Annotated in this window: 82 protein-coding genes, 1 tRNA gene, 2 pseudogenes and 1 riboswitch; of the genes and pseudogenes, 33 read left to right on the top strand and 52 right to left on the bottom strand. The window is 33.1% G+C overall.

The window, feature by feature from the left end:
- The 9 genes and pseudogenes from ACVBED_RS08960 to ACVBED_RS08920 form a co-directional block, all read left to right on the top strand.
- A pseudogene (locus ACVBED_RS08960) lies at positions 1–156 on the top strand (AAA family ATPase); the annotation flags it as partial.
- Between the two features lie 205 nt (positions 157–361).
- Positions 362–1,225: a DUF58 domain-containing protein gene (locus ACVBED_RS08955; RefSeq protein WP_473094880.1), complete on the top strand. Its 864-nt coding sequence runs from the start codon at positions 362–364 to the stop codon at positions 1,223–1,225.
- Positions 1,226–1,231: 6 nt separating this feature from the next.
- The gene (locus ACVBED_RS08950; RefSeq protein ID WP_447121531.1) at positions 1,232–2,128 is read left to right on the top strand and encodes a BatD family protein; all 897 of its coding nucleotides are present in this window, start codon (positions 1,232–1,234) and stop codon (positions 2,126–2,128) included.
- A complete protein-coding gene (locus ACVBED_RS08945; protein WP_447121530.1) occupies positions 2,121–3,119 on the top strand; it encodes a VWA domain-containing protein in 999 nt (332 codons plus the stop codon). Before ACVBED_RS08950 ends, ACVBED_RS08945 begins: the two co-directional genes overlap by 8 nt.
- Before the next feature lie 42 nt (positions 3,120–3,161).
- Positions 3,162–4,169 carry a vWA domain-containing protein gene (locus ACVBED_RS08940; protein ID WP_447121529.1) on the top strand — a complete coding sequence of 336 codons (1,008 nt, stop codon included), beginning with the start codon at positions 3,162–3,164 and terminating at the stop codon, positions 4,167–4,169.
- A 106-nt stretch (positions 4,170–4,275) separates the two neighbouring features.
- Positions 4,276–4,995 carry a tetratricopeptide repeat protein gene (locus ACVBED_RS08935; RefSeq protein WP_447121528.1) on the top strand — a complete coding sequence of 240 codons (720 nt, stop codon included), beginning with the start codon at positions 4,276–4,278 and terminating at the stop codon, positions 4,993–4,995.
- On the top strand, positions 4,995–6,728 hold the full coding sequence (locus tag ACVBED_RS08930; protein ID WP_447121527.1) for a BatD family protein: 1,734 nt from the start codon (positions 4,995–4,997) through the stop codon (positions 6,726–6,728). Before ACVBED_RS08935 ends, ACVBED_RS08930 begins: the two co-directional genes overlap by 1 nt.
- Positions 6,729–6,771: 43 nt before the next feature.
- Positions 6,772–7,368 (top strand): MarC family protein, encoded by a 597-nt coding sequence (locus ACVBED_RS08925; protein WP_447121526.1) that lies wholly within the window; start codon positions 6,772–6,774, stop codon positions 7,366–7,368.
- A 9-nt stretch (positions 7,369–7,377) separates the two neighbouring features.
- Complete coding sequence (locus ACVBED_RS08920) at positions 7,378–7,575, top strand: hypothetical protein (protein ID WP_447121525.1); 198 nt, start codon at positions 7,378–7,380, stop codon at positions 7,573–7,575.
- On the opposite strand, the gene ACVBED_RS08915 is transcribed toward ACVBED_RS08920, so the two are convergent.
- The 5 genes from ACVBED_RS08915 to ACVBED_RS08895 form a co-directional block, all read right to left on the bottom strand.
- A complete protein-coding gene (locus tag ACVBED_RS08915) occupies positions 7,565–8,548 on the bottom strand; it encodes a chorismate-binding protein (protein WP_447121524.1) in 984 nt (327 codons plus the stop codon). The genes ACVBED_RS08920 and ACVBED_RS08915 overlap by 11 nt on opposite strands.
- A 1-nt stretch (position 8,549) precedes the next feature.
- Positions 8,550–8,972 (bottom strand): PaaI family thioesterase, encoded by a 423-nt coding sequence (locus ACVBED_RS08910; protein WP_447121523.1) that lies wholly within the window; start codon positions 8,970–8,972, stop codon positions 8,550–8,552.
- Between the two features lies 1 nt (position 8,973).
- Complete coding sequence (locus ACVBED_RS08905; protein ID WP_447121522.1) at positions 8,974–9,540, bottom strand: 1-acyl-sn-glycerol-3-phosphate acyltransferase; 567 nt, start codon at positions 9,538–9,540, stop codon at positions 8,974–8,976.
- 402 nt (positions 9,541–9,942) lie between these two features.
- Entirely contained in the window at positions 9,943–11,616 is a 1,674-nt protein-coding gene (locus tag ACVBED_RS08900) for a PspC domain-containing protein (RefSeq protein WP_447121521.1), read from the bottom strand.
- Between the two features lie 4 nt (positions 11,617–11,620).
- A complete protein-coding gene (locus tag ACVBED_RS08895) occupies positions 11,621–11,956 on the bottom strand; it encodes a PadR family transcriptional regulator (protein WP_447121520.1) in 336 nt (111 codons plus the stop codon).
- 360 nt (positions 11,957–12,316) lie between these two features.
- Between ACVBED_RS08895 and ACVBED_RS08890 the strand changes: the two genes are divergently transcribed.
- Positions 12,317–15,196 carry a TonB-dependent receptor plug domain-containing protein gene (locus tag ACVBED_RS08890; protein WP_447121519.1) on the top strand — a complete coding sequence of 960 codons (2,880 nt, stop codon included), beginning with the start codon at positions 12,317–12,319 and terminating at the stop codon, positions 15,194–15,196.
- Between the two features lie 99 nt (positions 15,197–15,295).
- On the opposite strand, the gene ACVBED_RS08885 is transcribed toward ACVBED_RS08890, so the two are convergent.
- Together ACVBED_RS08885 and ACVBED_RS08880 are read right to left on the bottom strand one after the other, a co-directional pair.
- Positions 15,296–16,297, bottom strand: a complete 1,002-nt coding sequence (locus ACVBED_RS08885; RefSeq protein ID WP_447121518.1) for a PLP-dependent cysteine synthase family protein — start codon at positions 16,295–16,297, stop codon at positions 15,296–15,298.
- A 240-nt stretch (positions 16,298–16,537) separates the two neighbouring features.
- A complete protein-coding gene (locus ACVBED_RS08880) occupies positions 16,538–17,767 on the bottom strand; it encodes an ABC transporter permease (protein ID WP_447121517.1) in 1,230 nt (409 codons plus the stop codon).
- A 4-nt stretch (positions 17,768–17,771) separates the two neighbouring features.
- Between ACVBED_RS08880 and ACVBED_RS08875 the strand changes: the two genes are divergently transcribed.
- Complete coding sequence (locus tag ACVBED_RS08875; RefSeq protein ID WP_473094879.1) at positions 17,772–18,968, top strand: exo-beta-N-acetylmuramidase NamZ family protein; 1,197 nt, start codon at positions 17,772–17,774, stop codon at positions 18,966–18,968.
- A 17-nt stretch (positions 18,969–18,985) separates the two neighbouring features.
- Here ACVBED_RS08875 and ACVBED_RS08870 read toward each other — a convergent pair whose 3' ends face one another.
- The 6 genes from ACVBED_RS08870 to ACVBED_RS08845 form a co-directional block, all read right to left on the bottom strand.
- On the bottom strand, positions 18,986–19,189 hold the full coding sequence (locus ACVBED_RS08870) for a hypothetical protein (protein ID WP_447121516.1): 204 nt from the start codon (positions 19,187–19,189) through the stop codon (positions 18,986–18,988).
- On the bottom strand, positions 19,190–19,762 hold the full coding sequence (locus ACVBED_RS08865; RefSeq protein ID WP_447121515.1) for a DUF3575 domain-containing protein: 573 nt from the start codon (positions 19,760–19,762) through the stop codon (positions 19,190–19,192).
- Positions 19,763–19,764: 2 nt separating this feature from the next.
- Complete coding sequence (locus tag ACVBED_RS08860; RefSeq protein ID WP_447121514.1) at positions 19,765–20,940, bottom strand: thioredoxin family protein; 1,176 nt, start codon at positions 20,938–20,940, stop codon at positions 19,765–19,767.
- A 243-nt stretch (positions 20,941–21,183) separates the two neighbouring features.
- A tRNA-Phe gene (locus ACVBED_RS08855) sits at positions 21,184–21,256 on the bottom strand.
- A gap of 90 nt (positions 21,257–21,346) precedes the next feature.
- On the bottom strand, positions 21,347–23,188 hold the full coding sequence (locus ACVBED_RS08850; RefSeq protein WP_447121513.1) for a lysophospholipid acyltransferase family protein: 1,842 nt from the start codon (positions 23,186–23,188) through the stop codon (positions 21,347–21,349).
- 13 nt (positions 23,189–23,201) lie between these two features.
- Positions 23,202–24,440 carry an aspartate kinase gene (locus ACVBED_RS08845; RefSeq protein ID WP_447121512.1) on the bottom strand — a complete coding sequence of 413 codons (1,239 nt, stop codon included), beginning with the start codon at positions 24,438–24,440 and terminating at the stop codon, positions 23,202–23,204.
- Positions 24,441–24,655: 215 nt separating this feature from the next.
- Between ACVBED_RS08845 and fbp the strand changes: the two genes are divergently transcribed.
- The 8 genes and pseudogenes from fbp to ACVBED_RS08805 all read left to right on the top strand — a co-directional run bounded on the left by fbp (position 24,656) and on the right by ACVBED_RS08805 (position 31,484).
- Positions 24,656–25,672, top strand: a complete 1,017-nt coding sequence (gene fbp / locus ACVBED_RS08840; protein ID WP_447121511.1) for a class 1 fructose-bisphosphatase — start codon at positions 24,656–24,658, stop codon at positions 25,670–25,672.
- Between the two features lie 326 nt (positions 25,673–25,998).
- Positions 25,999–26,688 (top strand): hypothetical protein, encoded by a 690-nt coding sequence (locus ACVBED_RS08835; RefSeq protein ID WP_447119731.1) that lies wholly within the window; start codon positions 25,999–26,001, stop codon positions 26,686–26,688.
- A 173-nt stretch (positions 26,689–26,861) separates the two neighbouring features.
- The gene (locus tag ACVBED_RS08830) at positions 26,862–27,590 is read left to right on the top strand and encodes a hypothetical protein (RefSeq protein ID WP_447121510.1); all 729 of its coding nucleotides are present in this window, start codon (positions 26,862–26,864) and stop codon (positions 27,588–27,590) included.
- Positions 27,591–27,783: 193 nt separating this feature from the next.
- Positions 27,784–28,473, top strand: coding sequence for a hypothetical protein (locus ACVBED_RS08825; protein ID WP_473094878.1), 690 nt, complete (start codon positions 27,784–27,786; stop codon positions 28,471–28,473).
- 195 nt (positions 28,474–28,668) lie between these two features.
- The gene (locus ACVBED_RS08820; RefSeq protein ID WP_447121507.1) at positions 28,669–29,178 is read left to right on the top strand and encodes an OsmC family protein; all 510 of its coding nucleotides are present in this window, start codon (positions 28,669–28,671) and stop codon (positions 29,176–29,178) included.
- Positions 29,179–29,332: 154 nt separating this feature from the next.
- Positions 29,333–29,671: pseudogene (locus ACVBED_RS08815) on the top strand (o-succinylbenzoate synthase); the annotation flags it as partial.
- A gap of 87 nt (positions 29,672–29,758) precedes the next feature.
- Positions 29,759–30,268 (top strand): OsmC family protein, encoded by a 510-nt coding sequence (locus tag ACVBED_RS08810; protein ID WP_447121507.1) that lies wholly within the window; start codon positions 29,759–29,761, stop codon positions 30,266–30,268.
- A 154-nt stretch (positions 30,269–30,422) separates the two neighbouring features.
- Entirely contained in the window at positions 30,423–31,484 is a 1,062-nt protein-coding gene (locus tag ACVBED_RS08805) for an o-succinylbenzoate synthase (RefSeq protein WP_447121506.1), read from the top strand.
- Between the two features lie 5 nt (positions 31,485–31,489).
- On the opposite strand, the gene ACVBED_RS08800 is transcribed toward ACVBED_RS08805, so the two are convergent.
- Positions 31,490–32,434 (bottom strand): glycosyltransferase, encoded by a 945-nt coding sequence (locus ACVBED_RS08800; protein ID WP_473094877.1) that lies wholly within the window; start codon positions 32,432–32,434, stop codon positions 31,490–31,492.
- A 506-nt stretch (positions 32,435–32,940) separates the two neighbouring features.
- Positions 32,941–33,144: a T9SS type A sorting domain-containing protein gene (locus tag ACVBED_RS08795; protein WP_447121547.1), complete on the bottom strand. Its 204-nt coding sequence runs from the start codon at positions 33,142–33,144 to the stop codon at positions 32,941–32,943.
- A 491-nt stretch (positions 33,145–33,635) separates the two neighbouring features.
- Between ACVBED_RS08795 and ACVBED_RS08790 the strand changes: the two genes are divergently transcribed.
- Positions 33,636–35,309, top strand: coding sequence for a glutamine--tRNA ligase/YqeY domain fusion protein (locus ACVBED_RS08790; protein WP_473094876.1), 1,674 nt, complete (start codon positions 33,636–33,638; stop codon positions 35,307–35,309).
- A 262-nt stretch (positions 35,310–35,571) separates the two neighbouring features.
- On the opposite strand, the gene ACVBED_RS08785 is transcribed toward ACVBED_RS08790, so the two are convergent.
- The 15 genes from ACVBED_RS08785 to ACVBED_RS08715 all read right to left on the bottom strand — a co-directional run bounded on the left by ACVBED_RS08785 (position 35,572) and on the right by ACVBED_RS08715 (position 58,163).
- On the bottom strand, positions 35,572–36,537 hold the full coding sequence (locus ACVBED_RS08785) for a YpdA family putative bacillithiol disulfide reductase (RefSeq protein WP_473094875.1): 966 nt from the start codon (positions 36,535–36,537) through the stop codon (positions 35,572–35,574).
- A 47-nt stretch (positions 36,538–36,584) separates the two neighbouring features.
- Entirely contained in the window at positions 36,585–40,802 is a 4,218-nt protein-coding gene (locus tag ACVBED_RS08780) for a T9SS type B sorting domain-containing protein (protein ID WP_473094874.1), read from the bottom strand.
- Between the two features lie 501 nt (positions 40,803–41,303).
- Entirely contained in the window at positions 41,304–41,726 is a 423-nt protein-coding gene (locus ACVBED_RS08775; RefSeq protein ID WP_447121500.1) for a hypothetical protein, read from the bottom strand.
- A gap of 4 nt (positions 41,727–41,730) precedes the next feature.
- Positions 41,731–44,652, bottom strand: coding sequence for a T9SS type A sorting domain-containing protein (locus ACVBED_RS08770; protein ID WP_473094873.1), 2,922 nt, complete (start codon positions 44,650–44,652; stop codon positions 41,731–41,733).
- 300 nt (positions 44,653–44,952) lie between these two features.
- Positions 44,953–46,167, bottom strand: a complete 1,215-nt coding sequence (locus ACVBED_RS08765) for a LuxR C-terminal-related transcriptional regulator (RefSeq protein WP_473094872.1) — start codon at positions 46,165–46,167, stop codon at positions 44,953–44,955.
- 513 nt (positions 46,168–46,680) lie between these two features.
- Complete coding sequence (locus tag ACVBED_RS08760) at positions 46,681–46,980, bottom strand: chaperone modulator CbpM (RefSeq protein WP_447121494.1); 300 nt, start codon at positions 46,978–46,980, stop codon at positions 46,681–46,683.
- Position 46,981: 1 nt separating this feature from the next.
- Positions 46,982–47,872 (bottom strand): DnaJ C-terminal domain-containing protein, encoded by an 891-nt coding sequence (locus tag ACVBED_RS08755; protein WP_447121492.1) that lies wholly within the window; start codon positions 47,870–47,872, stop codon positions 46,982–46,984.
- A gap of 278 nt (positions 47,873–48,150) precedes the next feature.
- Entirely contained in the window at positions 48,151–50,658 is a 2,508-nt protein-coding gene (locus ACVBED_RS08750; protein ID WP_447121491.1) for a M1 family metallopeptidase, read from the bottom strand.
- 98 nt (positions 50,659–50,756) lie between these two features.
- Positions 50,757–51,551: a thymidylate synthase gene (locus ACVBED_RS08745; RefSeq protein WP_447121490.1), complete on the bottom strand. Its 795-nt coding sequence runs from the start codon at positions 51,549–51,551 to the stop codon at positions 50,757–50,759.
- 56 nt (positions 51,552–51,607) lie between these two features.
- Positions 51,608–52,048, bottom strand: a complete 441-nt coding sequence (locus ACVBED_RS08740) for a hypothetical protein (RefSeq protein WP_447121489.1) — start codon at positions 52,046–52,048, stop codon at positions 51,608–51,610.
- Between the two features lie 226 nt (positions 52,049–52,274).
- On the bottom strand, positions 52,275–54,023 hold the full coding sequence (locus ACVBED_RS08735; protein WP_473094871.1) for a DUF885 domain-containing protein: 1,749 nt from the start codon (positions 54,021–54,023) through the stop codon (positions 52,275–52,277).
- Between the two features lie 248 nt (positions 54,024–54,271).
- Entirely contained in the window at positions 54,272–55,618 is a 1,347-nt protein-coding gene (locus tag ACVBED_RS08730) for an alpha-amylase family glycosyl hydrolase (RefSeq protein WP_447121486.1), read from the bottom strand.
- Positions 55,619–55,757: 139 nt separating this feature from the next.
- Positions 55,758–56,324, bottom strand: coding sequence for an IS1096 element passenger TnpR family protein (locus tag ACVBED_RS08725; protein ID WP_447121485.1), 567 nt, complete (start codon positions 56,322–56,324; stop codon positions 55,758–55,760).
- A gap of 122 nt (positions 56,325–56,446) precedes the next feature.
- A complete protein-coding gene (locus tag ACVBED_RS08720; protein WP_447121484.1) occupies positions 56,447–57,475 on the bottom strand; it encodes a sensor histidine kinase in 1,029 nt (342 codons plus the stop codon).
- Positions 57,476–57,485: 10 nt separating this feature from the next.
- Positions 57,486–58,163: a response regulator transcription factor gene (locus ACVBED_RS08715; RefSeq protein WP_447121483.1), complete on the bottom strand. Its 678-nt coding sequence runs from the start codon at positions 58,161–58,163 to the stop codon at positions 57,486–57,488.
- A 185-nt stretch (positions 58,164–58,348) separates the two neighbouring features.
- On the opposite strand from ACVBED_RS08715, the gene ACVBED_RS08710 reads away from it, so the two are divergent.
- From ACVBED_RS08710 to ACVBED_RS08700, 3 genes are all read left to right on the top strand, one after another.
- A complete protein-coding gene (locus ACVBED_RS08710; RefSeq protein WP_473094870.1) occupies positions 58,349–61,534 on the top strand; it encodes an outer membrane beta-barrel protein in 3,186 nt (1,061 codons plus the stop codon).
- Positions 61,535–61,923: 389 nt separating this feature from the next.
- Positions 61,924–64,428 carry a TonB-dependent receptor domain-containing protein gene (locus tag ACVBED_RS08705; protein ID WP_447121479.1) on the top strand — a complete coding sequence of 835 codons (2,505 nt, stop codon included), beginning with the start codon at positions 61,924–61,926 and terminating at the stop codon, positions 64,426–64,428.
- Positions 64,429–64,459: 31 nt separating this feature from the next.
- Complete coding sequence (locus tag ACVBED_RS08700; RefSeq protein ID WP_447121477.1) at positions 64,460–65,683, top strand: hypothetical protein; 1,224 nt, start codon at positions 64,460–64,462, stop codon at positions 65,681–65,683.
- Positions 65,684–65,782: 99 nt separating this feature from the next.
- On the opposite strand, the gene ACVBED_RS08695 is transcribed toward ACVBED_RS08700, so the two are convergent.
- The 3 genes from ACVBED_RS08695 to nadE are packed head-to-tail and all read right to left on the bottom strand — an operon-like array spanning position 65,783 to position 67,391.
- Positions 65,783–66,070, bottom strand: coding sequence for a barstar family protein (locus ACVBED_RS08695; protein ID WP_447121476.1), 288 nt, complete (start codon positions 66,068–66,070; stop codon positions 65,783–65,785).
- Between the two features lie 24 nt (positions 66,071–66,094).
- A complete protein-coding gene (locus ACVBED_RS08690; RefSeq protein WP_473094869.1) occupies positions 66,095–66,589 on the bottom strand; it encodes a ribonuclease domain-containing protein in 495 nt (164 codons plus the stop codon).
- A gap of 10 nt (positions 66,590–66,599) precedes the next feature.
- Positions 66,600–67,391: an NAD(+) synthase gene (nadE, locus tag ACVBED_RS08685; RefSeq protein ID WP_447121473.1), complete on the bottom strand. Its 792-nt coding sequence runs from the start codon at positions 67,389–67,391 to the stop codon at positions 66,600–66,602.
- 102 nt (positions 67,392–67,493) lie between these two features.
- Here nadE and gldB point away from each other — a divergent pair, with 102 nt between their 5' ends.
- The 4 genes from gldB (at position 67,494) to ACVBED_RS08665 (ending at position 70,740) form a co-directional block, all read left to right on the top strand.
- Complete coding sequence (gene gldB / locus ACVBED_RS08680) at positions 67,494–68,474, top strand: gliding motility lipoprotein GldB (RefSeq protein WP_447121472.1); 981 nt, start codon at positions 67,494–67,496, stop codon at positions 68,472–68,474.
- Between the two features lie 91 nt (positions 68,475–68,565).
- On the top strand, positions 68,566–68,892 hold the full coding sequence (gene gldC, locus ACVBED_RS08675) for a gliding motility protein GldC (RefSeq protein WP_447121471.1): 327 nt from the start codon (positions 68,566–68,568) through the stop codon (positions 68,890–68,892).
- An 84-nt stretch (positions 68,893–68,976) separates the two neighbouring features.
- Complete coding sequence (locus tag ACVBED_RS08670; RefSeq protein ID WP_447121470.1) at positions 68,977–70,122, top strand: cystathionine gamma-synthase; 1,146 nt, start codon at positions 68,977–68,979, stop codon at positions 70,120–70,122.
- Positions 70,123–70,233: 111 nt separating this feature from the next.
- Positions 70,234–70,740 carry a DinB family protein gene (locus ACVBED_RS08665; protein WP_447121469.1) on the top strand — a complete coding sequence of 169 codons (507 nt, stop codon included), beginning with the start codon at positions 70,234–70,236 and terminating at the stop codon, positions 70,738–70,740.
- A gap of 123 nt (positions 70,741–70,863) precedes the next feature.
- Here the strand turns inward: ACVBED_RS08665 and ACVBED_RS08660 are convergent, their stop codons facing one another.
- Entirely contained in the window at positions 70,864–71,883 is a 1,020-nt protein-coding gene (locus ACVBED_RS08660) for an LLM class flavin-dependent oxidoreductase (protein WP_447121468.1), read from the bottom strand.
- Positions 71,884–72,004: 121 nt separating this feature from the next.
- On the opposite strand from ACVBED_RS08660, the gene ACVBED_RS08655 reads away from it, so the two are divergent.
- Complete coding sequence (locus tag ACVBED_RS08655) at positions 72,005–72,553, top strand: L-threonylcarbamoyladenylate synthase (protein WP_447121467.1); 549 nt, start codon at positions 72,005–72,007, stop codon at positions 72,551–72,553.
- A 153-nt stretch (positions 72,554–72,706) separates the two neighbouring features.
- Positions 72,707–74,134, top strand: coding sequence for a CCA tRNA nucleotidyltransferase (locus tag ACVBED_RS08650; protein ID WP_447121546.1), 1,428 nt, complete (start codon positions 72,707–72,709; stop codon positions 74,132–74,134).
- 205 nt (positions 74,135–74,339) lie between these two features.
- On the opposite strand, the gene ACVBED_RS08645 is transcribed toward ACVBED_RS08650, so the two are convergent.
- The 8 genes from ACVBED_RS08645 to ACVBED_RS08610 form a co-directional block, all read right to left on the bottom strand.
- A complete protein-coding gene (locus ACVBED_RS08645) occupies positions 74,340–76,244 on the bottom strand; it encodes a TonB-dependent receptor plug domain-containing protein (protein ID WP_447121466.1) in 1,905 nt (634 codons plus the stop codon).
- A gap of 106 nt (positions 76,245–76,350) precedes the next feature.
- Positions 76,351–76,533: riboswitch (cobalamin riboswitch) on the bottom strand.
- 51 nt (positions 76,534–76,584) lie between these two features.
- Positions 76,585–76,878: an NTF2 fold immunity protein gene (locus ACVBED_RS08640; protein WP_447121465.1), complete on the bottom strand. Its 294-nt coding sequence runs from the start codon at positions 76,876–76,878 to the stop codon at positions 76,585–76,587.
- 218 nt (positions 76,879–77,096) lie between these two features.
- The gene (locus ACVBED_RS08635; protein WP_447121464.1) at positions 77,097–78,155 is read right to left on the bottom strand and encodes an NAD(P)-dependent alcohol dehydrogenase; all 1,059 of its coding nucleotides are present in this window, start codon (positions 78,153–78,155) and stop codon (positions 77,097–77,099) included.
- 304 nt (positions 78,156–78,459) lie between these two features.
- Positions 78,460–79,932: an alpha-amylase gene (gene amyA / locus ACVBED_RS08630; protein WP_447121463.1), complete on the bottom strand. Its 1,473-nt coding sequence runs from the start codon at positions 79,930–79,932 to the stop codon at positions 78,460–78,462.
- A 69-nt stretch (positions 79,933–80,001) separates the two neighbouring features.
- Complete coding sequence (locus ACVBED_RS08625) at positions 80,002–81,576, bottom strand: Na+/H+ antiporter (protein ID WP_447121462.1); 1,575 nt, start codon at positions 81,574–81,576, stop codon at positions 80,002–80,004.
- 99 nt (positions 81,577–81,675) lie between these two features.
- A complete protein-coding gene (dinB, locus tag ACVBED_RS08620) occupies positions 81,676–82,761 on the bottom strand; it encodes a DNA polymerase IV (protein ID WP_447121461.1) in 1,086 nt (361 codons plus the stop codon).
- Between the two features lie 152 nt (positions 82,762–82,913).
- Complete coding sequence (lpxK, locus tag ACVBED_RS08615) at positions 82,914–83,939, bottom strand: tetraacyldisaccharide 4'-kinase (RefSeq protein ID WP_447121460.1); 1,026 nt, start codon at positions 83,937–83,939, stop codon at positions 82,914–82,916.
- Between the two features lie 156 nt (positions 83,940–84,095).
- Positions 84,096–84,332, bottom strand: a complete 237-nt coding sequence (locus tag ACVBED_RS08610) for a VF530 family protein (RefSeq protein WP_447121459.1) — start codon at positions 84,330–84,332, stop codon at positions 84,096–84,098.
- 221 nt (positions 84,333–84,553) lie between these two features.
- Here ACVBED_RS08610 and ACVBED_RS08605 point away from each other — a divergent pair, with 221 nt between their 5' ends.
- The 3 genes from ACVBED_RS08605 (at position 84,554) to hemL (ending at position 87,966) form a co-directional block, all read left to right on the top strand.
- Positions 84,554–85,474: a 1-aminocyclopropane-1-carboxylate deaminase/D-cysteine desulfhydrase gene (locus tag ACVBED_RS08605; protein WP_447121458.1), complete on the top strand. Its 921-nt coding sequence runs from the start codon at positions 84,554–84,556 to the stop codon at positions 85,472–85,474.
- A gap of 156 nt (positions 85,475–85,630) precedes the next feature.
- A complete protein-coding gene (locus ACVBED_RS08600; protein WP_447121457.1) occupies positions 85,631–86,680 on the top strand; it encodes a glucosaminidase domain-containing protein in 1,050 nt (349 codons plus the stop codon).
- The gene (gene hemL / locus ACVBED_RS08595) at positions 86,680–87,966 is read left to right on the top strand and encodes a glutamate-1-semialdehyde 2,1-aminomutase (protein WP_447121456.1); all 1,287 of its coding nucleotides are present in this window, start codon (positions 86,680–86,682) and stop codon (positions 87,964–87,966) included. The genes ACVBED_RS08600 and hemL overlap by 1 nt, the downstream gene beginning before the upstream one ends.
- Positions 87,967–88,032: 66 nt before the next feature.
- On the opposite strand, the gene namA is transcribed toward hemL, so the two are convergent.
- Positions 88,033–89,082, bottom strand: a complete 1,050-nt coding sequence (namA, locus tag ACVBED_RS08590) for an NADPH dehydrogenase NamA (protein WP_447121455.1) — start codon at positions 89,080–89,082, stop codon at positions 88,033–88,035.
- A gap of 103 nt (positions 89,083–89,185) precedes the next feature.
- Here namA and cdd point away from each other — a divergent pair, with 103 nt between their 5' ends.
- Entirely contained in the window at positions 89,186–89,665 is a 480-nt protein-coding gene (cdd, locus tag ACVBED_RS08585) for a cytidine deaminase (RefSeq protein ID WP_447121454.1), read from the top strand.
- A 42-nt stretch (positions 89,666–89,707) separates the two neighbouring features.
- Here the strand turns inward: cdd and ACVBED_RS08580 are convergent, their stop codons facing one another.
- The 9 genes from ACVBED_RS08580 to ACVBED_RS08540 all read right to left on the bottom strand — a co-directional run bounded on the left by ACVBED_RS08580 (position 89,708) and on the right by ACVBED_RS08540 (position 105,884).
- On the bottom strand, positions 89,708–90,973 hold the full coding sequence (locus ACVBED_RS08580) for an alkaline phosphatase family protein (protein ID WP_473094868.1): 1,266 nt from the start codon (positions 90,971–90,973) through the stop codon (positions 89,708–89,710).
- A gap of 377 nt (positions 90,974–91,350) precedes the next feature.
- The gene (locus ACVBED_RS08575) at positions 91,351–93,498 is read right to left on the bottom strand and encodes a TonB-dependent receptor (RefSeq protein ID WP_473094867.1); all 2,148 of its coding nucleotides are present in this window, start codon (positions 93,496–93,498) and stop codon (positions 91,351–91,353) included.
- A gap of 178 nt (positions 93,499–93,676) precedes the next feature.
- The gene (locus ACVBED_RS08570) at positions 93,677–94,156 is read right to left on the bottom strand and encodes a hypothetical protein (protein ID WP_447121447.1); all 480 of its coding nucleotides are present in this window, start codon (positions 94,154–94,156) and stop codon (positions 93,677–93,679) included.
- 314 nt (positions 94,157–94,470) lie between these two features.
- Positions 94,471–98,061, bottom strand: a complete 3,591-nt coding sequence (locus ACVBED_RS08565; protein ID WP_473094866.1) for a T9SS type A sorting domain-containing protein — start codon at positions 98,059–98,061, stop codon at positions 94,471–94,473.
- A 139-nt stretch (positions 98,062–98,200) separates the two neighbouring features.
- On the bottom strand, positions 98,201–98,578 hold the full coding sequence (locus ACVBED_RS08560; RefSeq protein WP_447121442.1) for a hypothetical protein: 378 nt from the start codon (positions 98,576–98,578) through the stop codon (positions 98,201–98,203).
- A gap of 214 nt (positions 98,579–98,792) precedes the next feature.
- Positions 98,793–99,197 (bottom strand): hypothetical protein, encoded by a 405-nt coding sequence (locus ACVBED_RS08555; protein WP_447121441.1) that lies wholly within the window; start codon positions 99,195–99,197, stop codon positions 98,793–98,795.
- 66 nt (positions 99,198–99,263) lie between these two features.
- Positions 99,264–102,077, bottom strand: coding sequence for a WD40/YVTN/BNR-like repeat-containing protein (locus ACVBED_RS08550; RefSeq protein WP_447121440.1), 2,814 nt, complete (start codon positions 102,075–102,077; stop codon positions 99,264–99,266).
- Positions 102,078–102,361: 284 nt separating this feature from the next.
- Positions 102,362–105,190 carry a T9SS type A sorting domain-containing protein gene (locus ACVBED_RS08545; RefSeq protein ID WP_473094865.1) on the bottom strand — a complete coding sequence of 943 codons (2,829 nt, stop codon included), beginning with the start codon at positions 105,188–105,190 and terminating at the stop codon, positions 102,362–102,364.
- A gap of 379 nt (positions 105,191–105,569) precedes the next feature.
- The gene (locus ACVBED_RS08540; RefSeq protein ID WP_447121438.1) at positions 105,570–105,884 is read right to left on the bottom strand and encodes a DUF3467 domain-containing protein; all 315 of its coding nucleotides are present in this window, start codon (positions 105,882–105,884) and stop codon (positions 105,570–105,572) included.
- Positions 105,885–105,904 lie beyond the last annotated feature (20 nt).

Raw genomic sequence — 105,904 nt, 5'->3', positions numbered from 1 at the left:
ATAAAAGGTCGCGCTTTCGTAATCCCCGAAGATGTGAAAGAAATCGCAAAAGATGTTTTGCGCCACAGAATTGGATTAAGTTTCGAAGCGGAAGCAGAAAATATTTCGTCCGACGAAATTGTAGATAAAATTTTGGGGAAAGTGCAAGCGCCTTAAAATAATGAGCAATCTTTAATGAGTAATTAGCAATGTTGCGAATTGAAGATATTGAAAAGAAAAAATACCCGACTTTTTAGCCCTGATGAAAGCGGCATCTTTTTTTTGTGCGAGCGAAGCGAGCACAAAAAAAGATAAAGCGGACAGCAGGACGATAAGTGAAAAAATAAAAAAACTTGTTGCTCCTAAAAAAGCAAATGAAAAAATGGAAGTAAAAGATATTGTAAAAAAAGTAAGGCAAATTGAAATCCGGACGCGGCGGCGCACGGAATCAACTCTTATGGGACAATATCACTCAGCTTTTAAAGGACAAGGAATGACTTTTTCTGAAGTCAGACCGTACCAAAGTGGCGATGAAATCCGCAGAATGGATTGGAACAAAACAGCGCGCTTTCGAGAACCTTTCGTGAAAGTGATGGAAGAAGAGCGAGAATTGACGATGATGATTTTAGTTGATATTTCTGCGTCTATGAATTACGGCACAAAAAACGAACTTAAGAAAGATTTTGTCGCAGAAATTGCCGCAAGTTTGGGCTTTTCTGCCGCGGGAAATAATGATAAAGTCGGCTTAATTTTATTTGCGGATAAAGTATATAAAGTGATCCCGCCAAAAAAAGGAAAGAAACATATTCTAGCTATTCTTAGTTCTATTTTGAGTGCAGAATGCATTCCTGCAGTGAGTAAAATAGATGTTGCACTGGAATATTTGATGAATATTTTTAAGAAAAAAGCCTTGGTTTTTTTGCTTTCAGATTTTGAAGATGAATACAATGATAAAATTGTAAAAATTGCAGCGAAGAAAAATCAATTGTTAGGTCTGCGTATTTTCGACGAAAAGGATGAGGAAATTCCGGATGTTGGTTTCGCTCATTTCATCGATTCTGAAACCGGAAAAAAAATTTGGGTGAATACTTCAAATGCACGCTGGCGATATGAATTTGCAGAGAAACAGAAACAAAAAATAAAAAATATTAAGGAAAACTTTGAGAATAGCTCAGCGCATTTTTTAAATATCAATACCTCGCAGGATTACTCAAAAATTTTATACCAATATTTCCAAAGAAAGTAAATTAGTTTGAAAAAAGTATTTTTAATAATTATAGCATTCATAGGTGTTTTTGCAAATTCGCAGATGCTTTCTTCTACTTTAGATAAAACCACTTTGGCTTTAGGCGAAACGGCAGTTCTCAAAATAAACATTGAAGATCTGCAAGGAAAAGAAGTGACTTCTGCGGCAAAAAATGAACTTCTACCCTTCCATTTTGAAGCAATAAAAGACTCGATCAGTAAAAAGGAGAAAACCTACAATAGAACAGTAGAATTTGCTGTTTTTGATGAGGGTAAATTCCAAATTCCAGCGCTAGAATTTAAAATTGGTGCAAATGTTTACAAAACGATTCCCTATGAAGTAGATGTAGTAAATACGGCAAAAAAAGGCGATCAGATCAGTGACATTATGAATAATAAACAGGTTGACCTTGGCTTTAAAGATTATTGGGAACTTTATAAATTTTACATTTTAGGTCTTATTGCGCTAATCGCATTAATCATAATTATTTATTATTTTATTCGCTACAGCAAAAGAGAAAAAAATACACCAAAAGTTATCACCAATAAAACGTTGAAAGATCTAGAATTATTAAAAAAGAAACAATATATTGAGAATGGAAATTATCGTTTATTTTATGTAGAGTTATTAGAAATTACTAGGAATTTCATTTCAACACAATATCGATTTCCAGCGGATGTTCTTTTGACAGACGATCTAATTACATTTATGAAAAAAAATAACACTATTTCTCAGGAAAATGAAGCCGTCGTTGAAGATGTTTTCTTGCGAGGAGATCTGGTGAAATTTGCAAAAACTTTTCCAGACAAAGAAATCATGGAAAAAGACTTTAATGGTATTAAAGATTTCGTAAAACGTTCTTCCAAGGATATAGAATTTGAAAATTTAAGAAACGATGTTTAACTTAAATTTTGAATTCTACAGTCCTTGGTTATTACTGCTGTTTGTGTTTTTTATTCCTTTAATTGTGAGGGATTTAAGCAAACAAAAACAAACTGGTTTGAAAGTTCCCTCTATTCAAAATATGAAGGAAAATGGAAGTATGGGAGCGGTATTATTTTTTCTAAAAGTTTCCAAATATTTTATTTTATCCGCTTTAATAATAGCAATTGCTAGACCCAGAACTTTCACCATTTCTCAGGATCGGGATGATAGCAAGGGAATTGACATCATGCTTTCTGTAGATGTTTCTTACAGTATGCTCGCCAAAGATCTGAAACCCGATAGAATTACAGCACTGAAAAATATTGCCAAAAAATTTGTTCAAAAAAGACCAAATGATCGAATTGGTTTGGTAGAATACGCGGCGGAAGCATTCACTAAAGTACCGTTAACTTCTGATCACGACGTTGTCATCCAGGAAATAAATGATTTAAATGGAATCGAATTACAGCAAGGAACGGCAATTGGCGAAGGTCTGGCGGTTGCGGTAAATCATCTGAAAAACAGCAAGGCAAAAAGTAAAATTATCATTTTAATGACCGATGGTGTTAGTAATGTTCAAAATGCAATGCCGCCACAAGTAGCCGCTGAATTAGCAAAAAATAACAATATTAAAGTGTACACTATCGGAATTGGTACGAATGGCTATGCTTTATTCCCCACAAATCTGGATGTTTTTGGCGAACTTATTTTCACACAACAACCCGTACAGATTGATGAAGGTGTATTGCGAGATATTGCAAAAGCGACGGGCGGAACTTATTTTCGTGCAACATCTACAGACAGTTTAGAACAGGTTTATAGTGAAATTAATCAATTAGAAAAATCGGATTTTAAAACTGCAACGCTTTATAATTATACAGAATATTTTAGAATTTTTTTGTGGATAGCGTTGGGCGTCTTACTATTTGATGCGCTTTTGAGATGGGCTTTTTTTAAGGCAATTACATAGGGATAAGCCAGCGCTTATTTCTAATCTAAAAGAGGAATAAAAATGGATTGGTATTTAGGAAATTATTGGTACTTATTATTGTTGTTGCTTTTGCCGCTGCTAGGAATTCTTATTTACAATTTTATAAGTTGGAAAAATATACGTCAAAAATTATTTGCTGAATCGAAATTTCAGTCGCAACTTTTTCCTAAAAGTAAAAATATTTCTACAGTTTTACCAGTACTTTATCTTTTAGCAGTATTATTTTTAGTTCTATCAATCGTTGATTTTTTAAGTGGAACACAAGAAATTAAATCCAAACAAAAAGTAAGTAATGTTTTATTTTTGTTGGATGTTTCTAATTCCATGAATGCGCAAGACATTACGCCCAATCGTCTTACAGAAGCTAAAAACGTCATGATTCAAACGCTTTCTAAACTGCAAAATGATAAAGTGGGCATCGTCGTTTTTGCAGGAGAAGCACAATCGATAATGCCTTTAACAACAGATTACGGCGCAGCCGCTACTTACATTAATGGGATTGAAACAAGCGTAATGCCTACGCAGGGTACAGACTTCCTAAAAGCGATGCAAGTTGCAGTTCAAAAATTTAAAAACATACCAAAAGGTTCTCGTAAAATAATTTTAATTAGCGACGGTGAAGATAATGAAGGACACGAAAAAGAAGCTCTAAAACTTGCAAAACAGGAAGGTATTTCCATAATTTCCGTTGGTGTAGGAACTGATCTGGGAGCGCCAATACCTGAGTATATTTTCGGCCAATTGATGGGTTATAAAATGAACTCTACAGGCGAAACTGTAGTTTCAAAAAGAGAAACAGCAGCCCTTGAAGATTTGGCGACAAACACGGGCGGATTCTATTTTGATGGGAATAATCTAGAAACGGTAACAGCAAAAATTCACGATGCTTTGCAAAAAAGTTCATCAACATCGGAAAGTTTTGTTACTTCACAAACTGCAGTTCACTATTATCAGTTTACATTAGCAGCTTCTATCTTTTTATTCTTTATTATTTTATTACTTAATCCGAGACGGGACTTCAATATTTAGTCTTAAATTATGAACGAAAAGGCTTTTTAACCAATACTTTAACCCTTATTTAACAATTTTTAAAACAAATATTAACACTTAAAAGATTAATTTTGTGTTGATGAATATGGGAAAAAATTTATTGGTTGTATTTTCATTTATTTGTGGTATCATGTGCGCCCAGGAAAGTTATAATTCTTTGGTCTATGAAGGAAATTCTGCATTTAATAGTAAAAACTACGAGCGTGCCTCTTCAAAATTTATGGAGGCATCAAAATCCAGGGAGAAAGATTTTACTTCTCACTATAACCTTGGCAATTCCCTTTATAAAAGAAAAATGTACGATGAAGCACGGACTGAGTTTCAGAAAGCGGAAAGTTTTGCAACCAGTCTTCCAGATAAAATGGCGGCACAGTATAATATTGGTAATACTTTTATGGAAGGTCAAAAACCTGAGAAAGCTGCAGAATATTATAAGAAAGCGCTTAAACAAGATCCCAAAAATGAAAGTGCGCAACGCAACTATCAGATTGCTAAATTAAAAGAGAAGGAGAAAAACGAAGAGAAAAAGCAAAAAAGCAAATCTGGCGGTGGTGGAAAAGACCAAAATAAAAATCAGGATAATAAAGATGAGAAAGGGAAAAATCCTTCCCAGCAACAAGGTGGTAATTCTGAAGATAACTCGGGTAAAGGCAATAATGGCAAAGAATCAGGTAAAAATAATATCCCGAAAGATCTGGAAAAACAGATTTTGGACCGAACTTCCAATAAAGAGAGAGAAACGGCCCAAAGAATTTTAAATAAAAATGCTAACTCATCTCCCCAGAGCAATGAGAAAGACTGGTAATGACTAAGGTTTTAAGTTACATATTATTTTTAATCTCCGTGATTTCTATTCACGGGCAGGTAAATCTAAGGGCTTTTTCTGACACCCGAGATCTGAGGACAGATCAACAGTTAAAGGTCACTATTATTCTTGAAATTAGAGGTAATGAAGATGCACAACAGTCAAATTTAAAATTTCCCGATTTTTCCAAATTTGAAATGATAGGAAGTGCTTCAAAAAGAAATACCTATATAAATTTAGAAACTCAGAAAGTTGATAATCAATTTGTTTATCAGGTAGTTTTAGAACCTAAGCAGACTGGAAAAATAAAAATTGGATCTTTCCTTATTACTGCAAATGATAAAATTTACAAAACAGAACCTTTTGATGTTTATGTAACAGAAGGTCCAAAAAAAGTAGTCGAAAGACCAAATATTGCAGATGAAATGTATCTAGACTTGGAAGTAAAAGACCGAAATATTTATAAGAATCAGCCAACAATTGCAGTCTTAAGAGCTTACAGTAAAAATTTCGATAATTTTAGACATATTAGACATATTAAATTTCCTAAAAATAGTGAGGTGAAGTTTCATCCGATTAGTTATGAGAAATCTGATATAGAGCAAAATGATAATTCAAAAATATCTTCTCAAGTTATTGGCATTTTCCTTATCAGTACACCGGATAGTGGAGAAATTGATATTCCACCAGTTTCCGCAATGGTTAAGAACAACTCATCTAGCGCAACTTTAAAATCTAAAAAAGTAATTTTAAACGTAAAGAAATTACCTAGCAACAGTCCTGATAATTTTAAAAATGCAATAGGTAATTTTAAATTATATCTAAACTGTAATGCTGCGGAAAACAATACTGTTGGTAAGCCAGTAGATGTGCAAGTTAAAATTTCTGGTGAAGGAAATTTTCGGTCTATGGATCTGCCGGAGCTTTTAGAATCTGAAAATTATAGTTTTTTTCCACCGAAAATATCATACGATACTAAAAGCTCGGATAAGGGTTTTGTGGGAAATGTGATTTTAAACTATGTGGTAATCCCTAAGATAAGTGGAAAAATCGTACTAAAGACAAAAGATTTTTCCTTCTTTGACCCGGGAAAAACAGCTTATGAAAACATTAAAGCAGATACTTTAAGCTTTGAAGCTATGACAGCTGATCAAATAGATGACACAAAAACAACTTTAGATAAAGTAAATGATTATACAATCCACGTTCTATCAAATGTCAATGCCCCGAAAGTGATATCTGATCAACTAAAAATTCCAAAAACACATGACATCAATTATAAAATCATCTTTGGAAATTTAGTTTTATTATGCGGAATAGTTGCATTAATATTCATCTACAGAAGTAAAAAAAGAAAAAAAATCAAGAAGAAGAAATTTTCAGATAAAAAAATTGAAAGTATTCGTGAAGTTGAAGAACGATTGGCGAAAGAAAAGCCTTTTGACTTTGAAGAAGAACTTAGTTATCTGGAAACATTAAAAAACGCAAAAGACTTTGAAGGATTCTTTAAAGCTTTTGAAAACTTTCAAAAAGAGTTGGAAATTTTTAGTGAAAGACAATATAATCTACCTTTCACAAAGTATTTAATCCAAACAAAAGGCGCAAAAATTGCGGAAGATTTTAGAAATTTAAATCAGCTAATTTCGATAGAAAAATTTGCGCCAATAAAAGATGAAGTTCATATGGATAATCTTTGTGAAAATTTAAAGATTTTAATTTCAGAAATTAAATAATAGTTAAATATTATTCATAATTTTGCGAAATTAATAAAAGTAGATGTTCGAATTATTTTCTGTAAAACAGACACTTACAGCAACAATGGTTTTGTTTGCCGTGATAGACATTTTAGGATCAATTCCAATTATTGTAACCTTACGTCAAAAATTTGGGAAAATTGAGGCTGAAAAAGCTTCTATTGTTGCGGCAATTTTAATGATCGCTTTCCTATTTATCGGTGATAATATTTTGAAACTGATTGGAATAGATAAGTATTCTTTCGCAATTGCCGGTGCATTTGTTATTTTTATAATCGCTTTAGAAATGATTTTGGGCATTGAAATTAATAAAGCTGGCGAAAATAATTCTGCTTCCATCATACCTATCGCTTTTCCATTAATTGCGGGAGCCGGAACTCTGACTACCACTCTTTCCCTGCGAGCAGAATATCACGATATTAATATTATTTGTGCCATTATTCTCAATACTATTTTTGTGTATCTCGTTTTAAAATCCGCAACATGGTTAGAAAAGAAGATGGGCAAAGGAAGCTTACAAGTGTTACAAAAAGTTTTCGGAATTATACTTTTAGCGATCGCTATTAAATTATTTACCGCTAACTTTGCAATGTTATTTGCACAATATATTCATTTTTAAAATAAAATAATGAAAACCTTATATAAAATATTTTTTGGACTTTTTCTGATTCTAATTGCAGTTAATCTTTATATGGTGGACTGGAATCTTGGTTTTTTCAACAGTGAAAATGCTAAGTTCATGCTTCCTTTGGCAGCAGGTGTTTTGGGAACATTTTTCGTCATTATCCTAAATACGCTAAGAAAACTTTCTACGTCTAGGAAATAAGATCTAAATTTTTTAGGATCGCTTCAGACTTGAGCTCCGTTTCACGCCATTCTTTTTTGGAATTGCTTTGCTCCGTAACTCCTCCTCCTACGAAAAGTTCTGCAGCATTGTTATAAATTTTTGCGCACCTGAGATTTACAAAAAAATAGACATCTGTATCAGTTTCTACTTTAGAAAATCCAGCATAAAACTCGCGTGGTTTTTTTTCAAAATTTAAAATTGCAGATTTACAAAAATCTTTGGGAATGCCACAAACTGCTGGGGTTGGATGAAGATTTAAAATTAAATCTTCTAAATTTTTTTCTAATATTTTTAATTTGTAATCCGTCCGTAGATGTTTAATATTTCCAGATAGATGGTCTTTTGTTTCAGATATCTTAACTTTATTGGAATATTTTTTTAAAACAGATTCAACATATAAACTGACAGTTTTTTGCTCATCTAATTCTTTCTTCGTCCACGTATTTTTTAAAGGTAACGTTCCCGCTAAACTCATGGTTTCAAACTCAGCAGTTTCCTTATTGAATTTACCTAAAACTTCAGAAAACGCGCCGATCCAACATTCATTATCAGTTTTAAATACGTACACAAATGCATTTTCATAGGATTTTATTAAATTTAAAAAACTTTGTGATAAGTTGACCGCTTGATTCTTTAGTTCAATAATTTTTCGACGGGAAATCACCAATTTTGGGATTTTATTTTCTTTGATAAAAGAAATAACTTTCTCTAACTTTTGAATATATGCAATTTCAGATTCTTCTTTAGAATCGGTTAAAAAAAAATTAAGATCTTCAGAGATCCAGGGATTTTCTAGCAATTGTTGTTCTGAAATTTTTTGAAAATCACCTTTAAAATCTAATGTTTGTAAAGTATCAAAAGTGGTGAAGCCAATATTTTCATTACTAGAATTTAAATCATTGAAGTAAATATCTTCAGAAAAAGGCAAACGAAAAATAATTTGAGCCGACATTTTATTTTGCAATCACGTTATTTGTCATCGTTGTATGATTAATTAAATCACCTTTTTCATTACGAATTTCAATTTCGGAAACATGTACTGTTTTACCTTTCCTGATAAATTTGGCAGTTCCAGTAACAATACCTTTTCGAACACTTCGCAAGTGGTTTGAATTAATATTGGTGCCGACTGCATAAAATTTTTCAGTATCTAAATTAATATTTGAAAGACATGAACCCAAAGTTTCGGCCAAAACGCAGCTTGCACCGCCGTGCATAATACCAAAAGGCTGATGTACGTTTTCATTCACCGGCATAGTGGCAGATAGTGATTCTGCTGTCACTGCAGAAAATTGTATTCCTAAATTTTTGGCTAATAATCCGTTTCCCCAATTATTTAAAAAGTCTAAAGTTTGTATTTTTTCCTGTTCAGTCATTTTAATAAATTTTTGGATTCCAGTTTGCAGGTCTACTTGGAACTATATCTTTATAGTAATCCTCTAATTCAGCCATTATTTGTTCGTAAGTTTTAGTTTCAAGTTCATGAACAGAAATAACTTTTCCCATGTGAATTTCTTTTCTGCCAAAATCACCTGCACCTAAAACAATGGGAACACGTGACTTCAGAGCCATTAGATAAAATCCTTTTTTCCATTTCTGTACCCAACTTCTGGTCCCTTCAGGCGTTATTACCAAACTAAAATCTTCTTTTTGAAATTGTTGATCTACGAAATTTACAAGATCGTTTCTTTGAGAGCGGTCAATTCCAATGCCGCCTAAGGCTTTCACAATGCCGCCATACCACGCTTTTGTATGCTCATCTTTTATGATCACCTTCAAATTTTTTCCCAAAACCCAATAGGCCAGATTTCCCAAAATATATTCCATATTATCAGTATGAGGTGCCACAACAAGTATACAGCGATTGAGATTTTCAACATCACCATCTAAAACGATTTTCCAGCCTAGAATTTTCAGACCTAATTTTCCGATTAATTTTTTCATTTGTAGATTTTTATTTAACTTTTATTTGCCGGATGGAATATTCCCTCTTTATATTTATTTTCTGAAAATTTTGCTGAATATTATTTAACTATATAAAACTTTTAAAAACAAAAAGTATAACCAACAAGTGGTTATACTACAAATATAAGTATATGAATTTGGTTAAAATAAACTGGTAATGAAATTCACTACCGTAAGAACGAGGTCTAAAACGAGTTGTACCATAGTTTATAAATTTTATTAATTTTGTTAGAATTAACACAACGAAGGTAATAATTTGCAATGAAATACCATCATAAAGTTTTGTTAATTTAAATATTTAGTAAAAGAATCTAAGAGTGAGAAAAGTGAGCGTATAATTTAGCTAAAAAGACCGCTCACTTCCACTCTACCATTCTTAGTTTATTTAGTTTTTATGGTAATTTGACTTTTATTATCGCTCGCACTTACATCAATCTTTACATCTTTGGAATTGGCAGGATTAGTTATCACTTTCTTCACATAACTCTCAGCCTGATCTTTTCCGACCTTCTTGCCGTTGATGATGATTGAATCTGAATCACTGGAAGGTATCCTTATTGAAGTTCCATTGATGTTGATATTTGCTGAGTTATCAGAATCTTCAAAATTATTATTATCTTCATTCTCCTTGTGCGCGTCATCATCCATATTAATTCTGTCACCCACTTTAATAACTTTAAAGTTTTGGGGTACAACTAATTGATAATTAGCATTATAATATCTCATTCTGTCTCTGTAAGAATACATAAAGTAGTTGGGAAGAAGAATTTTATTATCAATAATTTCAACAGGAACTTTCAACTGTATTGCTTGGTTATATCCTCTCGCTTCTCTTTTTATAATTAAATATGGTTGAGCAATATCTTGATGTTTTACTTCTATGTATGGATAATCCTGCTGATAAATGGTTTTCCCATCAGAAAAATAATCCCCAAAATAAGATTTATAATTAGCAGGAATTTCCACTTTTTTTACATCTACTAAAATACTGTCAGATTTTGTATTGATTGCGATATTTTGAGTTTCGTCATTATCGCCCGAATATTTTGTGAACATTTTTGCAGCCGTAAATCCACCTATTAGAAGTAATCCAAACCAAAGGAAAACCAAGGCACCAATCACATATCCAGTGTATCTAAGTTTAGAATTTGGCGCAAATAATTTAATTGAGATCAAGGTAAAAATTATTGCAGGGATTAGCAGTGTTAAAACTAAAATCGTGATCAGGAAGAAATTCGGCATATCATTTCCTAAGAAAAAAGCAATCCCTTCTGGAACATTTACTGCGTCTGAACCGAAATTAATTCCGAAGAACGCAAATGAACCTAATAAAAAGCTGAGTCCTAATATGGCAAAGAATATGGCAAAAAATATGCGCACAATACTTAACAAAACATGACCTACATTATCAATATTCCCTTTTTGAGATTGAAAAGCCTGTCCAATTTTTTGTCCAGATTCATTGGCGAACTGTACTATTTTACCGGATTCTTCTTTGAGATTATCAAAGTTAATTGGTTTCCCTTTCATTTTTAAATAATCTGAAGCCGTTTTTGCCTGTGGAAGGACGATCCAAAGAATGACGTAAAGTAAAACTCCAAAACCTTTTGTTGCAACTAAGAACACAAAGATCAATCTCAACCAAACGGCATCAATTCTAAAATAGTTAGCCAAACCAGCACAAACACCGCCAATTTTTCCATTTTCAGAATCTCTGAATAATTGCTTCTGACCGCTAAAATTTGAAGTTTTTTCCTCTTTTCTCGTTGAACTATTTTCAGAATAATAAGCTTTTTCCTGTTCTTCTATTTTTTCTGGAGCGCCAATTTGAGCCATCACTTTTTCTACATCATCATCATTAATGACTTCTCTTTTACCTAAAGTTTCTTTGAAAATTTCCACCATACGGATTTCAATATCGTGCATTACTTCATCAGCTTCGGTTGCATCTAAAGTATTTCTCAGAGCAGCTAAGTAATCGCTGAGTTTTATATACGCATGTTCTTCAATTGTGAAAGAAAAACCTGCAAGTCCTATTGAGAGTGTCTTATTCATGGTATTAAGTGTTTGAAGTTTGAGTGATTTGATTGACGGAAACTGTTAATTCCGACCAGGTTTTCTGAAGTTCAGCAAGAAACATTATTCCTTTTTCAGTAATCTGGTAATATTTTCTGGGCGGTCCGCCTGTCGATTCTTCCCATCTGTAAGAAAGAAATTCGGCGTTTTTCAGCCGGGTTAGTAAAGGGTAAAGTGTTCCCTCCACTACATCTAGTTGTCCTTTTTTCAGTTCCTCAATTAAATCTGAAACATACATCTCACGATTATTAATGAGGCTTAAAATACAGAACTCTAGAATGCCTTTCCGCATTTGCGCTTTGGTGTTCTCTGTATTCATAATTTGGTTATTATTATTAAATTTTAAAAATTAAATAGACTCTATCTTAATTGTACTATGCAAAGATATGAAATAAAAATAGTATTATGCAATACAAAGTAGTAAATTAATTTTATTATTACTTGTAAAACGTTGATTATTAGACCAATTATTTTTAGATGATATATATATTTGTAGGTTATGTAAAATAAAACATATTAAAATTAGAGAATAAATTTTTAAATTTTCAATAGTATTTAATAATTTTTAAGAATAATATCTCTATTTTTAACTTAATTAATTATTAATTTATTTACATTTGTTCAATAACTTTAAAAATTAATTATCATGTGGAAACTTTATTTTCAAAAAACACTTTTAATGAGTGCTTTAACCTCAGCCGCCGCATTTTCTTACGCACAAGAAACAAAAAAAGATACTTTAAAGACAAATGATGTAGAAGAAGTTCGAATAACAATCGGATCTCGAAACAAAAGTAGAGTCGTAACTGATTCCCCGGTGCCGATTGATGTTTTACTAATGAAAGATCTTTCTGTATCAGCGCCTCAAACGGATTTAACTCAAATTTTAAATTATGTAGCGCCCTCATTTACCTCCAATACAACAACTGTTGCAGATGGAACTGATCACGTAGATCCAGCCCAGTTAAGAGGGCTCGGACCAGACCAAACTTTAATGTTGCTAAACGGAAAGCGTCAACACAGTTCAGCGCTCGTAAACGTTAATGGATCACCAGGGAGAGGTTCGGTAGGTACTGACTTAAATGCTATTCCCGCGTTTGCAGTTGAAAGAATTGAAGTTTTAAGAGATGGTGCTGCAGCACAATACGGCTCAGATGCTATTGCAGGTGTTATAAATTTAGTCATGAAACGTGCAACCAACAATCTCGCTCTTTCACTTTCTGGTGGCGGAAATGCTTCAGAAGGATCAAACGATCACCGTGGCGGTTGGGACGGCACAAAAAGCCAACTTGATGCGAATTATGGAACCAGACTATTTGGAAACAAAGGTTTTATAAATATAACGGGCAGTTTCAATTGGAGAGATTCTACAAGCAGAGCTACTGATTATAACGGTACTATGTTCAATGCTTATAATTCTGTAGAGCGCGTGGCACTAGCTAGTGGAAATAATATAACTTCAATGTTTTCTAATATTAATGCGCTGTCCGGAACACAGCAATCTAATTTATTTAATATTATAAAAACCAGCGCTAACCAAGTAAGCTATTTTACTTCTGCACAGAATACAGCTATACAAAGCGCTTCAACACTTGCAGATATGCAAAATGCCTTAAAATTTGACACTTCTTTAGATGAATTAAAAGCACGTGGTTTGCAAAGAAGAGATTTTAATATGCGTGTGGGACAATCTAGACTATCGAGCACCCAGTTTTTTGTAAATTCAGAATATCCAATTAATGAGAATAATAAATTTTATTTATTCGGAGGTTACAGTAATCGCGATGGTAACGCCGCAGGTTTTTACAGAAGACCAGATCAATCCCGCGCAATAACATCTTTATACCCTAATGGTTTCCTACCGGAAATAGCCTCACGAGTAATTGATTATTCCTTTGCAACTGGTCTTAGAGGAAAAATAATCGGTGTTGATTATGATTTAAGTAATACTTTCGGCGTTAACACTTTTGATTATACAATTAAAAATACAGCAAATGTCACCCTAGGTATCAACTCACCAACTTCATTTGACGCTGGAAGATTAAAATTCCAACAGAATACCACAAATTTAGATTTTGTAAAAAAGGTTGATGTGTTGAATGGATTAAATATCGCCTTCGGCGCAGAAGCCCGATTGGAAAGATATATAATCAAACCTGGTGCAGAAAATTCTTATGCAACCTATAATAGTGATGGAAGCGTTTATGCAGGAACTTCGACACCCAACCTTTCAAGACCAACCGATTTCTTTGGAAATTACAGACCTGGTGGAGCACAAGTTTTCCCCGGTTTTAGAGCGGTTAATCAAGTAAATAATGGCAGAAGATCATTTGCCGGATATCTGGATACTGAATTAGATATTAATAAGTGGCTATTAGTAAGTGGTGCTTTGAGATATGAAAATTACTCGGATTTTGGATCTACTTTCAACTATAAATTTGCCACGAGGGTAAAAGCTACAGATAATTTAAATTTTAGAGGTGCAATCTCTACTGGATTTAGAGCACCATCTTTAGCTCAGATCAATTACAGTTCTACTTCAACTCAGTTTATTGGCGGCACTGCTTTTGAGGTGGGTACTTTTAGAAATGGCGGAATAGTGGCAAATGCTTTAGGAATTCCAAACTTAAAACAAGAAGAATCTAATAATTACAGTTTAGGTACTACTTATAGAGTTCCCAATACCAATCTTACTTTAGCAGTCGATGGTTATTATATTAAAATAAAAGATCGGGTAGTTCTAACCGACGGCTTTACACCTACTACTCCACAACTAGTGGCAGATTTTAATAGTGTAGGTGCGCAAACAGCGACTTTCTTTAGTAATGCAGTCAATACGCAATCTAGAGGCCTTGATGTTGTAATCAGTAATAAATTTAAATACGAAGATTTTACTTTAAATACGACTTTAGCCGGAACAATGAGCAAAACTGAAAGAGTTGGCGATATTAATGGGTCTCCTGTATTAGTTGCAGGTGGACAAATAAATAAATACTATTCTGAAGCCACTAGGATTTATATGGAAGAAGCTGTGCCAAGAGTAAAAGTGAATTTAATGAATATTTTAACAGTAAAAAAATGGGATATTTTCTTGCGCGAAAGTTACTTTGGTAAAGTAACAGACCCAAATACAGCTGATGTGAATGGTGATGGTTATATTGCAAATTCTTTAATCAATGGTCAATTTGTAGAAACCGAACATCCAGTTTGGAAAGCAAAAACTATCACAGATATGTCAGTTACTTACTCTGTAAATTCTAAATTGAAATTAACTGTAGGATCAAATAATATATTTGATATTTATCCAGATCAAAATTTAAAAACTCAAGTTGTTTTTAGACCAGATTCCAATGGTAAATACAGCTATACGAATACAGCGGGGACAAAAGTATTTTTACCAGGACCTGGAGGCACAATTGCAACTATTCCAGGAGATTACAAATCTGGCGCTTCTATAGTCGATCTTTCTAATAATAATCAATTTCAATATTCCAGAAATACTTCACAATTTGGACAAAACGGACGTTACTTATTTTTAAGAGTAAACTATAGTTTTTAAATTTTTAATTTAAATTTAATCCCCGATAAGCTTGGCTTACCGGGGATTTTTATGCATTATTTATTTTCATTTCTTTTTCAAAAATTTCATTCCCTTTGTCTAAGAGACTTTTTCGTCTTGCTCTAACCAACCTTGTTCTTTCATCCACTCATCATTATAAATTTTGGCGACGTAACGCGAACCGTGGTCATGCAAAAGCACAACGATAATATCATCTTTGGTAAACTGATCTTTCATCTGAACCAAAGCAGCCATGGCACTTCCCGCAGAATAACCACAAAAAATCCCTTCTTCTTTGGCTAATTTTCTCGCGTAAATTGCGCCATCTTTATCAGTCACTTTTTCGAAATGATCAATAACGGTCATATCAAAGTTTTCCGGAATAATATCTTCCCCAATGCCTTCTGTGATATAAGAATAAGCTTTACTCAAGTCTAAAATTCCCGTGTCATGGTATTCTTTCAGAATTGAACCGTAAGTATCCACGCCAATCACCTGAATGTTTTTATTTCTTTCTTTAAAAAATTTTCCACAGCCGGTTATCGTGCCTCCAGTTCCAGCGCCCACTAAGAAATGAGTCAATTTTCCCTCGGTTTGATCCCAAATTTCTGGCGCTGTACTTTCATAATGCGCTTGCCGGTTAGATAGATTATCATACTGATTCACGTACCATCCATTTTCAGTTTCTGAAGCCAAACGTTTAGAAACGCTGTAATAAGATCTTGGATCAGTGGGTTTTACGTCTGTTGGACAAACGATAACTTTCGCACCCATTGCGCGCAAAATATCACATTTTTCTTTAGATTGTTTCGCATTCGTTACAAATATGCATTTGTATCCTTTGATGATTGCCACCAAAGCCAGACCCATTCCAGTATTACCGGAAGTGCCTTCAATAATAGTTCCGCCGGGTTTCAAGCGACCGTCTTTTTCAGCATCTTCTACCATTTTCACCGCCATTCTGTCTTTTACAGAATTTCCCGGATTAAAAGTTTCTACTTTTGCCAAAACCAAAGCGGGAAAATCTTCACCTAAAACTTTGTTTAATTTCACCAAAGGTGTATTACCAATAGTTTCTAAAATATTTTTTGCGTATTTCATACTTTATTTTTTTGGAGCAAGACGCTTAATTATTCCTAAAACATTAGTCCTGCTTTCCACTATATTATAAAACCGCTTCTCGGTTTTATAATGCCGTTGCAATCAGGGCTAGTAATAGGTTTGTCGTCTTTTCCGACTGCAAATTTACGAAAAAAAGAAGAATTCCCTTAATGTGAAAAAATGATTTTTAGCCGAATAAATACATTGTTAAAATATTAAACTACTAAATTTTTTCCAGTTCTATTTATATTTGATTGCTTTTACAGGAGAAATTTTACTGATAAGGAAACTCGGTAAAATTAGTGACAGTGCAGAAACCACAAGAATTCCGGCAGATATTAGAAAAGTATAGAGCGGATTTAAATCTACAGGGACAACACTTACGTAATAATTTTCTGGATTTAAAGTAATCAATCCAAAATATTTTTGAAGTAGAAGCAAGCCGATACCGATTATATTACCGATTATAATACCCGGAACCATGATCAGTAAAGTATAGTTTATAAATATGGAGCGAATTTGTCCGTTTGTAGTGCCTAAAGTTTTCAAAATCCCGATAGAATTGGTTCGTTCAATAATTAAAATTAAAAGAACCATTATTATATTTATGACCACCACGATTAACATTATGGCAATAATTAATGCAATATTAACATCGAATATATTAATCCATTCCAGAATCTCGGGATATTTATCAGTTGCTTTTTCAGCATAATTTTTTAAACCAACTAGTTTTTCAACTTTAGGGAAAACCTCATCAATATTGTTAATATTTTTTAAGAAAATATCCATTCCACCAATATCATTTGGTCCCATTTCTTGAATTTTTCTTACTTGATTGATACCTCCAATAATGAACAGATCATCAATCATTTTTATATCGGTTTTGTAAATACCAACAACTTCAAATTTGCGATAAATAGGATTCTTGTTTTCTTTTGAAAAAATCGCTACGATACTGTCATTCACTTTCAAATGCAAATCATTTGCTATTCTCTGCGAAATAGCAATTTCATTACTAAAGCCTACTTCTGTGATTTTTGGCGAAACACCTGCAGTCAGAAATTTCTTAAATCGTTCTGCATCAAAATCTTTCCCGACACCTTTAAAAATAATACCAGCAAAATTATCTTTATTCCTGAGAATTCCACTAACAGTAGCGTATTTCTGAATGCTTTCAACCTCAGGGATTTCTTTTATTTTATCCGGATAGAAATTTTTCTGCTCAATTATTGTAGAATTATAGGAAGAATTTGAGCGTGTAGATTTAATGGAAATGTGCCCGCTAAAATCTGATAATTTTTCTTTGATGGCTTTTTTTGAACCCAAACCAGTAGAAACGGTAATTAAAGAAACTATGATTCCTAAAGCCACAGAAAGCCTGCCAATAAAGACAATCACCCGTGAAAGATTATTTTTATTATCTTTGGAAAACGCGATTTTTTTAGAAAAATATAATGGAAATTTCAATAAAATGAATTTAAAACTCAAAATTAAAGCTTTACTTCTGATTTGCCTAATTTATTTTGGCTTCTCTTCATTCTTTTGTGCCCAAAATTCAGATAAAACCATTTTTAAAACGGGCGCTGATCAACCCGAACTTTACCTTCCACTTTTAAAAAATAAAAATGTAGCCGTTCTCACAAACCAAACAGGTTTAATGCACGACAGAACTTTCTTAGTCGATTTTTTACTTAAAAATAAAATTAACATTAAAAGAATTTTTGCGCCAGAGCATGGTTTTCGGGGTGACGCAGATGCAGGAGAACATGTGAAAAATGGCTTAGATTCAAAAACGGGAATTCCAATTATTTCACTTTATGGTGATAATAAAAAACCAAAACCGGAACAATTAAAAGATATAGATATCGTAGTTTTTGACATTCAAGATGTGGGCGTGAGATTTTATACTTACATTTCTACTTTAAGTTATTTAATGGAAGCAGCCGCGGAAAACAATTTAGAAGTAATAGTTTTAGACCGACCAAACCCGAATGATGGTTTTATTGATGGTCCAGTTCTCAAACCAGAATATTCTAGTTTTGTGGGATTGCACCAGATTCCGGTGGTTTACGGTTTAACAATTGGCGAATATGGAAAAATGGTAAATGGCGAACATTGGCTAAAAAACGGTGTTCAAGCAAAATACACTTTGATTCCGATGCAAAATTATCACAAAAAACAACGCTATGAATTTTCTGAAAAACCCTCACCGAATTTACCTAATGCTCAATCAATCAATCTTTATCCTTCGCTTTGTTTTTTTGAAGGTACGCAAGTTTCTGTCGGTCGCGGCACAGATTTGCCTTTTCAGATATTCGGCAGTCCGTGGACGAAAAATTTCCCATATCAATTTATACCAAAACCAAGTTCGGGCGCAAAAGATCCGTTTCTAAACGGACAAATTTGCTACGGTGAAAACCTTTCAAATAAAAATTTAGCTTTAAGAGAAATTAATTTAAAATGGCTAATTAAATCTTATTCAGATTATAAAAATCCAACGCAAGACTTTTTCTTAAAAAATTTATTTTTCGATAAATTGGCTGGAACCGATAAACTTAGAAAGCAAATTATTGCAAAAATCCCAGAAGTTGAAATTAGAAAATCTTGGCAAAAAGATTTAACAAAATTTCAGAAAATAAGAGAAAAATATATAATTTATAAGGATTAAAGTATCAGTGAAACTCATTAATCAAACTCATCAAAAGTATCATTTTTTTTGGTGCGATGCATGTACCACATTGCAATCGTGAGACCTATAACGCCTGCACCAGCTGTCATTAGAGCACGTGGGATTTTGTCTGGATACGTACTTCCAACATAATTCATAAAAAATAAAATAATGAACGTTAAAAGTGCGACTAATAAATATCTTTTACTTTTTATATCCATTTATTTTAATTTATACGCAATCATTATTCCACCGCGATATGGAATCCATTCTCCACTTTTATTCCATTTATTTGCGCCATCATATCTTACAACAACATTAGGTGCTATAGTTTCGTAACCATGATAAAAACCCTGAGAATTTCCACCGCCAATATAAAGATCTATATTCCAATTCTCTTTCCATTTCATTTGATAACCAACCGTTGCGCCAGCCATTATGTTAAAACCCCGTTGATATTGATTGGTCCCGATATAATTATATTTCTGGATATCATAAATGGCAGACCCAATATTACCTCCTACATACCAGTGTTTAAAAGCTTCGTTAAAATAATACCGCCCTTCTAAATGTCCCATAAAAACCTGCGCGTGGCTTCCCGCAAATGATTTCCAAGGCGAAATCAAAAAATCTGCTTGTGCGGTGTAATGTGTACTAAGTTGATATTCTAAACCAGCGTTTAAAATGCCAATCGGTAAAAATAACGCATTGCCTTTTACATATAAAGCCTTTTGCTTCTGTGCAAAAAAAGATAGTGTAAAAAAAAGCAAAGTTAAACCTAAGAATTTTTTCAAAGTTATTTATTTAAATCGGTTAATAATGCAGCTGATAAACTTGAATCGTCACCAGATTGCGCTGAGATATCGGCAGACATTTTCGCGAAAGACTTTGCTTTTTGAAGGTCTCCTGTTTTTTGGTAGAGTTTGGCCAAAATATATGTGTTTTCGGGATTCTCGCCTTTCATAACAGATTTTTCTGCCCACATTTTTGCTTCATTAAGTGATGTCACATCTGTTACATTTTGACTAAAAATCCACGCAGCTTGATCCAACTCCTTTCCGGAAAAATTATCAGGATTTTTATAATACTGCAATGCTGCTTTTTCATACGAAGCAATGTCGCCAGTTTGCGGGAAGAGTGAAATTTTCAATCGATTTAGGGCTTTTCCTGCCTCTAATTTCCCGACAATTGGTATTGCATTTTTAAAATATTGTTCTTCATCGATTTTACCTGTAGACTGATCCACAGACGCCTCCAAAACTTCCGAAAGTTTTATTTGCTGATCAAATTGCGTATAAGTTTCCAGGGGAATAGATTTTAAAATCTGATCTTTACTATTTGAAAAAACTTTATAAAGGGGATCTTTGGTAGATTTGATAAAATACAAAATATAAGAAACCTCATTTTTGGTTAATTCTTTACCATTCTTTACGTCAAAGTATCGCTCCGCAGCTTTCTTAGCAAAGGGATAATCGGAATTGGCATTATTTTTAATGATCGTTTCTAAAAATTGGGGATCTTTGTTACCTTTTTCAAATAGACTTTTAGGAGATTCAACAGCATTCATTGGATTTCCTACTTCTTTACCTAAAGCTAAAAAATCCTCTTGGCCCATATAGCCTAAGGCTTTTTGAATGATTTCACCATCGCCATTTATGAACAATAAACTTGGGTAGGAACGGATCATATATTTTTGCGCAAGAGCAGGCCCTTCCCCTTTTTCCATATCAATATGCGTATTGATAAATGTTTTATTGTAAAATTCTTTGACATCAGTTTGCGGAAAGACATTTTTTTCAAGCAATTTGCAGGGTCCACACCATGAGGCGTAAGCGTCCAGAAAAATTAATTTTTTTTCAGCTTTTGCTTGGGATAAAAGTTCGGCGAAAGGTTTTTGTGAGAAATTGATAGATTCTTGTGAAAAGATCTGTACAGAAAGTAATAGGAAAAATATATATTTTATTTTATTCATTTAAATATTTTAATTCACAAAGTTAAAAATTAATTCGGGTTACCGGACTTTGTTTATTATAATTAATGTTAAAAAAAAATATTTAATAAACGATATTACGTAATAAACAAAACGGACACTTTGCTTAAATAAGTACGATTTATAACACTAAATAGTTTGCATTAAAATAAGCGAATAAGAATCTTTTAAATCAAAATTCCCCACATTAACAATGCAGGGAAATTATATTTAAACTAAATTTTGTGGTTCCTCCAGGGTTCGAACCAGGGACACATGGATTTTCAGTCCATTGCTCTACCAACTGAGCTAAGGAACCATTACTTTGTTGTTTAAAGTGGTGCAAAAATAAAAACTTTTACACTAAGTGCCAAATGATTTACGATATTTTTACAAAAAAAACCCAAACCTACTGATTTTCAGTTTCAATATTATCTTGTTCCCTTCTGTAATACTCGCTCATTTCTTCTAAAACGGGCTTAATAGTACTTTCTGGCAAATCACTAATTCTAATATACATCAATCCATCAATCGCATCATTAAAAGTAGGATCTACATTAAATGCAATTACTTTTGCATTTTGCTTAATGTATTTTTTAATTAAAACTGGAAGCCGCATTTCTGGCTCCAGATCATCGATTATTTTATCCAATTTATTAAGGTCTGAATCCATTTCTTCAAAAAACAAGTTTTTATCTCGCTCTTTCAGGTGAACTTTAAATTCGTTTTTAGGATGCACGTATTGCGCAACGGCAGCATCGTAATAATGGGAACGCATAAATTCTATCATCAATGATTTAGAAAATTCCGAGAATTTATCACTAATCGTAACGCCCCCCATTAAAAATTTATGCTCAGGATTTCTAAGACAAACATGTACAATACCACGCCACAAAAGGAAAAGTGGCAAAGGTTTTCGTTGGTATTCTTTGGAAATATAAGCTCTTCCCATCTCAATCACTTTCCTAAAAAATGGCTGAAGTTCCAAATCAAACTCAAACAAAGAACTCGTGTAAAAACCATCTACCCCATATTTCTTCATGATCTCACTTCCCAGACCCATTCTATAAGCGCCCACTAATCTTTTTGCGGAACTGTCCCACAAAAATAAATGATGGTAATATTGGTCATATTTATCCAAATCAAATGGCAGATTAGTTCCTTCACCGATATTTCTAAATGTTAACTCTCTTTGTCTGCCTATTTCCCTCATTATAAAAGGAATATCTTCATATTTAGCAAAATACATCTCATAATTGCCGTTGCTAAAAAGCATTTTATCTTTCTCTTTCACCAATTTAATATCGTCCATTAAATCTTGAACAGGAGTTTCGTCAATAATATTTTGGATGATATTCGCAGACTTGAGAATCGGAAATTTTAACGCTAGATTCGGTATTTTTAGTAATTCAGGTAGACTTTTGCGCTTATCATAATAAGATTTTAGCCGATAAACTTTGTTCCGTAAAAATTGTCCCAGTTCGTCAATACTTTCATATTCTTCCAAAATTTTTATACTCGCCGGCTTTCCAATTCTTATACGTATTGGTTTCTCTCTTTTGTTCATCATTTCTGCAGGTAATAAAAGGGTCTGCAAATTAGGATGTATTTTTGAAACCTTATAAAATATACGGCTATTTTTAGCATGGAAATACATAGGAACAACAGGAACTTTCGCGCGCTTAATTAATTTTAAAGAAGTGTTTTCCCATTTTTTATCTAAAATCTCACCATATTCATTATTAGTATTGGAAACTTCCCCAGCGGGAAAAATTCCTAAACAACCACCTTTTTGTAAATGTTCTAGTGCCCCGCGCATTCCCGTAGAACTGTTATAAGCATCTTTTCGCTTTTCGAAGGGGTTTACAGAAATTACATAAGGCTGCATCGGTTGTATTTTTTCCAAAAGAAAATTCCCCATCACCTTAAAATCCGGTCGGATGTCCATGATTATTTTTAGCATTAAAACACCATCAATTGCACCCAGAGGATGATTACTGACCACAATAAAAGGACCCTCCTTAGGAATCTTTGCCAAATCTTCAGCAAAAACGATGTATTTCAAATTTCGATATTCAACCCAACCATCAAAAAATGCTTTGCCTCGCAGATGCTTAAGTGAATCATACATCGCATTTACCTGATTAATCTTGGTTAATTTCATAATTGCGGCGGCAACTGGATTTTTGAGAAATCCAATTTTATGCAGACCTGCTGCAGAAATAATATCCTGTTTAGAAATTAAGCTCATGATTAGTTTTTGTTTAGCAAGTTACCATTTGTACAGTTTGTTTGGAAATCTGTTCCAAAAGGACTTTCTTACCGTTGTAAAATTTTTCTATATTTTTTAGATCTGCGTTTCTAATGGTAAATAAAGAAACGTTGCTTGTAATTTCGGTATTAAATAGAAAATAAAGTTCGTCATTTAGCAAATTTATGTTTTTAAATTTATCTTCTAAACACATTGCTAAAGAGATGGCAGAATTCTGCATCAAGGAAATTTTGATATTATATTTCGCCAGAAGTGAAAAAATTAAACTTAAATGCTCTTCTACGATAAAAGAAAAATCCTTCGTAGAAACATTTATTAGCAATTGATCTTCTTTTAAAATATAAGTTTCTTTGTATTCATTTTCGTCACTGTTGCTTACTTTGGTTCCTGCATTCTTCGGATCTATAAAAGACTTTACATAAAAAGGAATATTTTTTTGTTTTAAAGGTTGCAAAGTTTTAGGATGAATAATTGAAGCTCCATAATAAGCCATTTCGATTGCTTCTTCATAAGAAATTTCAGACAAAAGAGTGACATTTTCAAATTTTCTGGGATCGCCGGTCATCACGCCAGGAACGTCTTTCCAAATCGTCAGATGATCTGCATTAAGACAATAGGCGAAAATAGCAGCAGAATAATCAGAACCTTCTCGGCCAAGAGTTACAGTGAAATTATTTTCATCTGAACCTATAAATCCTTGCGTTACAAAACATTCAGAAGTATTTAGATTTTTTATATTCTTCTCAGTCTCGTCCCAGTTTACCTGTCCCTCGCGGTACTGAAAATCTGTTTTAATATAATCCCTAGCATCCAGCCAATTATTTTTAAAATTAACATCATTTAAATATTGACTTAATATTTTAGATGAAATCATTTCACCACAACTAACAACTTGATCATAAACAAAACTGTAATTCGGCGATTTATTCCGGCGTAAAAAGGAATTGATATCATCAAAAAACACAGCAATTTCAGCGAAAACCGGGTGATTTTTAGAAAATAATTCTGTGGTAATTTTAAGATGATTTATTTTAATATTTTCAACTTCAACTTCATAATTTTTCTTTTCAAAATAGTTTTTTACCACCTTTTCTAGGGCATTTGTTGTTTTCCCCATAGCAGAAACAACAATAAGACAATTGGAAAAATGCTCAGTTCCTAGAACTACAGCTACATTTTTTATACTTTCTGCATCTTTTACGGAAGCGCCACCAAATTTAAAAATTTTCATTTAATTATTTATGAATCAAATTATTACAATATAAATACACTATAATACCAAGTATTTAACCTTCAAAAATATCGATTTAAAATGAGATACTAAAACTATCTTTTCCAGATTCCGCCTCCAAAACTAATGTCTTATTTTTAGACGATAAACTTCTCTGAAATACCTTTAATCTAAAAAAGTTTTCTCAAATTTGTGAACAACTAAAAAATGCAAATATGTCCGAGCAATCCTTTCAAACTTTAGGTGAATTTCTTATCGAGAAACAAGACGATTTTAAATATTCTAGCGGGGAACTTTCCCGTTTATTAAGTGCCATTCGTCTCGCTTCAAAAGTAGTCAACCGAGAAGTAAATAAAGCAGGAATTGCAGAAATTATCGGACAAGCTGGAAACCAAAATATACAAGGAGAAGATCAGCAAAAATTGGATGTTTTAGCAAACGAAATCTTTATAGAAGCACTTTCTCAAAGAGAAGTTGTTTGCGGAATAGCTTCAGAAGAAAACGATGAATTTTTAGAAATAAAATGTGGTAACAATGCACATCTTAGCAAATATGTCGTCTTAATTGATCCTTTAGATGGTTCTACAAATATAGATGTTAACGTCTCTGTTGGAACAATTTTTTCAATTTATCGGCGCGTTTCAGAACCTGGACAACCCGTTGAATTACGAGATTTCCTTCAAAAAGGTGTGAATCAAGTTGCCGCAGGTTATGTTGTTTATGGTTCTTCTACCATGATTGTTTACACCACTGGAAATGGTGTGAATGGCTTTACATTAGATCCATCAATTGGTACTTTCTATTTATCTCATCCAAATATGACCTTCAGCAAAACCGGAAAAATTTATTCTATTAACGAAGGCAATTATATCAAATTCCCACAAGGCGTAAAAGATTACATCAAATTTTGTCAGGAAGAAGAAGGAGACCGTCCATATACTTCAAGATATATCGGTTCCTTGGTTTCAGATTTCCATAGAAATATGATCAAAGGCGGCATTTATATTTATCCTTCCACTTCGCAATCGCCAAACGGAAAATTAAGACTTTTATACGAATGTAATCCGATGGCATTTTTAGCAGAACAAGCCGGCGGAAAATGTAGCGACGGATTTCAACGCGTTTTAGAAATCGAACCAACCGAATTACACCAAAGAGTGCCCTTTTTCTGCGGAAGTTCTACCATGGTAGAAAAAGCAGAAGAATTCATGCGAAATGCAGATAATTCTTAATTTTTAGGAGCAAGAAAATTTTCGCGATTTTTCAAATTTTGTCCCGCTTTCCATTGCAATCTTTTTTGCGCTCGCTTCGCTCGCGCAAAAAAGGATTTTCATTTCAATCGGGGCTAGAATTTCAGGTAGTTTTTCTTTTTACCAAAAGCAAGTTATGAGCAATTGGATGAAAAAAGAAGTATCGGAATTTGCATGCATAAAGTTGCGTATTTGTAATAATTTTTTATAAATAAATGATAAAATACTAACTATAATCCCTTATTGCAATGAAAATGAATTTGTGAGTTTTGAAAACTTGCGTATATTTGAGAGTTAGCTGTGATATTATGACGACACTCATAACAAGAAAGGAAATCGTAAAGACAAAGAGAATTATTGGCTCTGAACTGACTAAAATGCAGAAAGCGTTTTACGATGAAGAGATATTGCAATATTACAAGGACGACAACGAAGAACATTTGTATTGGGAACAATTTGACTGCATAAAGAATGAAGAAATTGACTATTCGACTTTTAATAAAATTATAGGTTTAGACCATTCAGACATTGACACTTTCACAGATACATTAACAGAAAAGCTAACCGAGTTATTTAAGACATTAAACGTCAAAGACTTCATAATAATTTCTCACTTGAAAATGGACTTTTTTGGAAACAGAGACAACAAATTCAAGCCATTAAAAAAAGCATACAAGACACTTGAAGAAATTGTTGGCGACAAGACATTTAGTGAAGCATTCCAAATTGACATTTACAGTTTGTCAGACTTTATTGAAATTCTCTTTTGGACAACTCGTTGCGACCCAAGTGTGGCAGAATATATTTTCTTATTTGACAAAGACGAACAAATTCAGTTTCATTTATGCAAATACGGAAATCTACACTTGACGGAATACAATAACGAACGGCTAACCGAAAACAAAATAAAAGAACTCGGTTGGTCAATTATTGAAGGACAGGAATTTGATAACTTTACTGAAAGCGGTAAAATTGAAGGACGAAAAATTAAGCTATGAATAGAAATACCACTGCTAACAGGCGTTTGGCAAAAAAGCGGGTTCAGTGCTTAATTGAAGCTTTGTGCTTCGTATCAAGTTTAGTGCTGGCAGACAGTTTAGTGCTTCGAAATCCGCTTCTTCGCAAAGCCCCAAAACGTTATCTGCAATATTTCCAAAAATCCCGCTAGTAAATGAAAGTAAAATTTTTACCAATAACGATATCATTATTTTTATTCTATGGATGTCGTTTTGGAAAAACGGAATGGACAGTTGATAAATTATTTGTTCAGAAAATTGAAGGAAGTTCAAAAGTAATATATAATTTTAGCGCTTGGGGCGGACTTGACTCAAATCCAAATGGTTTTATTATTTTAGATTCTACAGAAACGTTTGAAGTTGTAGTGAAAAGTATTCTTCCAATTTATCAATTATCAGAAATCCCAAATAAAATGAGTATAGAAGGAATAACACATGATTGTTACGGAACGTGCGGTGAACCTTACTATAAAAGTATCCCAATTTTCAAACCAATGAAAATTGAATCATCAGATTTTAGTGGAATAAAATTAACGACACTTATTTATCAATATAAAGGATATTCTGAAAGTTCAAACGGAGGAAGATACCAATTTGACAAATTTAAAGAAACAAAGGACAGTATCTATTTTTATAACCTAAATGATGTTGAAAGTTTGGAAGAAAATCATTTGGATGAATTAAAAGTCAAAAAAGGAGAAATATATTTATATCAAAACGAAAGAAAAGAAATTATAAAAATGATTGCAAAGGAAGTCCAACTAAATCCTAAAACAAAATCTATTGAAAAAATTTCTGATTATATTTTAACACCCAAATACAAGACAGAAAATAACCAGTTATCCGAACGTGGAATATTTAGGGAAGCCAAAATCCCTAAATAATACTGCAGATAACAGCGGTTTTGCAATAGTGCGGGATTTTCGCAAGTTTAAAGATTTTAGATCTTTTGAAGATTTGTTTATTATAGAAAGATTTGTCATATTAATCCGCACCATCGCAAAGCCGCAAAACGTTACCTGCTATTTTGAGACGACTTTCATTGAAAAGAGTGATTAAATTTTAAAACATCTAAATATGGGTTATTCAATTTCAGCAAGAATGTATTTTGGTCCCGATCATCTTGCTTCAGCTGCTTACTTCGCACGTCAGGCAAAGTCAAACCAAATTTTGAAGAAAGAACGAGAGTTACGTTACAATGTTATTACTGCAATTATTATGTCTGCTTTTTCGTTAGAGGCTATGATAAATGAATTGATAATTGATGCTGTTGATAATGCCAAAGGTGGTGCAGCATCTAATCTTTCATCTGAATATTTATCAATATTGTCTAAGCAGAAAAAATCTTTCACTAAAGATCCTACACTGTTAAAGTTAAATAGGGTTCTTTCTCTTCTTGAACTTCCTTGTTTTAATTTTGACGTAAAAAAACCTCCTTATGAACCAATTGTTGATTTGTTTAATTTGAGGAATAGATTAGTCCATTATGAACCCACAAATGAAGTTATAGCATCTACAATATTAGATAACCCTGAGGAACTTCATGAATTAGAAAAGTTGTTTGCTAAGAGATTTTCTTTAAATCCTATGTATGACCCAGCAATGGTTCCGGAAGGAACCCGTTCAACTTGGACGCAAAAACTTTTTGGACATGGTGCTGCTCAATGGGCTGTTCAAACTGCAATTTCCTTTTATGAAGATTATAATAAAAGACTTAATTTACCACCTCCATTTCTTGGACTTGAAATTAATCTATTGACCAGTTGAAAAATGGGTTAAAAACAGCAGGTAACAGCCGTTTGGCTAGATTGGAGTTTTAGGCTTAATTTAAAGTTGGTTTTGTATTTGGGAATATTTGGCAAATCCGAAAATAGGGCTTAATTTAGTCCCAAACTGCTCTTAGCCGCAGAACATTGTGTGTAATGAAAAAAAAAACGTAATAACATCAAAACTCAGTTTTAAATGAAAGCTCATAATTATAAAGTAAAAGTTGAATGGAGTGGAAACGAAGGAAACGGAACTTTGAACTACAAATCCTACAACCGAAATCACGAAATCTCATCTGACGGAAAATATGACGGAATAAATGGATCGTCCGACCCATCTTTTTTGGGCGACAAAACCAAATATAATCCAGAAGACTTATTTATTTCATCAATTTCTGCGTGTCATATGCTCTGGTATTTACATTTATGTTCTGTAAATAAAATAGTTGTTACCGAATATATTGACAACGCAACTGGAATTTTGGAGGAAACGGAAAATGGTAGCGGAAAATTTATAGAAGTGACTTTAAACCCAAGAGTGAAGATCACAAATGCGGACTTGATAAAAAAAGCAAACGAATTACATTTGGAGGCTAATAAAATGTGCTTTATTGCAAATTCCTGTAATTTTAAAATTGGACATAAACCTAAAACGACAGCGGAAAGCACTACACACAAAATCGTATTGGCAATAGGCGGGGTTTAGTCATCGAAAAAAAATTCTCGTTAGTTTGAAGTTTATTCCCGATGTCGCGGATTTGCAATCCGTGACTATTAAGTAAAAATAGTTGAGAAATTAGAAACGGTAAACTTTCTTAAAAAACATTAATTTGCTAATTTTACAGAAATAATCTTCATTAATGACCGCCACTTTTAAAAAATACATTCTCAATTTCAAAAATCCAAGTGGAACTTCGCGTGGTGTTTTAAATACCAAAGAAACTTTTTTTCTGGAAATTCTTGACGGCAATAAAAAAGGAATTGGCGAATGTGCTTTATTTCGGGGCTTAAGTTTCGATGATGTTTCAGATTATGAAGAAAAAATGCAATGGTTGTGCGAGAATATTAATGAAAATCCTGAAATTTTAAAACAGGAATTACAAAATTATCCTTCTATTTGGTTCGGTCATGAGCAAGCGATTTTAAACTTACATCTTCCCAAAAATATTTATTTCCCAAGTGAATTTACCGAAAATAGGGCTTAATTTAGTCCCAAACTGCTCTTAGCCGCAGAACGTTGTGTGTAATGAAAAAAAAATCGTAATAACATCAAAACTCAGTTTTAAATGAAAGCTCATAATTATAAAGTAAAAGTTGAATGGAGTGGAAACGAAGGAAACGGAACTTTGAACTACAAATCCTACAACCGAAATCACGAAATCTCATCTGACGGAAAATATGACGGAATAAATGGATCGTCCGACCCATCTTTTTTGGGCGACAAAACCAAATATAATCCAGAAGACTTATTTATTTCATCAATTTCTGCGTGTCATATGCTCTGGTATTTACATTTATGTTCTGTAAATAAAATAGTTGTTACCGAATATATTGACAACGCAACTGGAATTTTGGAGGAAACGGAAAATGGTAGCGGAAAATTTATAGAAGTGACTTTAAACCCAAGAGTGAAGATCACAAATGCGGACTTGATAAAAAAAGCAAACGAATTACATTTGGAGGCTAATAAAATGTGCTTTATTGCAAATTCCTGTAATTTTAAAATTGGACATAAACCTAAAACGACAGCGGAAAGCACTACACACAAAATCGTATTGGCAATAGGCGGGGTTTAGTCATCGAAAAAAAATTCTCGCTAGTTTGAAGTTTATTCCCGATGTCGCGGATTTGCAATCCGTGACTATTAAGTAAAAATAGTTGAGAAATTAGAAACGGTAAACTTTCTTAAAAAACATTAATTTGCTAATTTTACAGAAATAATCTTCATTAATGACCGCCACTTTTAAAAAATACATTCTCAATTTCAAAAATCCAAGCGGAACTTCGCGTGGTGTTTTAAATACCAAAGAAACTTTTTTTCTAGAAATCTTTGACGGCGACAAAAAAGGAAGTGGCGAATGCCCACTTTTCCGAGGTTTGAGTTTTGATGATGTTCCAGATTATGAAGAAAAACTAAATTGGCTTTGCAATAATATTAATGAAAATACCGACGTTTTAAAGCAGGAATTACAAGATTATCCTTCTATTTGGTTTGGTTACGAACAGGCGATTTTAAATTTAAATCTTCCGGAAAGTATTTATTTCTCAAGTGATTTTACCGAAGGAAAATCTTATATAAAAATCAACGGATTAATTTGGATGGGAAATGCGGATTTTATGCAAAGCCAAATTGAAGAAAAATTATCCCAAGGTTTTGATTGCATTAAACTAAAAATTGGCGTCAATTGGACATCTGAAAAAGAAATCATCAGAGAATTACGTGCAAAATTTCCTGAAGATCAATTAGAAATTCGCGTTGATGCAAATGGTGGATTTTCTTTTGAAGAGGCGAAAATTGTTTTGCAAGAATTAGCAGAATTAAAGATTCATTCTATTGAACAGCCAATAAAAGCGATTTCAAAAGACACAAGAACTAAGAGCCAAGAGCCAAGAAATTCAACGGATTGCTTCGTTCCCCGCAATGACATGGCAAAACTTTGCGCTGAAACGCCTACGCCAATTGCGTTAGATGAAGAATTAATCGGCGTTATAAATTTTGAAGAAAAAAAAGTACTTTTAGAACAAATAAAACCGCAATATATTATTTTAAAACCAGCCTTAGTTGGTGGTTTTTCTGGTACTGACGAATGGATTTCATTAGCAGAAAATATGAGAATCGGTTGGTGGATCACTTCAGCTTTAGAAAGCAATATCGGTTTAAATGCAATTGCACAATATACTTTTACAAAAAACTCAAAAATGCCGCAAGGTTTAGGGACGGGCGGACTTTTCACCAATAATTTTCCTTCAGTTTTAGATTTAAAAGGTGATCGACTTTCTTTTAAAATTTAATGTTATCATTTTTGTAAAGTAAAACGGTAGGACAAGCTGAAGCACATATTTACTTTTCTTAAAAATGAAAGTTTTGCTTCTATATTATAAAAATCATAATTGTTAAAGATGTGGTTACGGTTTATTAAATTTTGACGTAAAAACTTTAAATAATTGGGGAAATTAGACTTTTTTGATAACGTTGCATGTAAGCCAGAAAAATAGTCCATTGTTTTCACAGAATCACTTATTTGGGAAAAAGCATACGCATTCACCGAAACATACTTGTAATAATTCATTCTCATTTTGGTGGAAGTACTATTTGGATGTTGCCTAAAATAAACAAAAGACTGATTAAGGTATTTAATTTTCCCAAGGTCTAAAAGTACAAGTGTAAGAACGTAATCAAAATACAAGTCTTTTTTATCTTTTATTTTTGACAACTTTTGCTTGATCAAAGGTATTTGATTAGCACGAATCAAAATGGTATGTCCAGCCACAATATTTCTCAATGCCAACTCAATAGAGGAGGAATAATAAGTTTTTATTTTATCAGCCTGTCTTTTATTTGTGTAACTAGATTTAATGTTGTTCTCATCGTACAAAAGATAAGAATTTGAAAAGTTCATTAATACGTTTTCGTCATCTTGCACCAAATCAGCCAATTGAAGTTCGATTTTAGTTTTCACCCAGATATCATCTTGATCAGAAAAAAACAGATACTCAGATTTTACATAATTCAAGCCAGAAAGGAAATTATTAAAATAGCCTAAGTTTTTTTCATTTTGATGAAACTCAATTCTCTTATCTGAGAGTGACATTTTTTTTATAATTTCAACGGTACGATCAGCGGAAATATCATCGACAATAATTAATCTAAAATTGGTATGAGTTTGATCCAGAATGGATTGTATTTGCTGCTCAATAAAATCTTCACCATTATAGGTACACATTAAAATATCAACTACCATTTTCTTAATTTTACATCAACTATTTGTGTTGATTCAGATTTTATTTTCATAGGATTCTTTTTGGATTACAGATTCTGTTTAATTTCTAACGTTTTTTTAAAGCAAAATGAAATTCATTCCCTCCTTGAAAACAAGATTAAAATTATTATTCAAAATAGGAATGCCTTAACAAAAACTTCTGAAGTTTCCCAGTCTATTATCCTCACTCAATTATTCGCATGCAAAAATAAAATAAATTGTTATAATAGGAAATAATTAATAATTTAATAAATCTATTTTTAATATTGAAAAATGTGTATCGAAAATTAGTAGGTAATTCACTTTTGTCTAAATTTTCTTTCATTTTTATATTTGAAATGAGATTAACTTTAAATGAATATTAAAAATATATTTTGTATTTCTCTCTGAAATTGTTTTCAAAAACAAACTAAACGATAAAAGCATAGTAACTCGAAATAAAAATGCCAAAACTTTTTAGTTTCAGCATTCATGTAATTTTTTAAACTTTATTTTTTAATTATTTTTCTAGTAACTTTTTTCCCATTCACAAAGCCAGAAATCGTATATATCCCCTTTGATAATTTAGAAATATCAATTATTTCTGTTGAATTTTTAACTGATTTTATTATTCTACCAGCATTATCGAAAATTAAAAGATTCTCAATTTTCTCGGAAAAATTAAAGAAATCAGAAGTTGGATTTGGATAAATATTTAGTTTTATTGCACTAGCTTCAGCTGCAAATAAAAATGAAGTTGTAAAATTAGTACTACTCCAATTTGCAGTGTTGCAACTGGCTTTTACAAATACTTTATAAGAGGTATTTGGTGACAGACCATTGATATTATAATTTTTAGCCGAGATATTGGAAATTCGCGTACCAATTCCTATCGCAAAATTACCAACTCCATATTCTAAATCGCACAGATATGAGTCGCCGCTCCCAGATATATTACTTGAGGTTGAAGTTTTTTCAGCACTTAAATTTCCGACGGTATTTTAAAAATTAAGTTCAACCCACTCGCCAAGTGCGCCGTTATTAGTTCTTATAAATGTTATTATTTTTGACTGTTAGTAGTGTTTTAAAATATTAGCCTGCAGAAATTTGACTAACAAAAATCAAAAAATGAGATCTTGAAAAATCAAAATTGAAGAGTTTTTTTTACCTCAAATTTTCCATAAATTTGCGTTTTAATAAAATAATGGAAGAAGAATACAAATCACTCAATTTTATTGAGCAAATTATAGAAGAGGATCTCGCGAACGGTTTAGCAAAAGAAAAGCTTCGTTTTCGTTTTCCACCAGAACCAAACGGTTATTTGCACGTTGGTCATATAAAAGCGATCTGCATTAATTTTGGTTTGGGTGAAAAATATGGTGCGCCAGTCAACCTTCGTTTTGACGACACCAATCCTGAAAAAGAAGAGCAGGAATTTGTGGATTCTATCAAAAAAGATATTGAGTGGTTGGGTTTTAAATATGATAATGAACTTTACGCATCAGATTATTTTCAACAACTTTATGATTGGGCGGTTGAAATGATAAAAGGTGGAAAAGCCTACATCGATGAACAAAAATCTGAAGAAATTACAGAACAAAGAAAAAGTCCTTTCGAGGATGGTGTAGATTCTCCTTTTAGAAACAGGTCCGCAGAAGAAAGTTTAGTGCTTTTTGAGAAAATGAAAAATGGCGAATTTCCAGAAGGTTCTATGAGTTTGCGTGCAAAAATAGACATGAAATCGCCAAATATGAATATGCGTGATCCGGTCATGTACAGAATTCTTAAACGAGCGCACCACAGAACAGGTGAAACTTGGAAAATTTATCCGATGTATGATTGGGCGCACGGAGAAAGTGATTATTTAGAACAGGTTTCTCATTCACTTTGTAGTTTAGAATTTGAAAATCACCGTCCACTTTACGAATGGTATTTGTCAAACGTGAAGTCTGCCTATAAAAATACACCAAAACAGCGCGAATTTGCAAGGATGAACGTTTCATATTTAATTACCTCCAAAAGAAAATTACAAAGACTTGTTGCAGAAAATGTGGTGACTGGTTGGGACGATGCAAGAATGCCGACGATTTCGGGAATGAGAAGAAAAGGTTATACACCAACTTCCATTAAAAATTTTATTGAAAAAGTGGGTGTTGCAAAGCGTGAAAATTTAATTGATATCGCACTTTTGGAATTTTGCGTTCGCGAAGATCTAAATAAGATTGCTATAAGAATGATGGCTGTTTTAAATCCGGTAAAGTTAATTATAGAAAATTATCCGCCAGACAAAGAAGAATGGTTGGAAACAGAAAATAATCAAGAACAAGACAACGCGGGAACTCGGCAAGTCCCTTTTAGCAGAGAAATTTATATTGAAAGAGGAGATTTTCAGGAGGAAGCTAATAAAAAGTTTTTTCGCTTAAAATTAGGTGGCGAAGTTCGCTTAAAATCGGCGTACATTATTAAAGCCGAACGCGTTGAGAAAGATAAAAATGGAGAAGTCACAACGATTTACGCGACTTACGATCCAAATAGTAAATCTGGAAGCGGGACGGAAGAAAGTTTAAGAAAAGTGAAAGGAACTCTTCACTGGGTTTCAGCAAAATTTGCTCTACCAATAGAAGTTCGGATGTATAACCGACTTTTCACCGTTGAACAGCCAGATGCAGAAAAAGAAACTGATTTTCTTGAATACGTAAATCCGGATTCTTTAGAATTAATTCATGGATTTGGAGAACCTGCTTTTATGGATATAAAAATTGAAGAACCTTTACAATTTCAGCGATTAGGTTATTTTACAAAAGACAGAGATTCTACGAAAGAGAAATTGGTTTTTAACCAAACGGTGACTTTAAAAGATGGTTTTAAACCGGAATAAAATTTCATAAAATTTATATATCCAGAGTGTTGAGAATTAATTGACGCTCTTTTTTTGGAGTAAAATGAAACCAATTAATTCTACAATAACTCCAAAAATCAAAAATGACAAATATTCATTTTCTGTCAAATGAAAAAATCTTTTTGATAAAAAGGAAATTGGAATAAAAAAGATTCCCAATATAAAAAGAAAGCTGCCAACTTTTACTTTTGAAAGTTTCATTATTTAATTTAAGCAATTAGTGGTAAAAAATTATGAAAAGTTACAACTGAGAATTAGAAATAATGTTGTTTATAATAATATTTGCATGAATTCGGGAATTTTCTATAAACCAAAGATGAGTGTCTTTGCCACCACAAACTACGCCTGCAAGATATAAATTTGAAACATTTGTTTCCATTGTTTCGGGATGATAGAAAGGATTTAAGCAATCACCCTGAAGTTTAATACCAGAATTTTCCAGAAATTTGAAGTTTGGCAAATAACCGGTCAACGCTAAAACGAAATCATTCTCAATTTCTTGAACTATTCCATTTTCATCTCTAAAAATAACAGAATTTTCTTTGATTTCTAAAACCTCAGAATTAAAGTGTGCTTTTATCGACTGTTCCTTTACCCGGTTCTCAATATCCGGTTTTACCCAATATTTCACACTTTTAGAAAATTCAGAGTTCCGTATTATCATAGTGACTTCAGCGCCCTTTCTGTAGGTTTCTAAAGCAGCATCAACGGAAGAATTACTGGAGCCAATTACTACAACTTTCTGTTTTGCATAGGGATAAGGTTCCGTATAATAATGATGAACTTTAGATAAATTTTCACCCTCCACATTCATCATATTCGGAAAATCATAAAAACCTGTTGCGATAATTACATTCTTCCCCTGATAAATATTTTTTGTTGTTTCTAAAGTAAAGCTTTCTTGTTTTGTTATTTTCAAAACCTCTTCATAGAGATTGATATTTACGTTTTTCTGACGTGTAATTCCCTGGTAATATTCTAAGGCTTCTCTCCTACCCGGCTTTGGCGCAGTAGAAATAAAAGGAATTTTATCAATTTCTAATTTATCCGAAGTGGAAAAAAAAGTCATATAAAGGGGATAATTATAAAGCGAATTAACGATCGTTCCTTTTTCAATAATTAAATAAGACAGTTTTGCTTTTTCTGCTTCTAACGCGCAGTTTAGACCAATCGGTCCACCACCGATAATTATTACATCATATATCATTTTGCAAAGGTAGCAAAGGCCTTGCTAAAGTTTAATTTATCTAATAATTAATTTCTATTCTTTAAAACTACCCAGCCATTAAAGGTTCTTCCATCCGGCAAAGTCAGAAGATACCAGTAAGAATCTGTTGGTACAGGCCGAAAACCACTAATTTTCCCATTCCATTCTAATTTTGTAGAACTTTCCTTCTCATAAATTAATTTTTGATAACGGTCATAGATCTTTAAATTGGCCACTTTACCCTCAAAAACGTAAAGCTCATCAATCGCCCAAGTATCATTAATACCGTCTCCATTTGGTGAAAATGCATTTTTAACATTTAAAATCAACCCTTTCTTTCCTACGCCAAGGCATTCAGAATCAATAAATTTGACATAAAATGCTGTAACGCCTGCCGGTAAATTTTCAAAAATATTACTTAATTGGTAGATGATCCCATCTTTTGAATACCGTATTGCTTTACTGCCAGTTGCAATAACTGTAATTGTACTTCCAGTGGCAGACAAGTCTGTAATGACAGGAACTTCATATTTTTTAACTTTAAACTGTGTGGAGAACGTGCAACCATTCATAGCAATCACATTTATTTTATAAATTCCTTCCGTTTTAATATTTAAAATTTCATTATTTGTTGAAATTATTTGACCCGAGGGATCAATCCATTCGAAACTAACGATATTCAAACCCGAAAAATCTGGTTGAATACTTATAAAACCTTCCGGACAGAAATAATAATCTGGTAAAGAAAACATCGGTGTTTTTTTAAGCATAGGATTGATGACTAACATTTCCGGACAAAATCCTATATCTGAAACCTTTACATAAATTTTCTGTGGTCCTGATTTTTCATTAAATAAATAACTCTGTGGTGACTGAATTAAATTGCTGTAATTATGTAAATCAGTTACGGAAGTGAAATATTCAAAAGTTGCATTCCCACTGTAAATAGTGGTTTGAAACTGCGTTAAATCTACTGCTTCCTCCCCATTATTTCCAGCGTCACAAACTTTAGCATCAAAAGGACCATAATTTTTTAAAGGGATTTTTGTACCTAATATTAAATCAAATGAGGAAATATCATAACAGCCGGGAATATTTTCAATTCTTACCCACAATAAAGCTGGCAATGGGTTTGCACTAAAGGACTGAGGATTAGGAATTGGATTTATATTATTATTGGCATCAGATTCTGTGAAGAAAAAAGCAAAATGATTATCTGTGCTGTTCGTAGTGCTCATATTACTGGTGAAATTCAATAAATTTACGTCGAAAGAACCATCCAGATTATCATCACAAACATCAGCAATGGTAGATTTTAAAGCTTTTGGCGGAAGAGAAGTTTTTAAATTAACCGAAGCTACCGAATAACAGGTCGTTAATTTTGATGTAAATCTGGCCCAAATTGTCACATCAGAATCTTTTGTAATATAAGGCGACGGAATTTGTTTTGTTAGATCGCCCTCGTTTGCATCGGCTTCACTTACAAAAAACGAAACTGTAAGATCAGCTAACAAAATTTTATTATCTGTTTGAATAAAGTTTTGAGGAATTGCCTCATTCAAATTAAAAGATTCATTCAAATTAAAATCGTAATCACACTTCGCCAAATTTGCTTTTTTAAGAACAATTGCAGGCAAAAAATTAAGCGTAATATCTATCGAACTTACAGAATAGCAGCCGCCATCCGCGAAAGTAACTTGCGCGTAGACTTTAGAAACGCCTTTCACAGGAAAAGTAATTGGCGTTGTAATTAAACCTGATAAAGAATTATCGGTAGGATTATAATTTGTATAATAATTAAAAGTTGCTGGTTTTGAACCTCCATAAATTTCGGACTGAAGTTGTGTAAGATTAAAATTCTCTATATTATCATTATTATTATCGCACACAGAATTTCTAACAATAGTTAAGTGCTCTTTAATTATAGGTGTCACAATAGAATGTAAATTAATTTCAAAAATATTTGGGCAACCATAGGAAATAATTTTAACAAATAATTTCTTAGAATTCACCAATGTAAAATTAGTTATTCTGTTCGCGTCTGATTGTGCATCACTATTCGTTTCGTAATAAAAAACCGTGGCATTTTGCGACCCGATTATAGCGCTGTTCAAAGAATTCAGATTAACATTTTCAGTATTATCATTTTTAAAATCGCATATTTCAAATTTATTCTGCGCAATCACAGGATGAACAAGATTAATAATCACTTTTTTAAGTGCATAACATCCGGCAGGATCAGAAAATTTGACGAAGAAAACATTGGAAACAAAATAGCCGTCCCTTGTTAATTTCTGTAAATTTAAGATTACATTTTGGTCAGATTCGGCATCCGCTTCACTCAAAAAATAAGTTTTGATGATGCCGGTCAACGGATAAATGAGCATATCTTTGGTATAATCATCTAAATTAACGTCAATATCTTGAGTGCCATCAAAACAGATATAAGAAGTTTGGTCTTTTGCCTCAACTTTTGTAAACTTAATATCTAAATTTATGGTTGCAATACTAAAGCATCCTCCGGGGATTTCCACCCTCGCATAAACAATATATTTGCCCTCCTTAATAGTGGTAAGATGTGATCCATTTCCGGAAAAAGCCTCATCATAAGTATTAAAATAAGTGAAAACATAATTTGGATCTGTAGCAATTAATGAAGATAATTTAAGATTGAAATCGAAAGGCTCCGTATTATCATCTTTTAAATCGCAGGTTGTAAAAGGAAAATCAATAGGAGTTTTAATGACAGGTGAACTCAAAAATTTAACCGTAATTGGCCCAAAAATTTGCTTGCAATCTGGAGCTTGGTAAACAATAAAAAATTGCTCATTATCAGTAATGTCAGTATTTTTAAATTCATTTTGATTATTTTCTGCATCTGTTTTGTTTTTAAAATAGTGCACGAAACCATTCAGCGGCAAGTTAAATAATTTTGGATTTAGCAGAGAAAGTACATAATTTTTTTCAACGCCGTCATTATTGACATCACAGATTTCAGCTTTTGTACTGATTAAACTTTTAGAAATTAAATCTATTTTTAAAACTGATGTTCGGTAGCAGTTTGGATCTGTAGGATTCTGAATACGCACATAAAGAAGCATATTATCATTCAGTTCAAAAATCGGGGGCAGCAAATTTTGATTATTTTTCGCCTCAGCCAAAGAATTATGAAAAGTAAAACGCAGATTAGAAGGAATTTGAGGTGTTAAACCTTGAAGATAATCATCTAAGTTAACAGTTATTGGAGTGTTACCACATAAAATCTTCGTGTAACTTTTAGCCAATGGAAAGTCTGGGGCAAAACTGACCAAACTTTCAGCATCAATATCAAAATTATTACTGCCACATACTGCATATTTAAGTTTTACACCATATATTTCATTTTTTTCGGGGCAAACAGTCACCGTTTTGCCAGTTCCGATATTTACTTTATCAGAATTATACCAAGAAATCTGCGGAATCACTTCATTCCCGTTTGCTTTAAATTTCCAAGCTTCTTGTTTAGCAGACCAAATACCTGTATTTCTGCCTGGGGGGGAGTAACCTTTAGTACCATCGTCATTAATAATTCCGATCAAAGACTCTTTAAATTTAGCTGTTATACACGGAAGTGGCTTTTCATCTACAAAAATTTCTATATCATTTGTACCTTCGTTCAAAATAATTTGAGAAGTTGAAGTTTGTTCACAGCCGATTACTCTCCCTTTGTAATAATTAATTACCAGTTTTCTGAAAGGCAAAGTTCCAACTACAGAATAATAAATTTCTGAATCATTTTTTTGGGAAAAAACAAGGTCTTGCGCTACTCCAAAAATACTATTTAGAGGTAATGAAATATCGGGATTTTGTACTTTTATATTCGGGTAACTCACATTTCCCAGCTGCGCACTGTTGAATGTGATGATCCCATTACTACCAATTATTACTTCGTTATAACTTTTTCCAAAAAAGCAAAAATTAAATGGAATGATTACCTTTTTTAAAAACAGATCATCTGCATCAGCCAAAAGTGGAGTTCCACTATTAAAAGCACCGTACGGCTTAAAATCTTCAGATTCTACGGAATAAACTGTTGTCTCAAAAAGTTTGGGATATGTTACAGATAATGGAAGACAATTACCGTTCAACGGATAATTGCAATCTATCACTGGGTTTTCATTCCCCTGTGCATCTGTAATTTTAGGCAGAAAAAATGTAGCTTGCCCTTCAACATTAAAAGTAATGGTGGCAAAAAGATAAAAATAAAAAAGTAAATATTTCGTCATTTCTTAATTTAATAGGAAGACAATAAATTACTTTTTCAGAATTTGTGTTGACCACAAGTAGGATTTTATATTGTGGCTTTTATAAATGTTTTCACATTTATAAAGAACAAGTTTACGCTTTTCTAATTATAAACTATCATATTTTTTAAAAATTATAGTGACTTCACTCGTAATTTTTTTTTAATAATCGTCTTTGCGTAGCATATAATAAGTTAGCTTCTCTAAAACTTCACAATTTTTTATCATAATCTAAAAAAAATAAATCTTAAAATACACGTAATATTTCAATGTATAAAGGTTTTCGAAACTTTAAGATTTTTGTTAAGTAGACAGATGCTTAAATTTAGAAAAGTTTTACGTTAAAATATTTAATCGTGATTTAAAATTAAAAAAAACTCTGGATAATTCCAGAGTTTGACTATTTTTTTAGAAATTTATATTTTACAGCTTAAAAAAATTTTAAATGATTTCTTAAGTTGGTAATGTAAAAGTTTAAGAAAATTATTGTCGTAATATTTTATCGCTAGAACTATTGACAATATTAAAATTTTCAATCAAAACATTTTTCAATTTTCCTTGCTTTCCAATAATATAAAAAATTTGACCTCTATTAGTCGGAGGATTTCTCTTTTTTACCACTTCGCCATAAGTTAAGCTTGGGACTGATAAATCTTCAAATGTTGAAATTTCAACATGATTTGAATCCAATATTTTGACTTCTATATTACTTTTACGACCATCTTTTAAAAAATATTTGTAATTAATATTTTTTAAATTTTCTTTTACTTTAACTTTAATATTCCAACCACTAAACCCACTTGTACCCATATAAACTGCAGACTTATTTGCATTGATTACACGAAAATCTTGCGCACAAGATAACGTTATAATAGAAAGCAGGATTAGTGATAAGAAATATTTCATCAATTTATTTTACAATCAATTTAGTGGTTAAAATATCTTTTGTTCCATTATTCACTTTTACAATATAAACACCTAATGGTAAATTTGAATTTATAGTTTTTGCATTACTTACATTGCTTTCTTTATAAACTAATTTTCCACTTACATCAAAAATAGTTACTAATAAATCTTTAGTTTCTACAGTTTTAACGTTAAAAATACCGCCTGTTGAAGGATTTGGATATATGGAATTTTGATTATTAACTAAATTTTCTGAAGTTCCTAAAGCAGTTGTCGTATTAGTAGTAGTGAAAATACCTCTACCAAATGTAGTTGCTAATAAAGTCTTATCACTCGGTCTATAATCTAAATTTGTGATTCTAACATTACCAATTCCCTTATTATAAACTGCCCACGTTGGTGATGCGGTATCAAAATTTGTAGTTCCAAATATACCAGACTCGGTACCGAGCAATACTTCTTTTGGGTTATCCGGATTAATAAATGCACAACGAACGGGAACATCTACCAAGTTTCCTTTTTTATTTTGCCAAGTTGCACCGCCGTCTATTGTATAATAAACACTTATGGTATTAAAATTGGAAATAGTAATCAATATTTGGCTTTCATTCACTCCAAATTCAATATCAGAAATATTTCCTACAAACGGATTGTTTATAGAAGTAATAACAGGCGTTGTATTTGCATTTGTTACTTTCAATAACTTATTTTTTGTGGTACCTACAAATAATGTAGTGCTCGCTATTGTAAAAGGTGAAACAACTATTGCACTTAATGTTTCTGAGTTGTTTGCTACACCTAAATCTAATTCATCCTTTACAATAGTTGTTTGATCTACGACATTTGCAGCACCTGAAGGTGCCGCAGTTTTTAAATTTTTTATTCTGAATAATTTAATATTTGGATTATCTGCTTTATAGCTATATAATATATCAAGGTTTCTATCTATAGCATATTCATTAATAAAATGACCTGTCGCATTATCTGGCGCTAAAAAAACATCTGCCTTAATTAATCCATTATTGTTAGTAAGATAAAGGTTATTATTTGTATAAGCACTTGTTTTGTAAGCATTTTTATCATCGAAACCTACAAATCCACCATCACCACCTGTATATTCTGTGTCTAAATAAGAAGTTGTAAGGGTACCTTGTGCAACAGGCGCTCCCATAAATTGTTGAGTACCATTATCCTGTGTACCTCCCAAAATTTCTTCATTTGCAGCAGTACTAAAAGGATTAAGCTGCCCGTTATAGTATTGAGTCACGTTGTACCTATTATTTCTGACAGATGCATAAGAAAGACTTGACGCAGCTGCCCTGTTAGGAACATAAAAAACGCCACCGTCACCCCCAAAAATCATTTGTGTACTGGTTGAAATACTAGGGTTAAAAACAATTGCATGATGATCTGAATGTACTACCGGTAAATTATTGAAATTCGGTAAATTATCGAAATTAGCAGTACTGTTTGTCCATTTAGTAATTGGTGTCCATGTAGCGCCACCATCAGTAGTTTTATGGAAATCAATACCACCTACATAAACCGTATTATCATTTGAAGGGTCTACTGCCACTACCAAATCATAAAAAGATTGACCGCGTGTAAAATCAAATGGTGCTTTCGCATCTTTTTCGTAATTTTTTGGAACTGTAAGTGTAGGAGTTCCTCCAAAAGAAGATTGCCATGTAACTCCAGCATCTGAAGATCTTACAAATCTAACGATATCATTATTTGTAGCGCTCGTAGTGGCTGTGCCGGTTCCCTGCATCAATGCATAAATTAAGTTGCTGTTAGTTTTGGAACCTACGACTTGCACTCTTGCAGATATATTTCCTACTGTATATACTTCATTAAAAGCGGCGCCATCGATAGATTTAAAAATTTTTCCACCTGTAGGATTTCCATATCCATTTCCGGTAGTGCCCACATATATAGCGCTTGAACTACTGATATAAATACTGTTTGCACTTACTTTTTGACCAGGTACCATATCTATCTGTGTAAAGTTCGCTCCGGCGTCTATAGATTTATAAAGGCCAACTTCGTTAATTCCTATAAACTGCATTAATTCTGGGGCACCTGTAGTATTTCCAAGTCCTACGTAAACTTCACTTGCACCATTATTATTCCGTACCTTGATATCATTCACGAAGAAATTGCCATCTACGGTATCTGTTCCACTGTAAACTTTAGTTTTAAGGAATATCTGTGTCCAAGTACTTCCACCATTTGAAGTTTTCCAAATTCCTGATCCTATCGCTCCATTTGTGTAAGATTCGCCCGTACCCACATAAAAAATCTGAGAATTATTGGGGTCGTACGTAATGCAGGATACAGTCATATTTGCCCAAATATCAGATACTTGTTTCCATTCAGAATTTGCATCTGTAATATCGTTATTATACCAAAGTCCGCCTGAAATTCCGCCTGCCCACACTTTTTTACTAGTTGCATCATTAGGATCAAACATAATAGCTCTGGTTCTACCACCTACTTTATAGGGTCCTCTTTCTGTCCACTGGTTGGTTACATCTACTTTGCCAGTTAGGCTGCTATTGCTAGATGGAAACATTTTCATCGCATTGCCAGAAGTAGGATCATATTTACCCTGTCTAATTTCTTTATCTACATTTATAACATTCTGTGGATGTTGCTTTCCTGTTTGCACATCCATTGTTTTAATATAATCTAAAGCTACAAATTGCTCAGGTGTTTTCTGGTCAAGATCAGCGCCACCTTTTTCCGCTTCTTTTTCTTTAGTTTCTTCGTTTTTAGAATAAATCTTTATTACCTTTTTATAGTTTTTACTATAAAGTTTTCTTTCTTTTTTAATCTCCTTGGAAGACTGAGCTTCTAAAGAAATTGTTGTTCCTAAAAGCACCAATAAGGTAATTTTAAGTAGTAAGTTGATTTTTAATTTCATAAGATTATTTTTATTTAATTATCGAGCGTTTTTTACTGTTTTTTTAAAATATTCTTTCAAATTTAAAAAATATTGAAATAATCGTTTTTGTTAAATGATCTGTTTTTTTAAACATATCAAAAAACTTTTAGGAATATTTTCATATTTATTGTCTTCATCATTTGTGTTTGAAGATTACCCAATACAAAATTGAACTAAAGCAAATACATATAGGCTACCACATAGGGTAGTTTTCTTGTAAAATAGAAAATCTTTTTATTGAGATATTTAAGTACAATATTGAAAAATAACTACTTATGACTATTTTAATTTTCTGAACAGATCTTTCCTGTTCTTCAAGTCTAAAATCACATAGATGTTTTTTACATGGTATTTTACGGTGTTTTCAGATATAAAAAGTTTTGCTGCAATTTCTTTGTTAGTAAAACCTTCCGAGATTAAATGTAAAATACTTTTTTGACGATCACTGAGAAGTTCAGAATTTAGTGTTTCTGTGTTTTCATTATTTGGATACAAATCATTTGCAACTTGTTTTATAATATTTTTCATTAAATCAATTTCCTTTTCGGCAGCCTTTGTCTGCTTTTTATAATGAGAAGATTTACTATAAAAATAAATACCAAAACCTGCCAAAAGAATCGCAGCCAAACTGCTAAAGATTAAAATTTTAAACTTTTCATTAACTTGTATTTCACTTTGATTCATTAAAAAATTTTCATTTCCCATGTGCATTGCAGAAAGATTTTGATCTTTGTTATATATTTTATTCAGAGAGTCTAATTTTGTATTATAGAAAAAAGTTTTATCCTTGTTATTTCTACTTTTATATATATTTTTTATCTCTTCAGTAGCATCAATTTTATATTTTAGGATACTATAAGAATTTGCAAGGACCATTGCTTTATTAAAAGTTGAATCAATTTTACTGATCTCACCTAAAGTATCGTAAAGTTGCATTTGTTTAACCAAAACAGCAGGTTGATCACATGGTGAAACTTTTTTCAACAGTATCAATGCGTTTGTATATTCCTTTTCAGCTAAAACGTATTTTTTTTCTAAAAAATTGAGATAGCCTTGTTGCATAAAAAGATATGCTTTATCATTTTCATCGATCGTTACAAAGTTATTTTTTCTAATCTTTTCAATTGCTACTTCCGCCTCTTTATATTTATTGCTGTCAAAATAGATAAATGCCAACTGTGTATTAATCTTCATACTTAAGGAGTCATTTTTTGCTAGATCACTTGCAATAATTTTAGACTTTTTAAGATAATTAATCGCAGCTCCATAATCCCCGATACTTCGGAAAGTGGTGCTTAACAAGATGTTTAGTTTTATTTGATCTCTAACAGAAATATTATTTTTCTGGAGTTTATCCAAAAGATTTTTTTGAGACATTTGTTCTTTGCCTTCTCTATTATTTTGATCAATCTGATTTTCAAGTTTAGAAAAATTAATCTCTTGAGCAAAAATTAATTTACTTAGAAGTAAAAATAAAATTATTAGCTTTTTCATTTAAATGAGTTGAGCAAACTTAAATTATTTTTACCAAATAATTCTTATAACGAGTAGATTATTGTCAAATATTGTGTTTATTTTCTAAAAAACACTTTCATAAAGTATATTTTTATGATATATTATAAAAATCAGCTATATGCTAATAATCTTTTTTCATTCTTTTAAATTTCCAAATTCCGAAAACTGCTTTTAAACAAAAAAATATAGTTTATTTTAATAATTGCTTGACAAAATTTAACAAATACAAATTTAATTACAATCTATTATATTTCATCTGAAATAGTTGAAATCACGTTGCAGCAAGAAGCTATTTTACTGGAAGAACAAGAGTTAAATTATAAAAAATTTACTAAAGAAACAGTTACTCATTAACAACATTTACTAAAATTTCAAAATTAAATGAGTTCATACTTTTTACAATTCGGAAGTGACACCTTAACAACTTATTTCATGCAAATTGAGAAAAGTTTCAGTTAAAGTAAGACACTTTAAATTTAAATGACATTTATATTACTCCGAAAATGCAGGGCCTGATTTTAATTTATATTGTAATAAATTTCTATTTTCCTGTAAAACATTTTCCATTTTATTCAATAGATCATTAATAATTTCCAAGCCGGGCAGATTAACTTCCAGATCATAATGCCAGTTGGCGAAGCGTTCTAAATTTGGCAACTCTTCGTAATAAATATATTTGACATGGTCTTCTTCAAAGGTTTTCAGCAAACCAGATTCTTCTAGAGAATCCAAAAAACGAATCTCAATCTTGTAGTGTTTTATCACATCTTCTCTTGATATTTTTTCTTGCATGTTATTTAATTTTTTGAAGTTGCTCAAATAATTCTATTTCTTTTTCAGACAGATTCGTTGGTAATTTTATTTTATAAGTTACCATTAAATCACCATTTTGTCCCTCTTTTTTATAAACCGGAAAGCCTTTTCCTTTTAGACGAACGATTGTATCGTTTTGCGTTTCGGATTTTACCTTTAATTTAACTTCGCCGTCCAAAGTTTTTATTAAAACGTCGCCGCCAAGAATCGCTGTGTACAAATCTAATTCTACCTCAGCAAAAAGATTGTCATCAATTCTTTTAAAATCTTTATCTATAGAAATATTAAAAGTGATAAATAGATCGCCGTTTGGTCCGCCATTATGACCGGGATTTCCGTGGCCTTTCAATTTAATTTTTTGTCCATCTGAAACACCTGCTGGAATTGTAATTCTTACATTTTTTCCATTAATGGTAAACGTTTGCTGATGGGTTTTTGCCGCGTCTTTTAAACTTAATGTGATTTCTGCAGAAACATCATGTCCTTTAAATTTATTTGAAGCGCTTCCTCTTGCTTGGCTGCCAAAACCACCACCTTGTCCGCCAAACATACTTTCAAAGAAATCCGAATAATCCTCGCCGCCACCAAAACCACCAGATTGAGAACCTTGTCTTTGCTGCTGTTGTTGCCGGTCATATTCGTCGCCGTGTTTCCAGTTTTCTCCGTATTTATCGTACTTTTTACGGTTTTCTAAGTGGCTCAAAACTTCATTGGCTTCATTTAATTCCTTGAATTTCTGCTCCGCCACTTTATCGTTTGGATTTAAATCCGGATGTAATTTTCTGGCTAATTTTCGGTAGGCTTTTTTAATTTCGTCTGCCGTTGCGGATTTTGCGATGCCAAAAGTTTTGTAATAATCTATAAATGCCATTTTGTTTTCGTATTATCAAATTTACTGAATTTAAAATTTATTCGTTCTCAAAATTTATTAAAATTTAGACTGTTCGTTTTGGATATGAAAAATAAAGTTGAAATATCACGATGAAAGAAAATAATACTTTTGAAAAAATAGCCCCGATAGAAGTGGTTATCCTTTTTTATAAAATTAAAACGCGCCGAAAAGGTGCGTTTTAATTTTATAAAAAAGATAGAAACGGCTAGCGGGAGCAATCTTCAAAAGAAAAAATCCCCGTCTTGCTCCCAAAAGATTTACTTATAAGCCTCAATTGTTTTATTTAAATCCGCGATCTGATCTTTTAAACTTGCACTTGAAGGATTGGCTTTCAAAGCCTCAGTTTTCTTATCTAAGCCGCTTTTCAGCATTTGTACAATCATCATTTTCGCCTGTGGATTTGCTTCAACTTGAGCTTTGGCCTGTGTTAAAACTTTGGTCACATTTTGCGTGGCTTTGGTATTATCTGACGACATAATCCAGTTAAAACCCTCTTCCGCTTTCGCACCGATTTCTGGTTTTTGAAATTTTAAGAAAGGATAAAAAGCAACAACTTGTGCAATAATAGACATTTGTGACGTTATTTTCTTATCGACAATCGTAGGAAGTAAAGTCATCACCAAATCTTCTGACGCTGTTGACAGATCTAATTTTTCTGCTAATGCCGCTGCTTTTGAAGGATCTATGGCAGCAATTCCGGCGAGTGAACTGGCTTTCACAGCATTGGAAACCGCAGACATATTTTTCTCATACCAAGGCAAATATTTTGCATTTTTAGTTTTCACTAAAGCAGAAATTGCAGCGGCTTGAACTAAAGTTTTCGTGTCACTTTGCGCTAACTTTTCAACACTGCCTAAAGCCATTTTCGCTTCATCTGCATTTGTCAAATCTAAGGCATCCAAAGCCTGAATTTTTAATCTAAAAAATGGATCTTTCAAGGCAGCAACTAAAGTTTTCAAAGCCGCAGGATTTTTATCGGCTTTTTTTGCCGCATCTTTTACTGCTAAATATTTCGCAAAATAGTCTTTAGAACCAGTAAATTGCATTAAATATTGCTCCGGCGTTTTTGTTTCTGTAATATCTGAAATGATGACACCGTCTGGATTCAAATTGATTAAATCTGGATTTTTTGCAGCGCTAAAAGTGTAATTGTTTTTAGCCTTGGCATCTACCCAAACTGATTCTCTTTTTGCAACGCCGTTTACAAAAATATCTATATCCAAAGGAAACTGAAACAAATTACTTTGCGTTTGCGCTATTAAAACCGTGACTTCTTTTTTGACAGGTTCGTAGGAATATGTATAAGTTAAGTTTGGTTGACCGCTTCCATAATACCATTGGTTGAAAAACCAGTTTAAATCTTTCCCCGAAACTTTTTCTAATGATAAACGCAATTGTTGCGCTTCACCATTTCCATAAGCGTTGGTTGTTAAATAATCATTTAAGCCGCTAAAAAAGGCATCATCACCTAAATATCTCCGCAACATATTAAGAATTCCGCCACCTTTGTTGTACGAAACACCATCAAAAACGTCTTCACGAGAATCATATTTAAAACGTACTAAATCTTTGGAAGCGTTTGCAGGATTGGCTTTGTAACCATCAATATCTTTTCTAATGTGATAATCTGCGGCGTCTTTTCCATATTTGTGTTCTTCCCATAAATATTCGGAATAATTAGCAAAACTTTCGTTCATTGTAATATTGCTCCAACTTTCTGCGGTTACTAAATCCCCAAACCATTGGTGGAATAATTCGTGGGCGATGGTATCTTCCCATTTATTTTCGTCAATTAAGTCACCCGGTTTTTGGTAAGCACCTTCACCATGAAGAGTCGCACTTGTATTTTCCATAGCGCCGGAAACGTAATCACGTCCGACCATTTGAGAATATTTTGGCCAAGGATAAGGGTAATTTAATCTTGTAGAATAAAAATCTATCATTTCTGGCGTATTGCCGAAAATTCCTTTTGCATCTGCTTCATATTTTTTTTCTACATAATAATCTACCGGAATATTTTTCCACTTGTCTTTAATAATTGCAAAATCACCGATTCCCATAAAAAAAAGATAAGTAGAATGGCGTTTATCCATTACCCAATGATCGGTTCTCAAATTATTTCCTTCGTCTTTTGAATCTTTTAATACACCGTTTGAAAGCGTCACATATTTTGACGGAACGGTCATATAAATTTCTTCGGTCGTTTTTTGGTTCGGTTTATCAATGGTTGGAAACCATGCGGAAGAAGATTCTGTCTCGCCTTGCGTCCAGATTTCAGTAGGTTTATCCGGATCTTTTCCCTGTGGATTGATGAAATACAAACCTTTATTGTCAGTAATTGCAGCACTTCCGCCACTTTTTACTTCATTTGGTCTCGCAGTATATTTTATGTAAACTGTATAATCTTGGTTTCGATCATATGTTTTATCTAAATTAATTTTTAAAATATCGTTTTTGTAATCGAATTTTAAATTCGAATTTTTTCCATTTTGAGTTAATGCAACTTCATGAATTAACATGCCTTTAGCATCTAAAACCAAAGAATCTGTCGGGTAAAAATAGGGACTTGCCGTCAACCATTCTTCGCCAGCCATTTGTTCTTTAGCGTAATCAAAACTGACTTTTAGTTTGGTATGCTTTAACTCTGTATGCTTTGTGTGGGTTTGTCTGTAAACCGAAGTTCCCGACGTATCCGTTTGTGCAAGTGCAAAATTTCCTGTGAAAAAAGCAGCAAAGAAAATGGCTGAAATTGTGATTCTTTTCATTTAAAATTAATTTATGATTGGACTTATTAGTGTGGAATTAAATTAAATTGTTAAAATTAAATTTAAATAATTTAGAAATTTAAAATCTTATATAAAATCTAAATAGCGACCGGCGCTTTAATTCCTGGTTCTGGATCGTAATTTTCTAAAGTAAAATCTTCAAAATTAAAATCAAAAATATCTTTAATTTTTGGATTCAGTTTCATCGTTGGAAGTTCTTTTGGCTTACGTGAAAGTTGTCTTTCAACTTGCTCAAAATGGTTATTGTAAATATGAACATCACCAAAAGTGTGAACATAGTCGCCGACTTCTAAATCACAAACTTGCGCCACCATCATTAGAAGTAAAGCGTAACTCGCAATGTTAAAAGGAACACCAAGAAAAACATCGGCGCTTCTCTGGTAAAGTTGAAGCGATAATTTTCCGTCGGCTACATAAAATTGAAATAAAGCATGACAAGGCGCTAAAGCCATATTTGGAATTTCTGAAACATTCCACGCAGAAACAATTAATCTGCGTGAATCGGGATTTTTTTTAATTTGATCAATCACATCAGAAAACTGGTCTATTACTTTTCCGTCTGCGCCTTTCCAACTGCGCCATTGTGCGCCATAAACCGGACCAAGATCTCCATTTTCGTCAGCCCATTCATTCCAAATTGAAACATTATTATCAGTTAAATATTTAGTGTTGGTTTCGCCTTTTAAAAACCACAATAATTCATAAATAATTGATTTTAAATGAATCTTTTTTGTGGTAACCAAAGGAAAACCTCTAGATAAATCATAGCGCAATTGATAGCCAAAAATACTTCGTGTTCCAGTTCCGGTGCGGTCAGTTTTGTCGGTTCCGTTTTCTTTTATATGTTGAAGAAGATCGAGGTAATTCTGCATGATTTAAGATAAGAAATGAATGAATAATTGTTAATGATTACAAAATAAAGAAAATTTTACCAAAGGTTTAGGATGATTTGTCTTAAATTATTTATTGAAAATTCTTCACCTTCTCTCTTTTCTAATAATGCTTTTGCCAAAGGACTTTCTGGCGAAATAAAAAATATTTTTTCCTTATCTAAAATAATATTTCCAAGTGAAACTGAAATATAAAATAAACCTGTCGAAGTTTTTACCAAAGAACCAAAACTAACTTTTTGTGAAGGTAAAAGTGGAATTAGTTTTAAAGAATTTTTAGATTTTAGATTTTCATTTAACTGAACCTGTAAATTATTAATTTCCCGTTGTACCATTTCCCGCGTGGTTTCATATTTATCGCCCATGGAACTTTTGGTTTCATTATTTGATGCACGAGTTTCGGAAATCAGATTTTCCAAAATTTTAATTTTTAAATCTAGTTTTTGGTGAACTAATTTTAAAATTTCGGTTTTGTTCATTTAAGTTTTGTAATTAAAAATTAACCTAAATTTTTTTGTGTATTTCCGTAATTGATAATAACTCAAATTTTATTCTCAAACTTAAGTAAAACCCCTCTGAGATGCTCAAATAAACATCAAACTTAAAAAATTCTGCGATATTGGCGTTCAAAATTTTAATATTACGAAAAGCGGACATACAGTAAATATTTAATATGAAATCTTTTGTAAGTCTAAGTTTTTGAAATTATTTCAGCATCATTTGTCTAATATATTTTACGGGCGAACTACCGTAACTCAAAAATTTTTCATTGAATTTTTTTAAATCAAACGCGGATTTTTCTTTATTTTTTATTTCATTTCTAAGATTTATAATTTCCTGATATCCATTATAGTAACTTGTTAATTGCACACTACTTACCGAGACTCTGTTCCACTTTCCATCGGCTTCTGTTTTTTCCTGAAAGGCTTCATCTACCAAAAGTTTCATTGCATCATCTTTGCTCATATTTTTGGTATGTACGCTGTAATCTAAAATCGTATTGCAAACAGATCTTAGATTCCATTTGTACCACATCAACAAAAGTTCGGGCGAAGAATTTCCGTACCCATTTTCCAACATCATTTGCTCGCCATAAACGGCCCAACCTTCAATCATAGAGCCATTTCCAAAAACAGATTTTATAATACTTGGCGACTGATTCGCATAAACCAACTGTGTGTAATGTCCAGGAATTGCCTCATGAATGTCTAGAATCTGAAGCATATAATTATTGTATTCCCGCAGATAACTTTCAGATTTTTCTTTGGACCAACCATTCAAACTTCCTACGTTGTAATAGGTGTTTCCATTTTTGTCATACGGACCAGGCGAACTAATGGAAGCACCCGCAACACCTGCCATATAAGCAGGTTCTTTCCGCACAACCAATGGTTTCGAAGGATCTAAATAAAGTAAATTTTTATCATTGATGAACTTTACCAGATCAGGAATTTGTTTTTCTATGGCCGATTGAAATTCTTCTGGTTTCACATGTTGAGAAGAAAGTGTATCGATCATTTTACGAATAAGTTGAAAATCTGATCCCGGCATTTTTTGATTTCTGTAATATTTTGGCCATAATTCTTTGGATAATTTGGTCATTTCACCGTGAACAAAAGTTTTTCTTTTTAACGCCAATTGGTATAATTCTTCTGCTGAAAAAGACGATTGAATATTATATTTAAATTTTTGATCATACAATTCTTTACCCAATCGGAAATCCCGTCTTTCGGTTGGTTTTAAATCTTTTATCCAGCTTATGTAATCTTTGATAGATTCTGCCGCTAATTTTGATGATTTTAAAACCAAATTTTTATCCGCTTCCGAAAGTTTAGAAACCATTACAGAATCCTGAATATTTTTTTCAAATATTTCTAATGAACCCTCGTTTTGCGAAACTGCTAAATTTTGCAAAATTTCTACCGGATTTTTAATATTCATTTTTGCCGCCTTGAAATATTGCGGAACTAAATCTGCTTTCTTCTGAAAACTTTTAAGTCTCACTTCCAATGGCGCATATTTGCCAAAAAGAATTTTTGCAAAAACTCCTCCTACATTATATGATGCTGGATTCCATTGCCGTTCTTTCAAATCATTGGCGCTCCAAATAATTTCATTGAGTTGATTTTCAATTAAATGATAATCTATTTTATTTAAATCACTTAATTCCTTTAAAGGAAATTCTTTTAATCTTAAAAGGTATTTTTTAGCAAAACTAATGTCAGAATTCCTGCTTTCTGAATTGGGAATTGTAAGCACCGCATCATATTTATGAAGTCCCTCATAAACAGAACTTTCAGGAAACTGCGCCCAATAATCCTGAATAAATTTATTTTCAAATTCTTTAAAAGTTTGATTTCCCTTCGCAGAAGTTTGATTTATCAATGATGACTTTTGAGATTTTACAAGCCCAAAAACACTTGACATACAAAGAATAAGTATTAATTTTTTCATTTTACGGTTTATTTATACATTCTGAAATTTGTTGAATTTTGACATTAACATTATTACTACAAAAATATAGATTTGTTATTTTAACGTAAGAAATTAGAATGAAATTTAATTGATTTTTATTAAATATTTCAATTTTAAAATCTAATTTTAAAGAGTGATTTTTAAAATTGTGCGATTGTTTACATAATTTAAATATGATTTTTAAATCAACCCCTTCAGCATTTTAAAGGCTGAAGGGGTTGTTTAAATCACTTCACAAAAACCTCATAACCCGAAACTTTCATTTCAAAGTTTTTATTGCTATCAAAATCTCGGTTTTCTTTGGTAAATATTTCTTTAAATTTCCCTGAAACTCCTGGATCATTTATCGAAAAATTCACATCGCCTTTTGACATATTTAAAATGACCAAAACCTCATCCTTGCCATTTTTACGGATGTAAGCCAAAATTTTGTCGTCGGCCGAAGTTTTTACAAAATAAGTTTTCACATTGGCATCGCCGCCTCGCAATGCAGGATTTGTAGATTTTAATGCAAATAAAGTTTTATAAAAATCTGCTAATTGATAAGCTCCATTCCACTCAATTGGGTCTTTATCAAAAAACTTTAGACGTTTCACATTTGGCAATTCCTGACCAGAATACATTAGTGGAATACCATTCCAAGTGGCAGAAAAGACGGCCAAAGGTTTTGCAATTACACCATATTTTTCATATTCAGTTCCATTCCAGGTATTTTCATCGTGGTTGCTCGTAAACCACGCGCGCATAGAATGATCGCCGAGTGCAGAATATTTCATCAATAGATCTCTTAACTCTTGCAACGGTAAATTTTTACTATAGTAGTCCGCCGTTTTGTGCATCCAAGTCCAGGAATAGCTCGCGTCAAAAACTTTTCCGTATTCTGGATTTTCCAATTCGTCAAATTCACCTAAGAAAAATAAGGGTTTTATTTTTTCAACTTCCGGTCTGGCTTGTTGCCAAAAATCTACTTCTACCCAACTGGCTAAATCGCAACGGAAGCCATCGATATTAGTTTCTTTCACCCAATATTTCATGGCGTCAATCATAGCGATTCGTAATTCTGGTTTGCTATAATCAAGTTCTATAATATCGTCCATTCCACTGGCGCGATGAAAACTTCCATCGGCATCGTGTAAATAATATTCAGGATGTGTTTTTGTCCAAACGTGATCCCAACCGGTGTGATTTGCCACCCAATCAATGATGACTTTGAAGCCCATTTTATGTGCTTCAATAACCAAATTTTTAAAATCAGCCAACGTTCCAAATTCTGCATTTATCGATGTGTAATCAGCCGCCGCATATTGACTTCCCAAGCTTCCTTTTTTTTCCTTTTGTGCAATTGGTGTGATTGGCATAAACCACAAAGTTTCTACGCCCATTTTTTTCAAACGTGGTAATTCTTTTTCAAAGGCGTTAAATGTTCCTTCCTTAGTATATTGTCTAAGATTGACTTCGTAAATATTTGTAGTTTTCTTCCACTCATTTGGTGATTGCATGGTAGTCGTTTTTTTTTGGGTGGAACAAGATATAATGGCAAATCCTGCGATTGCAAGTACAATTAGTTTCTTCATCTAGAGTGAAAAATTTTTTAATTTAATAGGAAAAAATAAAGCGAAAGATAATAATTTATTTTGAAAAATATCAATAGTGACAAATGAAAATGTAAAGTTTTAACCATAAAAAAAACCCGAAAATTTCGGGTTTTAATTTTTACATATCATCTTCAAATTTATCGTGATAGCCTTCATCGAAATCATCTTCATCTTCATCGAAATCATCAGTATCTTCTTTAAAATCCACTTCATCCATATCATCAAAATTCATTTCTTCAGACACTATTTTTGAAACTTTTGAACCAGTTGCACCATTTTTTTTAGGTGCTTTTAAAGGAACTTTCCCAAATCTAAATGAAGTGATCGGATAATTTACGGCTGGTTTTTCATCTTCTTCTTCTAATAATTCACAGAAAAATTCCCACAAATCCATAAAGCCATAAGTAAAGCGCATTTTACTACCAATTTCTGGGAAACCTTCTTTGAGATAAATATCAGACATAATTTCACCCTCACCATCATCACTCATATCTTCTAATGGCACTGCCTGCAATTCTGACCAATCACCATCAGAAAAAAAGAACGAAGAAAGTTCTTCTCCAGGTAAATTGAAAGCACTTTTAATACCTAAATGCAAGTTCCACAAAGTCTGCTTATCTTTAATCCCGATGTCCCGAAATATACTTTCTTTAGCATCTAAAATCACTCTAATCTTATATACCATGATTGAAAACTTATTTTATTTTTATTTGAATTTCTAATGCAAAGATAAGACAATTGAAAATTGACCAAAATAAAAGATGGTTTTTTTCTAAAAATTATTTTTGTATTGATAATAAGAAAAGTTTAGCCTAAATTTAAAAGAAAACTAAATTTTGTTCCTTCTAAATATTGACTTTCAACATGAATGTTTTCGTTGTGTGCTTCCAGAATATGTTTCACGATTGCCAAACCAAGCCCAGAGCCGCCATCTTTCCTATTTCTGCTACTTTCAATGCGGTAAAAACGCTCAAAAATACGGGGTAAAAGTTCTGATTTTATTCCCATTCCATTATCAGAAACTTCGATATAAACTTTATTTTTTAATACGCTGGTTTTAATGGTAATCTGCGCTTTTTCCCTGTTTGAATAATAGATAGCATTTGAAATTAAATTAATTAAGACTTGCGAAATTTTTTGTTTATCCGCGCTTACAAATATGAAGGGTTGTGAATTTTGAAGTGATACTTTCGACTGTTTTTTTTGAGCTTCAAATTCTAAAAGATCAATGATTTCCTTTACCAGAAAATTAATATCAAAACGGGAAATATTTAAGTTGATTTCGCCACTTTCGTACTGGTTGATCATATCTAAATCTTGCACAATAGACAGCAATCTTTCTACAGATTTATCTATCCTCTCTAAATATTTATCCCGAATGTTTAAATTTTCTACGCCGCCGTCAAGTAATGTTTCTACATACCCTTGAATGGAAAAAAGGGGCGTCTTCAATTCGTGCGAAACGTTTCCTACATATTCTTTCCGGTAGATTTCCATTTCCTTTAATGAGCCAACTTCTACCGCATTTTCTTCGGTGAGTGATGAAATTCTCTCCCCTAACTGTTTAAAATTTACGACTTCATTTTGAGTCAATAAATCATCCGGTAAAAAATCAGACATTTTACGAATTTGATTCTTGCCATAAAAATTGAAAAGAAAATCTAAAACGGTATAATTTATAATCAACATTATCAGAAGAGAACCAACTACGCTGTAAATAAAATTAGGTTCAAATGATCCTTTAATGGTGTGCGAATAATCAAAAAGTAACGCGATTGCAAACATTACTAAAGTTAGAAATAGGCCCGCAAAAAAAGAAAGTTTATGAAATCGCATTTTTTTTAATTTAAACAATCAATTTATAGCCCACACCTTTTGAAGTTTGGATGAAATTTAAGCCAAATTTCTCACGCAATCTTCTTATGTGAACATCGATTGTTCTTTCGCCAACCACAACTTCACTGCCCCATACTTTTTCTAATATTTCTTCTCTGGTAAAAACTTTGTCGGTATTTGATGCTAAGAGATGCAGAAGATCAAACTCTTTTTTGGGTAAAAGAAATAATTGTCCGCTTTTTGAAACACGAAAATTTTCTTTGTCTATTACTAAATCATTTATCTCGATGACTGAATTACTTTTGAATTCTTGATTAGTCAATTTTAAAAGCGCATTTATCTTTGAGCGAAGGATTTTTGGCTTAATTAATTTTACGATAAAATCATTTGCTCCAGCTTGATAACCAGCTAATTGTGTATATTCTTCACTTCTAGCGGAAAGAAAAACTATTAGAGTTTTATCTAATTTTTTGATGGCGCGTAATTCCTGGCAAGTTTCTATCCCATCTTTTTCAGGCATCATAACATCCAATAAAATGAGATCCGGAACTATTTCTATTGCTTTTTGAACGCCTTCAATACCGTTAGAAGCCGTAAAAACGTCGTAACCGTCTTGCCGAAGATTATAAGAGATGATTTCTAAAATATCCGGTTCATCATCAACTAACAATATTTTTTTGCCTTTCATTTTTTTGTTTAAGAACAAAGATAAAAAATAACCTACTTTAAAAATTTTTAAAACATTAAAGTTTACAAATACTTAATATAGGATCGAATTATTAATAATTCTGTAATGAAAAATTAAAGTTAATTCAATATACGTCATAAAATTTACAAGTTTCTTTGCATAAAATAAATAAAATAATAATAAAGATGAAAAAACAATTAATCGTTGCATTTTCTTTACTCTCTTTCGGCATTTCATTCGCTCAAATAACTACATCTAAATTAGACGGAAAAATTACAGGAAAGGAAATAACCGCTACTACAAAAGTAAAAATTACTTACATCCCTACCAACAGTGTTTTTGAAACAGCCCCAAATAAAACAGGGCGCTTTAGTTTGGTTAATTTAAATGTAGGCGGTCCATATAAAATTGACGTTTATGATAATGATCAAATAATTTTCACGGAAAGCGATGTTCAATTAAATTTAGGAGACAACGATCTGCCTGCAATTATTATTTCAGAAAACAAGGAAAAAACAATTGAGGGAGTTGTTTTAAGCGGGAAAAGATCTGTTAAAAATGGAACAAACATCGGTGCTTTGCAAATTAATAATTTGGCCAATGTAAACCGAGGTATCCAAGATGTGACGAAATTGGTCCCACAAAGTTCAAACAATTCTTTTGCAGGAACTAATTTTAGATATAACAACGTCACCATTGACGGCTCAATAAATAATGATGCAATCGGTTTCAGTCCGTCAATAGGTGGAAAAGCAGGAACTTCAGGAATGACAGGGAGTTCTACACGTTCGAATTCCATAAGTTTGGATGCGATACAGGATATTCAGGTTTTTATTGCACCTTACGATGTTAAATTAGGAAATTTTCTAGGCGGAAGTGTGAATGCGGTAACAAGAAGTGGCTCGAATAAAATAACTGGCTCTATCTACGGCGTCGGTAGAAATGCATTTATCACTGGCCCAAACAACGCGGGAGACGGATCGAAAATGCCAAGTGATTTTAAAGATTATACTTTGGGAGGAAGAGTTGGTTTCCCGATAGTAAAAGACAAAGTTTTCTTCTTCACAAATTTTGAATATTCCAAAAGAACAGATCCTGTTTTTTATAACGCCGGTGAGTCTGGTTCTTTATTAAATGTAACCACCGCACAAAGTATTTCTGATTTTGTAAAAAATAAATACGGTTTTAATGTGGGAAGTTTTGACAACTACACAAACGAAGCCCAAAGTTCAAAATTCTTCAACAAACTGGATTGGAAACTTTCAGACAAACATACTTTATCAATTAGAAATAATATGGTAATCTCTGAGGCGACAAATCTTGAGAGTGACGGTGCTAATTTTAGATTTTCAAGTATAGATTACAAACAAAAAAATACTTCATCAAGCACAGTTCTAGAATTAAAAAGTCATTTCAATGATAATCTTTCCAATTCATTTTTAGTAAGTTATTCTGATATCCACGATTATAGAAATCCGCTTTCCGGCAATCTTAATTTTCCGCAGGTAGAAATTGGTTATAACGGTGGAACAATTCTTTTAGGAAATGACAGGGAAGCAAGTGTTTTTAATTTGAAACAAAAAACAATTGAATTTACTGATAACCTCTCTTATAAAATAGGAAATCACACTTTACTTTTCGGTACTCATAATGAACTTTACAACATTAATTATGGTTTCGTAAACGCATTAAATGGCAGAGTATCTTACAAAAATTTAGCAGATTTCTTTGCATCTAATCCTGCTAGAGTTCGTGGAACGTATCCTGCAAATGGCGCTTCAAGGGATGAGCTTTTTAATAATCCTTATGCTAAATTTAATGTGAATTTGTATTCGGCTTATGTAGAGGACGAAATTAACGTTGGAAATCGTTTAAAAATCACACCAGGAATTCGGGTAGATTATACACATTTAGGAAACTTTCCTGATTTAAGCCCGAAAGTGACAAATTCTCCTGCAGATCCAAACTACGGAACAACTTACACTTATACACCTTTAAGCCAAATAACAAACAAAATATTTGGTAAAGCATCGATCTCGCCAAGGTTAGGTTTTAATTTAGATTTAACAGAAAATAAATCTGTTGTCTTAAGAGGCGGATCAGGAATTTTCACGGGAAGAATTCCTTTTGCTTGGCTTGGTTACGCTTTCTATAACGACGGGGTTGGTTTCTACAGTTATGACAAGAATAATTTAACACCCGCGCAGTCAGCAGCAGCAGGTGATCCTTTAAATAATAATGGATTAAATGGCTATCACGACGCAACGCCGAAAGTTCAGGTAGACTTAGTTGATAATAAATTCAAAATGCCACAAATGTGGAGAAGTTCTTTGGCCTTTGACTTTAGTGCAAATGGCTACAAAATGACTTTGGAAGGCATTTATACCAAAGTTTTGTACGATCTACAATTTCAACAGGTAAATAAAACAGATAATCCTACGTATTTTTCTTACGATACAAACCATCAAATGCCGATTTTTACAACAAATATTAATCCTGCATTTTCAAACGCATATCTTTTATCAAATACAAAACAAGGTTACAGATATAACGTAACAGCACAAATTTCAAAAAATTATAATTTTGGTTTAAATTTCTTTGCCGCTTATACTTACGGTGAGGCCAAAGACATTACAAACGGGATTAGAAATTCAATGGAAAGCAATTGGCAGATGAATCAATCTTTAACGCCAAATGATCCAAAATTAGCCACTTCCAACTTTGAAACTAAACACAGAATAGTTTCCACAGTTGGCTACGGAATCAAACTTAGCGATATGAATAGACTTTCTGCAAATGTGTATTTCAACGCACAATCTGGAAGTCCATTTTCTTGGGGATTTGTAAACGGAACAATTGCTAACACTGGCCAGGCAGCAGGTTTAGCCTACATTTTTAAAGATGATGCACAAGCCACAAAATATTTTACCGTGAACGCTGCAACAGGCGAGAGTGTCGCTTCCCAAGTCGCAAGATATGATGCTTATATTTCTGCTCATCCTTACTTGAACTCAAGAAGAGGGGATTTTACACAAAGAAATGCAGATTTCACACCTTGGAATATTCAAGCAGATTTCAGGTTAATGGACGAGATCAAATTAAGCAAAAGTAGTGGTCAAAGTATTCAGATCACTTTCAGCATCGTGAATCTAACTAATCTATTGAATAAACAATGGGGGAAATCATATTTCGTTCCCGCAACTTTTAATTCCACAGCAAGTGTTGGTTTAACGAAAGTGGGTACAGTTGGCGGGTCAGGAATTGATAAAGCCGATCCCACATACAATTATTCAACGCCAGGAACGCCATATTCTATCGATCAATTTGAATCTCGATATCAAATGCAACTTGGTTTAAGATTCAATTTCTAAATTCATTAAATAAATTTTTCATTAAAAGCCGCTGGAATTTTCCAGTGGTTTTTTTGTGGTTAATATTCAAATTTTCTCTGATAGTAAATAAAATAATTAATGTTTGATCTAATTGTTTAGAGCACAAAATTACTCGTAAGCTTTGCTGACTTCTTCATCCATAATTATTTACATAAAATGAAGGTAGAAACAGTTTCAATTCCATTTTTACCTTTTAATTTTTATTTAACTCTCAGAAAAAAAAAGTAGTAATTTCTTTTTATTTAAAAATTTATAATTAATTAATATTAAAGCAATTAATTAATTATAAGATAATAAAACGTTAAAGTTCACTCAATACACTTCGAAAAACTTACCAGTTTCTTTGCATTTATATTAAACGATATTTTATGAGGCTTCAAAAAATAAGTATTTCAGTGTTATTTCTCTACGGTTCAGTTTTTATATATGGCCAAAAAACAAAAACAGATCTATTAAATAATGAGAAAAAAATTGAAGGCGTTATTTTGCAGGGCACTGCGAAAAAAAGTACGGAAAACGGACTTATTAATATGCAGCGAAAATCTGTCGGCATCACAGAAAATGTTGGAAATGAACAACTAAAAAAACAAGGTGTGAGCGATGTCGCTACGGCTTTAACAAAAGCTTCCGGAACGCAAAAACAAGAAGCGACAGGCGCCATTTTTATCAGAGGTTTAGGCGACAGATATAATGAAACAACCCTCAACGGTTTGCCAATTCCATCTGACGATCCGGAAAATAAAAACATCGATTTAGGGATTTTTAAAACTTCAATGGTGGAATATTTATCGCTGGATAAAGTCTACTCACCTAATATTCTGGGAGATTTCGGCGGTGCAAATATTAACATTACCTCAAAAGAATTTAGTGGAAAACCTTACATTAAAATTAGTTTGGGAAGTGGTGTTAATCTACAAACTTTCAAGAAAAAGGATTTTAAGTTACAAAATGGCGGACCAGGATTTTTTGGATACAAAGTTTCGACTTTTAAAAATAATGTAGATCCAGAAAAAACTTATCCTTTTAATACCTCTTGGAATTTTAAAAATGCTGAAAATCCTTACAACTCCAATTTAAGTTTGGAAGGCGGTAAAAGTTTCAATTTTAAAAGCGGTAAAAAATTATCAGTATTTGCTTACGGTGGTTTTGATAATGATTACGTATACAGCCAGGGAAAAGAAGGTTTTTTTGATTCTACCGGAGAATTTATCAAAGAACTAGATAAAATTGAGCGCAATATTTACACCACAAATACGACGGGTTTATTGAATGTTTCTTTAAAACTGAACAGCAATAATAAAATTTCTTATACTAGTAATTTTATTCACACTTCCGTACAAGACGCCAGATTTTACACTGGTAAACTTCGCGAAATTGGAAGTATGAATAATATTTTAATTAAGAGAAATGATAATAAAATTTCAAATCTTTGGATCAATCAACTGTTTGGAAATCACAAATTATCTTCAACCTGGACGGCAGATTGGGCAGTAGGTTATAATTATTTAAACTCAAAACGGCCCGATCGCCTGCAAAACACATTCGATATTACAGACCCAGATCAACCAAAGTTATTGACTGGAAGTATTATTCAAAATCACCGCTATTTTGATGATTTGCAAGATAATACCGTCTTGGGATTTGCACATTTAACCAAAATATTTAAAGATTTTAAATTTAATTTTGGCTATGATGGACAGTTTAAAACAAGAAATTTCAATTACACAACAATCGGTTTGCAATTGGATAATGTCCCGGCAAAAATTAATGTAAATAATGTAGACGGATTTTTTAATGCCGGAAATAATGGTTCTATAAACTATAACACGTTGCGAGGTTACGGACACGGCGTTTTTGATCCTTTCTTTTATAATTTCAAACAAATTATTCATTCTGGCTTTTTAAATATTGATTATAAAGCGTCCGATAAATTAACGGCACAAATTGGCGGCAGATATGATTATATCAATATTGATAATACTTGGGATTCTTCAGAGATGGGTACCGGCATAAAAGTAACGCAGTACAATAAATTTTTACCCGCAATTAATGTAAAATACGCTGTAAATGAAAAGCAAAATTTAAGGTTTGCAGCTTCAAAAACTTACACTTTACCGCAAGCAAAAGAATTAGTGCCAATTGCTTACTATGATGTTACAAACAACACTTACGGAAATCCAAAAGTTTATCCTTCAGACAATTATAACGGTGATTTTAAATGGGAATATTTCCCGAAACGTGGCGAAGTAATATCCATAACAGCTTTTGGAAAATATATTAAAAATCCGATTGCCAGAACAACTTATTCATCAGCTTCTTCAAGCGATATGACTTATTTTAACATAGCAGATAACGGAACTATTTTAGGCGCAGAAATAGAAATCAGAAAAGACATTTACGATTGGGGCAAAACCAGACTTTACACTTTCCTTAACGGAAGTTATATGAATACCAATCAAAAATTAAACGCCGATAAAGTAGCCAGAGAAAATGGAAAAAGCATTGAATTCAGCGGTCAAACCAATGAGAAAATTCAAGGTGCGGCAGATTTTATTGGTAATGCAAATCTGGGTTTAAATCACAAATGGTCGGACAACAGGAAAAATTTAGATTTCGTGGTGTCATATTCTTATGTCGGAAGAAGTTTGTATTCCATTGGAACTAATAATACGGGGAATTTTTATCAAAAACCAATTAACGTTTTAGATGCAACTTTAAATATTGATCTAAACGGAATTGGTGTTGGGATTTTTGCTAAAAACTTACTAAATCCAGATTATATTATCACACAGGAAAATAACGCGGGAACCTTTATCAACAGAGATTATACAAGAGGTCGCGAATTAGGAATAAATCTTTCCTACAAATTTTAAATAAATAAATCACACTAAAAATTAATTAATTATGAAAAAGTCAATTTTTAAAGCGGGTCATTTACTGGCTCTAACCACGGTTATCACAGCAACATTGAGTTCTTGTGGCCGTAATGCAACGGCAGATGTCATTGCAACAACAGGTCCAACTGTGGATGCGGCGAAATTTGAAGGCCACATTAAAACAGGACAAACAGCAACTTTAGATGCTACAAAAACGTATCATTTAACTTCAAGTTTAATTGTAGACAATGGTGCAACTTTAATTATTCCTGCAGGAACTCATATTATAGGTGAGAAAGGTGCCACTTATCTTTTGGTAGATAGAGGTGGGAAAATTTTTATTAATGGAACGGCCTCAAATCCAGTTTTATTTGATGGCGCAGCTCACACGCAAGGTTATTGGGGCGGAGTTGTTTTACTTGGTAATGCACCTTCTAACAGAAGCGCAGCGGGAACTTCAACTTCAGAACTGGGAGATTTAACTTATGGCGGAACTAATTCTTTAGATTCCTCAGGAATTATCAACTATTGTATCATTAAAGACACAGGTTTTAAATATAATCCTGAAAAAGAATTTAATGGTTTATCGCTTTTTGGTTGTGGTAGCGGAACAAGTGTTTCTTATGTTTACATTGCAAACGGCGCGGACGACGCGGTAGAATCTTTCGGTGGTTCGCCAAAATATGATCATTTGGTTTTAATCGGCAATCAAGATGATTCCTTTGACTGGACAGAAGGATTTTCAGGATCCGCGACTTTCATGTATGCTTCCAGAGATAAAGTTTTTCAAAATGGTACTGATCCAGGAAACAGAGGTATAGAAGCAGATACACAAGACACAGATCCAAATACAACAAACGGAAACGGAGTTTCAAACCCAGATATTTCAAACGCAACTTTTATTGGAAATTCTGCGGGTTCAGAATCTCAAGGTTTAAAATTACGCGCTGGAAGTAACGGTAAATTTAACAACATCGTTATTGCGAATTTTTCCACAGGTTTAGATTTTGAAACGGACAGAACTTACGATTGGTTTAAAAGCGGGTCTTATATTTCAAACATAAAAATGGTAAATGTTGCCAAAGTTTATGCTTCAAAATCAAGTGCAAAATATCCAACTGCTCCAGATTTGACTGCAACCTTCACAATTAATGTCAGTGCAAAAGGTGCCGGAAACGGAACTGCACTTCCAGATTGGGCAAAAGGATGGACTGGTTTAACAACTTGGGATATTGCAAATTCTTCGAATTAAAACTTCAGAAAATCTTTGATATAAATAAATTTTTCATTCTTCATATCAATAAGAAAATCCTGCATTTCGCAGGATTTTCTTATTTTTAATTTTTAATTTTTAATTTTGATCTTCAAACTGTTCTAAATAATAACTAAAAGAAAAACCTTCCACTTCGTCTTCTAAGTCTTCCAGCGTTTCCAGTAAATTCTCAAAAGTTTCCAGTTGATCTACGCTCATATTTACAAATTCTAATGCAAGCGGCATTTCTAACTCACCTGAAATCACATCTGAGAGCGCGTCAAGATTACCACCAAAATAGTCTGGTAATTCAATTTTTGATTTTAATTCTGCGTAAAATTCTTCTGTATCACCGATATTTGTGAAGTCAATTTCTATTTTTTTCATTTATCTATTTATTCTTGGTTCTTTTTACTGCTTTTGAAAACTTTTGTAGTGATCCGTAGTTAAATAAACTTCACCGGATTTTGTGTAAATAATTCGATCAGAATTTCTACTTCCACATTTGTAATTCACATCCGCTTCAAAATATTTTTCATTGGAAGGCAATTGTTTTTCACGGTTGTTAAAATAATCTCCACCAATTGCTTTTCCGGGCAAAGCCTCACAAAGATTTCCTTTTGAAGGATTCCATCCGAGTTTTTTTGCTTCGTTTTTAGTTAAATAGAAACTGGGCAATTGATGATTCGTTTTAACAAATGTAATAACAGTTTCGGCTTTTGTGATTTGCGAAATATCAATAGCAGAAATTTGAGATGCAGATTTTACAGCTTCAACTTTCGCGGTCTTATTTTGTGTTTCAGTTGATTTATCAGCTGGAAAACCGTTCATTAAATACATCACCAAAATTCCACCTAAGGCGCCAAATAGGAAATAAAGGAAAATTTTCTTTTTATCAGAATTCATAATTTTAGTTTTAATTTCTCCATTCTTCCGGAATATCACAAACGGGAATTGGGTTCATTTTATGTTGACCAGCACGGTTCATTTTTGAAAAAATTTTATAAACTTCTAAATTTCTACCAATATAATCAGCCTCAGTTTTAGTTCCAAATTCCTTCTGAATTTTTTCCAGCTCTGGATAGGTTGCACCAATTTGTTGCTCATCTGTTCTGTCTATATCCCACAAACCATCCGTCGGAACTGCTTCCTGGATACTTTTAACCAGATCTAGATCTTTGGCTAATTGATAAACTTCCGTTTTATATAAATCTGCAATGGGCGAAACATCTACCCCACCGTCGCCATATTTTGTATAAAACCCGATGCCAAAATCTTCCACTTTATTACCTGTTCCGCAAACTAAAAGTCCGTTGATTTGACCATAATAATACAACGTTAACATTCTTAATCTGCTTCTGGTATTTGCAAATGATAATTTTTCTGCGGGGAATTCTATATCATTAACGTCAAAAGTTTTATATAATTCTTCAAAAGCAGGCGTTAGATTTACAGATAACGCTTCCACATTTGTAAATTTATTTTTCAAATGTTCAATATGTTCCCACGCACGATTTATATGGTCCTGTTTTTGCCGAATTGGCATTTCTAAAAGCAAAACTTTCAAACCCGTTTTAGCACATAAAGTAGAAACTACAGCAGAATCAACACCGCCCGAAATACCAATTACAAAACCTTTTACATCGGCACTTATAGCGTAATCTTTCAACCATTTTACGATAAAATCTATAATTTTTTGTGATTGCATTACTTAAATTTTAAAATGATGTGGACTCATCAATTCTATTGTCCAAAAGAATTTTCCGCAAAATTTTCACTATTTTTGCGTAAAATTAATTTGGTAAAAATAATGAAGTTTTTTAAATATTTTATCCTTTCAGCACTCTTAATTTCGGGACTTCAAGCTTGCAAAAAAGAAAACACAAATAAATGGGACATTAAACTTGAAAATAACATTCCAAACGTTGAATTAACGGATATTTCTAAAGAATTTTATAATCCTGAAGTTTCTTTAGATCAATTTAAAACACAATTTCCTTGGTTTCAAGGAAGCGTTCCAGATGCAGATTACAGCGCCAGAAGAGCAGACACGAATGAAATAAAACTTTACAAAGAAGCCATTGCGAAGATAAATCAGCAAAAATTGAAAGAAGATTTAAGTCTGCTTTTTGCACACATTCAAAATTATTATCCACAATTTAAAATTCCGAAAGTCTATTTATTCTCCTCAGATCTACAAATGGCGAAAGATCCGGTTTTTTTAGAATCAAAAAATAACTTATTATTTATAGATATTACGGGATTTATGGGTGAAAATAATCCCAATTATAGCGGAATGGAACTGTACTTTCAGAAGTCAATGAATGCACAAAATATTCTTCCGAAAGTTTCTGAAACCTTTATAAACGAGATTATCAGACCAGATAAAAATCATTCAAAATTTTTAGATCAAATCGTTTATCAGGGGAAAATATTAACCTTACAAGATGCTTTTTTGCCAGGGGAACCAGATTATTTAAAAATGAATTACACGTTAAAACAATATGAATGGGCACAAGCAAATGAAGAAAATATTTGGAATTATTTCGTAGAAAATAATTTAGTTTTTAGTGATGATTCGCGTTTAGAAGAACGTTTTTTGTCCGTTGGTCCTTTTTCCAAATTTTACACAAAAATCGATAATGAATCTTCACCACAAATTGGGAATTTCGTAGGTTGGCAAATTTGCCGGAAATTTTTTAAAGAAAAACCTGACACAAAATTGCTGGATTTTTTAAAAATGAATGCTACAGACATCTTTAATCAATCTGGCTATAAACCAAAAAATTAGTTTTAGAAATTTTTTGTGTAGCGATCTACTTCTCAAACATTCATAAACTAGCGCATTTTAATAAACAACCATTAAATATATAACTTTAAAAATGAGAACGACAAATATAAACATCCGCGTTGAATTGGACGAAAACCAAGTTCCAGATAAAATGTTTTGGAACGCCGAAGACGGTGGCGTAGAAAATGAAGAAACGAAAGCTACTTTAATTTCCGTTTGGGACGATGCAAAAAAAGAAGCTCTAAGAATAGATCTTTGGACGAAAGATATGCCGGTTGATGATATGAAAATGTTTCTGCACCAAATATTATTATCATTAAGTCACACTTATGAAAAAGCAACTGGCGAAGAAGATGTAGCGCAATGGCTTGAAGAAACCGCCGAAACTTTTGCTATAAAAGCAGCTATAAAAATGTAAAATTCATGTAGTAATTTATCAATGTAATAATTTGATAAATATTAGTAAACTGCTAAATTATTACATTGGCAAATTAAATATATTATGAAATTCAATACAAAAGTAATTCACGGAAATCAACATTTCGAACCAACAACTGGATCAGTAAATGTGCCCGTTTTTCTGACTTCAACGTTCGCGCAAAAATCACCCGGAAACCCCATCGGAGAATATGAATATTCTCGTGCTGCAAATCCTACGAGACAAGCTTTAGAAGACAGTTTGGCAAGCATAGAAAATGGTGCAAAAGGATTGGCTTTCGGTTCTGGACTGGCTGCGATTGACTGTGTTTTAAAATTATTAAATCCTGGTGATGAAGTAATCGCTGTAGATGATTTATACGGCGGAACTTACCGGTTATTCGTCAGATTATTTGAAAAATACCAGTTAAGATTCACTTTTATTAATTTCGATGATGTTTCAAAATTAGCAGATAAAATCACAAATTCTACAAAATTGATTTGGCTTGAAACGCCGACCAATCCGCTAATGAAATTGGTTGATATAAAAGCAGTTTGCGATTTAGTAAAAGGAAAAAATATTTTAGTGGCCGTTGATAATACTTTTGCAACGCCTTATTTGCAAAAACCTTTAGATTTAGGCGCCGATATTGTGATGCATTCCGCGACAAAATATTTGGGTGGACATTCTGATGTAATTGCCGGCGCATTAATTGCGAAAACACAAGAATTGGGAGAACAACTTCACTTTATCCAGTTTGCAAGTGGCGGAATTCTAGGACCACACGATTCTTATTTGGTTTTAAGAGGTATCAAAACTTTAGCTTTACGTGTACAAAGACATTCTGAAAATGGAATGAAAGTAGCGGAATATTTAGAAAATCATTCCGCGGTGGATAAAGTTTTTTACCCTGGTTTAAAATCTAATCCGCAACACGAATTAGCGAAAAAACAAATGTCAGATTTTGGCGGAATGGTTTCTTTTACCTTTAAATCTACTAAAAGAGAAGACGCGGTGAAATTTTTAGAAAATGTAAAAGTATTCACCTTGGCAGAATCTTTAGGCGGCGTAGAATCTTTAGCCAATCACCCGTCATCAATGACGCATGCTTCTATTCCCGCGGAAAAAAGAGCAGAACTGGGAATTACTGATGATTTAATTCGTCTAAGTGTTGGTATTGAAGATGCTGAAGATCTGCTTCAAGATTTAGAACATGCTTTTAAAGCCTAATTTTTAATAATAATTGTTGAAAAAACTTTGTCATAGTAACTTTATTTGTACTTTAAATCTTTAACAAAGTGGCTTCTAAAAAGATATAATTTTATAAAACCTAATCGATCCATGACAGAATTTGAGAAATACATTAAGCGGTACTTAGACTTTATTCCAACGGAAAATTGGATGGAAGAATTGTCACTAGCGGAAAAAATAACTTTATCAATTTATTCAAAATTAAATGACGACTCTGCACTTTTTAAATATTCCGAAGACAAGTGGAGTTTAAAAGAATTGATTCAACATTTAATAGACTGCGAGAGGATCTTCCAATTTCGTGCTTTATCAATTTCCAGAGGAGATCAACAAAATTTACCTGGATTTGATGAAGAATTGTTTGCCAAAAATTCAAACGCTGATCAAAGAAAATTAGTAGATTTAATTAAAGAATTTTCGTTAGTTCGTTCTTCAAGTTTAATTCTATTTAAAAGTTTTAAAGAAGGTACGCTTGCAAATAAGGGTTTTGCAAATGGTAATGCAATTTCTGCAGAGACAATCGGCAAATTGATTGTGGGGCATAATTTACATCATTTAAAAATTATCGAGGAAAGGTATTTGCTAGAAATAAAATAGATTTTGGCTAAAATTAATTAATATTTAATCTTTTTAAATGGGCAAAAGTCTTTGTCTACTTGAAATACAAATAAAAAAGAACGGATTAATCTCCGTTCTTTTCGTTTAAATTATCTCAAGAAATTATTTTACTTGTGGCGCTACTTTTTCACCAAATAAAGCAATTGATGTCATCATAATATCGTTTGAAGGGGCACCAACATCCATATGACCGATAAATCTTGTGATTCCAAAAATCTCTTTCATGTAATTTATTTTATCGGCAACTTCTTTTGGATTTCCTATAAATAAAGCACCATCTTTCATTCTGCCGCCTTCATACTGCATTTTCGTGTAAGGCGCCCAACCGCGCGATGAACCGATCCTGTCCATTTGTGACTTATAATTCTCGAAATACCCATCAATCACCTTTTGATCTTCGCTGACAAAAGTGTGTGAATGGATAGCGATTTGCATTTCAGATTCTTCAAAACCGCTTTTTAAATATTCTTGTTTATAGAAATCAATTAAATTTTTAAACTGGATCGGCATTCCGCCAATGATCGCAACCACTAATGGCATTCCGAGTTTTGCCGCGCTTAAAACCGATTGTGGCGTACCACCAACGGCGCGCCAAATTGGTAATTTTCCGTTATTTTTTGCTCTTGGATAAACGGTTTGATTTTCCATCGGCGCACGAAGTTTTCCCGTCCACGAAACATTTTCTTCAGAATTAATTTTTAATAATAAATCTAATTTTTCGTCGAAAAGTTGTTCATAATCATTTAGAGAATAACCGTATAAAGGGAAAGATTCAACGAAACTTCCGCGACCGACAAATATCTCGGCTCTTCCGTCTGAAATTAAATCTAAGGTTGAGAAATCCTGATATACTTTTACCGGTTCAGAGGAACTTAAAACCGTTACGCCACTTGCTAATTTTATGTTTTTGGTGATGCTTGCTGCTGCTGCCAATAAAATTGCAGGGGAAGAAACCGCATAATCTGCGCGATGGTGTTCGCCCATCGCAAAAACATCGATTCCCACTTCATCCATTAATTTTACCTGTTCTAAAATCTCACGAAGTTTTAAGCCTGCATCTCTGTATTTTCCGGTAGTTTGGTCAAAATCTAAATCGCCGAACATACCAATTCCTAATTCCATTTTTTTAATTTTAACTCTAGCAAATTTACGATAATAGACATCCAGAAAAATTGACCTAAGATATAAAGTCAAGTTTAAAGACTCGTCACATTTTCATTACTTTTGTAAACTAAAATAATTAATGGAAAAAATTATAGAAATTTTAAAATCCGGCGGCACCATCCTTTATCCAACGGACACGATTTGGGGAATTGGTTGTGACGCAACAAATATAAATGCGATTCAAAAAATATTTGAAATCAAAAAAAGAGAAGCCTCAAAATCAATGGTGATTTTGGTTGAAAATGATAAGCGTCTGCAGGATTTAGTGGATGTCCCGGAGATCGCCTGGGAAATAATTGATGTAAGCGAAAAGCCAGTCACTATCATTTATGAAACGGTTAGAAATTTGCCAGAAGAACTTTTGGCAGAAGATGGTTCTATCGGGATTCGTGTAGTGAAAAATGATTTCTGTAAAAAATTAATTACTAAATTAAATGCACCGTTGGTTTCAACCTCTGCCAATTTAAGCGGTTTTAAAAGTCCAATGAAATTTTCTGATATTTCTGAAGAAATTAAAAACTCGGTGGATTTTGTTGTGGAAGATTCAGAAGATAAAGTGTCGGAATTTGCGGGTTCTTCAATTATTAAAATCTGGAATGACAGTAGAATTAAAATTATCCGTGAGTAAACATTCTTTTTTCTTAATAAAAAAAACCCAAAAAACCTTTCCTGAAAAATCATCTAAAAATTGAATTCTTTTCCTAAATTTCCAAACCCGACCAGGAAAGTAAATCAGTAAATGAATAACTTTCAAAATATTTCTGAATCGTATCTTTGCAAAATGACCATCAATCTTACTCAAAATAAAAATTTTAAATTATTTAAAACTATTTCTGCCGTGGCAGAAAAAAATGATCAATCGGTTTTTATTGTGGGCGGTTTTGTGCGCGATTTATTGATGCAAAGAAAGGCACCAACAGATATTGACTTTGTCACTGAACAAAGCGGGATCGATCTTGCAAAAGCCGTTGCAAAAGAATTAGATCCCTCTTTAAAAGTATCAATTTTTAAAACTTACGGCACGGCGATGGTAAAATTCAACCATTTAGATCTGGAATTTGTTGGCGCGAGAAAGGAAAGTTATTCTGAAAACAGTCGAAATCCAGCTGTAGAAAATGGCAGTTTAGAAGATGACCAAAGAAGGCGGGATTTCACTATAAACGCTTTAGCAATTTCTTTAAATAAAGAAAATTTTGGAGAATTAATTGATCCATTTAATGGTCGGGAAGATTTACAAAATAAAATTCTACGAACACCTTTAGCACCGTCACAAACTTATTCTGACGATCCTTTGCGAATGATGCGCGCTTTGCGCTTTGCTTCAACGCTGAATTTTACAATTGAAGAAAATTCATTAAAAGCCATTAAAAAAGAGGCCGAGAGACTAAAAATAGTTTCGCTGGAACGCGTGATGGTAGAATTTAATAAAATTATTCTGTCCGAAAAACCTTCGGTTGGTTTAAAATTAATGGAAGAAACTGGACTTTTAAAATTGATTCTACCAGAATTAATTGCTTTAAAAGGCATTGAAGAAAAAGAAGGACAAACGCACAAAGATAATTTTTGGCACACTTTAGAAGTTGTAGATAATATTTCTGAAAATACTGATAATCTTTGGTTAAGATGGGCAGCTTTGCTTCACGATATTGGAAAAGCGCCGACAAAAAAATTTATTGAAGGAATAGGTTGGTCTTTCCACGGACACGAATTTTTAGGTTCAAAAATGGTAAAAAATATTTTTTATCATTTAAAATTACCTTTGGGAAATGACATGAAATTTGTGCAAAAAATGGTCAAATTATCTTCCCGCCCAATTGCGTTAATTGACGATGGAACTTCAGATTCGGCTTTAAGGCGTTTGCTTTTTGATGCAGGCGAAGATCTGGAAGATCTCTTCATTTTAAATAAAGCCGATATCACCACCAAAAATTCAAAAAAGCAGGAAAAATTTAAGAAAAACTTTGAATATGTAGCCGAAAAGATAAAAGAAGTAGAAGCTAAAGACCACGTTCGGAATTTTCAGCCACCGATTTCCGGAGAAGAAATTATGGAATTATTTAATTTAAAACCTGGTCGGGAAATTGGCATTTTAAAAGAAAAAGTAAAGGAAGCGATCTTGGAGGGAGAAATCGGAAATGATAAAGATGAAGCGAGAAATTTTGTAATTAATGAAGGTGAGAAACTAGGTTTAATTCTATCTGTCTTATAAAAGTTAAAATTTTTCACGTAAATTTTAAAGATAACGTAAATAAAATGCATTTATAATCTGCTCAATTTGTGAAATCTGCAGGCAAAAAATATCCCCACAGATTAACGGAGAAATCATATCTAATAAAAAAGATGCTTCCAAAAGGAAGCATCTTCTATGAAAAATAAAAATTGATAAAGTTTTTCAAACTCTGACAAAGTTTTCTTTAAAATTTAAAGTCTACACCAACGGTATAATTTCGCGGTTTAGTTGTGTAACCGACTACATCAACATAACTTGTGTTAAATAAATTACCAATGTTTGCAAAAATCGAAAGGTTTTTTACAATCGTTTGATTGACGTTTAAATTAAATAAATTATAAGATTTCAAATCCACGGGAACGACAGCAAAATTGACAGAATCATAGTATGCATCGGTTCTTTTGGACACAAATTGTTGCGTTAAATTGATTCTATTTCCTTTGAAAGCCGTGATTTCTAAGAAAGAATTAATTCTTTGTTTCGGCTGGCGTAGCATCGTTGCTTCCTTTTCTTTTTCAACATAACTGAAATTGCCGCCTATATTAAATACTGGATTAATTCTGTAATTAAACCCAACATCGACGCCTTTTACTTTGTTGCTATCCACGTTTAAAAATTTACCTGCATAAGTCACAAAATCTACAGTTTGATAGGCAAACGCGTCTTTTTCCTGACGTTGATAAAGTGAGGCATTTATTACGAAACTTTGGTCTTTTTGACCAAAAGAAAAATCAATTTCGTTAGAAGAATTGGTTTCTGGTTTCAAATCAAAATTAGGCAATGTGTAAGGCAAAGAACCAAAACTTTGATACAAAGTTGGTGCGATAAAAGCCGTAGAATAAGAATAACCAATCTTTAAATATTGATCAGAAAATTCTTTTAAATAATAAGGATTTATACTGTAAACCACATGATTACCAAATTTTGACTGTTTGGTATTTCTAATTCCTAAGTCTAAATTAAATCCTGCTAAATTAAAGTTGGCTTGTGCAAAAACATCAAAATTATTATTTTTTGTATCATTTTTAAGCAAGATATCTTCCAACGCAGTTCCACCATAAGGAAGTGATTTTGCGCCCATTTTCTGAGTTTCATATTGAAGTCCGGCCACTAAACTAATATGTTTTGAAAACTGATATTGATTAAATAATTCAGTAAACAAATTACGTCCTGCGTAGCTGTATTGATCTTGAAATTCATTTCCCACATAACTTTGCCCAACTCTATCAGTTGCAGAAAGTCTGGAATTAAAATGAATTTCGCCATTTTTATAAGTATATTTTGAACTTAAACCTGCAAATTTTTGTACATCATTTCCCCGATTATTACCGTCTGTAAAAGCACCATCATCATAATGAAATAAATTATGGCTATAACTTCCGTTTACATTTAGGCTGAAATTATCTTTATTGTAACCTACATTTGCGGCATAATTTTGTTTTTCGTAGCCATCTTTTTTAAAATTTTCACCTTCCGCAGAACTTAATCCTAAAGATTTTTCATTAAAACCAGAAACCTGATAGTTAAAATCTGATAGTTTTCCTTTGACCAAAACGTCTTGTCCATAAGTGGAAAACGAACCTGCTCTTGCAGAAAGTTGACCTTCAATATTTTTCTGCGCTGATTTTTTAGTTTTAATATTAATCACAGAAACCGTGGCATTACTTCCATATAAGACAGAAGAGGCACCATTTAAAACTTCAATACTTTCAATATTTTCTAAAGCAATTAGGCGTAAATCTGAAACCGTATAATCATTTCCTGTAACGTCTTTCAACGGGACGCCATCTACTAAAATTAAAACATTAGCACTTTTTCCACCTCTGATTTTCATCGATTTTGGTTCCGTTCCATTGTTATTATTTCCTGTAATTTGGAAGCCGGCTAATTGATTTAGAACGTCATTTACGTCTTGACCTTTATACTTTTCTAAATCTTTTGCGGAAAGCAATTGCACATTTTTTCCTGTTTTAAAGATTTGTTGTGAAACTTTAGAAGCAATTGTAACTTCTTGAATTCCAGTTTCCTGTTGGGCAAACGCACATGAACTTACGACAAGCATGGCTCCAACTAAAATTTCTTTTTTCATTTTTTTGAAAATAAATTTGGTTAAAGTATGACTTATCGGAAAAATTAAAGCAAATAGAACTGAACCGAATGATTCAGTAAATTTGGCTTTTCCTCCGAAAGCATAAAAATTATAAATAAATTTGGCAGGTCTCCTGACTTTCACTTTTTTTGCGCCTTCCCATCTTTCAACAGTGGCTAATTTGCAAAAAATCTAAACGTGATTTACAGTTGCGGGGACAGTTGAAGATTTACGCTTCATTCCCTATTAATCCCGTTTTTACGCGGAAACCAAAAGTTTGGCGAAGATAATGAATAATTGTGAAGTTTTGAATTATGAATTATGAATTATGAAACTAAGATTATTTCCCATGAGAAAATTCAATGACTTTTTTATTTTTGACATCAACTTTACCGAAGGCGACTCCACCAAAACCAATCGAATTAAATGTTCCTTCCACGTACCAAATACTGCCATTTAATTTTCTTGCTTCCAACGGCTGCTCATTAGACATTTTTTCTTCACCATAAACTTCATTCCATTTCTTTTGTGCAATTTCGATTGCAAGAAATTTATCCGTCATTCCACCCGAATAATTTTTTCTAATTTTTGAACAAGAAATAAACATTAAAAGAAAGAGAATAAAAATTTTCATTGCTACTATTTTAAACGAATTTAAAACAAAAAATATAAACTTATTAAGTGTATTAATTTCATAGAATCTTACGCAGCCCGACCTGAGTGGAAATCCTTTTTTTTGCATTTGAAAAAAAGATTGGGAACGGAGGGCGGAAATGCTGCCATAAAAAAAAATGAATAAACAAAAAAACACTTCATTTCTGAAGTGTTTTAATATCTGAAAGTTAAAAATTCTTAGTTTTTTAAACTCTTCATATCAATTACGAAACGGTATTTCACGTCGCTTTTTAGCATGCGTTCATAGGCTTCGTTGATATTTTGCATATCGATCATTTCAATTTCTGAAACAATATTATGTTCGCCACAAAAATCTAACATTTCCTGAGTTTCTGCAATTCCACCAATAAGTGATCCAGCAATTGAACGTCTTCCCAAAACAATTGGAACTGTGCTGATAATTGATTCTAAATTACCGATGAAACCTAATAAAACCAGGGTTCCGTCTATATTTAAAGTAGAAACATAATCATTCAGATCATGCTCGTAAGGAACGGTGTCAATAATTAAATCAAATTTTCCCTGCACTTCTTTCATTTGTGCTTCATCAGTAGAAATTACTACTTTATCAGCACCCAAATCTAAAGCATCCTGCGTTTTTTCTGGCGAACGAGAAAATAAACTCACGTGTGCACCTAAACCTTTTGCCAATTTAATTGCCATGTGACCTAAACCTCCTAAACCAACCACCGCAACTTTAGAATTTTCATTCACATTCCAATGTTTTAATGGTGAATAAGTCGTTATTCCTGCGCATAAAAGTGGTGCAACGGCTGCTGGATCTAAGTTTTCCGGCACTTTTAAAACATAGTTTTTATCAACAACCACTTTTTCAGAATAACCTCCGAAAGTTTGTTGGTGCAAATGTTTATCATTTCCGTTGTAAGTTCCTACCATTCCTTGCGTGCAATATTGCTCTAAATCTTTTTTGCAATTTTCACATTCTCTGCAGGAATCAACCATACAGCCAACTCCAGCAAGATCACCCACTTTAAAATTGGTCACCTCAGACCCGATTTTTGTAATTCTTCCCACGATTTCGTGTCCTGGAACTGCGGGATATTTCGTACCGCCCCAATCATTTCTTGCGGTGTGTAAATCGGAATGACAAACGCCACAAAATAAAATGTCAATTTCGACATCGTTTGCGGTCACTTCTCTTCTTTCGATATGTAATTCTTTTAAATCTGCCTCTTTAGATTCTGCTCCGTAGGCTTTAACTTTAGTTGTACTCATTTATTTTATATTTTCGAATTGTAAATTTAAGCCCTTAAAAATTGAATTTATCACAAAACCATTTTTTGCGAAAAGTTTAACATTTAGAAGCAACGTAATTAGTTTTATTTACGACACTTCTACCGGCTATCCGCTCTATCTTTTTCATTTTAAAAAAAAATGAAAAAGGATGCCACTTCTATCCGGGCTAAAAATTAGGTTTTTTTCTTCTTTCCACGGGATTTGCAGCGAAATAACTAACCTCTTAATTCTTGGTTTTTGGTTCTTGATTCTTGTTTCTCAGCCATTGCCGTTGCCTCTAAAATCACTCTTCCGCCACCCAAACCGAAACATTTCCGGCTGGAACTGGGAAATTTCCCCATCCGTTTTCATCAATGTTGACTTTATCTTCAAACCAACCGAGATAATCGTAAAATTGTCGATCAGCATAATTCTTACCCATTTCCATGGATTTTTTACATGCATCTTTATTGCTTAAAACCACGGCACAACCGGCGTGGTCTTCATTTCCTTCTCTCACCCAACCCAAAACGTTAGCATCATCAAAATAATCTTTTTGGATTCCATAGGCGTGATTTTTACGGGCTTTTAAAAGTTCCTCAATTTTCTCTACTTTATCTAAAAATATTTCCTGATCATTGCCTTCTTTGTCTTTATCAGTATAATGTGCACCAAATAAATCCGGATAAAAAACACATGGCAAGCCATTTTCGCGCAGTAAAATTAATGCATACGCAATTGGTTTAAACCACTTTTCAACGGGCGCTTCAAGTGCTTGTAACGGTTGGGTATCGTGATTATCCACCAAAGAAACAGAATGCATTGGATCAGCTAGCGTTAAAGTTTCATTAAAAATTTCCCGCAGATCGTAAGTATTTCCCTCTTTAGAAGCCACATGAAAATTATGTTGCAAAGAAGAATCAAACAAACTCATGCAACCTTCCGTGTAATCGATATATTTTTGAAGTAGCGACAACTGTCCGGGCGCCCAGTATTCACCAACTGCAAAAATATCCTTTCCTGAATTGGATCTCAATAAAGTCAGCCACTCTTTATAGAAATCGTGCGAAATATGTTTCACAGCATCTAGACGCACGCCATCAAAATCTGTCAATTCCTGATACCACTTTCCCCAATAATTTAATTCTTCGCGTACTGCAGGATTTCTATGCTCAATATCATCGTACATCAAGTAGTCATAATTTCCTTTTTCATCATCAATCATTTCATCCCATTTACCAAAATCATTTATAATTCTGAAAATACCTTTCTCCTGACCTTCCGCGTAATCTACACCAGAAAAACACGTGAAATTCCATTTAAAATCTGAATAGGCATCCCCTCTTCCTGGGAAGGTAAATTTCGTGTAAGATTCTACATCCTGAACTTCACTAATGGCTTTTTTTCTATTTTCATCATCTACTTTTATTACCTGAAAAGTTTCCTTTTCATCGCCACCTGCTTTATGATTTAAGACAATATCTACAATAACATTGACGTTTTTATCCTTTAAGGCTTTGATGGATTCCAAGTATTGGTCTTTCGAACCATATTTTGTAGGAACCGAACCTTTCTGATCAAATTCACCGAGATCAAACAAATCATACGGATCATAACCCACGGAATAGCCGCCACCAGCCGATTTATAGGCGGGTGGAAACCAAACCTGATCGATTCCTAAATCACTAAGATAATCTGCAGAATTTTTTATTTGATCATACAATTGAGAACTTCCATCAGTATACCAATGGAAAAATTGAATCATTGTAGAATTCATAATTTATATTTTTAAAAATTAGCAATCAAATATTGTACAAAACTTTTCTAAAGCAAAATATTTAATTTATCAACTTATTTTTAATTTTTCCTCCTGAAGATCCAGTAGTCTAATGTGTTTTTTTATAATTTCTTCGTTCAATAAAAGTTCTTGTCTATTTTTATCAATCAGCCAATTTCTTTGGGTAGAAATAATGTCCGAATAGATTCTTTGGTATTCAGAATAATTAATAATGATCTCTGAACTATTCATTCGTCTTTGCCAACTTTCCAACTGATCTTTTAACACGGGAAATTTTTCAATTTTATCGGGGTAATCACTACGTAATTTATCAATGGCAATTTTTGCAAGTTCTTTACGAATTTCATAATCAATTTCTTTTTCACTCTTAACAAAATCCCGATCTTCAGGTGGAAATTTTTTGAGTAAGATAGGAAGCGTAAGTCCTTGCACCAGAACCGTTAAAAGAATTACCATAAAAGTGATAAATAAAATAAGATTTCTTTGCGGAAACGGTGTACCATCTGCTAAAGTTAAAGGAATTGAAAGTGCCGCTGCTAACGAAAGAACACCTCGCATACCAGTCCAGCCAAGTAACATTGGGCTTTTCCAGTTGGGTATTTTTGAATCAGCAACTGTAATGAAATTTCTCATTATCAACGTGGTAATGACAGCGCCGTACGCAGCTAAAATTCTTACCAGAACCAGAACCCCAGTTACTGCAAAGCCGTATCCAATCGCTGTGTAAATATTGGTATCTCCTAATCCCGACACGATTTCTGGCAGATCCAGACCTATTAAGATAAAGACAATTCCATTTAACAAAAAACAAAAACTATCCCAGACCGTCAACGCGCGCAGCCTGGATGAACTGCTTAAAAATTCGTGATTTCTGTAAGATAGAAATAATCCCCCACTTACTACGGCTAAGACACCAGAAGCATGAATTTCCTCTGCGGCCAAATACATCGCAAAAGGTGCTACTAAAGACAAAAGTAAATCTGTATTGGCTTCGGTTGGTAAAATTTTGTGTATTTTTAGGAAAACATAGCCAATTAATACGCCAACTCCGGCCCCACCAATACACATCCAAATAAAACTTCCGGCGGCATCTAACCAAATAAACTGACCAGTTGCTGCGGCAATGAGCGCAAATCGAAAAATGATTAGAGAGGACGCATCATTCAACAAACTTTCGCCTTCAAGAATTGAAATAAATCTTTTAGGAACTTTTATAACTTTTAAAATTGCGCCGGCACTCACGGCATCAGAAGGAGAAACAATTCCACCGAGAACGAAACCTAAGATCAAAGAAAATCCGGGTATAAAGTAATTAGCGAAAATTGCTACAGAAAGTGCTGTAAAAAATACAACTACGAATGCAAAACTAAAAATTATTCTACGCCACCGCCAAAGTTCTTTCCAGGAAGAATTCCACGCGGCATCATAAAGTAAGGGTGGTAGAAATATTAAAAAAATTAATTCCGGTTCTATTTTTATCGTTGGAACTCCAGGAATAAAACTCACTGCCAATCCCGCCATCACTAGCAACACAGGATATGCAACCTGAATTTTTTTTGATAAAATAATGATAAAAGTGATCAACAACACCATTGAAAGGTAAAATGTAAAGTTTTCTAACATATTTATTATTGTGAAAGTGAAAATTATTAAAGTGCAAATTTGCAAACAAAAAAACCGAAATTCTAATAGTTTTTATCGATCTAGTAAGTTTATCATTAGTTACAGAAATTCTATGAAAGGAATTTTCAACTGCACAGAAACCTGCTTTTTTTCTTCCGTATTTAAGTTAGAAAGTGATAAACCTAAAAGTCGAATTGCTTTATCATAAGGTCGTGCTTGCCAAAGTTGAAGCGCTGTTTTAAAATAATCCACTGAACTCTGATAAAAATCTTCCTGCGTTTTACTTCGGGTGTATTGCGAAAAATCTTTATATTTAATTTTTAAAGTTAAAGATTTACCTAAAATACTTTTTTTACTCAACCGCCCTTCTAATTCTAAACTCAAAGCTTCAAGACGATCTCTAATTTGTTGATTATCATTTAAATCTTCCGAAAATGTGCGTTCCACAGCGACACTTTTTTGAATTCGATTTGGTTTTACTTCACCATTATGAATCCCTCGCACGACATTGTAATAATAAGCGCCAGATTTTCCAAATAAATTACTGAGTTCTTCTAAACTTTTTTGTTTTAAATCGGCACCATTAAAGATATGTAAAGTGTGCATTTTATTTGCTGTCACGCGACCGATTCCATAAAATTTTTCAATGGGAAGCGCTTCTAAAAACTCCGAAATCTTTGAAGGATGAATCGTTTTTTGTCCGTTTGGTTTATTAATATCTGAAGCAACTTTTGCTAAAAATTTATTAACCGAAATTCCCGCAGAAGCTGTTAAACCAACCTCCTCAAAAATCCGTTTTCTGATCTCTCGCGCCAGATCATTAGCGGAATCAACATTTTTTTTATTCTCTGTGACATCCAAATAGGCTTCATCTAAAGACAAAGGTTCAACTAAATCTGTATATTCCAAAAATATTTTTCGGATCTGTTGAGAAATTTCTTTGTAGCGCGCAAAACGTGGTTTTACAAAAATAAGTTGGGGACATTTTTCTTTCGCTATTTTACTTGGCATGGCAGAACGAACACCAAATTTTCTGGCTTCATAACTTGCTGCCGCAACTACTCCACGTTCTCCACCGCCAACCGCAAGCGGTTTTCCACAAAGCTCAGGAAAATCCATTTGTTCTACAGAAGCATAAAAGGCGTCCATATCGATGTGGATTATTTTGCGTTGAGGATGATCCATTAAGAAAGAAGATTGATTTTGTAAAGATAAAAACAATTAGTCCGAATTTAGTTTTAAACTAAATTCGGACTAATTTATTAAACTAAGTGAAAACTTATTAAATTTAAGAAAACTTTACAATGAAATCCTATTTGTCGTTAGAAAAAAGTTTTTTAATTTTTTCTAACATGCTGTAATATAGTCTGGTCAAATTTTTCTTTATCCTGAATGTTCACATTTATGGGCCAATAGTAAAGTTTATCCCGCAGATAATCAAAAGTTTTTAGACGAACATAATCTTTTTCTGTTGTCAAAATTAATTTATACTCGCCTAGTTTTTTATACTCCGCACCTATTTTTTTTATATCCTCCTGGCTGAAATTATGATGGTCTTTGAACTTCAAATGTTTTACGCGGCTGGAAAATTTAGCCAAATGCTTAATAAGTAAAGTGGGATTTGCAATCCCTGTAATTAATAATATATCGTAATAATTTAAATTATTATCAGGTAAAGATTTAGCCAAACCATACACATTTTCATCATAATTTATAGAAGAGAAAAATACTTTTTGATAATGTTGCGGTTTTATCCGGCTAATGAAATATTGCTTTTTTTCTTCTGTCAATTCGTCCGGACATTTTGTAACTACAATTAAATCTGCGCGTTTCATACCATTTCTACTTTCTCTCAAATCTCCCGCTGGTAAAATATAATCTTTAAAATATGGATCATTATAATCAGTTAAAAGTAGATTAAAGCCTGGTTTTATTGCGCGATGTTGATAAGAATCATCCAAAACTAAAACCTCTAAGTCCATATCTTTGATCAGTTTTTTAGCCCCTGGAACGCGCTCTTCCGACAAACCAATTGCAAATCTATTTTTAAATCTTTCAAAAAGTTGCATTGCTTCATCACCAACAGTTTTATAATTACTTTCATAATTTACAATTCCATAGCCTTTTGTGATCCTTCCATAACCACGAGAAAGGACGCCGGTTCGATAGGTTTTTGATAATAATTCTGCCAAATACATGACCATTGGCGATTTCCCACTTCCGCCAACAGATAAATTTCCCACACCGATAATTGGTGTCTGAAATTTTGTTGATTTAGAGATCCCCAAGTCATAAAAGCGATTTCTGAGTGATGTCGCTAAATGATAACCTAAAGAAAAAGGGTAGAGATACCATCTTTTCATATAAAACTAGTCAAAAATTTATAATATTCGGCAACTATTTTTCAGTTAAAAACCGAGTCGCAAAATTACTGAAATTTAATGGGTAAGGAAACCCGAAAAGTTTATTTTTATAACTTTTTGAAAGACAAAATTATTCTTACTTTTGGATAGTAACATTTAAGAATTTTTCTTTTTCTGTCGCAGAACATATAAATAAAGACTTTCAACTTTTGCTCTTGCCCAGTCGGTTTTTCGTAAAAATTTTAAAGAAGAATTGATGCTTGGATTATCCGTAAAACATTTAATGTTGATCTGCTTTCCTAATTCTTCAAAACCATTATAAAAATCCACTAATTCTTCAAGAATAGTATCTAACCGCTTTCCGTGTAACGGATCTTTTGATTTTTGTTCCATAATATTTTGTAAAAATAATGATAATATCACAAAATAAAATCCTGCATTTACTTTAATTAAAAATAACTAATCTAATTTTTGTTTACTAACTTTTCAAGTTCATCTAATGAAGAAATACCTACTGATAATGCTAAAATTTTCAAATTATTAAACATAATTAAAGATTTTAATTACACAGATTTATTCATAACTATTTAACTTAATTATCGGAATTTTACGAAATGAAACTTCCTCTGCTTTCAGTTCCGATTATTGAAATTCCTTTAGAAAAATCTGTACGCTTATTTTTAAAACGTGAAGACTTAATTCATCCTGAAATTTCAGGTAATAAATATTGGAAATTATTTTACAACATTAATAATTATGAAGACAAAACCATTACTGACAAAAAGATAATCACTTTTGGTGGCGCTTATTCCAATCATATTTTTACGGTTTCTACGGTGGGTAAAATTTATAATATTTCAACGTTGGGACTAATTCGTGGGGAAGAATTAGAAGAAAAATGGAAAGAAAATTTTACTTTAAGAAAAGCCAATGAAAACGGCATGGAATTTCGCTTTGTTACCAGAGAAGATTATAAAAACAAGGAATATTTTACGAAAAAATTACGGGAAGAATTTCCAGACGCTTTGCTAATTCCAGAAGGTGGATCTAATGAACTTGCCGTGGAAGGAATACGACACATGCTCACAAATGAAACAAAAGAATTTGATTATCTTTGCAGCGCAGTTGGAACGGGCGGAACTTTAGGCGGAATTTCCCGATATGCAGAAGATAAACAAAAGATTTTAGGTTTTAAAGTAGTTGAAGATTCTTCATTAAAGGAAAAAATTTTCAACTGGTCTGGAAAGAAAAACTTCGAATTAATTTCTGCGAGTTATGGCGCTTATGGTAAAATAACCGAGGAAAACATTCGGTTTATAAATGATTTTCATGAAAAATATGGAATTCTTCTGGATCCAATTTATACAGGCAAAATGATGCAGAAATTATTTGAAATGATTGGGCAAAATTATTTTGAATCTGGAACAAAAATTCTGGCGTTCCATACCGGCGGATTGCAAGGAATTGAAGGGGCAAATGTAATGTTGAGAAAAAAAAACCGGGAAGAAATTAGAGTTGAGAGATCAGAGAAATGACATCTTTAATTATTAAATAATTTTTGTTTTTCGAAGAACTCTGCAGCCCGACTTGAGCGGAAATCCTTTTTTTTGAGGACAAAAGCGTTGGCAAAAAAGATTGAGAGCGGAAGGCGGAAAAAGCTGCCCCAACTAAAAGAAAAAGACAGAAAGTTTATGAGAAGATTATTCCAGTTATTTGGATTTTTAATATTAGCAAAATTGGGCGCTCAAACGTGGAATTCGGAAGAACAATATATCCAAAGATTCGCGCCTTACGCTGTGGAAGAAATGGAAAAATATAAAATTCCCGCAAGCATTACTTTGGCGCAGGGACTTTTGGAAACTGCTGGTGGACAAAGCATTCTCGCACAGCAGGGAAATAATCATTTTGGTATAAAATGTAAAGAAGACTGGACCGGGAAAACAATGACACATACCGATGATGCGCCAAACGAATGCTTTCGCGTTTATGACGACCCTAAACAATCTTATGAAGACCATTCAAAATTTTTGGCTTTTCGGAAATATTATGTAAATCTTTTTAAACTTGACCCAAAAGATTACAAATCTTGGGCTTATGGTTTAAAAAAGGCCGGGTATGCAACCAATCCGAGCTACCCAAATATTTTAATCGGAAAAATTGAGCGCTATCATCTAGAAGATTTTGATAATACAGATTCTAAAACAGTCCTTTATGCTATTTTAAAAAAATATCCAAATCTTAATAGTGATAAAATTTTTATGGCCAATTTAGGAAAAAAAGCTGAAATTACGACACCTCAAACTATTTTAGTTCCCTATAAACCAGTTTCTTACGCCAAACAGCAAGAACGTGTAGAGAGAATAAAAACTAAAGCGGATATTTTAAATTCAATTCTTGTTAAAAACCATCCGAATGGCGGATTGAAATTTCTGATCATACCCGAAGATCTGACAGTGCAGGAAATTTCAGAAAAATTCGACATTAGCGAAAGACGTTTGACAAAATGGAATGAACTTACATCTACTAATCTGAAAAAAAACGATATCATCTTTTTGGAATCTAAAAATTCCAGTGGCAATGTTGACACTTATAAAGCAGTTTCTGGCGACGACATGCACAGTATTGCACAAAAATTTGGCATAAAACTGAGAAAATTATATTCTAAAAATAGAATGGATGATGGTCAACAGCCGAAAGTTGGTCAGCTGATATATCTTAATCATAAAAAATCAAGAACCTAATGTTATACGAAAGAAGCAGTAAACTTTTTGAAGAAGCTTATAAATATATTCCAGGCGGAGTAAATTCACCAGTTCGCGCTTTTAAATCTGTGGGTGGAACACCACTTTTCATGAAAGCCGCGAAAGGTGCTTATATAACGGACGAAGATGACAGAAAATATATCGATTATATTAATTCCTGGGGACCTGCAATTTTAGGACATACACATCCGGAAGTTTTAGAAGCCATTACAAAACAGGCAGAAAAGGGATTTTCCTATGGGACACCAACTGAACTGGAGACGGAAATTGCAAAATTCATTGTAGAAAACGTTCCGAATATCGACCAGATCAGAATGGTTTCATCGGGAACTGAAGCTTGTATGAGTGCGATAAGATTGGCACGCGGTTTTACGAAAAGAGAAAAATTTATAAAATTTGAAGGTTGTTATCATGGACATTCTGATGCATTTTTGATAAAAGCAGGAAGTGGTTTGGCAACTTTTGGCACTCCAAATTCAGCCGGCGTTACAGTTGGAACGGCGAAAGATACTTTGCTGGCAGAATATAATAACATAGAGCAGGTTGAAGATCTATTGAAACATAATGTTGGCGAAATTGCTGCTATAATTGTAGAACCTGTTGGTGGAAATATGGGTTGTGTTTTGCCGGAAAATAATTTTCTGCAAAAATTAAGAACACTCTGCGATAAATACGGAGCTCTTTTAATTTTTGATGAAGTGATGACGGGTTTCAGACTCGCTTTTGGCGGTGCACAAGAACTTTATAATGTAAAAGCAGACATCGTTACGTACGGAAAAATTATTGGTGGTGGGCTTCCAGTTGGAGCTTTTGCGGCGAGAAATGAAATTATGGATTGTTTAGCGCCCAAAGGTTCAGTTTACCAAGCTGGAACTTTAAGCGGGAATCCTCTGGCGATGCGCGCGGGTTTTGAAACTTTGAAATTAATCAAAAAAGACGAAAATTTCTATAAAAATTTAGCTAAAACAACTGAAACTTTAGATTTTGAAATCAGTAAAATTTTAAGCGAAAAGAATATCAAACACAGGATTAACCGAAAAGGTTCTATGATGTCTGTGTTTTTTCATATTTCTTCGGTGTCAAATTTTTCAGAAGCGTCAAATGCAAATCACGCTTTATTTAATAATTTCTTCCATCAATTATTAGCTAATGGCATATATTTGCCACCAAGCGGTTATGAAAGTTGGTTTATCTCTGATGCGATTAAAGAAACGGAAATAGATAAAACGCTAGAAGCAGTTAGAAAATTTGAGTACGCTAATTAAATTAGTTTTTTCACAAAAAAAATCACAAAATTTAAATTTTGTGATTTTATTGTTTAAGATTGAAATCTAAATTCTCGCACGGTCATATTGGTGCGGAAAAAAGCACTCTTCTTTCATCTCAAAAGAACCTTCAATCGCTAAATACGGATTTCTCAATATCTCACGTGCGATAAAAATTAAATCTGCTTTTCCTTCCTGCAAAATTTCTTCTGCTTGCGGTGTTGAAGTAATTAGGCCAACAGCGCCGGTTTTAATTTCAACATCTTTCTTTATTTCCTCACAAAATGGAACCTGATAACCTGGATAAACCGGAATTTTTGCGCCGTGAATATTACCACCGCTGGAAACATCTATTAAATCTACATTTCTTTCTTTTAATATTTTTGAAAGTGCAATGCTTTCATCTAAATCCCAGCCATTTTCAGCGTATTCTGTCGCAGAAATTCTCACAAATAAAGGATGATCTTCATCTAAAATTTCATTTACAGCGTCTACTATTTCTATTAAAAGTCGACTTCTATTTTCTAAACTTCCTCCATATTCGTCAGTTCTTGTATTTGAAAGTGGTGAAAGAAACTGATGAACCAAATAACCATGCGCGGCGTGAATTTCTATAATATCAAAACCCGCGTCCAAAGAACGTTGAGCTGCGATTTTAAATAATTCAACCGTTTCTTTTATTTCTTCTATTGTTAAAGAATGTGGTTTTCGTTCAGATTCTTCGTAAGGAATATCGCTTGCGGAAACCGTTTCCCAACCTTCATTATCTAAAGCCAATTGTTTTCCTTCCCACGCAGAAGCTTTTCGTCCAGCGTGTGCTAACTGAATCGCAGTTTTACTTTTAGAAAAATTTTTGATAAATTTTACGATTCCTGCTAATTTGGCGGCTTGTTCGTCAGTCCAAATTCCCATATCTTTTGGTGAGATTCTACCTTCCGGACAAACTGCGGTCGCCTCGATCATAATTAAGCCAGTTGCACCTTGTGCACGACTTCCATAATGTACGTAATGAAAATCTGTAGCCACTCCATTTTCGGAAGAATACATACACATTGGCGACATTACCCAACGATTGGGAAGTTCTAAATTTCTAAATTTTATTGGAGAATATAACATAATACTATTTTTTTTAATTGCCCTGCAAAACTACAATTACGCGGAGAAACTACTTTTTAATATCGATTAAAAAAATCTATCTTTACGACCCTTAAATTAACTAATGCAAAAAGAAATAAACATTCATTTTGAAGTGATCGAAAATTATCAGGCTTTAAATGATTTAGAACAAAAATTATTTGATGCTGCGATGAACATTAGAAAATCGGCTTATGCGCCTTACTCTGAATTTTTAGTTGGCTGTGCAGTTTTGTTAGAAAACGGCGAAATGTACACCGGAAGTAACCAAGAAAATGCAGCTTATCCGTCTGGATTATGTGCAGAAAGAACAACCATTTTTTGGATCGGTTCAAATTTTCCTGATCAAAAAATTAAGAAATTATTCGTGATCGGTGCACCAAAAACAGCAACTACTTCTACACCAATTCCGCCATGTGGATCTTGTAGACAAAGTATTTTAGAATATGAAGCCAAGCAAAAAGAGCCAATAGAAATTTATTTTGCGTCTCTAGATGGTGAGATTTACAAAACAAAATCTATTCGGGATTTATTACCGTTTTCTTTTGATTCTTCGTTTTTGTAAAAATAATTTATGGATTACAGATCATATTCTCATCCACAAAAATTACTTTAAGGTTTTCTCTAAAACATTGATATTTCCGTCGATTGGTTCTATGATTTTTAAACCTAAAATTTTAGCGATTAAAGGATAAATATTTACGTTTGAAAATTTAGCAATTTCTAGATGTTGCTTGAAAGCAGGACCGAATGCAAAAAAAGTAGCGCGCATTTCTGGCGTCGTTTTAGGATCGTAACCATGTTTCCCAATGGAAGATTTTTTTCCTTTTTCAAGAAAAATATTGGGTGCTTTCGGCTCAAGAAGGATTTGTCCGATTCTATTATAACGGTCGTCTCGCTGGGCAAAATGTAATCTTCGGGGCAATCTTTTATCTAAATAAACTTTGTACTTATCTGTCTGGTTTTTTCTTAATTCACGGAAGACACTTTTCACTTCTGCGGGATTTTTTACAACAATACGCAAAAGCGTTTGAGAATTATAGAAATCAAATCTGGATTTATCCAATAGTATTTCGGGTATTGCGATTGGTTCTCCGCCCGCTACTTTTATCATTCCATGATCTGACAGAAATATAAAATTAACATTTTGTAAACCTAAATCTTTTACTTTCTGTACTAAACCGCCAATTGCAGCATCTATTAAATGAACAGACTTTTCAGTTTCAGGTGAATCTGGACCGAAACCGTGACCTTCATGATCAACTTCGGGGAAATAAAGCGTTATTAAATGTGGTCTTTTATCTTCAGGTAATTTCAACCAGTTGATAACTTTTTCTACTTTATCTTCCGGGGAAAATTTTTCGTGGTAATTGTAATAATAAGTGGGACGCTTTCCGCCAGCATCACTTTCTGAACCCACCCAAAACATTGATGCAGCAAGCATTCCCTGTTTTTCAGCTAGCGTCCAAAGTGGTTGTCCTCCGTACCAACTTCCGTCCCGTACTTTATCTTTGGCACTCATGGAATAAAAATCTTTTCTCTTATAATCATAAAAGAAATTATCAACCAAACCGTGGTGCGAAGGATATAAACCGGTAATTATAGAATAATGATTGGGAAAAGTGATACTTGGGAAACTTGGCATCATTGCTTCGGCTGCTACTCCATTTTCTGAAAGCTTTAATAAATTTACAGCATTGTATTTTTTAGCATAGTCATATCTAAAACCATCCGCAGAAATTAAAATGACGTAAGGTTTTGTTTCTGAAATTTTTGAATTTTCTCTTTGAGGAACAACAATTTGCGCCGTGTCTAACTGTGAGAAAGAGAAATTGAAACTTACTAGTAAAAGTAAGAAAAAGTATTTTTTCATGGTTTTAATTTTGAAGGACAAAAGTAATTAATTTGGGCTGGATGTTGAGTTAAATATCTTAATTTCCCTTATGATTTGCTTCTTTTCCTTAACGAATCCATTTTCTAGATCATTAAAATCTCGAAATAAGAATGACTTTTAAAAAAAATTAAAAGAGAATCTAAACTATCTTTTAGCCCTGATCGCAGTGAAAATCCTTTTTTAATAATTTGAAAAAATTATTAAAAAGATGTTAACAAAGAGCAGGTAAAGTCTTCTAAAAAAAAACAAAAATGTGTTGCTCCTAAATAATAAAATCGCCTTAAAAATTAATATTAAGGCGATTTACTCAATTGTATTTTTAATTTAAGGATTGCCCTTTTCCTCGCAACGTCATTTTAAAAGTGATACTTAATATTAGCGCCACCATAAAAATAAGCTTTGCTTGGTCCTGGATTAATATCCGTTTTTTGACCAGGGTAATTGGAATTGGTATCACTGTCATTTATGCTGTTACCCAAGAACAAAAAAGTGTAATTAATCTGATTCGTAAGGTTGTTTCCCGCAGCATATATGTCAAAATCAAATTTACCAAAGGTCATTTTGTAACCTAATTTCGCGTTGTATTGCGTATATCCTTTTACCAAATTGGTGTTTGCAAAATCTGAATAAACTCCACCTAAATAGCTGAAAGTATTGTTTAAATAAATACCAGCTGTCGTATCAAAATCTAAACCGATTGCCAATTTATTTCTAGGTACACCAACTACTATTTTGTGCGTGTAATCATTTAAAGTACCGGCTAATAGTGTTTTGAAATCAGTGTATTTGAAATCATAATAAGAATAATTCGCAAAAGGACGAATAGTTTTTAAAAAACTGCTATTTTGGGAAAAAACGTAACCTAAACTCGCCTCTAAGCCTTGGTTTCTTTGGTTACCTGTATTTGCGAAATAAGTGTAGGCTGTCCCACCAGAAATACTTGAAAGCTGAGTTAATTTGTCTCTCACATTTATTCTAAAAGCAGAAACCTGGTAATCAAATCTTGTATGACTAAATAAACCTTGTACACTAAAATCCCACATTCTTGCGCGTTCCGGCTGCAGATTGTCATTAGCAATATTCAGCGCACTAATAAATGAACTTGAAGAAGTTGGAGCATTGTACCCTTCGCTATAACTTAAATTGAATATTTGCTCTTTATATACTTTCTGCAGAGCGATGTGCGGCGTATAAACGGTTCCATAATTTTTATTGAAAGAATTGTCTTTGTGACCCACGATTAAACCCGGAACAGCCAACAGATCTTCCCGCTTATATCTGGTATTATTACCGCTAAGTCCTGCAATTAGAGTTAAATCCCATGGTTTGTAAGTTACTTTATCAATCGCAAAAAAAGCAACATTTTGGTTTGTAGTTCTGGCATAAGAAGAGCCCGCAATTGGCGTTACTTCTAAAGGATTTGTAATACTACCTGTAAATCTATAACTGGTACCTAAAGAACGAGAAGTCTGATATTCTGTTCCAAATTCTACATCATTTTTAAAATCTTCGTTAATTTTATTTTTTAAATGAAAAGTAGATCGGAAACCATAATTTGGACTTACACTATTTCCCAACGCTCCAGCAGAAACACTATTTAAATCCAGATTGGAATAGAAAATAGATGTCATATTGCTTAAATTTGATAAAATTTGATAGTTATTCGTAATACTTACTCTGGTAGAAAGTAATTTATTCCCGGAATCTTTTCTAATGTAAGCGGTGTTGCCATTGTCAATTCCTGCATAATAATCTGCATAAGAAATTTGACCGGAAACGCCTTCGTGCGAATAGTTTTGGCTTGCATAAACAGTTAGACTTTCTTTAGGATTTAGTTGAAAATTGCTTAAAAAAGCAAAATCATTTCTCAAACTTGCACCATTTGGTCTATAACCGTCACTTTGTAAATGGCTGTAATTGAACATAACTGAATAATTATCTCCCACCGCGTCTACTTTTGTTGCAGATTGTAGCAAACCAAAAGATCCGCCTGCTACTTTTTCTGACAATGTAACTCCTTTGGTGGTTTCAGGTCTCATATAGAAACGGGCAACGCCGCCTACGCCACCGCCATACATTGTTCCCGCTGGACCTTTTATAACCTCAACACTATTTACCAAAGAAAAATCGATTCCCTCTAAAGTTGTAGTGTTGTCTGCATTGGTAATTGGAATAGAATTTAAATAAAATTTTACCCCCCAGTTATTAAATTTTTGGTCATTTCCATAACCACGAATCACAACTCTTTGTCCACCCAAAGCGGTACGTTTATCCACTTGAACGCCTGCCATCGTGTTTAAACTTTGCTCAATGTAAGCCGAGTTATTTCGATTAAGTTCGTAAATCCCTAAAGTTTCTGTGCTTTGTGCGTGGCGTCTAAATTCTGCGCGCTCATGTTTTAATTTGTTGCGGCCATTAACTTGTACAGTATCAATGGACTGTTCGTTTTGTGCCAAAGTAATTGATGATGCTAAAATAGCACCTAATAGTATTTGTAATTTCATTTATTAGTTTAATAAGTTTAAAAAAAAATTGCGAATATTCTTCATTATAGACAATCATTAACGCATGATCATATTATAATTTTAGAAAATGTGATTATCAAAAAGATATCACCGCTAAAAATCCACTTTAAAAAAATGCGGGTTAATAGCTAGTACGAATATTCTAGACAGAAAACTTTTAAACTTCTGGGGGAATCAGTAATTTTTCAATAAAACCTGAAGTTTTAATTGATGACTGGTAGGATTGAAATTGTGATTTTAAAGAATTATTTTTTTGTAGATGAAAAAATGAAACATTTTGTACTTTGGAAACAGGATTTATTTTAAGTGAATTGGTGTAAAAAGTCTTTGCCTGTGTGTGTCTATAAGCTGAATTTAAGAAAAAATCCTGAATTTTTGTTTCAAGGTTTCCGATTTTTGTTTCCTTTTTATCCTGAAAACAATAGTACATTCTTTTACCTTTTATAATTTCAGTTTTTACTAAATCGTACATTTTACCTTGTAAGGAAAATTCTCTTTCATCTTTCCAATCGGCTTTTTCTAAATCCTTCTGTGAAAATTGTTGCAGATCTTCTTGGTTAATTTCATTCTTAATAATCTTATAATGAATTTCCTTTTTTACTTCATTTTTTAAATAATGAACAATAGGTAAAGTCATAAACGAGAGGCCTATGAAAAATGCAAATATTAAATAGTAGAACTTAAATTTCAATCAAATTATGTTTAAAAAATAGATTTTTAGAACTTTGTCGGAAGTCTAACTTTCGAAAAAACCTGTTTTATTAATCTGCGGCTAAATTAACAATTTTTAACATAAATTGGATAAAAACTTTTTAATCATTCAATATGTTAAACTCTTATTAAACTTCTTATCTAATAATTATAAATATATGACTGCGCATCAGAAATTCTGAATTAAAAAAGAGGTGGAAAAATCCACCTCTTTTTTTTTCATAATACTAATTTAGAATTTTATTTTTTCATTAATTTAAGCGCTTTGTTTCCAATTGAAGTTTTTACCAATACCAGATAAATTCCTTTTTGGAAATTATTAACATTTATATTAATTTTTGCAGCTGCAGACTGGTTTATTGATTTCACTAATTTACCGGAAGCATCATAAATGCCAACTGATATATTACCTTTTAAATTTGAAGGAAGATAAAGATCTGTATCTGTACCTGCTGGGTTTGGTGCAATTAAAATTTCACTTTCTTTTAAAACACTGTCAATAGTTGCAAGGGAACTTGTCGGTACTATTGATTTAATAATCCAACCAAATCTATTTGTATTGGCATCAGAAGTTAAACGTAAACGAACCGCAACTTCATCGCCTAAGGCAAAATTTGCATTACCAGGAAAATTAAGAACTGTGTTTTTAAATTTTGCTTCATTAACTTGTGCTGCAGTTGTCACATTATTCCAATCTGCTGGAAATGATGTTTCATCATAACTTGCCACAGGAATCCAATTTATGAAATCTTTTGATGCTTCTACAACTGCAAAATCATAGCCACCTTCCGTAAATGCCATATGTGTAATGGTTTCTTTCGAATCTGTACCAAGTACAATTGGCGTTCTAAGATAAGTTTGGAAAGTTGTTTGATCTGCATACGGATGTCCTAAATTATTTAAAACTGTATAAGGGAATTTGGCTGCAACATCATCTATTACAAATTTTCCGTTTGTTCCAATATATATATCTGTAGCCACGATTGTTGGCAAATTAACATTTTGTTTACCTGGGTTGAAGTTAATAATCTCAAAATTTGTTGTTGATTTTACGGTCTCATTTGCGCCGCCAGCATATAATCCTGAAACAGAAATTGTATGGCTACCTTCCGCGAGTGCTACTGATGTGAAAGTATAATCTGTATTGGCAGTTGTAGCAGTTATAGTAGAAACATAAACATTGTCTACGTAAACTTTTAAATCCGTAATTTGAGTAGCAAAATAATTAAAAACTGCTTTTGCGCGCATATCATGAATCGCAAACTGTGCTGCATTTTCAATAATTGGCGCTGAAACATACGTTGGTAAAACATAAGTAGATAGCTCAGGAATTGTTGCTGTCCAAACTCCTCTACCGTGAGTTGCAAGGACAACCTGATCATCAACGATTTTCATACTCCATACTGAAACTGGTGGCAAAGCTGTAATTAAATACCAAGATGCACCGCCGTTTGTAGTTTCAAAAAGACCAACGTCCGTTCCAGCCCACAATATATTTTGATCAAAAGGCATTTCTATCACGCTATGAACGGAAACATCTGGAAAACCAGTAGCTGTACCAGTGGTAAATCCAGTTATGTCGGTCCATGTTGCTCCATAATCGCTCGTTTTAACGATTTTTGTTTGACCAGCTAAACTGAAAATTGTGTATGCTTGAGCAGGATTTACACTAGAAGCCGATAGTCCAGAGATTAAAGCAGCACTTGTAATTGGAACAGAACCCGTAGTTTTAGTGAAAGTTGTTCCATTATCTTTGGAAACATTTATTTTATAAGTTGTTCCTGCGCCTGCAGATACAGCAGTACCAGCCCAAATAACATCTGGATTGGCTACCGATACTTTTACCTGTGCACCAGTTGCTGAACCTAACCAATTTCCGTTAGCTGCAGTTGTAAATTTCGATAAAGTCCAGGATAAACCAAAGTCAGGACTTTTCCAGACACCATTTTTTGATACCGTGAATACTGTATCAGGATTATTATTTGCGTTTGCCAATTTAGAATAAAATGGCGAAACATTTGCGCCTACATCTGCATTACTTGCTGCATAAAGCGTTGTATTTTGAACACCGGTTAAAGATGTCGCAAAATTATTATATTGGGAGCCAAATAATAATTTTTGAGTATCTCTGTAATTCCAAAGAACTTCAAAGCCGTCACCACCGTACATTGGAAAATAATCAGATGTTGCAGAAGATGGTGCCGCAATTGTAGCATTAGATCCATTATCCTGTGCACCGGCTATATACGCGTCTACTCCTTTCTTCTTATCTGCTCCATAAAATTGTGTACTATTCAGTCCCTTAGCTTTTGCTTTAAAATCGTTATCAGCAACCCCAGGATCTGTTTTATAATCTGTATACCAAACTCCACCATCATTATTCAATAGCAATCTAAACTGCGCTGGATTGGCTGCATTTATCTGTGCAATGATGCCGTGTTGATCTGGATGAACGTATTGATTTGCTTTACCAGCGGTGTAACCACTTGCAATACTTACAACTTTGTAAGTATTGGCGATCGGATCAACAGTTACTTTTCCAACAGAAACACCTCCAACATAAGCAACGTTTTTATCAGTTGGATGTCCTACTATCGTATTGTCATACCATCCTTGATTACCTAAAATATCTTTACTGTCACTTGCAACATAAGTCAATACTGAGAAAGTGGCTCCTCCATCTGTACTCATGTACATTCCCGAACCAGTTGGCCCCGGAGGCGGTGCAGTACTTAAATAAATTCTGTTATTATCAGCTGGCGAAATCCCAATTTCCATTCTACCAATTCCGTTAGCAGTTGCTACAAAAGTCTGCGTCCAGGTTATACCGCCATCAGTAGATTGTTGAATACCAGAAGCATTAACTGAAGCAAAAATCGTATTATTATCTACACTATATTTTAAATCCTGTGTATTTCCAGTACTGCTTGTTTTAGTCCAAGATATTCCACCGTTTGTACTTCTGTAAATACCAGAAGAGGCACCTACCAATAAGGTATTTTCGTCTGTAGGGCTAACCAAAATTCTTCCCACACTTCCAAAAGATAAAGTATTGTTTAAATAATTCCAAGTGGCACCTGCATCTGAGGATTTCACAACTCCAGAACCTGTAATACCATCAGAATTTTGGAAAGGTTCTCCAGTTCCAGCATAGATTACATTCGCATTAGCGGCAGAAATCGCAACAGTTGTAGTCGCTAAATTGGGAATTGCAAAATCTGTAGTATTACTCCAAGTTAAGCCCGCATTATTAGTTACCCACACGCCGCCTCCGGCTGTGCCATCGTACCATTTATCTGGATTTGCAGGAGAAACAACTAAACCTCGCCCTCTTCCCGGTACATTATCTGGCCCTCTTTCTTTCCACACAACATTAGCTAAAGAATAAGTACCAGTTTTTGATGTTTTAAAGCGAGTTGCTTTTGCCTGTGCTAAAATGGGGCTTGTAATTGCTTTATTGTAAGCTGTTTCTAAATATCCATTTTTATATAACAATGTAGTAGTACCAATCGGCATTGTAATTTGTCTTCGGTATTCAAACATTTCTTCAATACCGGTTTTTTGACCTGCCAATTTACTTTTAATCTTCTGTTCTCTCTTGTCTGCAGCATCTCTAAACATGTTTTCTCCAGGTTTAGAAAGCGTCATCAAAAATTCTTTTCTCACCTCAGCTTGCTTATCATTATCGGCTAGATTTTTAAAAATATTTTTAAAATCTGATTTTTCCTCTCTTGAATGTTCTGCAATTTTAGTGGTTTGAGTGTCATCATCCCCTTCCCCTTCTTCTTCGGAAGAGTTGGAAATATTCATGGCCTGACCATTTGCAATCATCTTTGTCTCTTTTTCTATCGGAACAAGCTTACGGTTGCTTTTCGAGTAAGAATTGTTTAAATGCTGGCAGCCATTTAACAGTGTCAATGAGCTCGCAATAACCAATCCGTGGATCAAGTAGTTCTTTCTCACAATATTATTATTTTATATTTATTAAAATTTCAGCTATTTTAAATGGCTCTCCTACTACATCGTTTTTCGGTATCATTTCAGTGTAGGGAATAATCGCTAAAGTATGATCATCCTTCCAAAATATTTTTTCGGCAGCAATCTGCTCGGTAGTTTTCAGTATTTTATTTGTCTTGTTATCAGTAACATAATATGTAAAAAGCTTTACAGGAGAATTACTATTCTTCTCAATTTTATAATATAAGGTGTAAGAATTATCACTGTTAGCCAATTTTGAAAAAGCACTTTTCTGATTTACCATTTCATTTGTTTTTTTAATTGCAATAGATTTACTAGCACTTGTTTTGCATGAAATGATTGATAAGGCTAGTAACAGCAGGTATTTCATACTTAATATATTATAATTGTTTATTAAAATAATTTTTAGATAAAGATACTAAAGTGAAATACCATTAATAAAATTTACATTGACTTTATAAAACAAATAATCCCAATGAATTAAGGGATTGTTAAATGTAAATTAGATAATTTACGATACGATCAAAAATTAAAGATAATTTAAAATAAATTTTGATTAATATTGAAAAAAATTATTTAAGCTTTTAATTAGGAAGTGCTTCTCTAAAAATATCCGAGTCTCTTTCACTGATATTTTTCACGGGAATAATGTGTATTATTTTAGAGTTAAGCAAAATATATTCTAAACTTACTGCACTAATCCCATCTGTTTTTATTTTATTTTCAACTGTTTTACCAGTATCCATATTTAACTGTGGCTCATGATAAACAGATGAAACAGATGCTGAAATAAAAATTGAATCTTTTTTAATATCAGTTTTCAAAGGATAGCTATTTTTACCAATCTTGAGACTAGTAAACTTAAAAGTTTGATTTTGATTATTTTTTAAAATAAAATAAAAACTGGTTCCTTTTACACCTTCTCTGCCTCCAAACCAAGTCGATTTTTCAGCAGAGATGATAGTAAAATCTTTGTTAATCTTATCCATATTTTTTGCAGAACTACAAGAAAGTAGAAGTGCAGAAAGTATAAATATTAGATTAGAATTTATCATTTATTCTATAAGTAATGCAGAAGTAAAAACTAAATTTGAACCGCTTGCCGCTTTTAAAACGTAATATCCTTTGACTAAAGTTGTTTGAAATTCTTCATCTGAAGCAACATTATCTTTTGTAAAAACTAATCTGCCAGACGCATCATAGATTGAAATAGTTACATTTTTATATTTTAAGTTATCATATTTTAAATGTAAATTTCCCTGGGATGGATTTGGGTAAACTCTGTTAAAACTATTTGTTACCGTTTCAGAGGTTGCTAGATTTAGTCCTGGTGCAGTCGTCCAGGCACCACGACCATATGTTGATGCTAAAATAGTAGTTGCACCTCTAACTACTGTTCTATAATCGAAACTTGTAACTCTTACATTTCCCATATCCCCGGAATATTGTGCCCAAGTTGGATTAGCAGCCATGAAATTTGCAGTTCCCCAAACGCCCATTTCTGTTCCAAGTATAACTTCTGAGGTATTCTCTGGGTTCATTAGCACAGCTCTCACAGGCATATCAGGTAAATTTCCTTCTTTATTAGACCATGTCGCACCTGCATCATTAGAATAAAAAACATTTATTGTAGAGGCACCATAATTTTCTATAGAAACAACAATTTGACTTTCTGAAGTGCCAAAACCAATATCTGAAATAGTACCTACAAATGGCGTAACTAATAAGGTAGATGCAGGTGAAGCAGTATCTGCATTGGTAACTTTATATATTTTACCCAAATTAGTACCTACAAATAAAGTAGATGAAGCAGTTGTAAAAGGTGATACTTTTAAGGCAGAAACTTCTTCGCCCGAATCTGGTGTACCTACAGAAATTTGTGTAGCGATCAGAGATTGTGGACCGGTAGAAAGTAAACCCGTCACTTTATTAATTGTTAAACCTACTCTGTAAGAATAAAAAATATCTTTATTTCTGTCTACTGTCATCTCGTTAATAAAATGACCTAAAGCTCTATCTGTGCTGGAAGATAAAAGGTAATTATATGAATTATTATCTGGTACAGATTGAATAGAATGATTGTTATAAACATAACTACTCAAAATATACTTTGCTTGGTCATCATATTGGGTAAAAGCACCATCACCACCTGTGTATTGAAATGCTCCATAAAAATTATTTGCTGAAGGCGCCCCAGTAAGTGCTTGAGTTCCGTTATCTTGTGCACCTGCAATAAATTCTTCGTTTGCAGGATTCGCAGTTGGATTTAAGGTTGCGTGATAAAATTGAGTCACATTATATCTTGCATTTTGAACAGAAATTCCTCCGATTACCGATATATTATTTTTATTGGCGATGAAATAAATCCCTCCATCATTACCAGATAACATTTGACTTGAATTTTTTGGATTGAAAATTAAAACATGCTGATCGGCATGCACTGTTGATACAGATAAATTTGCTAAATTATTATTATTAGACCATTTTGAAATCTGTTGCCAAGTTGCTGCACCGTCTGTACTTTTAAATAAATCTATGCCACCCGTGTATATTATGTCATCGTTTGCAGGATCGGTGATGATAAATAAATCATAAAAACTTTGGCCACGTGTAAAATCATTAGTTGGAATCCCCGTGTCAGCATCTTTCGGAAGTGAAATTACTGGGGTTGAATCATTAGTTGCTAACCAACTATTGCCACCGTCAAGAGTTTTTAAAATGCGCACTGGCTCACTGGAACCACTTCCCTGCATTACTATATAGGCTTTTAATGGATTCAACTTTGATAAGCCAAAATTCACACGGCTCGATACAAGTCCAGAGTTGTAAATATTTGTGAATGTAATACCATCTGTGGAACGAAAAATTTTCCCACCAGAGGGAACGTTTGAAAATCTTGAGGTTCTCGTAGAAAGCCAAATAGAATTATCTGAACCAATTTCGATCTGCTGAACAGAGTGCCCAATACTCCCAGATGCTTCAAAATTTGTATTTCTGGTAAATGTTGCACCTCCATCAGTAGATTTATATAATCCGGCTTCATAAAGACCGCTGAATCCGTCATTAAAGTTGCGACCCACGTAGCCACCACTGACACCTGCATAAATTTCAGAAACACCTTTAAAACTTCTTACTTTAATATCATTGATATAAAAATTGCCATTCCTTATTGATCCCGTATAAGTGATGGGAATTGTGAAAATATTTGACCAAGTTGTTCCTCCATCTGCAGATTTCCAAATACCTGAACCTATTGCGTCACCTGTCTCGCACTCACCTGTTCCTACATATATTATTTGCGTATTATTGGGATCATAAGTTATACTGGAAATAGATGTATTTGACCAAAATTGACTTAATGGTTTCCATTCACTACCTGGATTTGTAATATCTTGATTTACCCAAAGCCCACCAGAAACAGCACCTGCAAAAACTCTTTTGCCTGTAGCATCATTTGGATCAAACATAAATGCTCTGGTTCTTCCGCCAACCGAATACGGCCCGCGCTCAACCCAAGGTTGATTTATAATCGTTCTGCCATTTATATTCCCGCTAGAACTATTGCCAAGTAAATTTAGAGCAGTTCGTGGTGCATATTTACCTGCATTCAGATCTTGTCGAATGTTTAACAAAGAGGAAAAATGGGTAGTTCCAGTTTCGGGATCTATTGTATTTTTAAAATCTTGTTCGTTATACTCATTTGGAGGTATGCCTGCATTTTTATTTATCGCATGTTGTTTTTTTGCAGCAATTTCTAATTTCTCATATTGATTTTGCAATACTTTTCTTCTACTTGCAATTTCACTATTCTGCCCAAAAGTGCCTATAAATACTAATAAAATTATACTAGAAAATAATTTACTTATCATATTTTTTATTTTTTGCTAAGTTATAAATTAATATCGTTATTGATAGTCAAAATTATGTAAAAATCTAATCTGTACGAGCGTATTATTATTAGATTTACAAGGTTAACTTTAAGCAAACTACGACATTTATTATTATTTAGATTCTCAAAATATCAAAGTAATTTTATATTTAATTTTTAGATGATAAGTCAGTGAAATAAAATTTTAATCTCAGACGTAATTTTTGCAGAACCGCACGAAAGTAGAAATGTGCAAAAAATTAATCTGAGATTATTATTAATCATTTAGTTGATAAGTAAAGATGAGCTCAGTACTTTTTCTGTTCCACTCATTGCTTTTAAAACGTAAAATCCTTTAATTAGATTTGTTTGAAATTCTTGGTCAGAAGAAACGTTGATTTTTGTGAAGACTAATTTTCCAGATGCATCAAAGATAGTTACTGTTAAATTTTTATACTTCACATTATCATATTTTACGTGTAAAATACCATTAGAAGGATTAGGATAAATTTTAACTGAGCTGTTAGAAATAACGTTCGAGGTTGATAATGCATCGCCAATTGTATTTGTCCAGGCACCTCGCCCATAGGTTGAAGCTAAAACTGTAAAGGTTGAAGGTCTGTAATCTAAATCCGTTACGCGCACATTTCCCATATCTCCTGCATATTGTGCCCAAGTTGGCGAAGGATCCATAAAATTAGCAGTACCCCAAACTCCCAACTCAGTTCCGATGATAACTTCAGAGATTTGTAATGGATTCATCAAAATACTTCTTACTGGCATATCTGGTAAATTCCCTTCTTTATTTTTCCAACTTACACCAGCATCATCAGAATAAAAAACGTTTACAGTGGTTGCTCCGTAATTGGAAATCGTTACTAAAATTTGACTTTCTGAAATGCCAAATTCGATATCAGATATAGTTCCTACAAAATTTGTAACAAATACAGTAGAGGTTGGAGTACTAGTATCTGCATTAATAATCTTATAAAGTTTACCTAAATTAGAACCTACAAACAATGTAGAACTCGCCGTCGTGAAAGGCGAAACTTTTAAAGCAGAAACTTGTTCAGTCGCCGCCGGAGTTCCCGCGGAAATAGTTGTCTGGACTAATGTCTGTGGACCAGAGCTTAGCAATCCCGTTACTTTATTTATGGATAGACCGGCGCGGTATGAATAAAAAATATCTAAATTTCTATCTACCGTCATTTCGTTTATAAAATGACCTAAACCTCTGTCCGCCGAGATAATAAGATTAACATTACTAGTTCCTGCAGGGATAGACTGCAAATAATGCGTATTATAAACATAGCTACTTATTATATACTGCGCGTTATCATCATATTCCGTAAAGGCACCATCACCCCCTGTATAATTAGAAGTATTGTAAAAATTATTCGTTTGAGGGACACCAGCAAATTTCTGCGTTCCGTTGTCTTGTGCACCAGCAATAAACTCTTCTGAGCCGGACGTTTTAGTAGGGTTTAAAGTTGCACGGTAATACTGAGTTACATTATAGCGGTTATTTCTACTATTAAAACCTGTTGCAGTTGCTATATTGGCTTTATCTGACACAAAATAAATACCTCCATCATTTCCAGAGAGCATTTGATTTTGATTTTGGATATTAAATACTAAAGAATGTTGATCCGCATGTACTGTGGATATTGGTAAAGCGGCTAAACCATAATTATTAGACCATTTTGATATTTGTGACCAATTTGCGGCGCCATCTGTACTTTTAAATAAATCTATACCCCCAGTATAAACGATGTTATCATCAGTTGGATCTGCAAGAATTATTAAATCATAAAAAGATTGTCCGCGGGTAAAATCATTTGCAGGAATTCCTCCATATCCAATCGCAGGTTGTGGAATATCAGCATCTACTGGAAGAGTTATTGATGGTGTAGAATCATTAGTTGATTGCCAAGTACTACCACCGTTTATAGTTTTTAAAATTCTAACAGGTTCTGTACTCGCGTCTGCTCCCTGCATTAATACATAAGCTTTTAAAGGATTTGTTTTAGACAAAGAAAAATTTACTCTACTGTTTAGAAGTGATGAATTATAAATATTTGTAAAAGTTACACCGTCAGTTGAACGGAAAATTTTACCACCAGAGGGAACTACGTTTCCAAATCTCGAAATTCTTGTAGATATCCAAACTGAATTATCTGCTGCAATTTCGATCTGTTGTATAGAATGTCCTATATTTGTTCCACCATTACTGTACGCTTCAAAACTTGTATTTCTCGTAAATGTCGCACCTCCATCAGTTGACTTGTAAAGACCTGCTTCATACAGACCGTTAAATGAACCAGCATTATAGCCACCACTAACACCCGCGTAAATTTCTGATACACCGGCATTGTTCCTAACTTTAATATCATTAATATAAAAATTACCTCTTCTCGTAGTACCAAGGTAAGTGACTGGAACCGTAAAAATATTTGTAAAAGTAGTTCCACCATCAGTAGTTTTCCAAATTCCGGAACCACTATTATCGTTTGTTTCTGTCTCACCAGTTCCAACGTAAAACACTAGGGGATTATTTGGATCAAAGGCAATACTTACTACAGAAGTATTTGCCCAAAACTGACTTAAAGGTTTCCATTCGCTAGCAGAATTCGAGATGTCTTGGTTAACCCAAAGTCCGCCCGAAACCCCACCCGCAAAAACTCTTTTGCCTGTCGGATCATTTGGATCAAATCCCATTGCCCGGGTTCTGCCACCAACTGCATAAGGCCCTCTTTCAGTCCACGTTTGATTAATTATCGTTTTCCCATTAACGTTGGATGTTGTACCACCAAGAAAACTTAAAGCTGTTTTAGGTGCAAATTTTCCTGCGTTTAAATCCTTTCTTAATTTAATTAAAGACGAGAAAGCAGGCATTCCTGTTGTAGGGTCCAAAGTGTTCTTGAAGTCCTGCTCATTGTAAGCATTAGGCGGAATACCGGCGGCTTCTAATTTTACATGTTCTTTCTTAAGAGATTTTTCTAATTTTAAATATTGTTTCTGCAATAATTTTCTTTTCGTTGCTGTTTCATTATTCTGTGCAAAAGCTCCGCTACAAATAATAAAAAAAACTCCGCATATAAATTTATTCATCATATTATTAATTTTTGCTAAGCTATATATAATTTTTATTATTTTAAAAAAAAATTGCGTGCTCATAACAGTTTTCTTAATTATGCTTCACACGTATTTAAAAATTGATTGCAATAAAGCGAGGTTCTTGTGCTTACCCTAAAATTGTATATCATCTAAATCATCTTACTTTCAAAAATTAAACTGATCCGGAAACCTAGCCGCGATGGAAGCGATATCCTTTTTTTAGCGAGAGCGAAGCGAGCGCTAAAAAAAGATAAAGCGGACAGCGGGACGAGACTTCACAAAAAACAAGACTGTGAAGCTCCTGACTTTAAAATTTTAAATAAAAAAAATGCCACCGCAAAAGCGATGGCATTTTAGAATAATATTGTGAAAAATATTAAGCTTGTACGTTGTTATTTTGACCAACTACGAATGGCTCCAATTCTTTGATCTCACCGAATTGTTGCTCATAGCTTGTAATATTTTGCTGTAAAGCTGCCATTACTCTTTTTGCGTGTAAAGGCGCAAGAATAATTCTTGATCTTACATTAGCCTGCTGAACTCCTGGCATTAATTGAATAAAATCTACAACGAATTCTGAAGGAGAATGATTTACTAAAGCCAAGTTGCAATAAGCACCTTGGGCTACTATTTCATTTAGATTAATATTAATGTTATTTGGATCTTGGTTGTCGTTTTGATTAATGTCCATTATTTTTTTATTTTTAAATT

This window comes from Halpernia sp. GG3, assembly GCF_052976925.2.
This window is presented reverse-complemented; position numbering and strand designations above follow the sequence as displayed.

Coding starts and splice junctions, on each gene's coding strand:
- gldB (WP_447121472.1), top strand. CDS start 67,494: ATGAAGTTTTTTAAATATTTTATCCTTTCAGCACTCTTAATTTCGGGA.
- ACVBED_RS08925 (WP_447121526.1), top strand. CDS start 6,772: ATGTTCGAATTATTTTCTGTAAAACAGACACTTACAGCAACAATGGTT.
- ACVBED_RS08905 (WP_447121522.1), bottom strand. CDS start 9,540: ATGAAAAAATTAATCGGAAAATTAGGTCTGAAAATTCTAGGCTGGAAA.
- ACVBED_RS08565 (WP_473094866.1), bottom strand. CDS start 98,061: ATGATTGCAAATGGTCAGGCCATGAATATTTCCAACTCTTCCGAAGAA.
- ACVBED_RS08940 (WP_447121529.1), top strand. CDS start 3,162: ATGGATTGGTATTTAGGAAATTATTGGTACTTATTATTGTTGTTGCTT.
- ACVBED_RS08540 (WP_447121438.1), bottom strand. CDS start 105,884: ATGGACATTAATCAAAACGACAACCAAGATCCAAATAACATTAATATT.
- ACVBED_RS08625 (WP_447121462.1), bottom strand. CDS start 81,576: ATGTTAGAAAACTTTACATTTTACCTTTCAATGGTGTTGTTGATCACT.
- ACVBED_RS08785 (WP_473094875.1), bottom strand. CDS start 36,537: ATGATATATGATGTAATAATTATCGGTGGTGGACCGATTGGTCTAAAC.
- ACVBED_RS08810 (WP_447121507.1), top strand. CDS start 29,759: ATGAAAGCTCATAATTATAAAGTAAAAGTTGAATGGAGTGGAAACGAA.
- ACVBED_RS08555 (WP_447121441.1), bottom strand. CDS start 99,197: ATGGATAAGATTAACAAAGATTTTACTATCATCTCTGCTGAAAAATCG.
- nadE (WP_447121473.1), bottom strand. CDS start 67,391: ATGCAATCACAAAAAATTATAGATTTTATCGTAAAATGGTTGAAAGAT.
- ACVBED_RS08920 (WP_447121525.1), top strand. CDS start 7,378: ATGAAAACCTTATATAAAATATTTTTTGGACTTTTTCTGATTCTAATT.
- ACVBED_RS08695 (WP_447121476.1), bottom strand. CDS start 66,070: ATGAAAAAAATAGAAATTGACTTCACAAATATCGGTGATACAGAAGAA.
- ACVBED_RS08655 (WP_447121467.1), top strand. CDS start 72,005: ATGGAAAAAATTATAGAAATTTTAAAATCCGGCGGCACCATCCTTTAT.
- ACVBED_RS08560 (WP_447121442.1), bottom strand. CDS start 98,578: ATGAAATACCTGCTGTTACTAGCCTTATCAATCATTTCATGCAAAACA.
- ACVBED_RS08900 (WP_447121521.1), bottom strand. CDS start 11,616: ATGAATAAGACACTCTCAATAGGACTTGCAGGTTTTTCTTTCACAATT.
- ACVBED_RS08645 (WP_447121466.1), bottom strand. CDS start 76,244: ATGAAAAAAGAAATTTTAGTTGGAGCCATGCTTGTCGTAAGTTCATGT.
- ACVBED_RS08575 (WP_473094867.1), bottom strand. CDS start 93,498: ATGAAATTACAAATACTATTAGGTGCTATTTTAGCATCATCAATTACT.
- ACVBED_RS08945 (WP_447121530.1), top strand. CDS start 2,121: ATGTTTAACTTAAATTTTGAATTCTACAGTCCTTGGTTATTACTGCTG.
- gldC (WP_447121471.1), top strand. CDS start 68,566: ATGAGAACGACAAATATAAACATCCGCGTTGAATTGGACGAAAACCAA.
- ACVBED_RS08790 (WP_473094876.1), top strand. CDS start 33,636: ATGGAAGAAGAATACAAATCACTCAATTTTATTGAGCAAATTATAGAA.
- ACVBED_RS08885 (WP_447121518.1), bottom strand. CDS start 16,297: ATGAAATACGCAAAAAATATTTTAGAAACTATTGGTAATACACCTTTG.
- ACVBED_RS08690 (WP_473094869.1), bottom strand. CDS start 66,589: ATGAATTCTGATAAAAAGAAAATTTTCCTTTATTTCCTATTTGGCGCC.
- ACVBED_RS08870 (WP_447121516.1), bottom strand. CDS start 19,189: ATGGATATAAAAAGTAAAAGATATTTATTAGTCGCACTTTTAACGTTC.
- ACVBED_RS08910 (WP_447121523.1), bottom strand. CDS start 8,972: ATGACTGAACAGGAAAAAATACAAACTTTAGACTTTTTAAATAATTGG.
- ACVBED_RS08700 (WP_447121477.1), top strand. CDS start 64,460: ATGAAAAAGTCAATTTTTAAAGCGGGTCATTTACTGGCTCTAACCACG.
- ACVBED_RS08745 (WP_447121490.1), bottom strand. CDS start 51,551: ATGCAGAATTACCTCGATCTTCTTCAACATATAAAAGAAAACGGAACC.
- ACVBED_RS08710 (WP_473094870.1), top strand. CDS start 58,349: ATGAAAAAACAATTAATCGTTGCATTTTCTTTACTCTCTTTCGGCATT.
- amyA (WP_447121463.1), bottom strand. CDS start 79,932: ATGAATTCTACAATGATTCAATTTTTCCATTGGTATACTGATGGAAGT.
- ACVBED_RS08570 (WP_447121447.1), bottom strand. CDS start 94,156: ATGACTTTACCTATTGTTCATTATTTAAAAAATGAAGTAAAAAAGGAA.
- fbp (WP_447121511.1), top strand. CDS start 24,656: ATGTCCGAGCAATCCTTTCAAACTTTAGGTGAATTTCTTATCGAGAAA.
- ACVBED_RS08850 (WP_447121513.1), bottom strand. CDS start 23,188: ATGAGCTTAATTTCTAAACAGGATATTATTTCTGCAGCAGGTCTGCAT.
- ACVBED_RS08775 (WP_447121500.1), bottom strand. CDS start 41,726: ATGAAATATTTCTTATCACTAATCCTGCTTTCTATTATAACGTTATCT.
- ACVBED_RS08845 (WP_447121512.1), bottom strand. CDS start 24,440: ATGAAAATTTTTAAATTTGGTGGCGCTTCCGTAAAAGATGCAGAAAGT.
- ACVBED_RS08660 (WP_447121468.1), bottom strand. CDS start 71,883: ATGGAATTAGGAATTGGTATGTTCGGCGATTTAGATTTTGACCAAACT.
- cdd (WP_447121454.1), top strand. CDS start 89,186: ATGCAAAAAGAAATAAACATTCATTTTGAAGTGATCGAAAATTATCAG.
- ACVBED_RS08760 (WP_447121494.1), bottom strand. CDS start 46,980: ATGCAAGAAAAAATATCAAGAGAAGATGTGATAAAACACTACAAGATT.
- ACVBED_RS08650 (WP_447121546.1), top strand. CDS start 72,707: ATGACCATCAATCTTACTCAAAATAAAAATTTTAAATTATTTAAAACT.
- ACVBED_RS08730 (WP_447121486.1), bottom strand. CDS start 55,618: ATGAAGAAACTAATTGTACTTGCAATCGCAGGATTTGCCATTATATCT.
- ACVBED_RS08755 (WP_447121492.1), bottom strand. CDS start 47,872: ATGGCATTTATAGATTATTACAAAACTTTTGGCATCGCAAAATCCGCA.
- ACVBED_RS08820 (WP_447121507.1), top strand. CDS start 28,669: ATGAAAGCTCATAATTATAAAGTAAAAGTTGAATGGAGTGGAAACGAA.
- ACVBED_RS08805 (WP_447121506.1), top strand. CDS start 30,423: ATGACCGCCACTTTTAAAAAATACATTCTCAATTTCAAAAATCCAAGC.
- ACVBED_RS08715 (WP_447121483.1), bottom strand. CDS start 58,163: ATGAAAGGCAAAAAAATATTGTTAGTTGATGATGAACCGGATATTTTA.
- ACVBED_RS08725 (WP_447121485.1), bottom strand. CDS start 56,324: ATGGTATATAAGATTAGAGTGATTTTAGATGCTAAAGAAAGTATATTT.
- ACVBED_RS08800 (WP_473094877.1), bottom strand. CDS start 32,434: ATGGTAGTTGATATTTTAATGTGTACCTATAATGGTGAAGATTTTATT.
- ACVBED_RS08705 (WP_447121479.1), top strand. CDS start 61,924: ATGAGGCTTCAAAAAATAAGTATTTCAGTGTTATTTCTCTACGGTTCA.
- ACVBED_RS08935 (WP_447121528.1), top strand. CDS start 4,276: ATGGGAAAAAATTTATTGGTTGTATTTTCATTTATTTGTGGTATCATG.
- ACVBED_RS08720 (WP_447121484.1), bottom strand. CDS start 57,475: ATGCGATTTCATAAACTTTCTTTTTTTGCGGGCCTATTTCTAACTTTA.
- ACVBED_RS08890 (WP_447121519.1), top strand. CDS start 12,317: ATGAGTGCTTTAACCTCAGCCGCCGCATTTTCTTACGCACAAGAAACA.
- ACVBED_RS08835 (WP_447119731.1), top strand. CDS start 25,999: ATGACGACACTCATAACAAGAAAGGAAATCGTAAAGACAAAGAGAATT.
- ACVBED_RS08610 (WP_447121459.1), bottom strand. CDS start 84,332: ATGGAACAAAAATCAAAAGATCCGTTACACGGAAAGCGGTTAGATACT.
- ACVBED_RS08750 (WP_447121491.1), bottom strand. CDS start 50,658: ATGAAAAGAATCACAATTTCAGCCATTTTCTTTGCTGCTTTTTTCACA.
- ACVBED_RS08875 (WP_473094879.1), top strand. CDS start 17,772: ATGAATTTAAAACTCAAAATTAAAGCTTTACTTCTGATTTGCCTAATT.
- ACVBED_RS08740 (WP_447121489.1), bottom strand. CDS start 52,048: ATGAACAAAACCGAAATTTTAAAATTAGTTCACCAAAAACTAGATTTA.
- ACVBED_RS08825 (WP_473094878.1), top strand. CDS start 27,784: ATGGGTTATTCAATTTCAGCAAGAATGTATTTTGGTCCCGATCATCTT.
- ACVBED_RS08545 (WP_473094865.1), bottom strand. CDS start 105,190: ATGATGAATAAATTTATATGCGGAGTTTTTTTTATTATTTGTAGCGGA.
- ACVBED_RS08635 (WP_447121464.1), bottom strand. CDS start 78,155: ATGAGTACAACTAAAGTTAAAGCCTACGGAGCAGAATCTAAAGAGGCA.
- hemL (WP_447121456.1), top strand. CDS start 86,680: ATGTTATACGAAAGAAGCAGTAAACTTTTTGAAGAAGCTTATAAATAT.
- namA (WP_447121455.1), bottom strand. CDS start 89,082: ATGTTATATTCTCCAATAAAATTTAGAAATTTAGAACTTCCCAATCGT.
- ACVBED_RS08665 (WP_447121469.1), top strand. CDS start 70,234: ATGACAGAATTTGAGAAATACATTAAGCGGTACTTAGACTTTATTCCA.
- ACVBED_RS08605 (WP_447121458.1), top strand. CDS start 84,554: ATGAAACTTCCTCTGCTTTCAGTTCCGATTATTGAAATTCCTTTAGAA.
- ACVBED_RS08640 (WP_447121465.1), bottom strand. CDS start 76,878: ATGAAAATTTTTATTCTCTTTCTTTTAATGTTTATTTCTTGTTCAAAA.
- ACVBED_RS08770 (WP_473094873.1), bottom strand. CDS start 44,652: ATGAAATTAAAAATCAACTTACTACTTAAAATTACCTTATTGGTGCTT.
- ACVBED_RS08780 (WP_473094874.1), bottom strand. CDS start 40,802: ATGACGAAATATTTACTTTTTTATTTTTATCTTTTTGCCACCATTACT.
- ACVBED_RS08670 (WP_447121470.1), top strand. CDS start 68,977: ATGAAATTCAATACAAAAGTAATTCACGGAAATCAACATTTCGAACCA.
- dinB (WP_447121461.1), bottom strand. CDS start 82,761: ATGGATCATCCTCAACGCAAAATAATCCACATCGATATGGACGCCTTT.
- ACVBED_RS08895 (WP_447121520.1), bottom strand. CDS start 11,956: ATGAATACAGAGAACACCAAAGCGCAAATGCGGAAAGGCATTCTAGAG.
- ACVBED_RS08860 (WP_447121514.1), bottom strand. CDS start 20,940: ATGAATAAAATAAAATATATATTTTTCCTATTACTTTCTGTACAGATC.
- lpxK (WP_447121460.1), bottom strand. CDS start 83,939: ATGAAAAGATGGTATCTCTACCCTTTTTCTTTAGGTTATCATTTAGCG.
- ACVBED_RS08735 (WP_473094871.1), bottom strand. CDS start 54,023: ATGAAAAAATTAATACTTATTCTTTGTATGTCAAGTGTTTTTGGGCTT.
- ACVBED_RS08580 (WP_473094868.1), bottom strand. CDS start 90,973: ATGAAAAAATACTTTTTCTTACTTTTACTAGTAAGTTTCAATTTCTCT.
- ACVBED_RS08830 (WP_447121510.1), top strand. CDS start 26,862: ATGAAAGTAAAATTTTTACCAATAACGATATCATTATTTTTATTCTAT.
- ACVBED_RS08550 (WP_447121440.1), bottom strand. CDS start 102,077: ATGATAAGTAAATTATTTTCTAGTATAATTTTATTAGTATTTATAGGC.
- ACVBED_RS08765 (WP_473094872.1), bottom strand. CDS start 46,167: ATGAAAAAGCTAATAATTTTATTTTTACTTCTAAGTAAATTAATTTTT.
- ACVBED_RS08600 (WP_447121457.1), top strand. CDS start 85,631: ATGAGAAGATTATTCCAGTTATTTGGATTTTTAATATTAGCAAAATTG.
- ACVBED_RS08955 (WP_473094880.1), top strand. CDS start 362: ATGGAAGTAAAAGATATTGTAAAAAAAGTAAGGCAAATTGAAATCCGG.
- ACVBED_RS08915 (WP_447121524.1), bottom strand. CDS start 8,548: ATGTCGGCTCAAATTATTTTTCGTTTGCCTTTTTCTGAAGATATTTAC.
- ACVBED_RS08930 (WP_447121527.1), top strand. CDS start 4,995: ATGACTAAGGTTTTAAGTTACATATTATTTTTAATCTCCGTGATTTCT.